The following is a 112,671-nucleotide window of genomic DNA, read 5'->3' as shown; positions in this document are numbered from 1 at the left end:
ATACGGCCAGCGGGTTGATTTCGAGTTCGTCCAGTTCATCGGAGCGCTCTGTGACGAGATCGCTGAGGGCAACCAGCGTCTGAACCAGTGCGTCGACATCCATGGCGGGCTTGCCGCGATAGCCCTTGAGCAGTTGCGCGCAATGGGTTTCATCGATCATCTCGCGGGCACGTTGGGCAGTCAGCGGCAGCAGACGGCGACTGACGTCCTTGTAGAGTTCCATGCTCACGCCGCCCAGACCGAAGGTGCACACATGGCCGAACACCGGGTCGCGGTGGATGCCCACCACCACCTCGACGAAGGCTTCGGTCTGCATCTCCTCGACCAGCACGCCCTCGAATGGGATGCCGGGCGCGTGCTGCGCGAACGCTGCCGCGATGTCATCGAACGCGGTCTGCGCCTGTTCTGGCGAAGCGATGTGCAGTTTCACGCCGCCGATGTCAGACTTGTGGGTGATGTGCGAGCTGACGATCTTCATCACGACGGCCGCCTTCTCGAGCGTGCGGAACACCTGCGCCGCCGCATCGCGGTCCTGCACCACGACGCCCGAAGGCACCCGCACACCGAACTCACGCAGCAGGGCCTTGCCCTCGGCTTCCGTTGCCGTGCGGATCGCGCCCTCATGCGCTGGCTTGGCGTTCAGCAATGATGGCACCCACGCGGCATCCACCGACGACTGCCATTGCCCGTATTCAATGAAGCGCTTCATGGCATGAACGGCATTGGTCATGGACGCAGCGGGAACGATTCCCCCATCCACCAGCACCTGATGGCCAAGGCCGCGCTTGTCGCTCATCCACGCCATCACCAGAGGCTTGGTGATTTCCTTGTTCACGCGCACTGCGTTCTGCGCTGCGATCTCGGTGTCGCGGCCGTAGTCGAACGGGATCGGATAGAACACCATGCCGACGTCGGCATCGTCCGCGATCGCCTTCAGGGATCGGTAGCCGATCTCGGGATCCGCGAGCACCGCGCCAGTGGTATCGACGGGGTTGTTCATCGCCGCGAATGACGGCAGGCAGTCACGCAGCTTGGCCAGCGTGCTTTCGTCGAAGGTCGAGAGCTCGAGGTCGCCCGCACCGATCTGGTCCGCCGCGAACGCCGCCGTACCGCCCGAGTAACTGAAGACCGCGATCTTTTCCTTGCCGGTCGGCTTGCCGTGGGCCAGCAGAGCAGCGGTGTCGATCAGTTCATCGATGTCGTTGACCTCGACGACGCCAAGTTCCTTGAAAACGGCGCTGTTGACTTCTGCAGAGCCCGAAATCGCCGCCGTATGCGAGGCCGCCGCCTTCGCTCCGTATTCCGACTTGCCGATTTTCAGCGCCACCACCGGCTTGCCCTGGCGCGCTGCATGCTGGCAGGCTTCCAGAAATTTGGGGCCGTTGCGCACGCCTTCGATGTTGGCGGCGATCACCTTGATGTCGCTGGCCGTCGCCATGTAGTGGATGAAGTCGCTCACCTCCAGATCCACTTCGTTGCCCGCCGAGAACCACAGGCCCGTGCCCATGCCGCGCGCCATGGCCTGCAGCACCGTGCGGCCCATGCCGCCGCCCTGCGTCGCGAGACCGATCGGTCCCGGCATCTGATCGAGCTTGAACGCGGGCGAGAAAGTCATTCCCAGACGCGCGTTGATGTTGTTCAGGCCCGGGCAGTTGGGGCCGTAGATGCGCATGCCGCTGGCACGCGCAATCGACAGCATTTCCTGCTCCATGCGCTTGCCCTCTTCGTCCACCTCACCAAAGCCGGAGCTCTGGATGATGGCGAACTTCACGCCCTTGGCGGCGCATTCGCGCAGCGACGGCAGCACATGATCGGCCCGCACGGTGACCAGCGCCACATCGATGGGATCATCGATCGCGGAGACCGATGGAAAGCACGGCCTGTCGTGAATCGTCAGGCGAGTGGGATTCACCAGATGCAGACGCCCCTTGTACTGCGAGTGCTGGACGATGTTGTCCAGCGTGCGGCCGCCGATGCTTTCGGGCTTCTCCGAGGCTCCGATCAGAGCGATGGAATCGGGCAGGGCCAGCTTGGTGAGATCGGAAAACGTATAGGTGTTCATGGTGTCTTACTCGGGCTTTCTGTGCATCAGCATGGCGACCGTGGAATCGACCACCACTTCGCCCGTCTGCTTGGTGGTCAAGCGACGAATGATCAGAATGCCGCGCTCTTTCTTCTTGGTTTCGCGCTGCTCGAGCACTTCAACCCGCACGGTGACGGTGTCGCCGATGAAGGTCGGACTCGGAAACTGCAGCTTGTTTTCCAGCACCGCGATCTGCGCCTTTTCCATGAACTGGTGCACGCGGCTGCGCGTCACCAGACCCACGCTCACGCAGGCCACCAGCAGGCCGTGCGCCACGCGCTGGCCGAACATGGTGCTCCTGGCGTAGACGTCATCGACGTGCAGGCTGTTGAAGTCCGCGGTCAGCCCGGCGAATGCGCCCACGTCGGCTTCGGTGATGGTGCGTGATGGAGTGACATAACTCGCCCCTACCGGCAGGTCGTCCCAGTACAGGACCTTGCTTTCAATGTCTTCGATGGCCGTGGTCATGCGGTTCTCTCCTGAATGCGTTCTTCGGAAATCAAGAAGAAAAACGACCGCCGGTCACGAGCACGTTGGTGCCGGTGACGTAGCGCGCCTGCTCGGATGCGAGGAAGGTGATCATTCCGGCGATGTCCTTGGGCTCGCCCAGGAAGCCCACCGGGTTCTTCGCCAGCGCCATTTCACGCAGACGCGGATAGATCTCCAGACCCTTCATGCCCTCGGTCTCGACGAACCCGGGCGCGACGGAATTCACCGTGATGCCGTGGCGCGCCTGCTCCAGCGACAACGAGCGCGTGAAGCCGATGATCGCCATCTTGGAGGCGGTGTAGTTCGTCTGTCCGGGATTGCCGAACATCGAACGGGACGACAGATTGATGATGCGTCCCCACTTGTTCTCGCGCATCGACGGCAGCACCGCGCGGCAGAAGTGAAATGTGCCCTTCACGTTCACATCCATCACCCAGTCCCACTGCTCCTCGGTCATCTTGAGCAGAGACACGTCCTTGGAGATGCCCGCGTTGTTCACCATCACGTCGACCCGCCCGAACCGCGCGATCGCCTCGTTCACCACCGACTGGACCTGCGCCTCGTCGCGCACATCGCACCGTGACGCCAGACCCACCCCTCCTGCCGCCTCGATCTCGCCCACCACTTGCTGCGCTGCTTCGAGATCCACATCGCAGACAACCACGCGCGCGCCTTCCTGCGCAAACGTGAGAGCCGTAACCCGACCAATCCCGCGCCCAGCGCCGGAAATGACCACTACGCGTTCCAACAAACCCAAGTCCATGACGTCACCTCGCTTAATTCGATACACCGAATTGATTTCGATAAAGCGAATTTAGTACGGTATGTCGATTCGGACACTAGAGTTAACCCTAGGTTCTTGATTTCAAGCAGCCGTGCAGATCCAAATTGGAATTTCCACGCTGTGCCCCAAAACGAGGCTCTCACTCAGATGGATCGAAGGCTGTCAGTTTGAAAGACTCACCTGCTCTCAGATCCCACCTGTGGCTTGGAGCGGCAGATTGGCCGGGGCGATTGATGGACATCTGGAAGCGTTCAGTCGAGGAAAAGGCGCGCTGAATGCAGACTCGATCCGGAGCGCGCTCACCACATGAAGGCCCAGCGCCGTGGAGGGATGCGGAGCATCAAGACTCCTGGCCATGGCTGGATGATGGTCCGAGGGTGAGGTGGACAAATGACGAACACTCGACTACGCGACGCGCCTGTTCAGCACAGGCACGTCGAGATGAGATCAAGGGACATTGCGCAATGCAATGCGACCGCGATTCAGTCTCTCGTCGCTGGTCCCTGAACAAGGACGAACGTATCCACGCTCCGGAGACTCAGGTTCCAACTGCCATGTCAGTTGAACAGGTCCGCCTCGGGCTTGTTCCAATCCGGCCCGAAGAGAACCTTGGCGTAGTGGTTGACGCTGTAGACACCCAGCGCACCATGCATCATGTCGCCCTGAGCCGCGCGACGTTTGAGCACGGGCGTCATGAGACCCATCTCCGTGAGCTCCTGGATGACCGTCTGGAAAAGCTGCTCCCTGTGGAGGCCGTCCAGTTTGTGAATTTCATTGGCTACGAACTTTCGGCGCTCCTGCAGCCAGTCCGCTGTCGCCCTGCCCTGTACCTGCTGCGGTGACATCGCAGGTTCGGGATTGATTTCGACGATCTTCTGAGCCACGGCGGGAGGTGTTGAAGGAAGTACCGCTGCTTCGTCGTCTGCCTGCGGACTGCGCAAAAGGGAGCGCAGATAGGCATAGCGGTTCTCCACCTTCTTGAGCCCCTCGTTTTCCATGCGCTTTTTCAGGAGGCTCAACTTTTCATTGACGGCCTTCTCGCCGAACTCCTTGATCAATCCCTCCACCTTGAGCTCACTCACGCCGAGCGACTCTGCGGCCAGAACGAGGTCGGCATCCGCTGGCGCTGGAATCTCCACGGGCTTGGTGGCCACGCGCTTCTTGCGCACGGCGAACTGCACCTCGAACACGCTGCGTCCCTGCTTGTGCTCGATCATCTCGATCTGCAGTTCGGTCTCCGCATTGATCTCCTCGACCGCCGCCTTGATCTTTTCGTTCTTGAATTTGCGCCACTCACGCCGCTCCGACCCTGCGGGAGCGGGGCTCAGCGCGTCCGCCCACCAGGCCACAGGCTTTCTGCTGGTCAGGCCACCGGGGTTGTCACGATAGCGCGCGCAGATTTCGTACAGGGCCACGGAGGCATATGTGCTCAGCTTGGTGAGAACGCCCAGATCAATCCTTGCCCAGCGCATGGGATCCTTCAGCGCCGTCATCAAGGTGGGGGGAAACGTCCACAGCACCCAGTTCTCGCCATTGCGCACTTCAATGGCCGCTTCGGCCAGCATGGAAAAATCTTTCCATTTGACGCCGTCACCCGGAGCGGTCGTTTCCCAGTCCACCGTCAGACCGCGCATTTCCCGCAGATAGCGTTTGGCCACCGTGCGCGTCTCACTGCTGGAGCCGGAGACTTTCAGAATGGCCTGCAGGGGCGCTGAAAACATGAAGTCCGCCGTGGGCATCCCGTCCATGGCGACCAGTCGGTCCTGCGAAAAGTACAGGAGCGCGTTGTAGATCTTTCGTCCCGTGAGCGTGACGCGTTTGGTGCGAGGAATCATGACGATCATCTCGTGCGGTTTGCGCAGCTCCGCGCCCTCCCCTCCTCCCGTAGGAAGAAGTTGCAAAGATGAATCGATCGTATCCATAAGGTGAAATTGACGTGGTTCCAACTGTCCAAACCTCATTGGACACTAAAACCAGAGGATCTGCGAGATGTTTTTGCCAGCGATTTGCACGCCGACGTAGCCCGTGACGCAATGACTTGGCATTCCAGCCGGTTCAGATTTGGACGCTCATCCGAGAACCCGAAACATTGGACCCTGAAACGGACGGTTCAATGCTGGACGGTTTCTGGATCAGGTCAATAATGCACTCGACAAGGTACGGTTCAAAGTCGGACGTTCCAAGCACGCACTCACCGTTTCACCGTGCATTCGACGGTTTGAATCTGGACATGTGCTCCCAATCCCGTCTTTTCGAACTGGTTCAACCCCGGACACTCTGCATGTCATGACAATATTTGCTCAAAATTCAGGCAGTTCAAATGTGGACGCTTGTGTTTGACCACCGTCCATCATCGGTTTTGACATTTATCCACAGGCAGCCATGTCCCGGCAGGCTCATCCGGTTCAAATGCAGACGAATCCGGGGGCAACATGGACATTTCCGGGTCTAACTTGGACATCTCCGGTTCAAGACTGTACGAATAGACAGCGCAACTTATCCTAATTGATTGATTTTATTAGAAAAATCGACATATCCACAGACGGCTAATCTCTTGAATATTTAGAATAAATTGAAATCTCGTGAGCTTTTGAAGCATCTTGTTTCCAACAAAGAGCTCTTTTTAACCAGTGTTGCGACCCATCTTCCTTTCAGAATCGCGAATTCTCCGAATTTTCGCGGAAGCACTGCATAATTGAATCTATTTCAATTTGAGGAAGGTAATCATGAAGCTCACGCAATCCATCAGACGGCAGAATCTGGAAGACATCGAGATTCAGGCTTCGCGTGTCGCAAGCATGATGTCCGCCATCCGTTCTGCAATGCTCCCACCGACGGCAGAAAAATCGCCGCCCAGCATGAGCGTTTCCCAGTTGGCACAGCTTTGTCAAGTCGACAAGACCAAAATTGTCTATCGCGCCAAACGGGGTGACCTTCCTCCAGGAAACATGGTCGGCAACAAACGGGTATGGACGATGGGTGAAGCCCAACAATGGGTTCGCGCATTCCGTACAGAACATCTGCGACCCGAAAACGCGGTTGGAACCACGATTACCGTTGCGAACTTCAAAGGGGGCGTCGCCAAGACGACGACGGCTGTTGCGTTGTCACAAGGCTTGTCCTTGCGCGGTCACAAGGTTCTTCTGCTGGATCTGGATCCACAAGGGTCAGCCACCACCTTGTTCGGCGTGCTTCCTGACGCGGAAGTCGAAGTCGAAAACACGGCCATGCCCCTCTTTGCGGGCGACTACGACGATCTCAGCTACGCCATCCGCAAGACCTATTGGCCATCCGTTGATCTGATTTGCGCTGCTCCTCTTCTGTTCGGCGCGGAGTTTGCGCTGCCGGCACGCCAGTCATCTGACCCAGGCTTCGAGTTCTGGCGGGTTCTTGACCGTGGCCTTGACCAAGCCCGCGCCGAGTATGACGTGATCGTGATCGACACCCCCCCTGCCCTGTCCTACGTGACGATCAATGCATTGATGGCCGCTGACGGCGTCATCATGCCGGTTCCGCCTTCTGCGCTTGACTTTGCGTCCAGTGCGCAATTCTGGGATCTGTTCTCCGATCTCTGCAATCAGCTGATCCGGGCGCGGGGTCAGGACAAGACCTTTGAGTTCATTGACGTCCTGCTTTCACGCGTGGAGTCTTCCGATGCGGCCAGTTCAGTGGTTCGCCAATGGGTCATTGAAGCCTATGGTGACAAGGTCCTTCCCATCGAGATCCCGAAGACGGCGGTGACGTCTTCCGCCAGCGCCGAGTTCGGCACTGTCTACGACGTTCCCAAGGGCTCGATGAACGCCAAGACCTTCAGCCGTGCGCGTGACGCCTACGACCGCATGGTGGAGTTGGTCGAGCAGCAGGTGGAAGCCGTCTGGGCTTCGCAGACAGACAGTGGAGATGAATGATGAGCATCCGAGACAAAGCTTCCAAGATCAACTTTGGGATGTTGCCGGGAGTGGCTGCACCCGAAACGACCGACAAGGTCGAGACCCGGCCCAAGACGGCGCCTGGATTTCTGATGGCCCACGCCGTGAATCAGAAGTCCGATCTGCTTCGGGAGAATGAAACGCTGAAGGAGCAGGTTCAGGATTTGTCCGCAGCTGCCTCTCGGGTGAAAGAGCTCCAAGAGGAAGCCAAGGTGTGGGAAAACGCCAAGGTCACCCGCTTGATCGATACGGCGCTGATCGTTCGCAGCCGTTGGGCAAACCGCGATCCCAAGCATTTCGAGACGGTTCAGTTTCAGCAACTGAAGCTCGAGATCGAAAACTCCGGTGGAAATGTGGTGCCCATCAAGGTGCGCCCGGTGGCGGACGGGAAGTATGAGATTGTCTACGGACACCGTCGTCACGAGGCTTGCCGCCAGTTGGGCCTGGAGGTTCTTGCGCTGGTCGACAATCTGGACGATGTGGGCTTGTTCGTCGAAATGGAGCGTGAGAACCGCAACCGTGACGATCTGTCTCCGTGGGAGAAGGGTGTCTGGTACCAATCCATTTTGAAGCGAGGACTGTTTCCATCCCACCGGAAGTTGGCAGATGCCATTGGCCTAGACCAATCGACAGTCAGCCGTGCAATCACCATTGCTGAGCTTCCTCAGCAGGTGGTGGATGCATTCGCTTCTCCTCTGGACCTTCAGTACCGATGGACCGCCCCGTTGCTGAACGCTTGGACGACAGACAAGAGCGGTCTCCTCCAGCGTGCAGAAGAACTGAAGCTGAAGAATCCAAGGCCCAACGCTGCAGCGGTCTTCTCGTTTTTGGCATCGCCTCAAGCACCAAAGCAGGACAGCCACAAGAAGGAAGTTTTCGTCGGCGGGCAGAAGATTGCGAGTCTCCAGATCGACAAGAATGGCGGCGGATCGCTGTCCTTTTCGAAGGGAGTTCTCTCTGAAGCACGCGTTCAGAAACTTCTCAAATTCCTGGAAGATATCGCCAAGTAACGCAGGAATAGGGCGTGATGCGCGGTGCATCAGCCCACGCAGGAATAGGGCGTGATGCGCGGTGCATCAGCCCACGCAGGAATAGGGCGTGATGCGCGGTGCATCAGCCCGAACGAGCACTGTATGTCCCATCGCGCGTGAGATCGCAGGCCGGATGAATAGGGCGACAGGTCAATCTCCTCTACGGCTGCTCTCCCTATGAATATCCAATCGTGATCGATGTGCCTGTGTTCAGTTGAACGTGAGAGAGCGCTCGTTTATCCGTAGCCTATGCGGCACTCGCTTGAGCTGAGATGGCGAGTAGCGCACCGAAAGAAGCAGGTTCGCGCAAAGCGAGTCGGGCCGTTGGCTAGGAAGCGTATCCTTGCGTCGGGATTGCAAAAGACGGTTTGAGATCACTCGGATGTGAGCACAGAGTGGAGACCGAAGGAGACTTGCACAACCTCCCTTATTTGTCCGGCTGGTAGCCCGGTACGTACTTCAGCGCAGAAAGGTACTGAGTTCTCCGGCTGGATAGGGCAGGGGAGGGCGTTCGAGGCGGTCAGTGCTTGCATTTCCGGCGGTAAACGGATGTCGGTGATGTTTCGTTCACACGCATATCAATGGTCAGGAGCGGAGCACATGGACTGCCGTGCACTCTTGAGTCTCTCACACGACGGAGAGACTAGGACTTGATACGGATGCAAGAGGCGGTGTCCATGTTCGGCAAGGCGGTCGATGCATCTGAGTGTCCGCTTCAGGGCTGCACATCCAGTCAGGTTGGTGAGCGCCCTCTGGAGGCTGTGTGCGGCTGAAGGATGTAAAACAAGCGTGCGAATCAAGGCCAAGTGGTGCAGGAAGAGTGCGCACCTGCCGGACTGAGCGGTGACATCGTCGTTTGAGAGCATCGATAGGCTTAGTCCTCATTGAACTGCTTGGTGGCAACTCCGCAGCAATCAGTGGATCCTTTCTGATACCATTTCCCGACAGACGCGCACACTCAGGTCTTGCTGGCGAAGGCGGGCTTTCGTATCAATCTGGGCGAAACGTTTACTGGTGAGGCCGCGAATCTGTAGATGCCTCTTGAAGGGGCCTCTCTCACACAGCGCCCGCTCGCCGCTTCGACTCTTCTACCTATTGTTTTGCACTGTTCAGAATTCATTTCTGAATTAATTGTCACGAACGATAATTTAAATTAACCTTTGTGCTTTTGAAATCAAGAATGCTTTCGAAGAGATGAACAAGCATTTCAAGTCGGCTCTGATCGATGACAACGCTGATGTCACGCAGTCGGGCGAGGCGCTTGCACCGAAGCGGCGTCGTGGTCGTCCCTTGGGCGCTGTGGCTGCGGTCACGCAGCAGCCCATCTCGGCCGATGACATTGCCTTTCTCCGCTCGGTGGTTCAGGGTGTGTCGCCGCAAGTTGCCGCGAAGCTGTATCTGTCGCATCTCGGGAAAATCTCGGAGCGCAGCGGGGCCGAGCAGTACCACCAGCGGCTGCGCAAGCGCATCGAGGCGGCTGCGTTCGCGTGGCCTGAGTTGGCGATCCAGGTCGAGACCCTGTGGCGTGCGAAAAGCGGTTCCGTCACGGCTGGAGAAGCGGAGATCAAAGCGAAAGCGAAGGATGAGGCCGGGTCGGTTCATTCGACGTCAGCTGCCGACGAAGCCGCGGAGCGGCAGATATCTTTGGAGGCATTTGCCGAGCAGTTCCCTGAAGACATGTATTCAGAGAACGAGCTGTTGGAGTTGTACCTGGAGGCCTATCCGGAAGTGGTGCCGACGCCGACATCCCGAGTCAAGGACTCCGCCCGCAAGGCTTCGAAGGCGTCTGCAACGGATGTGCCTGCGAATGCAGCCGCTTCGTCGCGATTGTCCGAGCAGCTCGCGGCCTTGGCATGGATGGACCGGCGTCTGGCGGTTCGGCCCTCCCAAGGCGATGAGGTGTTGCAATGGATTGATTTCAGTGCGAACCAATATGCGGTGCTCAAAGTGCAGGAGGTCGTCACGCTGGGGCAGCTCCGTGCATGGATGGTGGATGCGGGCGCGCGTTGGTGGGACGCGATCCCGCGCTACGGTCGGTTGCGTGGCAGGCGGTTGAACTCCTGGCTCGATCATCATGGGATTCAGGCGAGCGCATCCGCTTCGGACTCGTCATCAGTAGTCAAATCTTCGAAGTCTGCGAAGCAGGGGAGGGCGGCTCGCGCCATTTCAGGCAAGAGTGTTGACGTGCCTTTCGAGCACCTCGTCTGGCCATCGGCACTGAGGGGCGCGCGCGGCCCCTTTCGCAGCGGCGAACCCAATACCTTGGCGGCCGCCGATGACGTTCAGGCGATCCACGCCTGGTTTGCAACTTTGGGCGCTAAAACGCCTGCGACGCAGAAGGCCTACAGACGGGCGATCGAGCGGCTTGCGTTGTGGGCTGTCACGGAGCGCGGGATGGCCATCAGCGCCATGACGACGTCTGAACTGGAGGCCTTCTTTGCATTCCTGAAAAATCCGCCTGCGCACTGGGTGCAGAGCAAGCTGCGGACGAGGGCTGCTGAAGATTGGAGGCCATTGAAGGGGCCGCTCAATGATGCGAGTGTGCAGTTGACCACTGCGGCCGTTCGCAGCCTGTTCGCAGCATGGCACGCCAACGGATACCTTCGGATCAATCCGGCTGCGGTGTCATTGGGCGGCCCCAAACGGCAGGTGAAGTTGGACGTGATGCGTTCATTCACTGGGCAGGACAAGGCAATCATCCGCCAAACATTGGAGGAGATGGAGGACGGTCCGCGCAAGCGCAGACTCGTTGCCCTGATTCGCCTGTTGCAGACCTCGGGCTTGCGCCGCAATGAATGTGCGAGCGTGACCTGGAGGCATCTGGAACGTGTGAGGATTGACGGCGTGGAATCGGATGAGTGGGTGTTGCGATGGGTGGGAAAAGGCGGGCGGGAGCGCGCGATACCTCTTCCGGCATCGGCAGTCTCGGCGCTTGAAATGCATCGCGAGGACAGGCTCGCATTGATCCAATCAGGGCACCTGTCGGTGTATGCCGATGTCCCCCACGAGGACATGCCGTTGATCGGCATTCTGGATGAGCGCCTGGCACAGCATTTCGCCGAATCACCAGGCGCGATGCCGCACAACGCGCGCAGAGAAATGAACGAGTCAGGACGTTTGAGCAGCGGGCGACTCTATGGATTGCTCAAGGATTTTTTCAGGCAATGCGCGAAGCGTGCGGGGGCCTTGAATTCGGATTTCCTGGCTGCGTCGACGCATTGGCTTCGCCACACCTACGCGCATGATTCGTTGGCGGCCAGTGACAACGATATCGGGCTGGTGCAGCAACTGCTTGGGCATGCGGACGTCAATACGACAGCGCGTTACGTGAAGTCGGATCTGGCCTCGCGCGTGCGTGTGATGCGCAGGATCGAGAACATCGTTTGAACATCGACATGCCTGGGTGTCCAACTTGAAGCTTGATATTGCGCCTTGCATGGAGCATTCGGATCGGTGGCTGACGGAGCTTTGATGAAGCGCTGGGGGCATAGGGGATTTCACCCAGTCCGTTGATGTTGACAAGCCTCGCTTCGCTTCACAGAATGTGAACAAACGATTGTTCATTTGTCCTGACGACGCGCGCATCGTGCGTTCGCGTGGCGTGGTTCAGGTATTGCAAACAGAGCAGGAGACGAGATGCCATCCAGTCCCAATGGGTCAGGGGATTCACGCGCGATGCGCGAGTCCATGCTGTCTGCGGCGCACGCCAAGGCGCTTGCCGCGATTGTGGGGGAAGCCTTCTTTCTGCAGTCCGAGGCGGACCGTTATGCGTATGCGCGTGATCGCTTGCCGTACGGACTGTTCAGATTGCGCGCTGGCGATCTGCCGGGCACATTGCCATCGGCCATCGTCATTCCGGCCGACGAGGCGCAGCTCGTCGAGATCGTCAAACTGGCCAGACGCGAGAAGATTCGCCTCATTCCCTTCGGTGCGGGCTCGGGCGTTCTGGGTGGTGCCATCTCCATTTGCGGCGAAGTCATCGTCGATCTCAAGCGCATGAACCAACTGCTTGAAATCAACGAGACGGATTGCACCGTGACGGTTCAGGCGGGCATGAACGGCGGGCATTTTGAAGAGCAGTTGGCGGCGCGCGGATTCACTGCCAATCACTTGCCGCAGTCGTTGTTCATGTCGACCGTCGGTGGCTGGGCTGCGTGCCGCGGGGCGGGGCAGGTGTCGTCGCGCTACGGCAAGATCGAGGACATCGTCGTGGGCCTCAAGGCGGTGCTGCCCGATGGCCGCATGCTTGAAGTGCGGCCCGTGGCTCGGCGTGCGGTGGGACCGAGCATCAAGGATCTGTGGGTGGGCTCCGAAGGTGTTTTCGGTTTCATCACTGAACTGACGCTGCGCATCGGTCACAAGCCAGAAGTGCAGAAGGGCGTGACGCTGGCGTTCCCGAGCCTGCAGAGCGCGATGGATGCGATGCGCGAGATTTCTCAAGCGGAAGGGCGCCCCAGCGTGATGCGTCTGTATGACGAGGAAGAGTCGCGCCAACGCACCGAGGGCATGGCGCTGTTTGCGCAAAAACCGATTCTGGCGATTCTGCAGTTTGCAGGGCCGAAGGTACTGGCAGAGGCCGAGGAGACATTGGCGTTGGGCATTTGTGCGGCCCATGGTGCGAGCGTGGCCACCAACGAGCCCTACGATCATTGGCAACTGGCGCGCTATCAGTCGTATTCCATCAAGTGGCAGACGGCGGACTATTACATGGACACCGTGGAAATCACGGGTTCGTGGACTGCGCTTCCGAAGATGTATGAGCGCATGCGCGAGGCGATTCTGGGGCTGCAGCCAGGCGCATATTTCGGCGCGCATTGGTCGCATATCTACCCGGAAGGCGCATGCCAGTACATGACGCTGCGGTTGCCACCCCAGCCACAGCAGCAGGCGCTCGAACTGCACCACAAGGCCTGGGATTTGCTGCAGTCGATCTGCTTGGAGCTCGGCGGATCGATCGCGCACCACCACGGCGTGGGCATCTTCCGCAATGAATGGCTGCGCGCGGAACTCAACACCGGCATGGACATGCTGCAGATTCTGAAGGACGGTATCGACCCGGACAACTTGGTCAACCCGGGAAAAGTCGGCTTGCGCGCACCGCAGGGTGCGGTCAGTCTCGCGCCAAGGAGTGTTGCATGACCAAACTAGCTTCTCCAGCCGATGGCACGGCAGATCCCATCGCCACCTTGCGTTCCTGTGCCTTTTGTCCCAACACCTGCAGACCTTCGTATCCTGCGTCGCAGAGGGTGCAGATGGAGGCTCAGACGCCGTCTGCACTGTCCTTGATTGCGCTGGCCTTTCTCGACGGACGCCTGGGAGAGGGCAGCGGCGCCGCCACGGCCCTGCATCGGCGAGACGCAGCCAACGCGAGCGTGGGACATTGCACCTATGGGTTTGACATGCCGCGCGTGCTGGATGCCGCCTTGAAAGGGCGCACATGAGCACGGCCGATCACGCATGGCTGATGGGCATCGACATCGGTGCCGGAAGCCTCAAAACCATGGTGGTTCGCAGCGATGGCCATGTGGGAGGGAGCGCGTCGATGGACATCGTGACGCATTCGCCCAAGCCGCGCTGGAGCGAGCAGGATCCACAGGACTGGTGGCGTGCGGTGTGCGACACCGTGCCGCGCGCGTTGGCGGATGCGGGCATCAAGGCTTCCGACATTCGCGCCGTATCGTTCAGCGCCGGAGCCCATACACCCGTGCTGGAGGGCAAGGACGGGCGCGTGCTGCGTCCAGCCATTCTCTGGAGCGACCAGCGCAGCGGCGATCAGGTTCAGAAGTTGCAGGGCGCGCATGGCGAACGCATTCTGGAGATCTCGCTCAATCGCCCGTCGCCCACCTGGACGCTGCCGCAGTTTCAGTGGCTGGTGGAAAACGAGCCCGAGATCGCGCGTGCCACGCACCGCGTCTATGTGGCCAAGGACTGGTTGCGTTCGCGCATGACCGGCACATGGGAGACCGATCGCACCGAAGCCGTCGGCACCATGCTGTTTGATGCGAAAAACGACGAATGGTCCCGGGAGTTGTGCGACATGATTGGCTGGAGGATCGAGACGCTGCCGCCTCTTGTGACACCGACCACCGTGGTCGGCGAAATCACGCGGGAAGCGGCGGCGCAATGCGGGCTGGTGGCGGGAACGCCCGTGGTCTGCGGCACCTCGGACACCTCGATCGAAACCTTCGGGGCGGGTTCGGTGTCACCTGGCGACGGCACGGTCAAGCTCGCCACGGCGGGCACCGTCAGCATCGTGGGAAGCGCTCCGCACGTGCATCCCACGCTGATCAACTACCCGCTGGCGGTGCCGGGACTGTGGTACACGATCACCGGCACCAACAGCTGCGCGTCCGCACATCGGTGGGTACGGGACACGTTCTTCATGCAGGGTGCCAGCAGTGGCAGCGCGGCCTTCGCCGAGATGGACCGGGTCGCGGCGACCGCGCCCGCCGGTGCGGACGGCCTGCTGTTCCACCCCTATCTTCAAGGCGAGCGCGCGCCCTACTGGGATCCGATGCTGCGCGCCGATTTTGTCGGCATGACATTTCGGCATCAGCGCGCGCATTTCGCGCGGGCGGTCTATGAAGGCATCGCGTTCTCTCTGCGGGAGGTGAAGGATCAGTTCGCCGCGCAGGCGATGCCGATCGCGCAGGCGCGCATCATCGGCGGTGGCTCCAAGAGCGCCTTGTGGCGTCAGATCGTGGCCGATGTGCTGGGCATCGACATATTGTTGCCGCGCACGACGGACGCATCATTCGGCGCGGCGCTGCTGGCCGGCGTGGGCGTGGGCATCTTCAGCGATCCGTTGGCCGCCGCGCGCCATTGCACGCAGGTGCTCGATACCGCCAGGCCCGACCCAGCCAGGTCCGCTTACTACACCGAGCTGTTCGAACTCTACAAGGCCGCGCAGCGCGGTCTTCAGGATGTGAACCATGGGCTCTCGCGCATGCGCGAGGCTCCGACGGGAGGTGCCTGATGGCGCAGATCGTTCTGGATCAGGTCCGCAAGTCCTATGGCGATGTGGAGGTCGTCAAGGAGCTGTCTCTCACCATCCATCACGGCGAGTTCGTCGTGCTTGTCGGGCCGTCGGGCTGCGGCAAGTCGACCACGCTGCGCATGGTGGCCGGGCTGGAGGATGTGAGCGCCGGAACCATCCGCATTGGCGACAAGGACGTCACGCAACTGGAGCCCAAGGACCGGAACATCGCCATGGTGTTCCAGAACTACGCGCTGTACCCTCACAAGACGGTGTACGAGAATCTGGCCTTCGGCCTGCGCATGCGAAAGGCACCGGCGGCCGAGATCGTGCAGCAGGTCAAATGGGCCGCTGAGGTGCTGGGCATCGAGCATTTGCTGGATCGCAAACCGCGCCAGCTGTCCGGCGGGCAGATGCAGCGGGTATCGCTGGGACGTGCGCTGGTGCGCAGGCCTGATGCGTTCTTGCTCGACGAGCCGCTGTCGAATCTGGATGCGAAGCTGCGCGTTCACATGCGCGAGGAAATCGGCGCGCTGCACAAGCGTGTCGAGACCAGCATGATCTACGTGACGCACGATCAGGTCGAGGCCATGACGCTCGGTGACCGCATCGTCGTCATGCACCAGGGCTACGTGCAACAGGTCGGCACGCCACTGGAGGTCTATGACCATCCCCGCAATCGCTTCGTGGCTGGCTTCATCGGCGCGCCCGAGATGAATTTTGTGGAAGGCGAGGTCACGCGGATCGACGGCACTCCCGTGTTTCAGACGTCGGGACTGCGGGTGAATCTGCCGGGTGAGCAGTGGAGCAAGGTGCAGGGTCCGGTCGTCCTTGGCGTGCGCCCGGAACACTTGAGCATTCAGGACTCTGGAGAAATCAGCGCACGCGTGAATCTGATCGAACAGCTCGGCGCACAGACGCTGCTGCTGTGCGATGTGGGCGAGGGCATTCGCCTGCGCGTGCTCAGCGGCCGTGAGGATCGCATGCGCGGCGACATGCCTTGCAGGATCACCGTGAACACGCAGAAGATGCATCTCTTCGATCGCAGCAACGGCAACAGCCTCTTGCCGACCTAGAGCGCCGACCGCTTCGATTGCTTTCGCTTTTCGACCGCCGCACATCTCCGGATGTGCAACCTTGATAGACAGCCAGCCGACAAGGAGACAAGCCATCATGGACTCGAAACAGCAGAATTCCCCCAATGCCGCCGTCGACCTGAAGCGTCGCCGTGTGGTGGCGGGTGCCACGGCGGGCGCGACGCTCGCCATGCTTGGTGCGCCTGCGGTGCATGCACAGACCAAGACGATCCGCTTTCTGAACTCGGAGCCTGGGCGAGCCTCGGTCGAGGCGCTGAAGACGGCGGCTGCCGAATACGAAAAGAAGACCGGCGTGAAGGTCGTCATCGACACCGTTCCGCCCGATGACGCCTTCAGCAAGCTGCAGGCATCGATTTCGGCGGGCACGCCCTACGACGTGGGTACGCTTGCGTTCGCGGGACATGTGCTGCTGCTCGCACAGGCGGGCAAGCTCGCGCCGATGACCAAGCTCGTGGAGAAGCACAAGTGGGGTCCGCGCATTCTGTTCCCGATGAATGGCGAACATTACTGGTACCCGTTCGACTACAACTTCTGCTGGATGTACTACCGCAAGGACCTGTACGAGAAAAAGGGTCTGAAGGTCCCCACCACCTACGAGCAGATGGTGGAAAACTGCAAGGCGCTGACGGAGGACAGCCGCTTTGGCGCGGCGCTGCCGCTGGGATCGAACTCGGCCACGCAGTGGATGTCGATCGGTTTCATGTGGGCCGATGGTGGCAAACTGCTGGACGACAACTTCAAGCTCATCGTCGACAACGCCGAGATGAAGCCCAAGATGATCCGCTATCTGGACTTCATGAAGAAGATGCAGCCCACGATGCCCAATGGCATGACGCAGGCATTGTTCGGCACCGTGCTGGGACAGTATTCGGGCGGGCAGATCGCGCATGCGCCCTACGCGGGTCGCCTCATCGAGGTGCTTGAAGACCGCGCGCCCGAACTGGCGGGAAAGACCGGCTTCTTCATGTACCCCGACAGCGAAGGCAAGGGCCGCGCCGTCAATCATGGCTACGACGGCTGGGTGCTGCTGAACACGCCGATGAAGGACGAGGCATACAAGTTCATGGAGTGGTTCACCGACAACCACTACATCAACTTCCTGCACACCGCGCCGCTGCACTTCCAGCCACCGCGCATGGACGTGTATGACGACCCGCGCTGGCGCGCCAACCCGCTGATCAAGAAGCATGCCGACCTGGTCGAATTCATGCGCGGCATTCTGGTCAACAAGGATGTGGTGATCCGCTCCATCGACACCGAAGGGCCGCGCGTGGATCTGCGACCGGGCAAGATGTTCGAAACCTACGCCATGGCGGAGGCCATCCAGAACCGTCTGCTCAAGGACATGCCCGCCGCAGAGGCCGTGGACCTGATGGCGCAGAAATACCGTACCGTGCTCTGAGCGTGCCATGAAACGCGTACGTACCGGAAGCGATCGCCTGCTGCTCGGCGCCTTTGGGCTGGCCGTGCTGCTGACGCTGTTGCTCATCATGGTGCCCGTGGCCGATGCGATATGGCTCAGCTTCTTCAAAGCCGAGTCGTTCGTGTCGGCAAAGACCTGGGTGGGCGCGGCGAACTATTCCCGCGTGCTCTCGGACGCGAGCTTCTGGCATGCGTTTCGCGTGGGAACGGTGTTCGCGCTGCTGGCCATCGTGGGGCAGGTGATTCTGGGGATCGGCTTTGCGCTGTTGCTCAACGAGCAGTTTCCCGGACGTCCCATCGTGCGTGGCATCACCGTGCTGCCGTACCTGCTGCCGACCGTGGTCGTCACCGTCATCTTCCAGTGGCTGCTCGACGGCAGTCTGGGTCTGTTCACGGTGTGGGCGCAGGATGTGGGACTCGGGCGGCCGGCGTGGTTCGAGAACCCCACTTCCGCGATGACGATTCTCGTCGCGGTGAGCGTGTGGACCTGGACTCCGTTCGTCACCGTGTGCTTTCTGGCGGCGCTGCAGACCATTCCCGCGTCACTTTATGAGGCCGCGCGCGTGGATGGGGCGAACGCCTGGATGCGCTTCTGGCATGTGACGCTTCCCATGCTTGCACCCATGCTGACGGTGACCGTCCTGCTGCGCAGCATCTGGATGTTCAACAAGTTCGATGTGGTGTGGCTTCTCACCAAGGGCGGACCGCTCAACGCCACCGAGCATTTGCCGGTGCTCGCGTACCGACGCGCGTTCAGCGAATTCGACGTGGGGGGCGGTGCGACGGTCGCCACGCTTTCGTTTCTGGTGCTCACGGTGCTCATCATTGTGTATTTCCGGTACTTTCCGTTGGATCAGAAGGAGCCGTCATGAGCGATTCTCTGCCGCAAAGACGCAGTGCGCTGCAGCGTGTGATCCTGTACGCGGGCGTGGCGCTGATGTGCGCATGGTCGTTTTTCCCGATCTACTGGATGATCGTCTCCAGCCTGCGGCCGGAGCGCGATCTGTTTGGACGACCGACCCTCATTCCCTCCACCATCGACACGGGCCTGAAGTCCTACCGCACCTTGCTGGAGCTGACGGACTACCCCATGCAGTTCAAGAACAGCATGCTGGTGGCGCTGACCGTGGTGGTGATCACGCTGGTGATTTCAGTGCTCATCGCCTATGTGGTGACGCGTTACCGCGTCCCGGGAAAAAAGCTGATCGTCGGCAGCATGCTGTATGCCTACATGTTTCCGCCGCTGTTGCTGGCGATTCCGATGCTGTCGATCTTCGCCTCTCTGGGACTGGCGGACAGTCTGATCTCCGTGGTCGTCGCGCACTGCACGCTCACGATTCCCTTGGGAGTCTGGTTGCTGTGGGGCTTCTTCAAGGTGATGCCGCTCGACCTCGAAGAGGCCGCGATGGTCGATGGATGCACGCGTGCAGGCGCATTCTTTCGGGTGGTGCTGCCGCTGTCGTTGCCCGGCATCGTGACGGTGGCGATCTTTTCGTTTCTGCTGTCCTGGACCGACTACGTGTTCGCCTTCGTGCTGGTCAGCAGTGACAGCCAGAAGACGCTGCCTGTGGGTCTCGCGTCCATTCTCGGCACGTTCGATGCGCGCTGGGGTGAGCTGATGAGCGGCGCCACGCTGATCGCGCTGCCGTTGCTGGTGCTGTTCATTTTCCTGAGCCGCTACTTCATTCAGGGCCTTGCGTCCGGAGCCATGAAAGGTTGATCCATGCATTTTGGAATTGAACGAAAGGTTGCCCTGATCACCGGCGGTGCGCGCGGCATTGGCTTCGCCGAGGCCAAGGCCTTGTGCGGTGAGGGCGTACGGCTTGCCATCGTCGATCTGGACAGGGACGCAGCCGACAACGCGGTCGAGGAGCTGGCGAAGGAAGGTTTCGAGGCCGCGGCGTTCCAGGCCGATGCGGCCAACGAGGAGGCCGTCGTTGACGTGTTGAAAGCGGTCGTGGCGCACTTCGGGCGTCTGGACATTCTGGTGAACAACGCGGGCATAGGCGTCAAACCCGCCTATCAGGTGCAGGACATGCCAGCGAACGCGTGGGACCAGATGATCCACGTGCACATGCGCAGCACGTTTCTCTGGTCCCGCGAGGCGATCCCTCACATGGCGAAGAACCACTTCGGTCGCATCGTCAATACCTCGTCGATGAACTTCACGGGCGGCGGCCGCCCTGGCGTGTCGCACTACGCGGCAGCCAAGGCGGGCATTGCGGGATTCACCCAGACTCTCGCCAAGGAGGTCGGTCCGCTCGGTATCACTGCAAATGCCATTGCACCCGGATACGTCGCCACCGAACTGATTGCGCAGTTCGACGAGCGCATGCGCACGCTGCTGCAAAAGCAAAATCCGATGGGTCGACTGTGCCAACCCGCTGAAGTGGCTGCGCTCGTGGCTTTTCTGTGCTCGGCGCACGCCGGGTTCATCAATGGCGAACTCATCTGTCTCGACGGCGGACGCCGCGATTTCTACTGGGGCGAATAATGGTCAGCACCATCGGATTTCCCGGGAGATACGTGCAGGGTCCGGGCGCCATTGCGCATCTGTCGGCCTTGCTCAAGGAGCTGGGCTGCGAGAACACGGTGGTCGTGTGCGACGACATTGTCCGCGAGGCGGTGGGCAAGACCGTCGAGACCGCTTTGGCGGATGCGCACCTGAAATTTGCATTCCTGCGATTTCCGGGTGAGTGCAGCGTTCCGGCCATCGAGAATCTCGCCGAGCAGGCGCGCAGGACCGGCGCGGATTGCGTGGTGGCGCTGGGCGGTGGAAAGACCATCGATACCGGCAAGGGCATCTCCAAGGCGCTGGGTGCGACATTGATCGTCGTGCCCACCATCGCCTCCAACGATTCACCGACCAGTCGCCTGATCGTGCTCTACGACGAGCTTCATCGTGTGGCCGGAGTCCAACTGCTCGCGCGCAACCCGGACGCGGTGCTGGTCGACACGCAGATCGTGGCCCAGGCCCCCAAACGCTTTCTGGCCGCAGGCATGGGCGATGCGCTCAGCAAGAAATTCGAGGCCGGGCAATGCCACTTGGCCGGGGGTCTCAACTTCTTCGGCACGCCCTCGCTGCCAATTGCCCGGCTGCTGGCGGATCAATGCTACCAAGCGATCGCCGAACATGGCGTGCAGGCGCTGCAGCAGGTGGAGGCGCACCAACGGCCGGACGAACATGTGGAGCGGGTGGTCGAAGCGGCGGTGCTGTTTTCCGGCCTGGGGTTTGAAAGCGGAGGCTTGTCATTGGCCCATGCGCTCACGCGCGGATTCACTGCGAACGAAATGCTTTCCCGCATGCTGCATGGCGAACTGGTGGCCTTCGGTACCGTGGTGCAGTTGGTGGCGCAGGAAGAGAGCGATGACTACGTTCGCGACCACATCCGTCTGGCCACGTCACTGCGTTTGCCGGTGTGCTTTGCCGATCTCGGCGTGACAGCGCTGGAACGCGAGCAGATCGCACACATGGCGCGGCTGACTTGCGACGCGCCCTATATCGGCAACCTGCGGCCACGCGCGGATGCGCAGCGGGTGGCCTGGGCCATTGAGCGGGCGGACGCCATGGGAGCTGCGTCGAAGGCGCGAGGCTGATCCTCGCTCAACGAATCGAGCGCGTGGTCTGCCTGAGCTTGAGGCCGAGGGGCTGCATCTGGCGATCGACGCGCTTGACATCGCCCTGGATCACCTGAATCAAGGCCTGCGCGCCTTCGTAGCCCATCTGTTGAGATGGCATGTCGATGGTCGTGAGCGGCGGGTGCATGACCTGCGCGATCGGACCGTCATGCACCGTGATCACCGACATGTCTTTTGGCACGCGCAGGCCCCTCGCATTCAATGCCATGATCGCGCCGGCCGCCGCGTTCAGCGTGAGCGGAAAAACGGCAGTGGGCGGCGATTTCGCGCGATCCAGAATGCGCGAAATCGCCTCCGCTCCCCCGTTGATGGTGTAGCCGGACACATCGACCAGTTGCGGATCGAGCGGAATGCCGGCCGCTTCGAGCGCATCGCAGTAGCCCGCATAGCGTCCGATGCCGGTGGATGGGTTCACCTGCCCGGACAGATGGGCAATGCGCCGATGCCCCTGCTGAATCAGATGATCCACGGCGAGAAAGGCGGCTTGCCGACTGTCGAAATAGATGCAGTTCCTGACGCCCTTGGCCTTGCGGTTGAGCAGCACGAACGGCACCTTGGCACGCTTGACGGCCTGCAGCATCTCGCTGTCGTCATTGAGCGTCGTGATCAGCAGCCCATCCACGCGATTGAGCTGCGCCAGTCGCTCGTACGCGCTTTCTCCGTTGCCCGGCTGGTCGACGTGTGCGATCAGCAGCGAATAGCCCAGCTCGCGTGCGCCGCGCTCTGCACCCAGAATGATTTGGGAGTAGACCGGATTGTCGAGTTGAGGGACCGCGATGCCCAAGGTATAGGTGCGCGAAGTGCGCAGACTACGCGCGTGCAGATTGGGCTGGTAGGCCAGTGTCTTGGCGGCCCCCTCAACGCGCTTGCGCGTCTCGTCGCTGGCGCGCTGAATCTTGTCGCCATTCAAGATGCGAGAGGCCGTGGAGACATCGACGCCAGCCAGCTGCGCGACATCCGCCAGAGTGCTGCGGCGGTGAGATTCTGAAGATCGATCAGCCATCGGGCTACGGTGGTCGCAAGCGTTGATACGGCTGGGATTTTAAGGGGAATGCGTTGGGCGTGGATCGGCAAAGGCCGGGAAGGCGCATGGGACAGAGAGTTCGCCGCAACGGACTGCGCGTCGGCAATCCCCGGACGAACCAGGCCTCCTTGATGTCAGCGCCGCGAGATTAGGCATTTCTGGCATCTGCCTGAACTGCGGCGCTGAGCGAGACCGATGTCCGTCCCGAGCCTGACTACAAGCCAGCCTTCACGAGGTCACGCAATATCACGGCGCCGATGTGAATCCGGTCTGCCATGTCAGTCCCGTTGTTTTGCGGAATTTCGCAGAGCGCGTCCTTCACGTTGTGCCTGCTCGCGACGCTGTCGTAGGCATCGCGAAGCAGGGGATCTTCGGGCAGGTTGCTGAATGCCCAGCCATTGGCCACGCAGCGGATCCTGAGGCCGCTCCGGGCCAGTTCGAGATGCCGCTCGTTGGTCTCATGACCGGGAAAGCAGCGCGGCCAGCCTTGGTTGCGGATGTTCAGGGAACTCAACCCGGCCGCTTCTGCGAGGGCGAGCAGGTAGGCATCGTGGTGATTGCTTCGGTTGTCGCACGAGTCGCTCTTGGGCATGCAAATGGCCATTCCCGGATCAGGGGACACCACGTAGCTGCCCGCAAATTCCAGATGTTCGCCGCGCATCACCTCGTACTTGGCGATGTAGTAGCGCCAGTCCTTGGCGGTGTCGGGATCGGACGTGAACGCACCAATGATTTGCTGCGGGGATTGTCCTGTTGTCATGTCGTCCAGCAGCGCCATCAACGCCGACGCACTGGGATGCACAGGTTCGTTGTAGCGAATGCGCCAGTGGTCTTCCCAGAGCCCGGCCTGTCGTTGGCGCGGAGCGCCAAGATAGGTGAGCCGATGGCCGGATCCTCGTCCATGGACATGCCCGTGGACCCGCCCCTCGTTGCCCTTGGCCAGCAACGCGGCACTCACGAGCTGGTACGGGTTTTTGAACAAGGCGCCAAACGCCGTCGCGCGCTGGGCAAAGGTGTCGTGGGCCTGCGTTGGATCGAGATCGAACACCGTCAAGCCACCGCGCAGCAGCTCGTGGTCTTCCAGTCGGTCGATGGCGCTCTGGAGTGCGGGGTGTGCGGACGCCAGAGCCCGTTTGGTCAGCTCGTTTCGCACCTGCACCTGATTGAAGGTTTTCACGTCGGTGAGTGACCCGCCGGCCATGATGATCTCCACTTCGCGCAGCAAGGCCGGCATGTTGTTGCGGGTGTCATCGGAACGGATTTCGCTGCGCGACGCCTCGATCAGATTGCGAAGAAGACGCAGGCGTGGGTGGAGATCCGCAGGCGAGGTCCCGTTCATCAGGCCTTGCATCACACCATACAGAAGCACGGTATGGGCCAGTGACCAAGGGCGAGTGCCGTAGAGTGCGCAGCAGGCATGAAACAGGTCCACGCCAACCGGAGCGTCTCCAAAATCGCGGAAGTTGAAGATTCTCAGCGGCGTCGATGCCGTGTGGGGATCGCGGGTGAAGAGTTCTGCGAACAGAGAGGCGATGGCCGCTGGGCCGGTGGTGTCACCGGACTGCACCGAAAGCCAGAGATCGAGGGCTTGCGTGACCCATTGGAAGTCGGCGCGGGCCTTGGCCTCGGGTGCATGGCTGCCCAACAGCGATTCCGAGAGGGTGTTCAGTGCCTTGAGATCGCCTTGGCTGGTCTGCACAGGCAATTCGCGCTTCCACGCCAGAACTTCGAAGAGAAAGCGCAGGTAGCGCATGCACTCTTCGTCGATCAGGTCATTGCCTCCCCGGTACTGCCAGAACAGATCCGCCCATTGGGTGTCGATCTTGTGCGAAAAGCTTTTGACCTCGGCATCGTCCTTGCCGAGCCGCTTGTGCAGCAATGCCTCGAAGTCGGCCTTGAAGTTCTCAAACGCGCTCAGCGGTCGCCCGCGTGAATTCATCTTCACGTACAAGGTGTTGTCCAGCTTCTGTGCGGCCACGGGCAGCACCAGAAACCGTATCGCGGGATGTTCCGGATCGATGAGCCGAGCCCAGGCGAAGGCTCGTTGATCCTGTGATTTCTCCGCGTAGCGCTGATGCAGTAGGTCCAACACTACCAGCATGCCCTGGATGGTGGGGTCGTGCTTCCAGGTGGGGAGGTAGCCGGGTTGGTCGCGCAGCCAATCCGACAGTTTCGGCTTCGCCATGTCGGGGTGGCATTGCGTGAGGAATTGGCAGAATGCACGCGCGCCGGGACGTGTGGCATATCGAAATGAATGCCAAGGCTGGTTGATCGACGTATCGGGAAAATGATGCCATGCCAGATAGCAGTGCAGCAGGAACAAGGTGGTCAGGCGCTGTTGGCCATCGAGTGGATACAGCGTCATGTCCACCACGTCGCCGAAAACGAAATCGAGATGGAGTTCGGTGTCTCCATCCAGCGCGTTGCACAGGTCGGCGATGAAGCGCTCCCGCACATGGCGGGCCTGTTCGCTGCTGCGGCCTTGGGCGTAATCACGCTGGAACAGCGGGATCTCGATCGCGTTGACCTGCATGCCGTTGATGGGCTGTTCAAAGATCTGTGCGAGGCTGGTGAGAGTACCTGCGTTGTCGGTCGTTTGCACGTTGGAAGCGGTTTGGGTCATTGCAGGTAGGGAGCCAGAGTGGATTTGAGGGTCTGCAAATACGAGTCTTTGTCCGTCTCGCTCCAGAAATGGGGCTGCAGATGGTTGGCCTGGGCGTAGTACTTCAGAAATACGTTGCGCGTGGCGGCGGGGATGTATTCGCCTTCCTTGTCCATCGCCAGGATCCGTTGGCGTTTGACTTCGAACACGGCATTGCTGAGCGCCGCGTTGGCACCGTTGGACAGCAGCGCGAGGTTGGCGATGCTGTGATCGGCTTCTTCCTCCACGCCATCATTGAGTGCCAGCAGCGTTTGTCCTGCCAGATCCCGGAATTGCTCCTGATCGAATTGCCGTGTATGCACATGCGGGAGGACCGCATGGATGCGATCGAGCAGCGCATCGATGGCTGGAGCATTGGCATCGGTCTTGATGTCACCCAGAGCCCTGCGGTGTTCCTGAAGCCAAGTCTCCCATTGCTCGGCGCGGGTCAGGTCCTGGGCATTCTGTGCATGAATATGCTCGAGTGACCACGATTTTCCGAGATGCTCCTTGAAAGGAAAGCGCTCGCGGCAAGTCAGTACATTGAACAGCAGCAGCAAGCGCTGCAGCGTGACCTTGTGGCCGGTCTTGTCGTAACTCAGCGTGTCGTGAAGATCATCGGCCCGCGTATCAAGGGTGGACTTGATGCGAGCATCGAGAGCCGCTTCGAATGCAGTTTTGGTTTGCTCCTGCGCGAGTTGGAGCACGTCTCCGACGGAGAGTCCGCAGGCGACGAGAAAACCGATCTTGTTGTGCCAGCGCGGCTCTTCGAACCATCCCAGAATCTGGGCGTGCAGGGCCACCACCTTTTTCCAGAAGTCCTGGCTGTTTTTGCGGGCATCATCGTTCAGGGCGTCGAAGGTGTAGTAACGACGCGCTCCAATTGCTGGCTTGTTGGCCAGCGTGTCCAGCAACAAATCGATGCGCGTGGCGTGCTGGTCCTGCGAGTGACTGCCCTGGGGGGCCAGAAAGGCCCAGATTTCTGCGCGTTGCAGATCGCGTTCAATACCATCCCATTGGGCGGCCACTTCGATCTGGCGACCGGGCTCCTGCTGCTCCACATGCGTGAGCAGGACTGCCTTGAGCAGTTCGGCATCGGTCAGCGGAATGCGTCCTTGGTTCAGGCGCGTGAACAGGGGAATCGGCTCTTCATTCTCGGGGACTTCATACCAGATGATGCGTACCGAATCGGAGAGGTAGACATGGAGTTGGTTGACCCGGGCTTCCTTGGCCTGCTCAGTGCTGCCTTGGCGATCGATCCATTCACCGATGGCCTGATGCGCCTGATGCAGGTGGAAGTAGTCGATGTTCCGGGTTGCTTGTTCGGCATCCAGAGATTGCAGATAAGCGTGGCTTCCAGGCCGGGTTTCATACTCCAGAGTGTAGGCCGCACCGAAACGCTTGTAGCCTGCTTTGTGCAGGTAGTTGAAGATCAACCACAGCGTGGTGAGGCGCTGTTGCCCATCGATCAGTTCCCAGTCTCCGTTGGGTCGCTTCTTCACGACAATGGGCTGCAGGCTGTATCGTGTCTTTCTTTCCCGGGCACTCTCCATCAGGTCGTCGAGCAGTTTGAACACCTCGTCTGGCGTCCAGCGGTAGCCGCGTTGGTAGGATGGAATGAAGAAGTTGCCTTCTATTCCTGTGTGCACATCGTTTGTTGCAGGGTCTGTGCCAAAGCCGATGGGGCGATCGTCTAGTCGGTAGCTCATCTGGTTGTCGTGATTGGGGAAGGTTTCTTGGTCGAGCAGGAGAGTGCAGCGGAGCTGTCCTTCCATGTTCTGGAGATGGGCGCCCTTTCAGCGCGCGGGCGTGGTCAGGCTATGCGTTCTGGGTTGTGTTTCGGACCGCTCAAGCAGCGGCATGCATTGCACAGCGGGTCCCCACCTTTCGCGGGTTGATCGTCAGTGTTTGTCCTGGCCCTCCGCATATTTCGCAAATGGCGGCGGAGCGGGTTTGCGCATGCTGAATGATGGCGGACTGGACTTCGCTCGGTTCGTTGGCCGCATGAAATTGCAAGCTTCCCCATTTCTGTTTGACTTGCGATGCGACGAATTGGGGTTCGCCATCGTGATCCGTGGCGTGCTGCAACTCGAGGCAGAGCTGATCAATGAGGCCATACCAGCCGTCGCCGCATTGCAGGCCGAACGACATGGCGGACTCGCTCAGCGGTTTGTCCCAGTCAGCGAATATCTTGGGGTATTGGGAGCGAAGTTGTTGCTCCAGTTCCGATGTCATCCCGATGTCTCTCTTAAAAAATCAATTCGAGTTCTTGTGTCCGTGCGATTCGTGAATGCGGGCGTTGATCTTCGGTGGTCGATCAGCGCTTGAGCCATTCAACAATGTGCGGCACGAGGTCACCTACGTTTTTGAACTGATGGCCGCGTCCATCGTGAAACTTCAAAGTGTGCGCTCGCGTTAACGTCTCTACCGTGTACGGCACATCGATGCGTTCGTCATCCATGGCGATGGCCATGGTGATCCGGGGCCAATCCAACTGCGAGTATCCGTTATCTGGCCACTCCTTTTTGTCTGGTGCATCCGTTTTGAAGCTGTCCAGCGCAGCTTTGATGGCTGAACGCTCCGAGTGCTCCCGAAACACCGAGTCTTCCGGGTGAAGACTCGGGTTGATCAGAAAGGCGCTGGTTCCGAAGCGCTCGCTCAAAAGCAATGCGTACAGCCCGCCGAGACTCGATCCGATGACCGCTTCGATGCCTTCCGATTCCATCATGCCCTCCAACATGCGCAGGTCGATCCGTGGATCGGATTGGTGCGTGGGAACATGCACCTTGTGGCCGAGTGATTCGAGTTGCGCTTTGAGCTGGGTTGCCTTCTCGCTGTTGCCGGAGGAGCCGTGGCCGTGGATGTAGAGGATGTTCGCCAAAGTGTGGGATTCCTTGTCGGGAAGGGTTGGGGCTTGGACCGCAGCGCGTGGGCCTTGGTCCCGATAGGTGAGGTAGCCGTAGAGCGTCTGGCGCAGGTTGTGCGCGCCGATGGGATTCTGGGAATGGATCTCGAATGAGAACTCGGCAGGAATGAAGCCCAGGGAGTCCAGATCCTTGTCGATCAGCCATTTCACGAAAATCATGGCCGTGTCGTCACCGCCGAGATCGTGATCGAAGCTGATGAAGTCGGGCACGCCTTGCTGCAGCATGGCCTGCATGGCGTCGTTGGAAGACCGACAGATGCGCCACTGCGACTCGTCTCCAGGCGGCATGCGCTCATCGTCGAGGAACATTTTCTTGTTGGCTTGGATGTGGCTGTTCATTCCAGTGACTCCCGGATTCTGCGAGCCGGCGCCATGAATGCGCCGTCTGCTCGTGGATTTTCTTCTGTTGGGTGTTTGCCGATGAGGGTCATTGTCTACGGTGAAACGACAGATTGCGTCGCACAAAAGCCGTTTGCGGGTGCGACGCAGTTTGACATGTGCATCACGAGACTTGGAGGCAGTTCAACTTGAGACGCCTTCGGAGATCCATGAACGAGACATGTGCCGCGCAACCTTTTGCCGTAGAGGTCGGAGCATTCCAGTATTCAAACAGCGAGAGATGCACCGGCGCACCGCGTGGCGCACAGAGCGATGCGATGCTGTTGAATCTGGGCGAGGTACAGCATCTGCTTCAAGAGCAATCCATCTATTGCGCTCCGCCCATCGTCCGAGCGGACGGGGTGTGGTTGTCCGTGGCGGGGGGATCGCATCTGTCGCCGGCCCATCCGCATGCAAGCCGCTCGCTGCTTGCAGCCCTGCATGGACTCATCGATGCATTTCCCGTGAGCGACGATGTGCAGCAGCGGCAAGTGACCTTGCCGGTGCGCGCCTTGCATGCAAGAAAGGCGTCGGCCCGACGCCACATGGGCAAGCTGACACCGGAGGTCTATCCATCGATGGCATCTCTGCATGTCGGTCCAGGCCAGATTTGCGCCGTCAACTGTGGTGACTCCCGCATCTGGAGATTGCGCAGGACGCCGATTGGACAGGTGGAGGTCACCTTGCTCAGCCGCAGTAGTGAAGCACTTTCGAAGCCGGATTCCGTACAACGCGGGATCTGCTCCGATCAACCTGCCGGGGCCGTCGATGACGATGTGGTGAAACTGGACCTGCGTTCATCCGATGACGTGTGGGTGCATGCAAGCTATGCGGATGTGCGGGAGGACGACGTCTACCTGCTGTCTCCCGCAGGCATTCTCGATATCGATGTGGAAATGGAACTCGCGCAGGTGTGGAACTTTGACGAGAGTCTGCATCGCAACCTGCATGCGCTGGAACATGCGTGGAGGGCGAGAGGAGTGGACCAGCATGTTTCGGTAGTCGCCCTTCGCTGCCATGGCGCGCATGGTGGAGCTGCAATGAATGCCTTGTCCGAAGCGCAGGCTCTGCGCACAATGCCCTCCCGCTGCGCCGAAATAGAAAGGCAGATGTTGGAATACTGCAGGTTCGATACCTATGCGCTGGTCCGGGCGTGGTGGGGTTTCCGGGTGGGGCTGAAGGCATGGGTGCATTGTTCAAGGCGCTTCAATTTTGTGTTGGAATTGAGACTAAGCGCATAGAACGGAAGTCATGGCCGTGTTCCCATACCATGCGCTTGCATTGGCCGCTGCAGACGTACGGCCGCTTGTTTGTTGTCGCGTGACTCATCTCGAGAATCGATGCGGTCTGGCTGGTGAAAACGTGCAGTTCATATGGTGAACATTCCTTCAAATAGCGAGGACGCGTTGCCGACCTGAAATCCATACTTCTCCTGCTCGCAACAACATTCAACGGAGACAACGATGCGTTCAATGAGAAGGAAATTCTGTGCGGTGCTGATCCCCGCATTGGTTTCGGGTGTGGCGTTTTTCTCGGCATCCGTGAAAGCGCAGACTACGGTCAAAATGGGCTGTGTGCTGCCGCTGACCGGAGGCTCGGCCGCCGTGGGAAATCAGACGAGAGCCGGGGTGATTGCGGCGGTCGACATTCTGAACAAGAACGGTGGCATCAAGAGCATGGGTGGCGCCAAGCTCGAGGCGGTGTTCGGAGACTCTCAGTCCAAGGCAGACGTGGGCGTGGCGGAAACGGAACGATTGATCCAGCGTGAGAACGTTGCGGTGCTCTGTGGAGCCTTCAACAGTGCGGTCACCTTCCCTTCAACCGAAGTAGCGGAGCGCAACAAGACGCCGTGGGTCGCAGTAGGCGCGGTCAAGGACGAGGTCACCGAGCGCAATTTCAAGTACACGTTCCGCATCAACAACAAGGCCATCTACGACGCCCGCGAGCAGCTTGATGCGATTGCCTTGCTGGCCAAGGAAACGGGCAAGAGCCCCAAGCGACTGGCCTTGTTTTTTGAAGGAGGCGACTGGGGGCGCTCACATGCGGCCAACATCCGCAAGTTGGTAGCAGAGCGCGGCTTCGAGATCGTTCTTGACGAGCCTGCTCCTCCCAATCAGGTGGACTTCACGTCGCAATTGCTGAAAATCCGTTCGTCCAAGCCGGATGCCTTGATTCTTGCGCTGTACACGCCAGACCAGTTGCTGTTCACACGCCAGTTGGCAGAGCAGCGTCTGGATGTTCCCTTTGGCGTTCACTCGGCGGGTGGCGGCACTGAAGATCCGAGCTTCTACAAGGTGGTTGAGCCGAAGTCGGTTGCCTACTACTTTGTTCAGGAAGATTGGCAAGTCGACATGCTCGAGGTGAACAAGGATCCGATGCTTCACGATATCGACAAGCGCACGCGTGACATGCTCGGTTACGGCATGAGCGCTTACGTTGCACAGGGCGTCTCTGCCGTGTACGTGGTCGCTGATGCGCTGGAGCGATCCAAGAGTCCTGATCGTCAGAAGTTGCGTGACGCACTGGCCGCCACGGACATCACGTCAGGTCCCGCATTGTTTCCTGGCTATCAGCGTATCAAGTTTGACGAGCAAGGACAGAACACCTTTGCGCATGGGGTGATCTCGGAAAACATCGGTGGAAAGCGACTGACGGTCTGGCCATCGGAAAACCGGGCTGCGACCACGAAACCTGTGTGGCCGGTTCCCGCCTGGTCTCAGCGCAAGTAACCATCCCTCCAACTGTTTCGGCTGCAAGACTGCCCGCTGGTGTCGCGTGACTCCGGCAGGGCGCAGCCTTGCCCAAATGAATGCAGGAGTGCTTTTCATGGATTGGTATGTTTTGACTTTCTCGGCCATCAACGGGATTCTCGTTGGCGCCATGCTGGGTGGAATAGCGCTGGGCTTGAGCATCATTTTCGGTGTTCTGCGCATCGTGAACTTCGCGCACGGATCGTTTCTCATGCTCGCGATGTACACCGCGTACTGGATGCAGCAAAAGGCAGGATGGGGTCCATATCTGAGCATTGTGGTCGCGGCGCCGTTGATGTTCGCGCTTGGCTACCTCGTGCAGAGCGTCATCATTGCTCCGCTGATTCGTCGCGAGAAGGCTCTGGTGGTTGAGCCCATAAGTGCCTTGTTGCTGACGGCCGGGGTCTATATCGTCATCGACAACCTCGCACTGATGTTTTTCGGTCCGAACGTTCGCTCCATCACGCCCACGATCAGCAGCACAACCGTGATGCTGGGAGATTTTCCGATCAATGTCTTTCGCTTGATCGCGGCTGTGGTCGCCTTGGGCCTTGCGGGTGCGCTGTCGTTGTGGCTCACCTACAGCGAGATGGGGCGTTCGATCCGTGCGACAGCACAGAACCGTGACGCTGCCGCCATGTCCGGCATCGACGTGGAGCGTGTTTATGGCGTGACCTTCGGTCTTGGTTGCGCCTTGGTAGGTGTCATGGGATGTCTCATCGCTTCGTTCATTCCGATCACTCCGAGTGTGGGACTCTCCTTCGGCATCAAGAGCTTCATCGTGGTGGTTCTGGGGGGCATCGGCAGCATCGCCGGGTCGTTGGTCGGTGGGGTGGTCATCGGCCTGTTCGAATCGGTCGCTTCCCAGTTCGTCGCGACTCCGACGGCCGCGATTTTCTCGCTCGGTCTGTTCATTCTGATTCTGCTGGTGCGGCCCCAGGGCCTCATGGGCCGCAAGTGAGGTCATACATGAATACTTCAACGTTTCAGGCAGGCAGGTCCGATGCGGTCTCTGGCTCGATGATGGGTCAGCCTCCAAAGTCTTCGTCGATGCTTGTCGTCAGTGTGGTGCTGCTGGCAGTCGGACTTGCGTTGCCGGTGATGGTGCGCGACGAGTTCTATCTGCACAGTCTCATCATGGTGCTGTACTTTGCGTATCTGGCCAGTGCATGGAACCTCATGTGCGGATACGTCGGTCAGATATCGTTTGGTCACTCGGTCTTCAGTGGAGTGGGCGGATACTGCTCCGTTTTGCTGCTGACGGGCATGGGCTTGTCTCCGTGGATTGGAATGCTGGTAGGCGGCGTTGCAGCGGCGATTCTTGCGGTGGCCATCGGGTTCCCGACCATGCGTCTGCGCGGTCCGTACTTCGCCCTGACCACCATCGCGGTCGCCGAGATCGTTCGGATCTGGGTGGAGAACACCGACACGGTGCTGGGTATCAACATCAAGGGTGCCGAGGGGCTGTCAGTGCCTTTGGTCGGTACCAACTGGGCATTGTTCCAGTTCGACAGCAAGGTACCGTACTACTACATCATTCTGGGCATGCTGGTGTTGGTGATGGGCATCACGGCCATCATGGAGCGCAGCCGGTTGGGCGTTTGCTTGAAGGCCATTCGCGGTGATCGGGACGCAGCGGAATCACTGGGGATCAATCCGACGCGCTACACGCTGACGGCCTATGCCATCAGCGCATTCATGACGGCTTTGGGCGGCAGCTTCTACGCGCAGTTCATCCGCTTCATCAACCCGGAGCGCAACATGGGAGTGGAGCTTTCCATTGACATGGCATTGATGGCCATCATCGGTGGACAGGGAACGGTGTTTGGCCCGCTAGTCGGTGCCGCCTTCCTTGCGCCCGTCGCGGAGCTGGCGCGCTCCTGGTTCGGTGGGCAATTGCCGGGGCTGCATCTGGTGCTCTACGGATTGGTACTGATACTTGCAGTGCTCTATCTGCCGAAGGGTTTGCTGGACCCGATCCAGCGCATTGGCAAAAGACTGTTCGGGAGGGGCAAGGCATGAGCACCACGCTGCTGCAAGTTGAACACATTGCCAAGCGTTTTGGCGGAGTGCAGGCGGTGAAGGACTTGTCCTTCACATTGAAGAAGGGGGAGATCCTTGGATTGCTCGGACCCAATGGTGCTGGCAAGACCACCGCATTCAACATGATTGCCGGGTTTGTGAATGCCGATCAAGGACGGATCCTGCTCGACGGCAAGGAAATCACCAGCATGCGCCCATGGAGTGTTTGCCAGGCGGGCATTGGCCGCACGTTCCAGCTCTCCAAACCGTTCGGTGGAATGACGACGCGCGAAAACCTGCTGGTCGGAGGACTTGTGAAAACCAACGACCGGGAACGCAGCCTTCACAAGGCCGATGAACTGCTCGATTTTCTGGGGCTGAGCCATGTTGCGAACACGGATGCCGACAACCTCACAGCCTTCGAACGCCGCAAGGTCGAATTGGGACGTGCGCTCTCTACGGATCCCCAGCTTCTGCTGATGGATGAAGTGGTTGCTGGCGCGACGCCGCAAGAAGCCATGGCAATGGTGGAGCTGGTGAAGAAAGTCCATCAGCGCGGTGTGACGGTACTGATCATCGAGCATGTGATGAAAGTGATCATGGGACTTTCGCATCGCGTGATCGTCATGCACCACGGTGAATTGATCGCAGATGGAGAGCCTGCCGAGGTGGTAAAGCAGCCCGACGTGCTCAAGGCCTATTTTGGAGAGGACTACATCGATGCCGGCGCTTGAAGTTCGCAATTTGACGGTGGGGTATGGCGACGTATCCGTTCTGCGTGGAATGGACCTGAGTGTCGAGGCGGGGCAGATGGTCGCTCTGATCGGCGCCAATGGCGCCGGCAAGACGACATTGCTGCGCACCATCTCCGGAATGCTCAAGCCGACAGGCGGGAGCATCACTCTTGAGGGAGTTCCTCTGCAGGGCCTGAAGCCACACGAAGTTGTGCAAGCCGGGTTCTCGCAATCGCCTGAAGGCAAGCAGCTCTTTGGCGGCATGTCGATTCGCGAGAACCTGCTTGTGGGTGCGCACAACACCAGAGCGCGAGCGCTTCGCGACCAGACGCTCCGGGAAGTTTTTGATCTTTTCCCGATTCTGGAGGAGCGTCAGAAGCTGCCGGCGTCGACGCTCTCCGGCGGTCAACAGCAGATGGTTGCCGTGGGACGGGCCTTGATGGCCAAGCCATCGGTGCTTGCGCTGGACGAGCCCTCCCTGGGACTTGCTCCCATCATGGTCGATCGCCTGTTCGACTCCATCCGAAAGATCCGCGATCTCGGTGTGACGGTCTTGGTGATTGAACAGAACGTATTCAAGGTGCTGCAGATGGCGGACTACGGATACGTGCTCGAAAACGGTTCGATTTCGCTCAAGGGCGGCGGAGAAGAGTTGCTTTCCAACGCGCACCTGCGCAGTACCTACCTCGGAATGTAAGGAGACCCAGCATCATGAATCAGCGTGCAATAGTGGAGCGTCAGCCGCTGCAGACGCCGCAGGAGTTGAGGGCCGTTGCGCTCAACTTGCGAAGAAAAATGATCCAACAGGCCCGCGGCAAAGGGCAGGGGTATCTGGGGCAGGGCATGGGAATGGCCGATTTTCTGGCGACCTTGTATTTCCATGAGTTTGGTGCAGAGGATCTGGATTTCTCGCGCAATGACCGCAAGCGATTTTATCTCTCCACCGGCCATTACTCCATCGCCATGTGGGCCGTTTTGGCCGAGCTTGGCATCGTCGATCCAGGCACGCTGGACAGCTATGGAGCCGATGGCAGCCCGCTTGAGATGAGCACCATGGAAGGCCATGTGCCAGGAGTCGAGATGACGGGCGGATCGCTCGGGCATGGGCTGGGCATCGCGACGGGAGCTGCCATGGGCTATCGACAGGATGGTCGTCAGTCGACGATCCACGTTGAAGTCTCGGACGGTGAGCTGCAGGAGGGATCCACATGGGAGGCGGCCAACACTGCGGCCAGCTTCAAGCTCGACAACCTCGTGTGCTGGGTGGACTGCAACGGCATTCAGGCCGACGGTCCGATGGTGGTGAACATCGAGCCGGTGCCAGCACGCTTTGCAGCCTTTGGCTGGATGGTGCGCGAGATCAACGGCAACGATCTGCATCAACTGCTGGACGCCTTCGCCTGGGCGCGCAAGCGAGAAGGCCAACCCAAGGCGGTGATCATGCGCACGACACCGGGATGTGGTGTCAAGCGCATTGAGCAGCGCGATCGTGCGCATTTCGTGCGCATCGACGCGGATGAATGGGATCTTGTAGCCCGTGAACTGGAGGCCGAAAATGTCTGAAGTGAAATCCCGCACGCTTGCGATGAGCGAATCCGAGGCGGTGGTCGGCCGCGATGCGGTGTTCGCCCCTTTTTCGATCGGCACCATGAAGGCGGCGCAAACGCATGACGAGCTTGTTGTGCTCACCGCCGATCTGGGCAAGTACACGGATATTGCGGATTTCCGACACAAGTACCCGGACCGTTTCTTCAACGTCGGGATGGCTGAGCAAGCGCTGGTCACTGCCGCTGCGGGTTTGTCCAAAGTGGGGAAGGTGGCGTATTGCACTACATACGGAACGTTTGCAACGCGGCGTGCCTATGATTTTCTCGCCATTGCCTGTGCGCACAGCGACGAGAACGTGAAGATGTTCGCAGGCAATCCCGGGTTGATGAGCGGCTATGGTGGGACGCACCAGGCCAATGAGGATCTGGCGCTGATGCGTTCGATTCCGAACATGACGGTGCTGGACCCCTGCGACGCAACCGAGATGGAGCAGATCGCCGCCATGGCGGTTGACATTCCGGGTACGGTTTATTGCCGACTGCTGCGGGCCAACGTGCCAGTGGTGTTTGATCCGAAGGCACACCGGGTGCGTGTCGGCAAGGGTCATGTCATCGGAGACGGAGCGGACATCGGCTTTGTCTCGACCGGCACCATGACCGAGCGAGTGATCAACGCACGCGAGGCGCTTGCAAAGAAAGGCATTCAGTCCAGTCTGTTCCACACGGCAAGCATCAAGCCGTTTGATGCAGCGGGTCTGCTTGACTTCGCGGCGTCGGTCAAGCGTCTGGTGATCTGCGAGAACCACGTGGCCAGCGGTGGGCTTGCGACGCTGGCCATCGAGGCGCTTTTCGATGCGGGGCTGCACCGACCCGTGCTGAAGATCGCCATTCCTGACCAGTTCACGGAATGTGGCTCTCATGCCTACCTGCTGAACAAGTACGGACTGAGCACGGATCGGATCATCGAACGTGTGGAGCATTGGCTGCGATGAGCACGGAAGTGAACATGACACAGGTGCGCGCCTACGGGTCCGCACACCGGTACTTCCAAGGACCGGGAGCACTTGGTCTCGCAGGACCCATGTGCGCGCGGTTGGGCAAGCGTCCACTGCTCGTGGCGGACACGACCGTGGCGCAACTGGTCTGGGAGCCCCTGCGTAGCGGTTGTGCCCAGCATGGGTTGCAACTGGAGTGGGCTGAGTCGAATGGCGACGTGACACGCGCTCTGGTCAAGGAGATCGTTCAGACCGTCACTGCATCGGGTCAGACGCCCGATGTGGTGATCGCGGCGGGAGGCGGCAAGGGGGTGGATACCGGCAAGGCGGTTTCCAGGGAGTTGGGCGCTCGGCTCGTGGTCCTGCCGACCTCGGCATCCAATGACGGGCCATGCAGCGAATCCTTCGTCTACTACAACGCTCGGCACGAGATGGAGTCCGTTGAGCATCTGCCGCGCAACCCTGACGCGGTGATCGTTGACACCCAAGTATTGATCAAGGCCCCCCGTGCACTGCTGATCTCGGGCATTGGCGACGCGCTGTGCAAGCTCTACGAGGGCCAGCAGGCGAGGGCGGCGAACGGTTTGAATCTGTTCGGCGGGCGAAGCACCGTGGCGGCAGAGCAGTTGTCTCTTACCTGTGATCGGATGATTCGGGAGAACGCCGTCGCGGGCTTGCGATCGCTGGAGGCTGGTGTGCCAGACCTTGCCTTCGAGAACCTGACCGAGGGCCTCGTTCTGCTGGCCGGCCTTGCGTTTGAGAACAGTGGACTCTCCATTGCGCACTCGATGACTCGCGGCCTCACGCGTGTACCGGAAATCGCCGCGCGGTTGCATGGGCAGCAGGTGGCATATGGATTGCTCGTGCAGTTTGCTCTTGAGCAGCGCAGCCAAGAGTTCATGGCGCAGCAGATTGCCTTTCATCACAGCGTTGGACTGGCCACGTCACTGCGCGACTTGGGCGTCGCGAGTGTGGATCTGGAAGTGATCCGGTGCATTGCGGAGGGGGCGATGACGGCGCCGCATCTCAAGCATTTTGCACGGCCGCTCGATGCTGAAAGCTTTGAAGTCGCCATGACCACCGTGGAGTCGCTTTCTCAGGACTGACAGGAAGAAGAGTTGATATGGAAAATCACAATACATCTTTGGCGATCATCACTGGCGGTGGAACCGGACTCGGCCTGGCTGCCGGTCTGGAGTTGCGTCGCCGTGGTTGGCGGGTTGTGGCGCTGGGGCTGGACACTGAGTCTGAGCTGGAGGGGTCGGGCATCGAATTCCAGAATGCGGACATCACCGACGCCCATGTGTTCGAAACGCTCGCTCGACAGCATCCGCGTGTGGATATGCTCATCAACGCGGCAGGTGTCATCCTGCACGATGAACGTGAATTCGACATGCTTGGATTCAGGAAAGTCATCGATGTCAATCTGCTCGGAACGCAACTCGCCTGCGTTGCCTTGCGAGATTCGCTGGCGCGCGCTGGTGGCAGCATCGTCAACTATGCCTCCATGTGGAGCTATTTTGGCTCCGGGCGCAATCCAGCCTACTCGGCGAGCAAGGGCGCGGTGGTTTCGCTGACCCGCTCTCTGGCAGTTGCCTTTGCCAAGCACGGTGTCCGAGTCAATGCAGTCGCGCCGGGCTGGATTGAAACGCGCATGTCAACCAACGCGTTTTCCGACCCGGAGCGTGCAACTCCGATCCTTCAACGCATCCCAGCAGCCCGCTGGGGAAAGCCTGTCGAGGTCGCCAAGGCGGTGGCGTTTCTGGGCTCTGCCGATGCGGCTTACATCACCGGAGTCGTGCTGCCGGTCGATGGGGGGTACAGCGTCGCATGACCTGTGGTGGAACCATGAGCGATCTCAATTCATTCAACGCGCTGCACGGAATATCCATTCCGCAGTTGCTCATTCGTCGTGCGACGGAACACCCTTTCAGATTGGCGCTTTCGGCCCAAAGTCACCGGGGATTCCGTGATCGGCTCACCTATGCGCAACTGGTGTCTCGCATGAATGCGGTGGCGAGGGGCCTGCTGCTCAAGGGGCTCACCGCAGGTGAGCGGGTCGCGCTGTTTCTCAACAACGATGCAGTTCGTGAAGGTGTGCTGACCGCGCTGGGTTGCTGGAGGCTGGGCGCCATCGTCTCTCCGATCAACGTGCGGGGATCCGACGACGAATTGACTTATGCACTGGGACTGGTGGAGCCGCGCTTTATCGTCTGCACCCGTGGCGATGTGCAACGGGTGGCAAGGCTTTATCCGCATGCCGCACGGCTGGTCGTCGGTGCTCCGCCGCGCAACCGCGATGTCTGGCCGGAGCCGGAACAGGTGTTCAACTATGAACCGTTGCCGGACTTCCCGAGTGCCGATGCGACCAGTGTTCTTTTGTTCACGTCAGGGACCACGGCGCGCTCCAAGGCGGTCATGCACAGTCACAGAAGCCAGATCTACTGCGGCTTCTCCATCGCCAGTGGCATCGGCCTGACCTCTCAGGATGGATATCAAGGCGCTTGGCCGCTCTACACCAGCTCGGTGCTCAACATGGCATGCATGGCGGCCTGGGTGAGTGGGGCAGCTGTGACACTGGAGCAGACCACACTGGACAACGCGGGTCGGCTGCGCCTGATCGAGAGCGAAGGGACGACGGTCTACCACGGCGTCACATCGCCATTGCACTTCATGATCGACGAGTATGCGCGTGGTCGCTACGACCTCTCAAGGGTGCGCCGTGTCGCCTACGGTGGGGCTGCGATGCCCATCGAAGTGATCAACAAGTTCAGTGAGCGCCTGCCGTGGGCTGACCAGATTCATATTTGGGGCATGACGGAAACGGGCCCCTCGGGGACCTTTTTGGCGCCATGGTTCCTGCCGCGCAAGGCGGGATGCATTGGTCAGCCGATGACGGGTTGCGCGGTGAGCGTGGTGGATGACGAGCTGAATCCTCTGCCAGTCGGAAACGATGGCGAGATCGTGTTCTCCGGACCCTCCGCTGCACAGGGCTACTGGCGCAATCCGGAGGCTACGCGTGCGACTTTTGTGGACGGATGGGTGCGAACGGGGGATATCGGGCGCTTCGATGAAGAAGGGCATCTGCATTTTGTGGACCGCAAGAAGGACATCATCAATCGCGGAGGGCTGAAGATTTCTTCCGCTGCCGTCGAGGAGGTGATCTATCAATTCCCGGGTGTCTCCGAGGTCGCCGTCGTCGCGGTGCCGCACGCCGGGCTCGGTGAAGACATCGCGGCGTGCGTGGTCGCCGTGGAGGGCGTGGCCCTGCAGGCGGAGGCTCTGCGCGAATTCTGCTCGAAGCGGCTGGCGGACTACGAGACGCCGCGTAAATGGCACTTTTTGACGGCGCTGCCGAAAAACCCGATGGGCAAGATCTTGAAGAGAGAACTGCGCGAGCAGTTGGTGACTACATGAGTGATCTGAACAACAAGACCGAATATGCCGTGCGCATTCATGCATACGGTGGGCCGGAAGCGATGCAATACGAAGCGGTGGAAATTCCAGCTCCCGCCGAGGGGGAGGTGCAGATACGTCAAAGCGCCGTTGGCATCAACTACCTCGATACCTATCATCGTCGTGGAATTTTTCCGCTGTCTCAGTTGCCCGGTGCGCTGGGTGTCGAGGCAGCAGGCACGGTGGTTGCTGTCGGCGGCGGGGTGAAGCGATTCAGAGAGGGTGATCGAGTCTCGTACGCGTGCCCGCCCATCGGCAGTTACGCGAGCCTGCGGAATCTGTCGGAGAGCTATCTGGTCAAGTTGCCAGAGGCGGTGACGTTTGAGCAGGCAGCCGCGGCAACTTTGCAAGGCCTGACGGTGCACATGCTGCTGAGCAAGGTGACAAGACTGCGGGCGGGGCAGAGCATTCTTGTGCATTCGGCTGCCGGGGGACTGGGGTCGCTGTTGACCCAATGGGCGAGGCGCATGAATTTGCAGGTGATTGGCGTCGTCGGGTCGGAGGCCAAGGTGGAAGCGGCCAAGGGCAATGGCTGCGATGAAGTCATCGTTGGTTCCCGGGAGCCTTTCGTGGACGGCGTGCGCCGCATCACGGGCAGCCAGGGTGTCGATGTGGTGTTCGAGGGGCTCGGCGGGTCGGTGTTTCATGACTCGCTGTCGATCATCAAGCCATTTGGTCAGATCGTGAATCTCGGGCAGGTCGCGGAAGGCTTGCCGAGCGTGCCATTGGCTGATCTGGGACCAGCGCGGTCACTTACGGTGTCGGTACCCGGTGTGTTTGCTTATGTGAAGAGCCAACCAAATCTTCAGGGTGCCGCAGATGAGTTGTTCGGCTTGATTGCGGATGGTGCTCTGAATGTGCACGTGGGCGGACGATTCCCCTTGAGTCAGGCAGCGGATGCGCACAGGGCGCTGGAATCCCGGTCCACCACGGGATCGCTGGTGCTGCTTCCGCAAGGAGGAATGTCATGAGTCTGTTCGATACTCCAGAGCTGCTTCGGTTTCGCCAAGAAGTGCGTTCCTTTCTCCAAGAGCATCTGGACGCGCATTTCGTGCACGAAACACGCGGCGGCCTGCATATGGAGCGCGAAGACATGGCGCGCTGGCAGGCCATGCTGCACTCCCAAGGCTGGGGCGCTCCGCATTGGCCCGTTGCGGTCGGCGGGACGGGCTGGAGCGAACTCCAGCGCTATATTTTCGAAGAGGAATGTGCATTCGCTGATGCGCCTCTTGGCGACGTGCACGGTCTCTTCCTGGCTGGGCCGATGTTGATTGCGGAAGGTTCCGATGAGCAGAAGCAGCGCTATCTGCCTCGGATTCTCGCGGGCGAGGAGTTCTGGTGCCAGGGATTCTCGGAACCCAATGCCGGTTCGGATCTTGCATCGCTCAAGACCCGCGCGACGCTCGATGGTGATCACTGGATCATCAATGGACAGAAGACTTGGCTTTCTGGTGGTCACCACGCGGATCTGATGTTCTGCTTGGCGCGCACGGACATGGAGGCCAAGCCGCAGGCAGGGTTGTCGGTGTTCATTCTGGACATGACTGACCCGGGAATCAGCCTGCAGCCGATACTCACCATGGACGAGGGACATAGCGTCAACGCCGTTTTTTTCGACAACGTGCGCGTTCCCCGCCAGAACGTGATTGGCGAGCTCAACAAGGGGTGGACCTACGCCAAGGAGCTGCTTGCGAGAGAACGAGTGAACAACGCGCAGGCTCCGCGCACCAAACGCGACATTCTGGAACTCGAGCGCATGTCGCATGAGCTCAAGGCGGCGGATGGAAAGCCGTTGGCCGAGACTGCCTGGGTGCGTCGCAAGCTGGCTGCGCTGACTGTGGACTTCATCGCCCTGGAAGCGGCTGCGCTGAGTGTGATCGCGGAGCAGATGCAGGGCAAGGAGCCCGGCCCCGCCTCCTCCTATTTGAAGATTCGTGGGTCGGAGCTGCAGCAACGTGTCAGCGAGACGGCGATGGCGATGCTCGGTAGCGCAGGTGTGGTGCTGGGGCAGAAGTACGGCACAGGCCTGCTGGCGCCCGAGGGGCGCGGCTGGGCAGAACGGCATTTCTTCCGCCGTGTGGTGACGATCTATGCGGGCTCCAACGAGATCCAGAAATCCATCATCTCCAAAGTCATTCTAGAAATGTAGGGCCAGCGATATGGAACATTCAGAAGTTGAAATGCTCGTCCAGTCGGCAGAACGCTGGTTTGCACAGAACGAGCCGCATACTGACCGCGTGTCGACGTTCGAAAAAGGCAACCACGCCACTGCGAGTTCGTGGAGCGAGATGGCGGAGATGGGATGGCTGGGGTTGACACTGCCGGAGCACTTGGGAGGCTTTGGTGCCAGCATGACGGCTGCGTTCGCATTGCTCAGGCGCTCCGGGCGGGACGCGCGACCCGAGCCGATCGGGCTGCATTTATTGCTGGCCCCGTATGTGGCAGCGGCGCTGCCTGATACCGCAGACGCATTGATGTCGGGAACCATGCGGATTGCGATGGCGGATCGTTCAAGTCATGCAGGCTCACCCGTGTTGAAGGGAGGGCGTTTGACGGGATCGGTTCAGGGCGTGGAGGGCATTGCGGATGCGACTCACGTACTCATTCCTGCGGACGATGAGGGATCCGGACACGGCGCAGCCGCGTTGGTGGCCCTGACGGCACCGGGTGTGGCCAGTCAGCCTGCGAGGTATGTGGATGGGCGCGCATCAGCGTTGTTGAACCTGAGAGATGTGCCAGCCGTGCGGGTGATGCCTGCGGACCGAGCCGTGGACCTGGCTGCCGCAGCGCAGGTGGCGGACGCCAGCGGAGTGCTTGAAGAGGCGTTCCTGATGACCTTGGAGTATCTCAAGCAACGCGAGCAGTTCGGCAAGCCGTTGGCGAGCCAGCAGGCGCTTCAGCATCGCATGGCGGAGGTGTTCTGCGATCTGCAGCAACAGTTGGCACTTGCTGGGCGGCTGGCGCTGGAGCTGGATGCGGCACCGCACGGCCCATGGCCGTCGCTGGCGGTGGCCAAGAGCTATGTGGCCAGGCGCGTGCTGCGTGCTGCAGGGGCGCTGATTCAGGTATCAGGTGGCATTGCCGTCACGGAGGAATACCGGTTGACGCATCTTTATCGACGGTTGCATGTCGCTGCGCAACTGTACGGGACACCTGAGGAGCAGCTGGCACGCATTGATGCACGCGCCTTGCTGCGCCCTTCATGAAGCCTGTTCTTCTTTCTTTTTTCATCATCAACATCTAAGCAGGAGTATTGCACCATGAGCGAAAACCCATCTGTCCAACTTGAAATCCGTGATCGCGTCGCCTACGTTACGCTGAATCGACCCGACAGCTTCAATGCGGTCAATGGCCCGATGCACAAGACCCTCTCGCGCATCTTCATCGATCTGGGTGAGCGCCGTGACCTCTCGGCCATCGTGGTGACTGGCGCGGGTCGCGCGTTCTGCGCGGGGGGGGACATCGAATGGATGCGCGACGCAATCCGTGAGCCCGAGGGTTTTGAGATCGTTACCTGGGAAGCCAAGCGCATCGTGTACTCGATGCTTGACTGCGAAATCCCGATCATCGGCCGCATCAACGGAGATGCCGTCGGTTTGGGTGCGACGATGGCTCTGCTGTGTGACATCACGGTCATGGACGAAAAGGCCCGCATCGGCGATCCTCATGTGCGCGTGGGTTTGAATGCGGCGGACGGTGGCGGCTTCCTGTGGCCAGCGCTGATCGGCTTTGGCCGTTCACGTGAGCTGTTGCTGACGGGCGACCTGCTGACGGCGAGTGAGGCGCATACGTTGGGCGCGATCGGTCATGTGGTGGCAACGGACGAGCTGGACGCACGCGTCGACAAAATCGTCTCCAAATTGAAGGCGGGTGCCACCAAGGCGATCCGCTGGACCAAGGCAGGATATACCATTCCATTGCGACAACTGGCCCATGGTCACATGGATGCCGGCACCGCGTACGAATGTTTGACCAACCTGACACAGGACCATCACGAGGCGGTGGAAGCTTTTGCTGCCAAGCGCAAGCCGGTTTTCACCGGCCGCTGACGTGAGTTTCCAGACATAGGAACACCACTTGGGACACACGGAAGAAACCAAGACAGATGGAGTGCGTGGCGCGCAGAGCGTGCGCCGCGCGCTTTCGCTGCTGCGCAGCGTGGCGACCCAATCGGAGCAAGGGATCAAGCTGGTCCAATTGGTTCGTGAGTCGGGAATGGACAGGGGTACGGTCTACCGGCTGCTGAGCTGTCTGGTTGAAGAGGGTTTTGTTCATCGTGATGCTCAGGGCCTTTATCGACTTGGACCTCAAGCGGTGGTACTCGGTTCGTTGATGCCGGAGATGACGCCTCTCATCGCCATGTTTGGCCCGCCAATGAAGCGCATTGCCCGGATTGCCGGGGACACGGTGTTTCTCATGGTCCGCTATGGCGATATGGTGCAGTGCGACCACCGCGAACTGGGAGGTGCATTGGCCGACGTTCTGACCACCGTGAGTGGTCAACGCCGGTTACTGGGCACCGGCACGGGCAGTGTGGCGATTCTCGGTTTGATGGACGAGAAGGAAATACAAAAACTGTGGGTGCGGCACGAGGCTGACTACAGCGCCCTGAGCATTTCCCAGGAACGCCTGCATGCCATGGCGCATGCCGTGCGACAGCGAAGGATCGCCATCACCTTCGATGCGATCGAGCCCGGCGTGGCCGGAATCGGCGTGGCGTTTCGCATTGGCAACCACGCCATGGGTGCTTTGTCGATTGGAACGCACACGGCGCGGTTGGGTCCTGAGCGGCAATTTCAGCTGGGAGAACTGCTGAAGGCGGAACTGGACGCGTTGGGGCTGTGGCATCCCGTCTCTCGCGGCGGTTGACGGATGCGACAGTGGGCCGATTGACTGCGGCCCACTTTGTCCTTCAGTGTCTCCAACTCCGCGTCTGAGACCGTAACTCGCTCTCAGCGAATGAGCTTTTCCAACTCGCTCTGCGCAAGCCCTGTTTCTTCGTAGTGACGTTGGGCTTTCTTCAGTCGGGTGAACACGTCCTCGTGACCTGTGATCTGGCCCTTGTCATCAAAGTAGAGATAGGCGCCAGTGACGTGAAAGAGGGTGATCATCTCCGGCACTTCTGGTGGGACCACCAGCGTGTGCATCTCGCCGGGAGGCTCCATCACGAAGCTTCCTTCGCGGGCGATCCAGTCGTGCTCGAGGTAGTACCAACAGCCTTTGAGCACCTGTCCATGCACGCTCCCGGTATGCAGGTGGCGTGAGAGGACGCCACTTTGACGTACCCGAAGCAAGGTCACGTAGTAGCCCTGAGTCACTCCAAAGCACAGAGGCAGAAACGAGACGCTTTCATTGTGAGGAACCCAAAGGCGCTCGTCTGCATGCAATACGTCCGCGTGGACGATTTCATCGCGTGCGTAGCGGGAGCGCTCCACGATGGGCGCAATGACGGGAGGTTTGGTGATGGGCATCGTGAGGGGAGTACTCATGTTTGTCTCTCGTTCTGATTGGGGGCCGGACCAGTTTAGGAACGCAATCGAGAACCTGCAACACAAATGCCACCGAATGATCACATGGTGAAGAGTGGGCGGCGATATCTGACACCGACCTTGTTGTTGAAGTTAAGTTGCATGCAATGTTGAAATTATTTCCGTAAATAGATGCTGGTAAACCCTATTTATCACGATCATTGCATGCAATAAAAATACATGCATGACAGACAACAGCTCAACTACTTCTTCGTCCCTTGCGTCGAGTCTGGGGCAGGTGGTGTACGCCAAGATCAGACAGAGCATCCTGAGCGGTTATTACCGACCGGGCCAACGTCTCACCGAAATTGCTTTGGCCGAGGAGATGCAGGCCTCGCGCACTCCGGTGGTCAATGCGCTCAAGGCGTTGACGGAGCAAGGGCTGGTTCGATATGAACCCAATCGTGGCTATTGGGTGCGTGAATTCCATTTGGGTGAAGTTCTCGAGGCTTATGAGATACGTGCATCGCTTGAAGGGCTAGCCTGCCGTCAAGCGGCAGAGAAGGGCGTGTCGCGGCAAACGCTGGAGTCTCTGGATGAGTGCATCCGGGTCGGTCGCGACATCACGCGTGGACCGGAGCTGGTGCCTCAGGAGCATGCTGCGTACCAACAAATGAATGTCCGCTTTCACAATGCCATCGTCGATGCTTGTGGCAATCAGCTGTTGCCCGGATTCATTCGCAAATCTCACGAACTGCCGCTCGCGTCCGACAGGGTCGTGATGTGGAAGACGGTCGAGATCGTGCGGCGTTCGCACGATGACCACGTGAGGATTCTCGACGCCATTCGCAATCGCCAAAGTGGTCGCGCGGAAATGCTGATGCGCGAGCACATCTACGAAGCCGGACAGGTGATTGCCCGGCACTGGCCGGAGTTGCGCGCGCGAGCGCACCTGACGGATCCTTCGCGTGATCAGGATCTTGCGTCCACTGGAGAAAAACTGTGATTCTTGAAGAGCGTTGCTACACGCTGGGGCCCACCAGCATGCGTCCCTTTCTTTCTTTGTACGAGAAGGAGGGGCTGTCCATGCTGTTGCAGCATCTCGGTGATCTGAAGGGCTTTTTTACCACCGAGACAGGTGAGCTCAACCAGGTGGTCCACCTCTGGGGATTCTCGGATCTGGTGGAGCGCGAGCAACGGCGGGCGCGTCTGTGGAGCGATCCGAAATGGATTGCCTATGCGGACAAGGTGTTGCCGCTCATTGTGCGCATGGAAACGCGGTTCTTGCGTCCCGCATCTTTTTCGCCGATGCGTTGAGGAGCCACCATGACGAACGAGCCTGTACCGGGCCACCTGCATGGCCGCGTGGCGTTGATCACCGGCGGAGCCAGCGGCATCGGCCTCGCCACGGCGCAACTGTTGCGTTCACGCGGAGCCACTGTCCTCGTTGCAGACGTGCAGTCCGGTTCATTCCATGCGATTTCGGAGGCTGTGGGTGTGGAGTGCCTCCAAATCGATGTCGTGGACAGAACTGCGGTGCAGCGACTGCACGATGCATTGGCGGCACGGCATCTGGCGGTGGATCTGCTGGTGAACTGCGCGGGCATTGTCCAGTCGCCTCTGTCTCCTGACCTGCTGGACAGCGACGTGTTCCAGCGCACGCTGGCCATCAGTCTGGAAGGTACTTTCAACATGTGCGCGGTGTTTGGATCGTCCATGGCCAAGCGGGGTCGTGGTGCCGTTGTCAACATCGCGTCAGTTGCAGGGATGCGATCAATGCCGCTGCATGCCTATTCGCCAGCGAAGGCTGGGATCATCAGTCTCACTGAAGGACTGGCTGCTGAATGGGGCCGCTCCGGCGTACGCGTGAATACGGTGTCTCCAGGCTACACGGTGACCGCAGCGCTGCAAAGCCAGATCGATGCGGGCCTTCGCGATCCGGAGAAGCTCGCGTCGAACTCCGCGCTGGGACGACTCATCATGCCCGGCGATATCGCCAAGGCGATTGCATTTTTGTTGTCCGACGAGGCGTCCATGATCACCGGTATCAACCTGCCTGTGGACGCGGGCTGGCTCGTCTCTGGCTCCTGGAGCACGTTCGGTGGCGTCAGGGAAAGCCATGTGATGCCTGGTTAGACACGCTCCGGATTTTGTCGATCCAGCCACTCGGAAGAAGGAGGCGGGTCGATCGGTTACCTCCATCCTTTCTCAGGAGACAAATATGACGATTTCCCGTCGCCAGATGGGCGTGCTTGGTGCGTCCGTATTCTTGGCACCCCTGTCACATGCCCAGACATTTCCTGCACAGCCTCTGCGCTGGATCGTGCCCTATCCGGCGGGAGGTGGCACGGACGTGGTAGCCCGCTCCATCGCGGTGGAAATGCAGCCGCTGCTTGGGCAGTCCGTGGTGGTCGACAACCGCCCCGGCGCCAACACGATCGTTGGCGGGGATGCCATCGCCAAATCCAAGCCGGACGGCTACACGATCGGCTCGGCAGATAACGCAACGCTTGCTCTCAATCCGGGGCTCTATGCCAAGTTGCCATATGACCCATTCAAAGATTTCTTCATCGTGGGAGGCATTGCGCGTTTCCCCTACGTCCTTGTGGTGCGCGAGGCTGCTGCTTATCGCACGTTGAATGAAGTGATGGAGGCAGCGCGAAAGTCGCCCGGCACCTTGAGCTACGGCTCCCCAGGACTGGGCGGTCCCAATCATGTGGCCATGGAACTGCTGCAGCAGCGAACCGGTGTTCGATTGAATCACGCGCCGTATCGTGGCGCGGCTCCAGGGATCCAGGATCTGCTGGCTGGACAGATCGAATGCATGCTGGTGGACACGGGATCCAGCATGCAGCACATCAAGGCTGGAAAATTGCGCGCGCTGGCAGTGGCGCATGAACGTCGACTGGACACCCTGCCTGATGTACCCACGTTCACTGAATTGGGCATTGCCGACTTCAAGGCATTTTCCTGGCAATTTCTCGTGGCACCTGCGAGCACGCCTGCTCCGGCAAGGGCCGTCCTTGAAAGTGCATTGAACAAGGCGCTGGATCAGGCCGTTGTCAAGAAGCGCCTGTCCGATCTGGGCATCGAGCCGGCGCCGATGAGCAGCGAGGATGCGAGGCGGTTTGTGGCGTCCGAAGCGGCTTTGTGGGGTGATGTCATCCGCAAGGCGGGCATCAAGCTGGAAAGCTGAAGATCACTACGAAGACGAAGGAGACAAGGCATGAAGACCTACAACAGAAGAGCGGCGATGGATCGGACGTTGCGGTGGAGCGTTTTGGGCGCCTCTGTCGGATATGGCTGGCCGGCGTTGGCGCAGGCGAGCTATCCAAGACAGGCGATGAAATGGATTGTTCCGTTTCCAGCCGGAGGCGGAACCGATGTGGTGGCGCGTCTATTGGCGCAATCCATGTCCAGTGCGCTGGGGCAGCCTATGGTGGTGGACAACCGCCCCGGAGCAGGAACGATGATTGGAGGCGAGGCGATCGCGCGGGCACGGCCGGACGGATACACCTTCGGGACCGTGGATGTCTCTACCTTGGCGTTGGCTCCCCATCTATATGCGCGTGTGCCTTATCGTATCCAGACGGATTTTTCTTTCATCGGGGGCACGACCAAGTTTCCCTTCGTGCTTGTCGTGAAGCCGGATTTCCCAGCCAGGACGCTGCAGGACTTGATTTCCATGGCGCGCGGCAAGCCAGAGACATTGAAATACGCGAGTCCAGGTGCAGGTGGCCCGAATCATCTGGGAATGGAACTGTTTCAGCGCCAAATGAACGTGCGCATGATCCATGTCCCTTATCGTGGGGATGCGCCCGCATTGCAGGATCTATTGGGTGGGCAGATAGACATGTATCTGGTCAACACAGCGGCCAGTCTGCCTTATCTGCAGTCAGGAAAACTGCGTGCTCTGGGAGTGGCAATGTCATCGCGCATTCAGGCGCTGCCGGACGTGCCCACCTTCAGGGAAGCCGGCGTGGCGGATTTCGAGTCCTACGCGTGGCAGGGTTTGGCGGCACCTGCTGGAGCACCTGCCGACGTCGTGGCACGTCTCAATGCGGAGTTGAACAAGGCGTTGGCGTTGCCAGAGATCACCAAGCGCCTTCAGGACATGGGTGTCGAGGCCATGTCCACGACACCGACGGAGTTCGCGGCACTCGTGACCCAACAAGCGCAATTGTGGGGCAAGGTCATTCGGGAAGCGAATGTGAAGCTGGAAAGTTGATATCGGATGCAAGGAAGGACGGAGTCAAGGCATGTATGTTGAATTGAAAAATCGCGTGGTACTGGTGACGGGTGGTGCGAGCGGATTGGGGTGGGCTACGGCTCAGGCGTTTTCCGCGGCAGGTGCTCGGGTGGCGATTGCGGATCTCAGTGAATCCGCCGCACGCAGCAGGGCCGAGGAATTGGGCGCCGGCAACTTGGGGCTTGTCTGTGATGTTTCGGATGAGCAGGCCGTCGATAGCTTGGTGCACAGTGTGGTAGAGACGCTGGGCAGTGTGGATGTGGTGGTCAACAGCGCGGGAATACCGGACACCTTTCTTCCTACGGTGGATCAGGAAGTTGCGCAGTTTCGCAAACTGGTGGACGTGCATCTGACTGGCACCTATATGGTGTCGCGCGCCGCCGCGAAGCATATGCTTCGACAGCGACGCGGGGTCGTGCTCAACATCAGCTCCATCGCCGGTGTCATGGGGTTGACTCCACGCAATGCATACAGTGCCGCGAAGGCCGGTATCAGCATGCTGACGCGAACCATGGGGTGTGAATGGATTGCCCAAGGTGTACGGGTGAATGCCGTTGCCCCCGGATACATGATGACGCCGTTTCTTCAGCAACTGATCGATGACGGAAAACTTGATGCGAAGCGGATCTTCCGCCGTACCCCTGCTGGCCGTTTCGGGACCGCCAAGAACATTGCTGATGCGATGCTGTTTCTGGCATCGGACAGCGCGGAATTCATCACGGGTGTGACCTTGCCGGTGGACGGTGGATATATGGCATGGGGGGCGGCATCGGATGCCTGTGCGGTCGAGTAAGCAGTTGTGGCAGAGACACCTTGAAAACTGAGAGCAGCCCTTCGGACTGAGGAGTCGGAGAGGCATATGGATTGGGTATCTGGGCAATGGTCTCATCGTGCCCAGAAAAGCTTGAATCACGTGACACCGGGCCACGTCACGCCACAACGCATCAGCGCGGAGCCATGCGTATGGCTCCGTCCAGCCGGATGGACTCCGCATTCATGTAGCCGCAGGTAATGAGGAACTCCACTGCCTGGGCGAATTCATTGGGTTCGCCCAGCCGCTTGGGAAACGGCACCGATGCCGCCAAGGCCTGTTGGACGTGCTCTGGAAGGCTTTGCAGCAGCGGCGTGCCGAACAGTCCCGGCAGGATGGTGTTGACGCGTATGCCCTCGTCCATCAGATCGCGTGCGATGGGCAGGGTCATGCCTACGATGGCGGCCTTGCTGGCGGCGTAGCTGGCTTGTCCTGCCTGGCCATCCTGCGCGGCGGCGGAGGCTGTGTTGATGATGGCGCCGCGATCACCGCCCGGCAAGGGGGCGAGCGTCAGCATGCCCGCTGCGGACTTGGCGATGCAGCGGAAGGTGCCGATCAGATTGATCTGCACGATGCGGTTGAAGCGATCGGCGGGGCAGGAGCGGATCTCGCCGGTTTTTCTGTCGCGGCTGGCGGTCTTCACGGCGTCGGCGGTGCCGGCGCAGTTGACGAGGATGCGCTCCTGACCGTGGGCCGCACGGGCTTTGGCGAAGGCGGCGTCCACCTGTTCTTCGGAGGTCACGTCGACGTTGCAGTAGACGCCGCCGAGCTCTTGTGCGAGGGCCTGGCCAGCGGCTTCGTTCATGTCGAAAATGGCGACTTTGACTTGGCGGCTGGCCAAGCGCCGTGCGGTGGCGGCACCGAGGCCTGAAGCGCCACCGGTGACGATGGCGGAGAGGTTGGAATTCAATTGCATGTAAGGCCTTCGGGTTGCGGTGGTTGGGAGCGGGTTACTGGCCGGTGAAGAGCGCAGGACGCTTGTTCATGAAGGCCTGTTGTCCTTCGAGGTTGTCGGCTGAACGCAGGGCGATGAAGAAATTGCGCTTTTCGTGCTCAAGGCCCTGGGCGAGCGGGCCCTCCAGGCTTTGCAGCGCGGCGTCCTTGGCCAGTGCCACGGCGAGCGGCGAGTTGGCGGCGATGCGTCCTGCCATGGCCCGCGCGGTGGCAAGCGCATGCCCGTCGGCCGTCACTTCGGCCACGATGCCCGCCTCGCAGGCCTTGCGGGCGTCGATGAAATCGCCGGTCAGCAACAGCGCCATGGCCTTTGCCTTGCCGATGGCGTGGACCAGGCGCTGGGTGCCTCCCGCTCCGGGAATGGCGCCGAGCTTGACCTCCGGTACTGCGAATCGAGCCGACTCTGCGGCGATCACGATGTCGCAGGCCAAAGCCAGCTCCATGCCGCCGCCGAGCGCCAGCTTTTCCACGGCGGCGATCAGGGGTTTGGGATGGCTTGCCAACTCGGCCCAGACGGGCCCGCCTGCCGCGTCCCGCGAGCCCAGCAGCGGTTCGGCGCGCAGCGCGTCGAATGCGGTGATGTCGGCACCGGCGCAGAACACGCCTTCGGCTCCGGTCAGGATGATGGCGCGCACCGAGTCGTCGTGACGCAGTTGCACGAGCTGGGCGTGGAGGGCGTCGAACACCGAGCGGTTCAGGCTGTTCCTGGCGCGCGGGCGGTTGATGGTCAAGGTGACGATGGCGTCTTCGCGTTCAATCAGTATCTCGCTCATGTGGTTTTCCTCGGTGGAATTGCGCTCATGGCTCTTGCGGGTCAAAGCCGCTCGATGATGGTGGTGTTGGCCGTTCCCGAGGCCTCGCAGATCGTCTGCAGGCCATAGCGGCCGCCGCGGCGTTCGAGCTCGCACAGCAGGTCGGTGAGCATGCGGGCGCCGGTGGATCCCAGCGGATGGCCGATGGCGACCGAGCCGCCGTTGACGTTGATGCGCTCATCGGGAATGCCGAACTCCTGCATGAACATCAGCGGCACGCCGGCGAAAGCCTCGTTGACCTCGAAAAGATCGATGTCGGCGATGTCCAGACCGGCCTCGCGCAGCGCCTTGCGGGTGGCGTCGAGCACGGCGGTGAACTGGATGACCGGGTCGGCGGCGGCGACGGCGGTGCTGACGAATCGGGCGCGGGGCTTCAGGCCATGCCGCTCGGCATAGGCGCGGCTGGCGATCAGCAGGGCCGCCGCACCGTCGCTGATCTGGGAAGAATTGGCGGCGGTGCTGGCGCCATCCGGGGCGAACGCGGGTTTGAGCGTGGCCATCTTTGCGGCGTCGGGGTGCTCGCGAATGCCTTGGTCGGCGGTGACTGCGGGGCTGTGCGGATCGGCCGGATCTTCGGTGAGGCGCACCAGCTGGTCGCGCAACCGACCGGCCTGCGTGGCCTCGAACGCGCGTCGATGGCTGCGCACGGCAAAGGCGTCCAGGGCTTCGCGGGTGAGGCCGAAACGCTGGTTCATCAGTTCCGACGAAACGCCCTGCGGCAGCAGCGGATTGCCCTGGTAGCGCGCGAGTTCGCGGGGGCTGTATTGCGGGCCCAGCGGAGAGCCGGGAATGAAGGAGGGCGGCATCGGCGCCTGCGACATCGATTCGACTCCGGCGCCGATGACCAGTTGGTAGGTTCCCGCCTTGATGGCGTCCACGGCGAAGCTCACCGCCTGCTGGCCGGAGCCACATTGCCGGTCGATGGTGACCGCCGGAACGGACTCCGGCAGACCCGCCGCGAGCACGGCATGGCGTCCGAGATTGCCGTGCTGCTGTCCCCACTGGAGCACGCAGCCGACGATGACGTCATCGAGATCGGCCGGATCAACGCCCGCACGTTCGACGAGCTGATGCAGGGTCTCGCCGAGCAGGTCCACGGGATGCCACATCTGCAGTTGTCCTCCGCGCTTGCCGACGGGGGTGCGCAGCGCGCCGACGATGACGGGTTCTCGATCATTCATGGGGATCTCCTTCGGGTTTCGGGCGTCATTCGGCATAGCGCCCTGCATGCTCGGCGCGCATGCGCCGCTTGTCGTTCTTGCCCACGCTGGTCTTGGGAATGGCTTCGACGAACAGAATCTGATCGGGCAACTGCCATTTGGCGAAGGCGCTTCCGAGGTGGGCGTGCATTTGCTCCAGCGTCGCTTGCTGGCCGGGCTTGAGCGCCACCAGCGCCAACGGGCGCTCCTGCCACTTCGCATGGGGAATGCCGACGACGGCGGCATCGCGCACGGCCGGGTGGTTCACGAGCAGGTTCTCCATGTCGATGGAGGAGATCCATTCGCCGCCGCTCTTGATCACGTCCTTGATGCGGTCCGTCACCTTGAGATAGCCGTCGGGATCCATCGTGCCGACATCGCCGGAGCGCCACCAGCCGTCGAGAAACCGGTCATCGGAATCGGGCAGATCGTGGTAGGAGGCGCTGATCCACGGGCCGCGCACGCAGATCTCGCCGGCCGAGACGCCATCGTGCGGCTGGTCCTGGCCTTGCTCGTTGACGATGCGCACGTCCACTCCGGTCAGGATCACGCCTTGCTTGCGCTTGAGATTCCATTGCTGCTCGATGCTCAAGCGCCGCTTCAGCGATGGCTTGAGGCGGTTGATGGCCACCAGAGGCGTGGTTTCGGTCGCGCCGTAAGCGTGGACGACCTCGGCCCCGGTGAGTTCGTGAAAGCCGATCATCATCGACAGCGGCGGCTCGGTGGCGCCGGAGAGCATGCGCAGGCGGCGGAAGTCGGGCTTGGTCGCCAGCGTTTCGATGTAGGCCAGCATCGGCTGAAAAATCGCCGGAGCACCGTTGGTGACGGTCACGCCCTCGGCGATCATCGCGTCGGTCAGCGGCTTGGTGTCCTCGGCCACGTAGCGGCCGGGCAGCACGATCTTGTTGCCCATCAGCGCGGTAGCCTGCGGCAGGCCCCAGCTCTGGCCATGGAACATGGGGGTGATGAACATCGCGCAGTCGTCCAGCGTCATGCCCAGATGGGTCGCCATCGCGTTGGCATGCAGGTAGATGGCGCGGTGCGAGTAGTACACACCCTTGGGCTTGCCCGTGGTGCCGGTGGTGTAGCAGGCGCTGTAGGCGGAGTTTTCTTCGATCTCGGGCCAGGCCATCGTCGCGTCGGCCGCCGCGAGCAGGTCCTCGTGGTGCAGCAGCGGCGACAGCGTGGTCTTGATCTGGTCGAGCGGCTTGTTGGTCATGACGATCCAGCCTTTGATCTGCGGTGCGTGCGCGGCGATGGCCTCGGCCACCGGCAGCAGCGATTCGTCCACGCAGATGAAGGATGCGTCGCTGTGCTGGACCACGTATCCCAGATCCTCGTGTCCCAGACGCAGGTTCATCTGCAGCATCACCGCGCCGATTCCGGGGATGGCCCAGTAGAGCTCGAAGTGGCGTCGGCTGTTCCAGTCGAGAACGCCGATCCGGTCACCCGGCGTCACGCCGAGCGCGCGCAATGCGTTCGCGCTGCGGCAGATGCGCGCGTAGCAGTCGGCATAGGTGTACCGCTCCCAGCCGCCGCTCGGCGTGCGGTAGACGATTTCCTGCTCGGCGTGAGTGCGGGCGGCATGGCGGATCAGCGTGGTGGTGTTGAGCTGGCGCGCATCGCCCATGGTGGACGGACAGCCGCGTATCGGTTGAGGCACCGGCACGGGCTGGCTGGCGGTGTAGGTCATGTCTTTGTCTCCTGTGTGGTGGCTTGCAAGGGCTGGAACCGTGGGGCGGGGGCGATGCGGATGGCCCCCGATCCGGTGCGCTCGTAGATGCGGCGCGCAACGTTGTGCGGATGCTCCGTCGCCTCCGCGAGACTGAGCACGGGGGCGAAGCAGGCGTCGCTGCCTTCGAGCCGCTCTTGCCAGTACGCGCGGGGCCGACTGCGGATCAGCGCCGTGATTTGCTGCTTGTGTGCGGGCCATGCCGCACGGTCGTATTGTGCGGCGGGGTCGATGTCGTGCAATCCCAGGCGGCCCAGCAGTTGGGCGTAGAAGGCGAGCTCCACCGCCGCGAGGCTGATGAAGCCGCCGTCCGCGCAGGCATAGACGTCGTAGAACGGCGAGTCGTGGAACGGGCTGGGCTGCGCGGTGTCGATCTGCCCGTTGGCGCGTATCCATTGCACGAGCGTCCCGAGCATGGCCACGATGTCCACGATGGCGGCGTCGACGACACGCCCCGTGCCGCTTGTGCGCGCGTCGAGCAGCGCGCAGGCCACGCCGAAAGCCAGGCCAAGCGCGCCGGTCGCGTCGCCCAGAACGGTCGGCGGCACGATGGGAGCGTGTTCATGGTGCCCGTCGTTCCCCTTGCGTGCAGCGAGCGAGAGCAGGCCCGTCAGCGCGACGTAGTTCAGGTCGTGGCCCGCAGTCTGGGCGAGGGGGCCGTCCTGCCCCCAGCCGGTCATGCGGCCATAGACGAGCCTCGGATTGGTTCGTGCGCAGTCGGCCGGGCCGAGCCCGAGGCGCTCCATCACGCCGGGGCGAAAGCCCTCGATGAGTGCGTCCGAGCGCCGGATGAGATCGCGGGCGCGCTCCTTGCCTTCGGGTGATTTCAGGTTGACGACTTCGATCCGCTTGCCATGGCGCAGCGGATTGTCGGTGGCGCCACCAAGCTGCTCGGCAGCGGCGGCGGGCTCGGAGCGCGCCAGCGTCATCACGTCGGCACCCATGTCGGCGAGCATCTTTGCGGCGAGCGGTCCCGGGCCGATGCCCTCGAACTCCACCACGCGGATGCCGTCAAGCGGTCGCTGCAATGTGTCTGGCATGGTCACAGCTTCCGCGAGATCAGTTCCTTCATGATCTCGTTGGCTCCACCGTAGATCTTCTGCACGCGCGAGGCGGCGTACATGCGCGCGATGGGGTACTCCTCCATGTAGCCGTAGCCACCGAACAGCTGCAGGCACTCGTCGGTCACGCGGCACTGCTGCTCGGTGCACCACCACTTGGCCATGTAGGCGGCCTCGTCGTCGAGCGTGCCGTCCAGCAGCCGCTGGATGCAGTCATTGACGAAGCTGCGCACCACATGAGCGATGGTCGCGACCTCTACCAGCTTGTGGCGCGTGGTCTGCATGTCGAACAGGGTGCCGCCGAAGGCCTTGCGCTGCTTGGTGTATTCCACGGTGAGCGCGAGCGCCTGATCGATGGTGGCGGCCGCCGGCACGGCGATGAGCATGCGCTCGTAAGGCAGTTGCCCCATCAGTTGGCTGAAGCCCGCTCCTTCCTCCTCGCCCAGCAGCTGTCCGGCGGGCACGCGCACGCCGTCGAAGAACAGCTCGGCCGTGTCGGAGGCCCGCTGGCCGATCTTGCCGAGCAGACGGCCCACGCGATAGCCGGGCAAGTGCTCCGTCTCGAGCACGAACAGGGACAGGCCCTTGGCACCAGCCTCGCCGGTGCGCGCCACGACGATCAGCAGATTGCCGGTGCTGCCGTTGGTGATGAAAGTCTTGGCGCCGTCGATCACATAGTGGTCACCGTCGCGGCGCGCGCGGGTGGACAGCGCCTTGAGGTCCGAGCCGCAGCCCGGCTCGGTCATCGCGATGGCGGCCAGCATTTCCCCGCTGGCCAGCCGGGGCAGCCAGCGCCGCTTCTGCGCCTCGGTGCCATAGGCGCGGATGTAGTGGGCGGCGATGCTGTGCACGATGATGTTGTAGGGCATCTCGGCCTTGGCCAGCTCGTCCTGCACCACCAGCTGGTAGGCCAGGCTCGCGCCGGCTCCACCGTAGGCCTCGTCCATCTCGGGCAGCATGAAGCCGAGTTCGCCAAAGCGCCGCCACGTCTCGCGCGGAACAAAGCCCTGCTCTCGCCAGAGCGCAAGATGCGGCGTCATCTCGGCCGCGATGTAGCGGCGCACCTGTTCGCGAAACGCTTCGATGTCATGGTCCATCCAGGGATGGCGATGCAGTTGTGGCAGCATGGGCTGGCTCTACGGATGGGTTGTCGAAAGGAGTGCCGGGCGGCAGGTATCGGCAGCGTGGGCGCATGGTTGAGGAGCGCCCTCACGGCATTCCACGGCACTCGGGGTATGCAGACGATCGTAGGAGAGGGGGTTTCGCGCGGCAATGGCGAAACATGTCGATCTGCTGACAAATCACCTCATCCGGTGTTTGCAGAACGGGGACCGATGGTGAGGCGCTTGCGGTGCCGGCGCTCGCCCTGACGTCGCTAGCGCGACTGCGCGCGATACACGCCGGGCGTGCTGCCGGTCCATGACTTGAAGGCGCGCTGGAACGCGGTGCTGTCCGAGAAACCGAGATCGGCCGCAAGCGCCGCGAGCGAGACGTCCGTGCTCGTCAGGCGAACGATGGCCATGTCGCGGCGCAGCTCGTCCTTGAGCATCTGGAACGATTTGCCCTCGGTCGCCAGATGGCGCTGCAGCGCGCTGGCTGAAATGCGCAGACGCTCGGCGGTGGCCGTGAGATCGGGCCACTCGGGGCAGGACTGCTGCAGAAAGGCGCGCACGCTCGCGCTCTTGGACATGCGGCCATGGTGCAGATGGGGCCCGACGAGATTGTCCGGCGTGGCGCGCACGAACGCGTCGAGCGCGGCGGTGTCGCGGCGCATGGGCTGTACGAACGCCTGGCCGTCAAACCAGACCGCCGACCGCGCCTGTCCAAAGCGCAGCGTGCCGGTGAAGATGCGGGAGTAACCCGCCGCATGCGCCGGCTCGTCGAACGCAAAATCGAATCCGCAGGGCACCAGTCGACCCCCGTGCAGCCACACCAGCAGACGCCAGAAAACACGCAGCAGCAGCCCGTGCAGAAAATCGGCATGCGCATGGGACGGCACGCGCATCTCGAGCGCGATGCCGCACAACGCGCCATCCTGGATCGGCACGAGCCGCACATCATCCTGCAGCAGCCCAAAGGCCTCCGCCATGCGCCGCGCCGCAGCCGCCAGCGTGCGCGCCCCCAGCGTGGAGCGGACCGTCAGCACGAAGCTGCCCCGGCGCAGCGGCCTGCCCGGCAGATAGCCGAGGCATTCATCGTCGAGGCTGTCCTTCACGGCATTGAACAGCGCGATGTACTGCTCAACGGTCACCCGCGACTGTTCCAGATGCAGGAGCGATTCGGAGATCCGGGCTTGCCCCAGAACCTGCTCCAGCCACACCCGCGTCGCCAGCCCTTTGGAACGCGCGCCGTCCAGCAGTCCTCGCACGGCAAAGATGGGAACGGTGGAGATGGGGCGCAGCATGGTCAAAGGCAATAGGGCCAAGGGCCGCCTGGAGGCTCAAGGGTTCAGGGATTCTATGGGGCTTCGCGGGCTTTCATGTGAGTGGGGCGTTGGCCGGTTGTTGTCAGCGACGAGGTCGCATCAGGTTGCAAAAACGGCCAAATAAAGTGAAATAAATGACTGAAATAACTTTTGAAAGGTAGCAAATAATGCCAATTGAAAATTGATGCACCGCGCATCACTGGATGAAATGCTAGGCGCCACTAGGTTGCGAAAGTCAGCGCCGTGCTTGGCTCTGCATGAATCAAATCCCGACATATGTAACCACATGTTTCTTCGTAATCCCACTCAACTTCGATAGTTTGGGGGGAACCACATGCATGGCAACTGTTTTTCCTTGGCAGAGCCGAATCGGACGTCAGTAGTCCAATCGGCTGGTTACCATTGGCATCAATTGGATAGAACAATCCGGTGCGCGGTCACCGGGATACGGAGAGGCCTACACGTGGCAAAAAATCACAGAGCGACTGTCATCGTGCCTACGCCCCAGGGCATTCTGCTTGCCGAAACCAGAGCAGGGCTGTTGCTGCTTCCCGGTGGAAAGATCGAGCGCGGTGAAGTTCCCATTGCGGCCGCTGCGCGCGAGCTGTTCGAGGAAACCTGTCTTCAGGCCTGCGCGTTGACATTCTTGCTGGAGGTCGAGTCGCCTCACTACATTCATCAGGTATTCACTGTGTCCGCATTTACCGGAACTGCGCGACCCCGAAGTGATGCGGTGGCGCTTCACTACCTCACCAAGGACGACCTTCTGCAGGAACGGTTTCCCACCAGGCTCTCTACAACCGCCGTCAAACTCTTGAAGTTCTTTGGTGATTTGAAATGGAAATGAATGCTGTGAGGGCGACGACAGGCAAGACCAAGCGCCCCGACACTCTTGAGACCGTCAAGCTTGCGATGGAGTTGCTCAAGCGCATTCCACGCCACGGCAAGATCACGGCGCAGACGTTGCACAGTCAGCTTCTGGATGCCGGCATCCAGCGCGATCTGCGCTCCATTCAGCGGCAGTTGGAGATGCTCAGCGAGCACTTCGACATCGAGCGCGACGATCGCAGCAAGCCCTACGGTTATTGCTGGAAGAGCGGGGCCAAGGCATTTGCCCTGCCACATCTGAGCACGCAGGAGTCGCTGCTGCTTCACCTCGCGGAGCAGCACCTGAGGCAGCTGTTGCCTGCGCGTCTGATGCGCTCCATGGATGGATTTTTCGAGCAGGCGCATCGCACTCTTCATTCCAATGAAAACGCGAAGCTGGAGCGTGAGTGGCCCAAGAAGATCCGCGTCGTGGCCACCAGCCAACCTTTGATTGCGCCCAGAATTTCGCCGCAGGTTTTCGAGGCGGTCACGGAGGCGCTGTATTCCAACCGGTGGTTGACGATCGACTATCGCAACGCCAGCAGGAAGCGCAGTACATCAGAGGTGATGCCGCTGGGCATGGCGCAGCAGGGGCCGAGGTTCTATCTGGTCTGCCGCTACCGCGACTACCAGAACGAGCGCAGCCTGGCCATGCACCGCATTCTGGGCGCCGAGGTCAGTTCCCGTTCCTTTGACTATCCGGGCGACTTTCAGCTCAAGAAATATGACGACGACGGACGATTCGGATTCGGCAACGGCACGAAGATTCGGCTCACGTTCCATATCGACAAGGTGGCCGGATACCACCTGCAGGAGTCGCCGCTGTCCACGGATCAGGTCATGGATGTGCTGCCGAACGGCGATTTCAAGATATCCGCCACGGTCGTGGACAGCGACATGCTGGTCTGGTGGCTGCGTGGATTCGGAGACGACGTGTCCCATGTCCAGCGCGCGCCGGTGAATAAAGCGGTCGCGGAGACTGCCGGCGTCTAGCGGATCAGCGCCTGAACCTTGCCGATGAGCGACTGCACGTCCGGCAGACGACTTTCGGACTGCAGGCATCCGCTCCAGAAGCGGCCGTCGAACACTTGGTTCAGTGCCTGAGGGAAGTCGATTCCAGATGCCAGCAGAGCGACGATTTCGTCCGCTTCGCTGCCATATTCATCGCTCATTCCCTCCTGCACATTGCAACAGGTGCCCATGAGATCGGCCTGCCACAGCAGCAGGTTCATGGTGGTGGCGTCCATGCCTCCTTCGGGCAGTTGCGGCAGGATTTGCCGGAAGGCTTCCAATCGTTTCTGGGAGTCGAAAAGCTCGGTCAGCTCGACAAGCTGCGCGGTGCGCTGGGTGGCAGAAGTGTTGGCAGCGTCCCAGCGCGGCCCGAATGCCTGCTCTACCGCATCGTGCGAGGACAGACCCGAGGCGGTGAGATGAAGCATGGCTTCGGCTTCCCGGATGTATTCCAGTTCGCCGGTCACTTCCTGACCATCGAAACAGCCGCAGCCGGTCTGCAGAACATCGGCTTGCACGAGGATGTGGTTGAGGAATTCTTTGTCCATGGAGCGCTTGCTTTGTTGGTGTGGTGAGGGCTTATTACTTCTGCGGGTGCAAGGAAGATATGGGTCTATGACAAGGACGGCATGGGTGTACTTCAATCGGTCTGCTTTAATCGCGATGCCGCGAGCTTCAATAACGGTAGAAATTCCGAACGCGCTTGTTCCTCTGTGAATTCACCTGAAATCAAACTCACGTTGATGGCTGCAACGATCTCGCCGCCGTGGCCTCGAATAGGTACTGCCAGACCGCAGATGGAGTCGTCGTATTCAGCATCGGACCACGAATAGCTTTGGTCTCGCACTTGGGTGATGATGGTACGCAATTTTTCTTTTTCTATGACCGTGTGTGGCGTGAGTGCGGTGAATTCTGTTTGCTCCAGATAGGCGTCCAGTTTGTCGTCGCGGAGTCCGCTGAGCAGCACCTTTCCCATCGAGACGGAATAGGCCGGCAGGCGGCTACCGATAGACGGACTGAAGGCGAGGATGCGCTTGGTGTGAAAGCGCTGGATGTAGACGATGTCTCCGTCATCCAGCACCGAGACGGCGCACGACTGCTTGATGCGCGTTCCCAACTCCTCCAGAACCATTTGCGATTGCCGCCAGAACGGCAGTGTGTAGAGATACGTCATTCCAAGACGCAGCACTTTGGGGGTGAGCCAGTAGTCCTTGTCGTCGGATCCGACAAATCCCAACTCAATCAACGTAAGCAGCAGTCGGCGCACCACGGTGCGCGGCAGTTGTGCGGCTTCGCTGATCTGAGCCATGTTCTGTCGTCCCGTGGATTGCCCCATCACTTCGATGACGCGCAGCCCTCGTGCAAAGGTTCTGACAAACGATTCGCTCTCTGGAGTAGCCATAGGGGATTTCCCGCGCCGCTGTTGACGCAGATTAATAAGCTGTAAAAATGAACGTAGAGCGGACTTAATTGACCGCTTGGCGGACATTCTACCGCATGTCCTTTGCAATTTCAACAGAGCAGGAAATCATGAAAGAGACAACGTTCGAGACAGACTTCTGGAAAGACGAGAACCTTCGCAAGATCTGGGACGACATCATTCCAGGGCAGCCTCGCAAGACCATTCCCTATACGCTGACGCTGGAGGCCATCCAGAAATATTGCCGTGTAGTTGGTGACATGCATCCGCTGTATTTCGATGAGGAATACGCCAAAAAATCGGTCTACGGTGGTTTGATCGCGCCGCCTGCCATTCACATCTTGCTGATGTTTGCCTGCACGCCGACGGATGACTGGATGCGCAGTCCTGGCACGGTCAACGCCGGTCAATCTTGGAGCTACAACAAACCCGCACGTCCGGGTGACGTGATCCGTCTGGAGGCGCGTGCGCTTGACAAGTTCATCAAGAAGGATCGTCTGTTCGTGGTGCACGACAACGTGTTCTTCAACCAGCACAACGAAGTGATTTGCTCTGGCCGTGGCCAGACGATTCGTCCTCAGTAAATCGAGTATTGGAGAAAGACATGAGTTTTGAGCAATTGAGCATTGGTCAGGAAGTCGTCGGTAAGCCCTTTTCCCCGACTCGCGAAACCATCCGTGAATTCTGCGAGGCATCGCTGGATTTCAATCCACTGCACTTGGATGACAACTACATGAAGGGAGATTTTGGCAAGACGAATTTTGGTGGAATCATCATGCATGGCATGAACAACTTCGGCGTCATTACCTGCATGCTAACGGACTGGTTGTATGAGAAGAACGCAGTGCAGCGCCGTCTGGAGACGCGTTGGAAGAGTCCGGTCAAACCGGGTGACACCATCACCCCCAAGGGGCGTATCACCTTGATCAAGTCCACCTCCAAGAGCCGCTGGGTATGCCTTGATGTTGAAGTGCGAAATCAGCGTGATGAAGTGGTCGCGGTGGGCGAGGCTATGGCCGAGTTTCCGAACTGAAAAACGCAGATTGATATTCGAAAAATACAACTAACGATATAGGAGACTTCGGTGATGGGAATGAAATCTGGATTCGTGAAATGGTCGGTGGGAATGTTGACTGTGCTGTCTGCCGCTACGGCGTTCTCGCAGTCTTATCCGACGCAGGCAGTGAAGATCGTGGTTCCGTTCCCAGCCGGAGGAACCACCGACATTTTGGCCAGACAGCTCGTCGCTGAGCTGAGCCAGAAATGGTCGGTGCCTGTCGTGGTGGACAACAAGGCGGGTGCGAGCGGAAGCATCTTCTCCGAGCAGTTTGCACGCACTGCGCCTGATGGCTACACCTTGATGTTGACGGCTACACATCACGTGATTAATCCGGGGCTCTACAAGAATTTGCGCTATGACACCAAGACCGCGTTCACACCGTTAGCCCAAGTGGCAGTGGTGCCAAACATGCTGGTGGTGAATCCTGCGCTTCCGGTGAAGAACGTGCAGGAGTTGATTCAGTACGGCAAGGAGCATCCGGGCAAACTCAGTTTCGGCTCGACAGGCACGGGTGGTGCGAACCATCTGTCGGGCGAGCTTTTCAAGTCGATGACTGGCGTGCAGATGATGCATGTGCCCTACAAGGGCGGGGCACCCGCCCTCAACGATCTTTTGGGTGGAACGATTCCGGTGATGTTCGATGCGATTCCGGGTGTGATCCAGCACGTGAAGGCGGGCAAGTTGAAGGTGCTTGGTGTTACCTCGCTCAAGCGTTCGGCAGCGGCACCCGATGTACCCACTCTGGATGAGTCGGGTGTGAAGGGCTTTGAAGCCACGTCGTGGTTTGGTCTCTATGGGCCCGCCCATATGAAGCCAGAGGTTATCAACAAGATCAACGCCGATGTGCGCGAGGTGTTGGCGACGCCGAAAATGAAAGCCCTGTTTTTGGAGCAAGGCGCTGAGCCGGGCACTATGACGCAGCCAGAGTTCGCCGCGTTCGTGAATGCTGAGATCGACAAGTGGTCCAAGGTGATCACGACTGCCAATGTAAAGCTGGATTGAGGTGGACGGTATGACTTCGACGCAGCAGACACAGGGCGCCCTGTCGCATATTCGCGTGCTCGATCTTTCGCGCGTGCTGGCGGGACCATGGTCCACGCAGAATCTGGCAGATCTTGGGGCAGAGGTTATCAAGGTCGAGCGACCTCGCGTGGGTGACGACACGCGTGGCTGGGGGCCTCCTTGGATACGCGACGATCAGGGCGAGTACACGCACGATTCGACTTATTACGCGGCAGCAAACCGGGGCAAGAAGTCGATCACGTTGGATATCGCAAGTCCCGAAGGCCAGAAGATCGTGCGCGAGCTTGCAGCGATCTCCGACGTGGTGGTGGAGAACTACAAGATCGGCGATCTCAAACGTTATGGCCTTGATTACGAGAGCCTCAGTGCGATCAATCCAAAGCTGGTCTACTGCTCTATCACGGGCTATGGGCAGACAGGACCAAGTTCGCACAAACCTGGATATGACTTCGTCTTTCAGGCGCAGGGCGGTCTGATGAGCATCACCGGCGAACGTGACGACTTGCCAGGTGGAGGCGCGCAGAAGGTGGGTATCGCCATCGCGGATGTGATCACGGGCATGTACTCGTCGATTGCAATTCTGGCCGCGCTCAATCACAGAGACGTGTCGGGTTGCGGGCAGTACATCGACATGGCCTTGCTTGATTGCTTGGTAGCGTTGGGTGGCAATCAGGTGACTGGGTATTTCTCGAGTGGCAAGGTGCCGATGCGCTACGGCAATGCACATGCGAGTCTGGTGCCATATCAGGTCTTTCACACAGCGGATGGAGACATGGTCGTAGCGGTTGGAAATGACCAGCAATGGCTGAAGTATTGCGAGGCAATCGATCGGCCCGATCTTGCCGCGGACGAGCGCTGGACTAAGGTGACTGGGCGTATCACAGGTCGCGAAACGCTGATCCCAAAACTTGCGGAAACCATGCTCACACGCTCTTCGGCAGATTGGATTGAGCGGCTGGAAGCATTGGGCGTTCCATGCGGTCGCATCAATGACTATCAGAAGGTTTTCGAAGACCCGCAAGTGATTCATCGCGGATTGCGTGTGGACTTGCCGACCGAAGATGGTGGCACCGTTTCCACCATCGCGAGTCCGCTACGGCTAATGGGGACGCCTGTGCAATACAAACTCGCGCCGCCGAAATTGGGAAGCAGCACGGAGTCGTTGCTCAAGCAGCTGCTGAACAAGTCGGATGAAGACATCGCTGAGTACCGGAACGCGAAAGTGATCTGAGCGCGCCACGCTGTTGAGTGAAGAGGGCACTAAGGACAAGGTGCCCAACCTTCGCTGAGGGGTAGTTGATGACTGCAAATTCAAACCAGTGGAGAACACACAAATGACGAACTCGATTTCAAGACGACTAATGTTGGCATTGGGCAGCTTGGCACTTTGCGGCGCCACATCGGCCTATGCGCAGAGCTATCCTCACAAGCCGGTGAAGATAGTCATGCCGTGGAACGACGGTTTTCCTGCCAACTCGACACGTTTGTTTTCACAAGAGTTGGCAGCGCAATACGGCCAGGCCTTTGTGGTCGAACCCAAACCCGGTGCGGGTGGTGAGGTCGCTGCCAAGCAGGTGATTGGTGCGCCTGCGGATGGCTACACGTTGCTGGTTACCGGCTCCTCGATCACCATTCGCGCGGCGACTGACGACAAGAATGCAGACGGTCTGCGTGACCTGCAACCGATCGCGCAGATCACGACTACGCCCTACGTTATCGTGGCCAAGACTGGGAAATACAAGACCTTCAAAAACCTGCTGGCGCATGCCAAGGAGCCTCAGGCTCGGCTCAATTTTGCATCGGCGGGCGTGGGCACCGGTATGCACTATCTGGGTGAACTTATCAACCTGAGTGCGGGCGTGCAGATGGTGCATGTGCCCTACAACACTGGGTCCAAGCAACTCGCGGCAGTGATGGGCGGCGATGTGGACATCGCGATCATTTCTTTGGTGACGGCCTGGCCTCACATCACCGCAGGCACCATGGAGGCTCTGGCCGTGAGCTCTGCTGAGCGCAGCGCGGTAGCGACCAACGTACCCACCTTGCATGAACTGGGGTTCAAGGATGTTCCGGCAATTGGCGCATGGATTGCGGTGTTTGGTCCAAAGAATCTTGATCCTGCCATCGTGAAGAGTTTGTCCGAGAAGATCACAAGTATTGCCAAAGCACCCGCCACTCAGGAAACGGTCAAGGGCTGGGCCGCGGAATTGCCCGATACCAGCACTGCCGCGCTGACCAATGTGCTGCGCACGGAAACCAGCTTCTGGAGAAAGTTGATCAAAGAGCGCAATCTGCCGGTTGCCGATTGAGGCACGCGTGAGCCATCAACAAAAAGGACATCTCATGGAGTACAAACTCTCATCGCTTTCCGCTGACATCGTGCAGCCGGAGCAACTGCTCGATTTTCCGAATCCAAACCGGCTGTTCATTGATGTTCGCCTGGGCGAACCCGCCGACGAATTTGGGGACTACCGGGATGCCCATATTCTGGGTGCCGTATATGCCCAAATTCGCGAGGTTTTTGCCGCTGCGCCCACGCCGCAGTCGGGAAACCTGCCGCTTCCCGACATCGACGCACTGGAGCGCCAGCTCAGAGCCTGGGGCGTGAATGACGAAACGGATATCGTGACTTATGGCCCTTCCATGGCACTCGCGGCGCGAGGCTGGTGGGTGTTGCGTTGGGCCGGCCTGCAGAACGTGAAAGTCTTGGACGGCGGGATCAAGGCATGGGTGAATCAGGGAGGCCCGGTATCGCAAGGAGAAACGCATAGGGCACCGAACGAGGAGCCTTTGCGATTGCGTCTGCAGGCGGGAGGCCTGCCACAGGTGCTCGTAGCTGACGTGGAGGCGCTGGGTGAGGATGTACTGTTGATCGACGCGCGCGATGAAAACTCGTTTTTGGCAGGCAGCATTCCACGGGCACGTAATCTGCCTGCAGCAGAACAATGGACTCCGGCTGGGAATTTGCGAACTATTGCTGAGATCGAGAAGCTGTATGACGAGGTGGGTGTTCGCGAAGGCAAGGACTTGGTGGTGTATTGCGGCGGTGGTGTGCTCTCCGCATTGGAGGTGTTGACTCTGCGTGCACTGGGGCATAGGCCGCAGTTGTATGTGGGGTCATGGTCCGAGTGGAATAAGAGTCCCGAACGTATGGCGCGTAGTGCAGCGGAAAGGGCTTTGCCATGACCCAACATTCAAAGCACCATGCTGCAGACCATTTTGATGTGGTGATCTGTGGTGGCGGCCCCGTTGGTCTGGCTACGGCATTTCTTCTCGGACGCGAGGGTTTGAGCGTTGCCTTGTTCGAGAAGCGGCCCAGCACTACTACTTTGCCAAAGGGCCAATATCTGCATGCATCGACGGCTGAATTCTTCCGCCAATGGGGTGTTTGGGATCTGCTGCAGGACGCGGGCTGGGAAACCGAAGATGCCAATGGGCAAGGCTTCTATGTGAACGTCGCCAATGGTCCTGTCGCGGCCATACGAGCCATCGAGGGAACCCACGCGGAGTATGAGACCAAGTGGGCAGAATACAGTCCGGTGTATCCGCGTAAGATTCCCGCATCCGACTATGAGGCCGCTATCTGCCGCCGCGCTGAATCTTGGCCGAATACCTCGTTGCACTTCAACGCACGCGTCACAGACATTGAGCAGTTTGACGAGTGCGTTCGCCTCACAGTGGAGGACATGCAATCGCACACCGTCAAAGACGTTACCGCGCGCTACGTGGTGGCCTGCGATGGGGCGCATAGCTTTGTGCGCTCGCGTCTCGGTCGTGGGCAGGATCACGGCCCAACCTTTGGCAATCAGGTGTTGGTGGAGTTTCGCGCCGATTTGGACGACACACTCGGTAAGGACGGATTCTTTCACTCGTTTGTTTTGAACCCACGGTATGCAGGATGGTTTGGTAGCAAGCATCCGGACAACGGCCTGTGGCGATATAGCTTTCGGCATGACGAGGACACGCCGCCGGTACACGAAGTGCTACTGGAGCGCATACGTGGCGCGTTGGGAATGCCGGAGTTGCCGATCGAGATTTTTCAAACCTATCGTTTCGACTACAGCACTGGCTTGCTGCGGCACTGGCGCGAAAAGAGGGTGCTGTTTGCAGGCGACGCCGCGCACTGGCATTCGCCATGGGGCGGATTCGGCATGAACTCCGGCATACAGGATGCGAACAACTTGGCTTGGAAGCTGGCTTTGGTGCTGAAAGGTAAGGCCGGTGATTCGTTGTTGGACACGTTTGAAGCCGAACGCAAATCCAAAGCGCGCGTCACCGTGAAGTCGGCTACTTATAACTCTCTGCATTACCAGGCTATTGCTGAAGCCGCACGCGTGGGGGAGGGCGAGTTGTTCGCTCAGGGCAAGATTTCCACTGAAGCAGAATTGTTCTTGAAACAGCGGACAGCCCCACATGGAGACAATGCGGTGCTACATACCGGTTACCAGTTGGGCACTGTCTACCGCTCGCAAGCGGTGGTGTCCAACGGAGAAGAAGCTCCCATCCCAGAACTGGTGGAGTATGTGGAAAGCACCGTGCCCGGTGTGCGCGCACCACATGCCTGGCTTCAGGGTGGATCTGGCAAGCGCCTCTCCACCGTCGACCTTTGGGGCCGTGGGTTCGTGCTTATCGGCCACAACCTATCGATGCATTGGAGCGAGGCAGCCAGACTGACGAGCACATCTTTAGGCATTGAATTGGCGGCTATTTCTGTGGGTGAGCAGGGTGAATATCTTGCCGTGGACTCGAAGTTCGGCCGACTATATGAAGTGCAATCGGGTGATGCCGTTTTGGTGAGACCCGACGGTTTTGTTGCAGCAAAGCTAGGAGCTTCGCACCAGTCGTCGCCGTCCTGTGAACTTGAGAGAGTGCTTTGCTGCATCCTGGGCGTGAGCGTGCGGTCGGATACTCCCGCAATAGAAGAGGCTGTTTGATCTACGGTTGAGGCTATGACTAAGAGTTTCAATGTGCAGTCATTCTTTGACACAAGGACCTCCACCTTTACACACTTGATCGATGACGGCATCGAATGCGCCGTTATCGATCCGGTGCTGGGCTTTGATCTGAGTAGCGGCATTGTCGACACGGTGTCCATTGACGTTGTGGAGCAGGTGATCATTCGTCGTGGCTTGACGCTGCGATGGTTGTTGGAGACGCATATTCATGCGGATCACCTCTCAGGCTCTGCGTTACTTAAGCGCAGGCTCGGTGGATTAGTAGGCATTGGGCGCCGCGTTACTGACATACAGACTATATTTCGGGAGGTGTTCAATGCACGCGATGTAGCCACGGATGGATCGGCGTTTGATCGATTGTGGAATGACGACGAACGCTTTCAGGTCGGAAAGTTGCACGTGCGTGCGATGTACACGCCTGGGCACACGTCAGCGGATATCGCTTACGCGGTGGGAGAGCGGTTGGATGGACCTCTGTTGGCTGTATTTGTCGGCGACAGTTTGCTCATGCCGGATGTGGGAACCGCCAGATGCGACTTTCATGGTGGGGATGCAGAACTGCTCTATGACTCCATTCGTCGCTTAATGCAGTTTGAACGGAGCACTCCGCTTTACATGTGCCACGATTACCCGCCTCCCGGGCGCGTTCCTGGCTGTGTCACAACAGTGGGCGAACAGAGGGACAGGAATATTCATGTGCGAGACGGAATCGGAAAATCGGAGTTCGTTGCGCTGCGTTCACACCGCGACGCGGGACTGACCACTCCGGTGTTGATGCAACCGGCCGTACAAGTCAATATCCGTGCTGGGAATTTCCCGCCGGCTGAGGAGAGTGGGGTAACGTACATAAAAATTCCTCTTCGTAACTCTCCGGAATGAACGCGAGGAATGGATGGCGCAGGTGACGGGGAGGAGCGTTGCCAGTGGCGGCTGGTTGAGCTTGACAGATTCCGCATGACAGACAGATCTCCGGCAGCGATCGGCTCGCCATCGTCAATGCCTAAGCCCGAATTCATCACCGTCAGGGTGTGAGTCGGGGTGTGCCGGCAGGGCAGTGTGAAGCTCGGAAGATCCGGTCACCTTTTGCTCATACTGCGCTGATACCGGTGCGTCCATGTAGGGCGCAAGGATCAAGCGCGGCGATAGGCACCCCCTCACGCGGCGCGCTGCGTAAGACCCCCCTGTGCTCACGAGAACAACTTGGACCAGAGCGAGGCCTTTGCCGGCTTGGTCTCAGCCTGGGGTATTGCGGGCGGCGTCTTTGGCGCGATGGATTCGATGATCGGCGTGGTGTCGATCACGATTTCCGGCACGCTTTCCCAGGCTGCCTGGTGGTTTCCTCCTTGGCTGTTGATCTCGCGAAATTCCGCGTCGATGGCGGTGCCGTTGTCGTACCATTTCTTGAACTGCACCTGACGCTTTTGAAGCGCGACCATCTCGTCGTCGATGGAGCCGAGTTGCTTCTTGAGGGTCACGAAAGTCGGGAAGAACTGGTCGGCGAAGTCCGGGGCGTCGATCAGCTGAAGCACTTCCTTAGACTGAGTCTGGAAGTTGGAGATCATGCCGTCGATGACTTTGGCGAACTGCGCCTGGCGTTCCTGCTCCTTGTAGCTGTCCCACAATTCCAGAGCGATGCCGGCCACGGCAAGCGCACTGCCGAGACCGCTCGCCAGCTTGGTGGCGCCCCAAGGCTTGAACTTGAGGTACTTGCTGATGTCCAAGCCCACCATTTTCGTGGCGGCATTCAGTCCGTCGCGAGCCAGCAGAACATTGTCTTTGGTGATGACACCCGGTTGCGACAGGAATTTGACGCCTTTTTTGCTCATGGCGCTCAACACGTCGTCGTAGTGCTTCAACTCGTTGTTGACGTTCGTCTGTATGCGGTACAGATCGGTGTTGATGCTGCCGATTTCCTCACTGAATATTTCCTGAATGCGCTGCTGAACCAGACAACCCTCGTTGCCGATCTCACGATGCATGAAATCATTGAACGTGGGCGCACCGACTTTTCGGGTCTGCAACTGCAGATCTTCGAAATAGCGCAAGAGGCGACCGCGCAGCCGCGTCTGCGCTTGCCCGATGTTGCCGTGGACCTTTTGCAGTTCGATCGACTGGCTTTGCTTGATTTCGGTGACTCGCCGCGCTTCGTCCGCGAGCAGGGCATAGGCCTCCTTGGCGGCGGGCATCTGCTGGGTGATGACGTCCGAGATGATGGATTTCTGGGTTTCGTTCGCCAGCGCGAGCAGTCCGCCGTTGCGCTCGATCTTCTGCTGAGTCGCGCTTTGCAGCACGCCGATGCGCGACAGGCTGCGGAACTCGGGCAGATTGCGCAACCAGTGCTCCACACCCTTGTCGAAGGGATTGGCCGAGACGGCGACGATGGAGAGATCGCTCTGCTCCTGTGGAGTCAGCTCGAGCAAGTCGTTCAGCCGCTTGGTGACCGAATTCTTTTTGACGAGGAATTTTTCCTGAAAGTCGGCATCCTCCGCTACGTCGGCCACGTCGTCGAAACGGCTGAGAACGAACACGGTGCGAGGCAGCAGGTTGAGCGTTCGGAAAAGCCACTTCAGATCTTCCGTGTGGCTTTCCTTGATCGGATTGGCGGAGTTCATCACATACAGCACAAGGTGGGCTTCGCTCACGTAGTGCTTGGTGATGTCCTTGTACTTCTCGATTTCCTGGCTCGTGGCGTTGGTCTTCTCCTTGAAGCCGAACAGTCCGGGCGTATCGATGATCTGCAGTTGGTCCTTGTATTCATAGATCTGGACCTCGCTGGACGATTCCGCCTGGCTGATGTTCATGCTCTTGCGATCGAGTTCCTCCAGCCAGGCGGCGGCGATCGATGTCTTGCCTTCGGAGAAGCCACCGATCAGGGCGACCTTGAGCTTCTGTTCCTTGGCGTTTTTTATCGAGTTCTGCAGCTTCTCCACGAGATCCTTGTGGACCTGGATGCCCAGGCTGCTGCCCTCCTGCACGAACGTGCTGAGACTGGACAGGATTCCGAGGGCTTGCTGCTTCTGTTGTTCGAATGATTGAATTGCGCTGGTCATGTGACGTTGCTCCGGTGTTCAGGCGAGGGCGGATTCTGTGGCTGGCGTGGGGGCTGCGGTGGTCGTGGCGGCCGGCTTGGGGACGAGCTTGTCCCGCAGCGCGGCCATCTTGACGGCGATCTCCTCCAGCGCCACCTTGGTGTTGATGCTCTGTTCGTAGGGAATGCGCATCTGGGCCTTGGTTGCGAGCAGCGCCTCATTGATCTTGACGCTCGCTGATTCAAGATTGCCATCCAGCATCTCGGTGAGCTTGTCGAAAACCTTCTCGAGATTCTCATCAGCGGACTTGCGCTGCTGCTCCTTTTTGTAGTCGCTGCTGAAGAAGCTGCGCACTGCTTTGTAGACACTGAACACGAGCCCTACAGCTCCGATCACTGCCGCAGTGGTCCACCCCACGGGATTGGACGCCAGGAACGTTGCCCAGACCAGCGCCGCTGCGCCGCCCAATGCCGATATCAGGCCCACGACGTTGATGCCGCTGTCCATCTTGAAGTCGGTTTGGAAGCTCAGGTTGAGTGAGGAGAATGGGTCATCGATCGTGTAGTGCAGGATCTCGCTGACGTTCTTCTGATTCTTCTGGATGATGGATTCGGCTTCGTCGGTGAAGGACTTGAACACCGTGGCGAATCGCGCCTCCAGATCCCGACCGACGCTGGTCTTGAGTGATTCGATCTCGCCGGTCAGGTATTCCTTGAAATCGTCGTTGCTCTGGTCGCTTTCGATGTAGTCGTAGATGGCCGTGCGCATGGCGGTTTTCTTGCCGCTCAGTTCATCATGGCATTCGCTCTTGAGCTTCTGCGATGTGCCGGACAACAGCCCATCGATTTGAGAGGCGGCGAATTTCTGCTGGACAGCCAGCTTCTGCGCGGCATTGGCGAAGTTGTTCTTTGCCTGATTCAGGTGGCTGATGCCGTCCTGCAGACAACTGCGAATCTTCTTCAGATTGGCATCGCGGATCTTGACCTGAAAATTCTGGCACAGATCCGAGCGCAGGAACTGGAGGAAGGCCTGCATGCCGCTGCGTTGCAGAATTTCATCGGCCCTCATGGACGCGAGGAATTTCTCGCGGCTTCGGAGATGGGGATTGTTGGGAACCAGGCAGGTGGCCGCCGCCAGAAAGGCGGGCATGCCGCTGACGCAGACATGTCCCTTGTAGGTTTCGGCGCCGAGCGAAGCAGTCAGGGATTTGCCCATGTCGGCCAGACCGACGGCATCGTTCTGGTTGATCAAGGACTCACCCTGCAGGACCTGAGGGTTGGTGGCGCTCTTGTTGAAGACCGCCCAGACTTCGGTCTGCTTTCCCAACTGACGTTTGATTTTGTCGATGGTGCCCTCCTGTCCGTCGCTGCCGGAGCCCGGCGGTGTGGCGTTGCGCGTCACGTAGAACACGGCATGGGCCTTCTTGACGGACGAGTCGATGGCTCCCATCACCTGCTTTTCGTCGCCTTCGATGCCGGGCACGTCCACCAGTTGGAACTGCTGGCCTCCCGCCATGAAGCGGTAGGAATGCGATTGAAGCGTGAAGTCTGAGCGTCCGTTGCCGATGATGCTTCCATCCTGCAGAGGAACCAGACGGGCGAATGCGCTTTCCACATTGGCTTTTTCGCCTGTTCTGGCCGCCAGCTCGGCCTGGATCCTGCTCGGCTCGGCGGCGATGGCTTCCAGTTTTGTCTGGTTTCCGGCCTTGAGTTGCACCAGTGCCAGCTCCCGCTCCGGCAGGGCCTTCTCTTCGTCCAGTTTCTTGAACATGTGCACCAGCTTTTGCCACAAATTCAGGTGTTTGCGCTTGTGCTCGATGGTGGCCATCAGCATGTCGAGGCTGGCCGCCTGCTGTTGCTCTTCATTAGCCAATTTCCGTGTGAGCTGGTCAGCATGTTGCTGGCTTTCAGCCAGTTCGGACTGCAGCTTCTGAATGCTCAGATCGAGTGATGCAAGGCTCTCTGGATCCACGCGCAAGTCCTTGGCCAGCTCCCTGAATTGGCGCTGCGTATCGAGCTTTTCGGTGTCGCCCAGCAGAATGCGGAGCGTCTCGATCAGGGTGGATTTGCCGGCGTTCGTCTCACCGTAGAACGCGATGGTGAATGTGTCCCATTCGGACAGTTCGCGCAACTCGCGGATATCAGCGTTGGTCCGGTCGCGCATCTTCTCCAGCAAAGTCCTGGAACTGGCGATGGCACTTTCCAGGTCCTGATTGCCATTGGTGGTGGAGCCTTTCTTGAGCACCGCCGCAAGCGACTGGTCGACCAGCGTCGTCAATTGGTCATAGAACTGATCGGTCTTGTTGGTGTTGGACATGAGTATCCGTTGGAAGTTGCTGTTGGGTTGCGGAGGTGTGAGGCGATCCGGGCGGGAGTCGTGGGCGCTGCTTCGCGCTCGACCTGCGATGGCGTCATGCCGTGAGGCGGCGAGTGAACGGAGCGCAATGGGGGCGCGTAAGAGGTCGACTGAAGTCCGCCTGGACGGGGCATCTACGGCATGGGGCCAGCAGCCGATGCGGATCGGGCGATGCCATCGTGCGACGAACGGCATTTCTTCTGGATGTCAGCTTTGTTGACGGGGTCGTGTTGAATTTTTTGACCCACCTTAAAGATGTCTCGGGTGTGTATTGCCATTTTGTATCTTTATGTGTCGTTCGTATTGTGGCCTATGAACACGCCATAGATCTACTGCCGCAAGGTCAGATATCTATATTTCCTCCGAACTTATTGGAATTATTTTGAATTCGGACATGGTTTGTCCAAACGTTTGCTTACGATCGGTATCACCAAACAGAAATCAAGCGAAAACCACTGACCGATGTCCACTTCCTCCTTCGACACCATTGCCTACCGTCTCAGCGAAATTCTTTTGCGTCTCAATGCGGGCGAGGCTCTGGAAATCAAGAAACTTGCCGTTGAGTTCGATGTGAATGAACGCACGATCCGGCGTGATCTGAACGAGCGCTTCAGCTTTCTCGGGTTGGAGAAGAAGGGGCAGCGCTACTCCCTGCCACGCTACAAGCTGGGGACCTACAGCCAGCAGGATGTGCAGCGCATCGCCAATCTGGCGGGGCTGCAGGGCATGTCGCCACGGCTGTCCAACGAGTTCCTTGGGGATCTGCTGGACAACAGTCTCAGCGGGGCGCTGCTGGTGCATGGTGCGCGCACCGAGAACATCAAGGTCAAGGAGCAGGAGGTCGCCCAGTTGCGTGGGGCGATTCAGGATGCTTCCGTCGTGCAGTTTGAATATTGCAAACCGGATGAGTCGCGCAAGATGGTCAGCGTGCACCCCTACAAGCTGGCGGTCAACGATGGCACCTGGTATCTGCAGGCCACGGATCAGGGCAGGGTCAAGTCGTATGCGGTCGCGCGCATCGACCGTCTGCTGGTGACGTCGGATCGCTTTGTTCCGGACGCGTCGATCCATGAATACCTCAAGCAGGAAGACACGATCTGGCTGAATCAGGAGAAGACCAAGGTGGTGCTCAAGGTGGCTCCGCCCGCGGCATCGTATTTCCTGCGGCGTCAGCTGATTGGCGGCCAGAACAAGGAAATGGATCTTGAGAATGGCGAGATTCTGGTTTCGGGAATGATCGCCCATCCCAACCAGATTCTGCCCATCGTGCGTTATTGGATTCCTTACGTGCGGATCATCAGCCCGGAAGGGTTGCAGGCGGAGCTGGATAACCAGCTCAAGGGGTATCTGGGCTTGCCGGATTAATCGCCCCTCTATTTCAATTTTTCAGATTTGAATGGACTGCCGGTAATCACCGGCAGGGGATCAGTTCGTCTCCGCTGCTTCAAATGAACCGCCCACCTGGCGGGTGGGCGGAGCCTTGTCCGGATTCGGGCAATACAGACAACAGGGAGAAGAAGACATGTCGTTTTGCAGAGGCTGCGGCCATCAGATTCATGAGACGGCGCAGAGCTGTCCGCAATGCGGTGCGGTGAACGCGGCGCTGGCGACGCGCAAGAGCACCACTGAAGACCAGGGAGGCTCGCTGTGGTTGCCTATCCCGTCGTTGGTGTGCGGCTTGGTGGTCGTGGTGGCGTTGTTCGATCCGGACGACTGGGACATGGACCAGGTGATCGGTGCCATCGGCTTTGCAGTCGCCGCCATCGTGCTGGGCGGCATCAGTCTGGCCAAGCAAAAGCGTGGTTCGGGCATGGCCATTGCCGGTTTGATTCTGGGAATCCTGGGTCTGCTGGGCGCGCTGGGCTCGCAACTTTGATTTTTCAAACTTTCAATCAGTCAACAACGGGGGAAACCGATATGCAAGACCAATCTACCGAGGGCCAGACCATGATGTTCTGTCATGGCTGCGCCAAGCCGCTGCATGTGTCCGCGGTCGCATGTCCGGCCTGCGGCGCGCCGCAGCGCAGGAGCGCGGCAGCGCGCGAGGACGAGTCCGAGAAAAGCAAGGTGACGGCCGGCGTGCTGGCGCTGCTGCTGGGCGGGCTCGGCATCCACAAGTTCTATACCGGCGCATGGGGATGGGGGATCGTCTACGTCGTGCTGTGCTGGACCTACATCCCGTCGATCGTGGCGCTGGTGGAGGGCATCCGGTATCTGGTGCTTTCCAAGGACGAGTTCGCCCGCAAGGCGGCCGCCATGAAGGGCCCGTTCGCATGGCTGTGGTGAATGGATCTCAACGAGAGGATGGACATGAAGCCAGAACGTTTGTTGCCCTTGCTGCTGTTGCCCGGCGCCGCCCATGCGGGCGGTGGTGGCGGGGCGATCATCGGGCTGATCATTTTTCTGCCGCTGATGATCTGGGCGTTCATCAAGATCTGGAGCTTCTGGTTCCGGCTGATCTTCGGTGGACGAGAGGAGCGCAATGCCTACCAGGCACCCCCGTCCTACCCGGGGCGCACGGTCACCCAGACTGGCATGGGGCCGGAGATGAAGATCTGCCCGTATTGCGCGGAGCCGATCCAGGCCAGGGCGATCAAGTGCAAGCACTGTGGCAGTGATCTCAAGGATCAGTGAGGAGAAACGATTTGATGAAAGCGAGAAATAACATGTGGTTGGCGAAGGCTCTGTTGCCGATTTTGGCGGCGTTCAGTTTGACGGGTTGCTGGAATCCGTTCAGCAAGGCGGAGGAACCCGCTGCCGCTGTTCAATCCCCCGTGCCGCCGCAGGCCAAGGCGGACCCGATCACTCAGTTGCAGACCAAGCTGGCGTCGAGGGAGGCGATTGGCCTCAATCTCGAGTACGTCGTGCGGGTGTCCGGGCCAGCGATGCGCATCATGGGCAACCAGCAGTTGTTTGATCTTCAGGGCTGCAAGTTCACGCTGACGACCGACGAGGCCAAGCAGTCGATTCAGGGCGTGCAGCTTGAGTTGTCGAAGGAGTGCCCGGTGGACGTGGGGCCTCTCATCAACGCCGACAAGCCGATCCTGGCGGGCGATCTGACCTTCGGTGCGGCGGACAAGTATTTCCGGCCTGGAGACTATCTGTCCGACTGCCTTTCCAGCTGCGGCAATGCCTACGACCCCAGCGTCTACTGGTCTGCAGAGGGCAGCCGTGCGGACGGTTTCGTCAAGGTGGTGCTGAGCGTGCCCATCGCCGAGGATGCCGTGGTCGAGGCCGCCGCACGCTGGCGCGACGCCATGCTGAAATCCGAGAAGGAGGACTGGGTGGTCATCGAGACCGGTTTCAACTGCGCCCCCGAAAAGTACCGCGAGGTCGCGGCGCATGAATTCTCCGGGATGCGCCCTGCGTTCCTGAGTTTTGGCCATAGCGTGGAAGCGCCGACGTGCACGGAGGCCGCCCCAGTCGCCGCCCCGGCACCCGTGAGCAACGGCATGGTGAGCATTCCCACGCCGCGTTCCGATTGCGACATGGAGTATGCCGCGCTGCTGAAATCCAAGGGCCTGATCGCCAAGGAAAAGTCGATCCACGGACCGGACGACAGCGACTTTGCAGGCTACGGGTGCCCGTACCGGATCAATCCGGCCCCGGGCACTGCGGTGAAGCCAGGAACGCAGGTGACGTTCAGAGCGGCTTGGGAATCGAGCTGAGGGCGGGGCGGGAGCGGCCCGTCAATCAACGGGCCACTGAACGGCCCATTCATTTGCTGTTAGCCTTCCATGATTGGCTGTAGCTCGGCCATGCCCCGGCCTTGTGCCCCTTTTGGAAGGAAAGTGAACCCACCATGACCAGTCCTCTGTACACCGCCTCCGTTCCCGTCCTGCAGCAGATGCTGCGTGCACTGTCCGAGGTGCTCAAGAAGGCCGAGGCGCATGCGACGCAGAAAAACATCGATCCCAATGCGCTGCTGCAGGCGCGGCTGTTCCCGGACATGTTCCCGCTGGTGCGTCAGGTCCAGATCGCCTCGGACTTTTCCAAGGGCATCGCCTCTCGTCTGGCTGGTGCGGAGGTGCCGTCGTGGCCCGATAACGAGGCGGGCTTCGCCGACCTGCAGGCATTGATCGCCAAGGCGCTGGCCCATCTCGAATCCTTCAAGCCGGAGCAGTTTGACCAAAGCGAAGGCCGCGAGATCGTGCTGCGCCCCGGCACGCCCAAGGAAAAGAAGCTGACGGCCAGCGCTTACCTGCTGCACTATGGTCTGCCGCAGTTTTTCTTCCATGTGACGACCGCTTATGACATCTTGCGCCACAACGGCGTGGAGATCGGCAAGCGCGACTATATGGGTAGCTATTGACGCGAGCGCGGCCGCTGATGCGCCGTTCTGCCCGGTTGCGGGCCGTGTCGGCGCTTTCCGGTCACTTGGCGTCAGCGAGCGGTTCCATTCAACAGGCGCTCGTACAGACGCAGGTCTTCGGCTGAAAAACAGCAGAAGAGGATTTCCTGGATGGACGAGTCCGTCCGCAGGCTGTCCCGTACCGACCGAATGGCGATCTGCGCGGCGGATTCGATGGGGTATCCATAGACGCCCGTGCTGATGCTCGGGAAGGCGATCGAAGCGGCGGATCTTTCCTCTGCCAGCGCGATGGATTTGCGATAGCAGCTGGCGAGCAGTTCGGGTTCGCCTTTGTCGCCGCCGTTCCATACGGGGCCTACCGTGTGGATGATGAATTGGGCAGGCAGCCGATATGCCTTCGTCACTTTGGCCTCGCCCGTCTTGCAGCCGCCCAGCAGCCGGCATTCATGCACGAGATCCGGGCCGGCCGCGCGATGGATGGCGCCGTCGACTCCGCCGCCACCGAGCAGTGACGAATTGGCCGCGTTGACGATGGCGTCCACGGGGAGCTTGGTGATGTCCGATTGAATGGCGCGCAGCAGTGTTGGCATGGGGCGTGGATTGACTGGTCGTTGAATGCCGGCACACGGGCCCGCAGGTCGTCAGGGAAGGTTCAAGTCCATCCCGAGATGCTTGGCCAGGCCGAAGGTGAAGAGCAGCACGATCACGAGCGCGACCAGGAAGGCTGCCGCCACCTTGCCTACCGTGCGCAGCAGCGCGCGCGTGTCCTTGCCTTTCTTGCCTTGATCGTAATGCCATTTGATGGCGAAGAACATGCAAGCGCCGAAGATGAGCGCCTTGAACGCAACGAAGACTACGGGGACCCAATCGATCATTTTGAGAATTTCCAACCTATGACTTGGTGATGCCTCCTCGTGCGGAACACAGGCTCCTGAACGAGAACATCGCAAACGTCAGCCACTGCCATGCCGGGAAAGGATGGTGTCGCAGCACGTTCAGGGACATACTACTGAAAAACAATATCCATACATCGAGACAAAAAGTCGCAGCCAAAATCCATGCAAGATGACAATTCTCCAATCTGGTTGCCGCGATTGATTGCTCAGGGCGGGCCCCGATTCCTGCAGATCGCGGACGCGTTGCAGGCGGCGGTGGCCGACGGTTCCTTGAGCCCCGGTGACCGTTTGCCTCCGCAGCGCCGGTTGGCTGCGCAACTGGACGTCGATCTGACGACGATCACGCGCGCCTACGACGAAGCCAGACGCCGCCACTTGCTGGAAGGGCGCGGTGCTCGGGGCACCTATGTCGCGGCGCCGAAAGTCGAGTGGACCTCGGTCCTTGATCTGAGCATGAATACGCCCCCGCCGCCGGACGGCGTGGACTTCGATGACCTGCTGCAACAAGGGCTGTCGCAAGTGTTGATGCGGACCGACAGCGCATTGCTGATGACCTACCACCTGGGCGGTGGCAGCGACTCCGACCGCAAGGCAGGCGCGAAATGGCTCGCGCCGATGTTTGGATCGCTGGATTCAGGCCAGGTGGTCGTCTGTCCCGGTGCGCAGGCGGCGATCGCCGCGTTGATTCTTGCGCTGACGGAACCCGGCGACGTAATTTTGGCCGAGCCGACCAGTTATCCCGGCCTGCGGGTCGCGGCGGCCCAGTTCGGGCGGCGTATCATCGCGGTGGAGACCGACGGCCAGGGGATGGTGCCGGAAATGCTCGAGCGCGCGTGCCGCGAGCACAGGCCCGGGCTGGTCTATCTCAATCCGACATTGCAGAATCCGACCGCCGTCACCATCGCCGAACGCCGGCGCAAGGACATTGCCGACATCGCCAGGCGCTGCAACGTCCGCATTGTCGAGGACGATCCCTACTGGCTGCTCGCCGATGCCCCGCCGCCGCCCATCGCCGCGCTGGCGCCGGAGCGGGTGTACTACATCTCCACTCTGTCGAAATGCCTGACGCCCGGCCTGCGCGTTGCTTTCGTGCTCATCCGCGATCCGCATGAACGCGAGCGCTTTCTGGTCGCGCTCAGGTCATTTGCACTGATGGTCGCGCCCTTGACGGCCGCCCTCGCCACGCAGTGGATCCTCGACGGGTCGGCTGGCGAGTTGATGAAGGGCGTCCGCAAGGAGGCGCGGCTGCGCCACCGCATGGCCATGGATGTGCTGGCCGGGCGCTACGTCGGCACGGGAGACGGCCTGCATGCATGGCTTGAGCTGCCCGGGTACTGGAGTTCCTCGCAGCTCGCGCGTGCGGCGGACAGCGAGGGCATCGCAGTCACCCCGGCGGAAGCATTCGCGATGGACGCAGCGAACAGTGCATCCGTGAATGCCATTCGCATCTCCTTGGGCAGCATCAAGGACCGCGGCCGCCTCCAGGCGGGACTGCAACGGCTGTCGCAATTGCTGGCGCGTCGGCCTGAGGCGTTTGGCGCGGCGGTGGTTTAGCGGTGCTATGAGCGTGCTTACGATCTCCACACTGTCTTGCAGGCGCGGCCTCGGGCGCTCTGCCGCGTTGCAAATCCTCGCAATTGCCCGAGCTATTGCTGCGGTTTGCGGTTTGCGCCTTGCAGCCCATCCGGATCCGCATCCTGCAAGCCTCGCGATGAGATCGTAAACACGCTCTAAGTTCGGCTGATGTGACCTCGAACCACCGCTGGTTTGGCGTTGCCATTCGCGCCTTCATGGCCCGTCGTCGCGTTGGCATAGAGCGGTGGCAGAAGCGTCAGCCGTTGATCCCAGACTTCAGTCCTTCAACCCAAGGAGGCCCACGCACGCAAAAGCTGATTGTGCGTAGCCAGTCCACTCCAGTTGTCGGCGCAGGCCAACAGTATGCATATTCCAAACCGGCTATATGAACTGCTATATATTCGTTTGAGTCACACACCACCCCAAGAGGCATGCATGTCGATCCAATCCATCCTGAAATCCACCGTGGTGGCACTGTCGGTCCTGAGTGGGGGATCGGTTTTCGCGCAACAGGGCACGCCCATCAATGCGGCGGAGTTTGACGCGCTGGTCGCCAAGGGGCCGGTCGCCGATGCGGCGACCATTGCGTCGAGCACCTGGGCCAGCAAGATCAAGCAGGCGGGCACGCTGCGCATGGGCAGCACGCAAACGTCGAATCTGTTCTCGCTGCTCAACGAAAAGGACGGCAAGATCCGCGGCTTCGATGCGGGTCTGGCGCAACTGCTCACTCGCTACATTCTGGGCGATGCAACCAAGTACAAGTTCACGCAGGTGAACTCGTCCACGCGTGAGCAGGTGCTGATCAACGATCAGGTGGACATGGTGATCGCCACTTATTCCATCACTCCCGCGCGGCAAGAGAAGATCTCCTTCGCGGGCCCTTACTACACCTCTCAGGCGGGGGTGCTGGTCAAGTCGAACAACAACGCGATCCAGTCATACAACGATCTGGCAGGCAAGCGGACTGCGACGCAGGCGGGCTCCACAGGGCCGGCGATTCTTGCGGAATTCGCACCCAAGGCGACCGTGCAGGAGTTCCAGACCCATCAGGAAGCCATGGACGCACTGCGCCAAGGCCGCGTGAACGCCTATGTGACCGACTACACGCTGCTGCTCAACGCACTGAGCCTCGGCACTGGTGACGCGAAGCTGGCGGGTGCGCCCTTTGGTGCGCAGGATCCCTACGGCATCGGCCTGCCCAAGGGCTCGGATGGCGTGGCCTTCATCAACGCGTTTTTGAAGAAGATTCAAGCCGATGGCACCTGGACCAAACTCTGGACCACGTCCATCGGACAGCGTACCGGCAGCACCGCCGCCCCGACGCCGCCCGCTCTGCCGTAACGCCACTCATTTATGGGCAGTGTCGCTCGACTCCTGGCCGACTACGGGCCTGCTTTCTGGCAGGCCCTTTTGTTGACGTGGAAGCTCACGGCCGTGTCGTTCGTGGCCGGTTTCGCGCTGGGCACGGTGGTGACGGTGCTCCGGCTGCTTCCGGTGCGGCCGTTGCGCTGGGCCCTGACGGTCTACGTCGAGATCTTCCGGAACATTCCCAGCGTGGCGCTGCTGATCTTCATCGTGTTTGCGCTGCCCGATCTCAATGTGCTGATCGACTATGAACCCAGCGTGATCCTGACGTTGACCTTGGTGTGCTCCGCGTTCACTGCGGACTACCTGCGCACGGGCATCAACACGGTCTCCGGCGGTCAGGCGGAGGCGGCGCTCAGTCTGGGCATGAGCCCGATGCGCGTCATCACGGCCGTGGTTCTGCCGCAGGCGCTTCGCGCGGTGGTGCAGCCGATGACCTCGCTGCTCATTGCGCTGATGCTGTCGACCTCATTGGCGTCTCAGGTTCCGATGCCGGGCAGGGAACTCACCGCACTCGTCTCCAAGATCGCCAACGATTCCGCTGCGGGCATGGCCGCATTTGCGGTGGCCGCCGCGATGTATGTGGCGACGGGCTTGCTCATCGCCTGGGCGGGTTCCATGCTGGAAAAGAAGGTGCGGATACTGCGATGAGCCGTCCCTTGGAAGACATTCTGTTCGGCGCTCCGAGCCCTCGCGTGCAGACCGTGACGCGGGCGGTGAGCGTGCTCGCGGCGGCGGCGTTGGTCCTGCTGGCAGCGGGCATCGTTTATCAGTTTCACTCGGCGGGGCAGCTTGAGCTCCGGCTCTGGGAGTTCTTCGTCTGGCCGACGACTTGGGCGTTTCTCGGCAAAGGGCTGCTTGGCACGATGGCATCGGCGGCGATGGCTGCAGTGATTGCGCTGACTCTCGGGCTGGTCCTGATGACGGGGCGTCTGGCGCGGTCGCGCTTCGTGCGCTGGCCGAGCGTCGCGGTCATCGAGTTCCTGCGCGGCACGCCGACGCTGCTGCTGATCTATTTGTGTTTTCTGGTGCTTCCGTCGCTTGGCATCAAGCTGAGCACCTACTGGATGCTGACCCTGCCCATCGGCCTCAGCACCGCCGCCGTGGTGGCGGAGGTTTACCGGGCGGGCGTGCTCGCCGTCCCGCGCGGTCAGACCGATGCCGCGCGAAGCCTGGGCATGACCGAAGCCCAGGTGTTTTTCAGCATCGTCTCTCCTCAGGCGCTGCGCTACATCGTCCCGGCGCTGGTCGCGCAACTGGTCATCGTGGTCAAGGACACCACGTTCGGCTACGTCGTCACCTACGGCGAACTCATGCAGAACGCCAAGGTGCTCATCGCCAACTACAGCTCGCTGGTGCCGGTGTACCTCGTCGTGGCAGCGCTTTATTGCCTCGTGAATTACGCGATTTCCAGAGCGAGCCAACGGCTCGGGCGGCCGATGCATTGAACGTTGGCTCAATGGCTTGTTCACTCGAGGCGCAGGGATGAACAAGCCATGGCGGGCCGCTTGACTTTATCGCGTCGTTCCTCCTTGGCGGGAATCCCTGCGTAAGATGCCGGCATGACTCTTTCTCCGGCTTCCCCTCTTTCCTTCGACCAGCTTGCGCTTTCGCCTGCGGCGCTCACCAATCTTCAGCGGCTCGGCTATCTTGAAATGACGGCCATTCAGGCCGCCAGCCTGCCCCCTGCGCTGCAGGGCAGGGACGTGATCGCGCAGGCGAAGACGGGCAGTGGCAAGACCGCCGCCTTTGCGCTGGCGCTGCTGGCCAAGCTCGACGTGCGTGTGTTCTCGGTCCAGGGGCTGGTGCTGTGCCCCACCCGCGAGCTGGCCGATCAGGTGACGACCGAGATTCGTCGTCTGGCGCGCGCGGAAGACAACGTCAAGGTGGTGACCCTGTCGGGTGGCGTTCCGCTGCGCGGGCAAACCGCCAGTCTGGAGAATGGGGCGCACGTGGTCGTCGGCACGCCCGGCCGCGTCATCGACCATCTGGAGCGGGGCAACATGCGCCTCGATGCGCTGTCCACGCTGGTGCTGGACGAGGCGGACCGCATGCTCGACATGGGTTTCGTCGATGACATCGCCAAAGTCGCCAAGCAGTGTCCCGCCCAGCGGCAGACCCTGCTGTTCTCGGCAACCTATCCGGAAGGCATCGCCAATCTGGCGGCGCGGTTCATGCGCGATCCGGTGACCGTCAAAGTGGCCGCGCAGCACAGCGGCGAGCAGATCGAGCAGCGTTGGTACGAGGTGGAAGCGGACCAGCGGCTGCCCTCGGTGGCGCGTCTGCTGGAGCATTTTCGGCCGGAGAGCACGCTGGCCTTCTGCAATACCAAGGCGCGCTGCCGGGCGCTTGCGGAGCTGCTGCAGGCGCAGGGCTACAGCGCGCTGGAGCTGCACGGCGATCTGGAGCAGCGCGATCGCGATCAGGTGCTGGTGCGCTTCGTGAACGGCAGCTGCTCCGTGCTGGTCGCCACCGACGTGGCGGCCCGCGGGCTGGATGTCACCAATCTGGCCGCCGTCATCAACGTGGACGTGACGCCCGACCCCGAAGTGCATGTGCACCGCATCGGCCGCACGGGCCGCGCCGGGCAGAAGGGGCTGGCGCTCAACCTGTCGACGCTCGACGAAATGGGGTCGGTCGGTCGCATCGAGCAGCTGCAGGGCAGCGCCTCGGTCTGGTACCCGCTCGATGAGTTGACACCGGCGTCAGGCGGGCGCCTTCTGCCGTCGAAGGCGACCATCCACATCAACGCCAGCCGCAAGGACAAGATCCGCCCGGGCGACGTGCTCGGCGCGCTCACCGCAGACCTCGGCTACACCCGCGAGCAGGTGGGCAAGATCGACATCAATGAGTTCGCCACCTACGTGGCGGTGGACCGCAAGATCGCGCACGACGTGGTCGCCGGACTCAACAGCGGGCGGATCAAGGGCCGCACAGTGAAGGCGCGGCTGCTCAAGGACTGAGCCCAGGGCAAGTGCCATTCCACCGTTCTCACATTGGTTGGCGGGCACTTCGAGAATGCAATAAATTCGGATTACATATCTTGAGCTGACCTTGCAATTTAGAAGGGCACAAGGACTTCAGCAAAGCAACTCCGGTGAGGATTGGCGTGGGCGTTTGGTGGGCCCGGATGCACCGCAACTGCGTCCGCATGACCGACAATAGCCATCCCCTTCGTCATACATCCGCGCTGTTTCAACGTTCGTGCTGCCCTCCAACCGCCAAGGCTTTCTCCTGACCCGCCATTGGCGTGACACGCCAGCGGGCGCCGAAATCGAATACTGGCTGGCGACGGAGACCGGCCCCGTGAAGGTGCTGCTGACGGCCCAGACATCGGTCGCCTTCGTCGAGGCCCGCCACGAAGCGGCGGTGCGGGCGCAGCTGGGCGGCGTGCCTGACGTGGAGTTGCGGGAGCTGGAGCTCAAGACCTTTCAGCAGGCGCCGGTTCTGGGCGTCTATTCCAGGCGTTTCCGCCAGCTCGGGCGGCTTGCGCGCGCGCTGCAGCCGCTGGGCATATCGCTGCTCGAATCCGACGTCCGTCCGCATGAGCGCCATCTGATGGAGCGTTTCATCACGGCGGGCGTGCGCTGGGAGGGCGGGCGGGTCGACAACGCCACGCTGGTGGATTGCCGGCTGCTGCCAGCGCCCGATTTCCGCCCCCAGCTCAAAGTTGTGTCGCTGGACATCGAGACCAGCCAGCATCAGGACCTGTATTCCATCGCGCTGGATGGCCTGCCCGAGCGGGTGGTGTTCATGCTCGGCGAGCCTTCTGCGGAATCGACGCAGCCGGCCGGATTCTCGTTGGTCTACTGCCCAACCCGCAAGGACCTGATCGACAGCCTCAACGACTGGTTTGCCCGCAATGATCCCGACGTCATCATCGGATGGAACGTCATTCAGTTCGATCTGCGCGTGCTGCAGAAAGCGGCCGACGAATGCGCGACGCCGCTGCTCCTTGGCCGCGAGCGTCGGCCCATCGCCTGGCGCACGCATCCGGGCAAGCAAGGCTATCTTTTCGCGCCCATGCCGGGCAGGGCGGTCATCGACGGCATCGAGGCCCTGAGAGCGGCGGTCTGGAGTTTCCCTTCGTTCAGCCTCGAGAACGTGGCACAGGAGCTGCTGGGCGAAGGCAAGGCCATCGGTGACGAATACGACAAGATGGCGGAGATCGAGCGCCGCTTCCAGGAGGACAAACCGGCGCTCGCCGTCTACAACATCCGCGACTGCGAGCTCGTGCTGCGCATCTTCGAGAAGGCGAAGCTCCTGCAGTTCGCGATGGAGCGCGCCCATGCCACGGGTCTGCAGATCGACCACTTCGGCGGCTCCATCGCCGCGTTCAGCCACCACTATCTGCCGCGCATGCATCGGCTCGGCTACGTGGCCCCGAGCGTGGGCGACGTGCAGGGCAAGTCCTCGCCCGGTGGCTATGTGATGGACTCCAGGCCCGGCTTCTACGACTCCGTGGTGGTGCTCGACTACAAGAGTCTGTATCCCTCGATCATCCGCACTTTCCTCGTGGACCCGGTCGGTCTGGCCGAGGGGCAGCATGTGGACCAGATGGAGAGCCTCATCAAGGGCCCAAGGGACACGCTGTTCTCGCGCGAGAAGCATTGTCTGCCGGAAATCGTGACCACGCTGTGGCGCGCGCGGGACGAGGCCAAACGCGTGAAGAACGAACCGCTGTCGCAGGCCCTCAAGCTCGTGATGAATTCGTTCGCCGGGGTTCTGGGCGCGTCGGAGTGCCGTTTCTTCAACCCCGATCTGATCTCGGCGATCACCCTGCGTGGCCACGAGATGGTGAAGGTCACCCGGGATCTGGTCGAAAAGCGCGGCTACGAGGTCATCTACGGCGACACGGATTCCATCTTCATCTGGCTCAAGCGCACCCACACCAACGAAGCGGCCCACGCGGTGGCCGCCGAGCTGGCCACGGACATCAACGCCTGGTGGACGCGCACGCTGCAGGAAGAGCAGGACCTGACGAGCTTTCTCGAAATCGAGTTCGATACGCACTACAGGAAATTCTTCATGCCCACGATTCGGGGATCGGACGTGGGCAGCAAAAAGCGTTACGCGGGCCTGAGCGTCGACGCCGTCGGCAACGAGGCCATGGTCTACCGCGGACTGGAGATGGCGCGCAGCGACTGGACGCCGCTCGCGCGCCAGTTCCAGGAGGGCCTGCTCTCGCGCGTCTTTCAGGGCGCACCCTATCGGGAGTTCGTGATCGAGTACGCGCGCGCCACGCTCGCGGGGCACATGGACGATCTGCTCATCTACCGCAAGCGCCTGCGTCACCGCCTCGATGCCTATGTAGCGAACGTCCCGCCGCAGGTCCGCGCCGCCCGCATCGCCGACGAATACAACGCACGCCTTCAGCGGCCCGCCCAATACCAGAATGGCGGCTGGATCCAGTACGTCATGACCCGCAATGGTCCGGAGCCCCTGGAAGTGCGCCGCGCACGCATCGACTACGAACACTATCTGAGCAAGCAGATCCAGCCGATCGCGGACTCGATCCTCGTGCCGCTGGGCGAGGATTTCGTCAGCCTGACTTCCGCTCAAGGGGAGCTGTTTTGACGGATGTTCGCCCAGTGTCGGGTAATTAAACATAACAAAAAGCGATATAAAAACAGAAATTAAATTCGCTTTTTTTCTCCATTCCCCTTTCCTACACTTTTGTTGCCGACCTGCACAGTGGATCTCCGCTCCAAGGTCGGCATGACTTCTCGCCCCCATTTCGCACGGGCGTCAGAACCGAAACGAAAGTCAATGGAAATGAACGGATTTCAAATTTGCACACTCACCCGCCGGGTGGACCCACAGATCGTCGAAGCGTTTCGCGTGTTGCCGGTGGCGAATGTGAGCGACTGCATGTCGCGGATGACCGCGGGAGGGGCCAGCCTGCGGCCGTATCACTCCAAGGGCGTGCTGGCGGGACCGGCGTTCACCGTGAAGGCCCGGCCCGGCGACAACCTCATGATCCACAAGGCGCTGCACATGGCGAAGCCGGGCGATGTGATCGTGGTGGATGCGGGCGGCGACGTGACCAACGCGCTGATCGGCGAACTGATGGTGGCCACCGCCATCAAGAACGGGATCGCGGGCTTCGTGATGAATGGCGCGATCCGTGACGTGGACGCGATCGGCGCGGGCACGTTCCCGGTCTATGCGGCTGGGGTGACGCACCGCGGTCCGTACAAGGACGGACCGGGCTCCATCAACGTGCCGATCGCGCTGAACGGCATGGTCATCAACCCCGGCGATCTGATTCTGGGCGATGCCGACGGCCTGCTGTGCGTGCCCATCGACGAGGCCGAGGCGCTGCTGGCGGCCACGCGCGGCAAGCAGGAGGCGGAGCAGGTGACGATTCGCGAGATCGAGGCGGGCACTCTGGACACCCAGTGGATCGACGCCGCGCTCAAGCGACTGGGCGTCGAGGTTCCGGCATGAAGATCCGCTTTCTCGACCGCGCCACGCTGTGCCCGCAGACGGTGCTGCGCGAGCCGGCGTTCGCGCACGAGCTGGCCGTGTACGACCGCACCGGCCCCGCCGAGGTCGCCGCGCGGATGGCGGATGCGGACATCGTCATCGTGAACAAGGTGCGCATGGACCGTGCGGCCATCGAAGCCGCGCCGAACCTGAAGATGGTGGCCGTGGCCGCCACCGGCACGGACAACGTGGACATAGCCGCCTGCCGTGAGCGCGGGATCGTGGTGAGCAATATCCGCAACTATGCGGTGAACACCGTTCCGGAACACACATTCGCGCTGATCTTCGCCCTGCGCCGCAGCATCTGCGCGTATCGCGACGCGGTCAAGGCAGGGCGTTGGATCGAGGCCGATCAGTTCTGCTTTTTCGACCATCCCATCCGCGATCTCGCGGGCTCCACGCTGGGGGTGATCGGCGATGGCGTGCTCGGACAGGCCACGGCGGCGATGGGTCGGGCACTCGGCATGCGCGTGCTGTTCGCGGGCTTCAAGGGCGTGACCGGGCAGGGCTCGCTCTACACGCCGTTCGAGCAGACGCTGGCCGAATCCGACGTGCTCACGCTGCACTGCCCGCTCATGCCCGCGACGCGCAACATGATCGGCGCTCCGGAATTCGCGCTGATGAAGAAAAAGCCGCTGCTGATCAACACCGCGCGCGGTGGTCTGGTGGACGAGTCGGCCATCGGCGCGGCGCTCGATGCCGGACAGATCAGCGGCGCTGCGTTCGACGTGGTGTCGGTGGAGCCACCACCCATGGACCATCCCCTCATGCTGCTCGCGTCACGTCCCAACTTCATTCTCACGCCGCATGTGGCCTGGGCGAGCGAAGAGGCGATACAGACGCTGGCCGATCAGCTGGTCGACAACATCGAAGCCTTCGTGCGCGGCGAACCGCGCAACGTCATGGGCGCCTGACGCCTGCGCCCGATGGACATGCCGCTGACTACAACGGACCCGCGTGCCTTTCTGGCACACCTTTATCAAGCGGCCGTGCTGCGCGCGCTGCCGCTCGCGAATCTGGCGGGCTCCCTGCCTTCGCCGCCCAAGGGCCGCACGGTGGTGGTGGGCGCGGGCAAGGCCGGTGCGTCGATGGTGCATGCACTCGAGGCCCTGTGGCCGGAGGACGCGCCGCTCTCGGGGCTGGTGGTCACGCGCTACGGCCATGTGCCGCCGCGTCCCGAAGGGCTGCGTGCGCGCGTGGAGATCGTGGAAGCCGCGCACCCGGTGCCGGATGCCGCAGGTCACGCGGCGGCCGGGCGCATGCTGCAAACGCTGCGGGGCCTCTGCGCGGACGATCTGGTCATCTGCCTGATCTCCGGCGGTGGCTCGTCGCTCCTGACCCTGCCCGCCGAGGGACTGACGCTGGCGGACAAGCAGCGCATCAATCGGCAATTGCTGGCCTCGGGTGCGGACATCTCGGAGATGAACTGCGTGCGCAAGCATCTCTCGCGCATCAAGGGCGGCCGTCTTGCGGCGGCTTGCGGAGCGGCGAAGCTGCTGACGCTGGCGATCAGCGATGTGCCTGGCGACGACCTGTCCGTGATCGCCAGTGGCCCGACGGTGGCGGATGCCAGCACCTGCGCGCAGGCTCTGGCGGTTCTCGACCGCTACCGCATCGAGGTGCCGCTGGCCGTGCGCGCAAGTCTGGAGCGCGGGGATCTCGAGACGCCCAAGCCCGGCGACTCGGTGTTCGCTGCTCACGTCCATCACCTGATCGCGACGCCCCGGCAATCACTGGAAGCGGCCGCACAGGTGGCGCGGGAGGCGGGCGTCAGCGTGCACATTCTCAGCGACGAGATGGAGGGTGAATCGCGCGAAGTCGGCAAGGTGCATGCGGCGCTCGCGCGCTCGATCGCTCTGCGGGGAGAGCCCTTCGCAAGACCCTGCGTGGTGCTCTCGGGGGGCGAAACCACGGTCACCGTGCGTGAGCGAGCCCCTGGCTCGCCCGGCGGGCGGGGAGGGCGGGCTGGCGAGTTCTGCATGGGACTTGGCCTCGCGCTCAAGGGGCAGGCCGGCGTATGGGCGCTCGCCGCAGATACGGATGGCATCGACGGTGTGGAGGACAACGCCGGTGCATTCGTCACGCCCGACACCCTGCAGCGCGCCGCGGCGCAAGGCATGCGCATCGCGGACTGCATGGATCGCAACGACTCCTACGGCTTCTTCGATGCCATCGGCGACCTGTTCATCACCGGGCCGACGAACACCAACGTCAACGACTTCCGCGCAATCCTGATTCTTTGAGGGGAGCTGGGATTTCTCTGAGCGTGTTGACGATCTCAGGTCGTCTGAAGCGCGCGCGAGAAGTCGCAGCTTTCCTGCGCGAGCAGCACGATGGAGGAGATCAGCGTGCTGCGCTGATCGCTCTTGTAGGCGGCGACATAGTTGGTCTTGGGCAGAGCGGGGCTGATCTTGAGGACCTCGAGAAACTTCGATTGCACCAGCGGCTCCACGCATTGCCGCGGCAGATAGCTGAAGCCCAGGCCCGAGACCGTCATGCCGATGATGGCCAGCAGGCTGTTGCAGACGATGGTGCTGGTCGGGTGCATGTTGACCGACCCCAGCCACTGGTTGTAGAGCACGCCCGTGCCCGACTTGTCGCCCTGCGTGAGAAAGGTGTGTGACGACAGGTCGTGCAGGCGCTTGATCTTCATGCCGTCGAAGGTGCCCGGCTTGCACATCCACGCGTTCTCGACCACGCCCAGGCGCCGCGTGGTGAAGCGCTCGTCCTTGCACGAGTCCGGCACGAAGATCACATCCACCTCGTTGGCGAGCAGCTTGTCGCGCAGCATCATGCTCATGTCCACATCGGGCTCGAGCACCACGCGCGGATGGTGCATCTGCACCAGATTGACGAGGCGCGGCAGCCAGGTCATCGCTGTGAGCTCGGTCACGCCGATGCGCAGACGGCGCACCACTTCCTGCGACGAGGTGAACTGGTTCACGGCCGCGTCGCGCTGCTCCAGCAGCTTCTTGGCCACCATGTACATCTCCTCTCCTTTTTCGGTGAGGCGCGAGGTGCGCTGCGTGCGGTCGAAGAGGGGCAGATTGAACAGCGTCTCCAGCTCCTGCACCCGCTTGGATATGGCGGACTGCGTGGTGTGCAGCTTGTCCGCCGCCTGCGAGAAGCCACCGAGCTGCGTGACCCAGTAGATCGCTTCGAGTTGCTTGAAAGTCATCATGGCGCGGCCTTCGGGAAATCTCTTATGTGATCGAAAAATGTGATGCAATTTTATTCTTAAATATCGCTTTTTTTTATTGCTTCGTGCATCAAGAATTCCACCAAGCGCTTATCCCCTGGTCACATTCTTCATGTAAAGGACAGCATCTTGTTTTCTGAACGTCTTGCCTCCGTCAAACCTTCGCCCAGCATGGCAGCCAAGGCCAAGGTGGACGCCCTGCGCGCCCAGGGCCGCAAGGTGATCGACTTCACGATCGGAGAGCCCGATTTCGACACGGCTCCGCACATCATCGAAGGCGGCATCGACGCGCTCAAGAGCGGACAGACGCGCTACACCGCGTCGGCCGGAACGCCCGCGCTGCGCGCAGCGATCGCCCGCAAGCTCGAGCGCGAGAACCAACTGGGCTTTCGCACCGACGAGATCGTCGTGGGCTGCGGCGCCAAGCACATCATCTACAACGCATTCGCCGCGTCGCTCAACGAAGGGGACGAGGTCATCGTGCCCGCACCGTTCTGGGTGTCCTATCCCGACATGGTCGCGCTGCAGGCGGCCAAGCCCGTGATCGTGGCCTGCAGCGAGGAAAGCGGCTTCAAGCTCGCGCCCGATGCACTCGCCGCCGCCATCACGCCGCGCACCCGCTGGCTGATTCTGAACACGCCGAACAACCCGTCCGGGGCGGTCTACACGCGCGACGAGCTCGAGGCCATCTGCAATGTGCTGCGCGCCCATCCGCAGGTCTGGCTGATGACCGACGAGATCTACGAGCACTTCGTCTACAACGGCGTCAAGCACGTGTCGCCGCTGCAGATCGCGCCGGATCTGCGCGAGCGCACGCTGCTGGTCAATGGGCTCTCCAAGGCCTATGCCTTCACCGGCTGGCGCATCGGCTACGGCGCGGGTCCCGTGGAACTGGTCAAGCGCATCAATCTTCTGCTCACCCAAAGCACCACCTGTGCGAGCGCGATGAGCCAGGCCGCCGCGGTGGTGGCGCTCGACGGACCGCAGCAGTGCGTGAGCGAAGCGGCCCGCCTGTTTGAATCGCGCCGTGATCGCGTGATGGAACTGATCGCGCGGATTCCCGGTCTGAGCTGCGTGCGGCCCGACGGTGCGTTCTACGTCTTCGTGAACGTGCAGCAGCTGCTGGGCCTGCAGACCGCCATGGGCAAGTCGCTGCAGAGCGATGTGGACGTGATGAACTTTTTCATCGAAGAGGCGGGTGTCGCCGTGATCGATGGAACGTCTTACGGATGCCCCGGATTTCTGCGCATGTCGTTCGCCACGTCGATGGAGGAAATCGAGGCTGGATTCGCGGCCATCGCCAGCGCCGTTGCGGGTTGTACTGCAGTCTCTGGCATGAAAAGTGCATGAAAATAGGCATGTCGCGACGCAAGCCACACACTGCTTCACATCGGTGCGGCGGCGGCGAAATTCGCGGCATATCCCCCGAGCGGATGGCCCGCGTCTGCGCCGGCCATCCGCAGGTCACGGCGAGACGGATGCGTGGACATCGTTCGGCATCCAGCGCAGCGCGTGCGGTTGCGCACATCAAGGCATGAGATGACATTCAAAGCATGAGAGAAGATCCCATCACTATTCGTTCGCCGGCGGCGGTCAGGACACCGCTCAGTGAAGCTCCCGCGCGCGCCGCAAGCCACGCACGCGAGAGGGCCGTGGCATGAGCATTCAACTGGATTTTTCGCTCTTCGCCAAGCCCGAGTTTCTGGCGCAGGTGGGGAAGGGCTTGATCAACACGCTGGAGCTCGCGGCCATCGCCTTCGCGCTCGCCATGACGATGGCCATCATCATCGCGGTGATGCGCATGAGCACCAACAAGCTCAGCGTGTGGGTGGCTACGGCCTATGTGGAATATCACCAGAACGTTCCGCTTCTGGTGCACATCTTTCTCTGGTACTTCGGCGTGGCCGCGCTGCTGCCCGAGGGCGCACAGCAATGGATCAACGCGCACAACAGCGAGTTCATCTTCGCGTTCATCGGCATCGGCCTGTGCCTGGGCGCCTACATGTCGGAGGACCTGCGCGGCGGCATCCGCTCGATTCCCGCCTCGCAGCTCGAGGCCTCGCGCGCGCTCGGACTGTCGTATCTGCAGGCGAGCCGACTCGTGATCATGCCGCAGGCGATGCGCATCGCGCTGCCGCCGCTGATCAACCACACCGTGCTGCTGTTCAAGAACACCAGCCTTGCCATGACCGTGGGCGTGGCCGAGCTGACCTACGTGACCAAAGAAGTGGAAAGCCAGACCTTCAAGACCTTCGAGGTGTATCTCGCGTCGACCGTCATCTATCTGGCGCTGTCGCTGCTGCTCATGTGGGCTGGCGCGCTGATTGAACACCGTACCAAGATCAAGACCCGCTGACCATGACCGACATCCTCCACATCATTCGCGACAACTGGATGCTGCTGCTGGTCGGCCAGTATCCGAACGGTCCGCTCGGCGGGCTGGCGGTGACGCTGCTGCTGTCGATCTTCGGCATCGTGCTGGCTTTCCCGCTGGGCGTGCTGCTGGCGCTGTGCCGCCTGAGTCCCTTGCGATTCCTGAGCTGGCCCGCGACCGCCATCGTCTACGTGGTGCGCGGCGTGCCGCTCATCATGTTCATCTTCTGGACCTACTTCATCGTGCCGCAGATACTGGGTCGTCCCGTCGCGGGCTTCACGACGATGCTGGTGACGCTGGTGGTCTACCAGTCGGCCTACCTCGCGGAAATCGTGCGCGCCGGAATGACGGGCCTGCCCACCGGCCAGACCGAGGCCGCGCGCGCCATCGGCCTGAGCTACATGCAGACCACCTTCAAGGTGCTGCTGCCGCAGGCCATCTACAACATGGTGCCGGCGATCATTTCGCAGTTCGTCTCCAGCATCAAGGACACGGCGCTCGGCTATGTGATCAGCGTGAACGAGCTGACCTTCGCCGGCAGCCAGATCAACGCGACGCTGCTGACCATGCCTTTCCAGGTCTACATCCTGCTCGCGGCGATCTACTTCGTGGTGTGCGCGCTGCTCACGCAACTGGCGCGCTGGCTCGAACAGCGCATCGCGCTGCGCCGCGCGGGAAAGCTCGGTCAGGGCGCGTCCCAGGCTTCCGTGGCTGCAGTGCGGCCCGTCAATGTTCAATGAATCCCGAAAAGAGCATCCCCATGATCAAGGCAGTAGAGGGTGGAAAGCCCATGATCTCCTTCAAAGGCGTCAACAAGTGGTATGGCGAATACCATGCGCTCAACGACATCAACGCGACCGTCAACAAGGGCGAGGTGATCGTCGTCTGCGGTCCGTCGGGATCGGGCAAGTCCACGCTGATCCGCACCGTCAACCGGCTCGAGCCCATCCAGAAGGGCAGCATCGAGTTCGACGGCCAGGACGTCTATTCGCCCAAGCTGGACATCAACAAGTTCCGCGCCCACGTGGGCTTCGTGTTCCAGAGCTTCAACCTGTTCCCGCACCTGTCGGTCACGGAAAACATCGAGCTCGCCCCCGTCACCGCGCTGGGCGAGAAGCGTGCGAACGCCCGTGCGCGCGCCCTTCAGCTGCTTGAGCGCGTGGGCCTGGCCAACAAGGCGTCGGCCTATCCGGGTCAGCTCTCGGGCGGACAGCAGCAGCGCGTGGCGATCGCCCGCGCTCTTGCGATGAACCCGCCGGCGATTCTGTTCGATGAGCCCACCAGCGCGCTCGACCCCGAGATGGTGGGCGAGGTGCTGCAGGTGATGAAGCAGCTCGCGCGCGATGGCATGACCATGATGTGCGTGACGCACGAGATGAACTTTGCGCGCGAAGTGGCCGACCGCGTCTGGTTCATGGACCACGGAACGCTCATCGAATCCGATACGCCGGAGGCCTTCTTCAGCAACCCCAAGTCCGAGCGGGCACAGCGTTTCCTCAACGATCTGCGCTCGCACTGATCCCGTTTTCGTCCATTCCCCCCACCCAACACAAGGAACCTCCATCATGCAAACCAAGTCCCGTATGGCTTCTGCGCTGGTGACCGCTTTCGGCGTTGCCATCACTGCATTCTCGGCAACCGCCAGTGCCGATCAGCTGGACAACATCAAGGCCAAGAAGACGCTGGTGTGCGGCACGTTCGCGGCCATCGCCCCGTTCGGCTATCCGGACCCCAAGACACGCGAGACCATCGGCTCCGACGTGGAGCTGTGCCACGCCGTCGCCAAGGAAATGGGTCTGAAGGCCGAGGTGCGCGGCTTCCCGGTGGGCGTGCACATTCCCGAGCTCAAGCTCGGTCACATCGACATCATCATCGCCAACATGGGCTACACCAAGACCCGGGCGGAGCAGGTCGAGTTCAGCAATGCCTACAACGTCGGCAAGGAAGTGGCGGTGGTCGGCAAGACCTCGGGTCTGACGAATCTCGCGAGCCTGGACGGCAAGAAGATCAGCTCTACCAAGGGCTCGACCTCCGAGACCGCGATCAAGCTGCGCCTGAAGGGCGCGACGCCGCTGACCTATCAGGACGCATCCTCCGCGTTCCTCGCGCTGCAGCAGGGCAAGGTCGACGCGTTCGTGATCAACAACGTGTCCGCCACGGCCTTCGCGATCCAGTCGCAGAAGGGCCCCAAGCCCGCCGTGGTGATGGACGAGGAGCTCTACATCCAGCCCGTCGCCATCGGCATGACCAAGGGCGAGACCGCGCTGCACAACGAAATCAACGCGGTGTTGGGCAAGCTCGAGGCCAGCGGCTACATGGACCAGCACTGGAAGAAGTGGTTCGGCGACGATTCGGAGTACAAGCTCAAGCGTCCCTACAAGGTCACCGCGATCAAGGACCTGAAGTTCGAAGCGCTGCCCTGATTGCAGCGAAGCCAGCGTAGACCATTCTTTCCAGATCACATGAATCCAGCGGACATTCTTCAGATCGCGCAGCAGTTGCGCCAAAGCGGCATGCAGGCCATCGAGATACGCGACGCCGCGACGCGGCTGCGCATCGTCACGCGCGCTGCGGGAGGTGGGCAATTCGCGGCCTGTGACCCGACGGCGTCGATCACCTCGGCCAACGAGACACCGGACGGCGATGTCGTGGTGCGCTCCGGTGCGCTCGGCGTCGTGCGCCTGCGCCATCCCGCGCAGGCGGGTGCAGCGGCGCTGGAGGCCGGCGCGCAGGTGCAGGAGGGCGCAGCGGCGCTCTACCTCGAGTCGCGCGGGCTTCTCAAGTCGATCGACAGCCCCGTCTCGGGCGTGGTGGGCGATCTGCTGGTGGCCGAGGGCGACAAGGTGGATTTCGGCAAGCCGGTGTTCACCGTCAGGGCGCGGGCATGAGCGCACGCGAGACGCATCAGGGCACGCCGCCAGCGCTGACGGTGAGCGCGCTGGGCACCGGCGCGCTGCTGTTCGACTGCGCGCCGCCGCTCAGCCTGGCCTTGCAGGAGCGGATTCTGATGGTTGCGCACGAAGTGTCCGATCTGCCCGGCGTGGAAGAGGCCGTTCCGGGAATGAACAACCTCATGCTGGTCTTTGATGCGGCGCGGATCGACGCGACCCAGGTACAGGCGAATGTGCTGCAGGCTTGGATGCATCCCAAAGAGTCCCGCCGTGCCGCGCGCGAGTTCGAACTGCCGGTGGTCTATGGCGGAGAGCGCGGTCTGGACATCGAGCATGTCGCCGCGCACAACGGCATCGACGTGCAGGATGTGATCGAGCTGCACAGCAACGCGACCTACACGGTGTTCTTTCTCGGCGCGCACCCCGGCTTCGCGTATCTGGGCGGTCTGCATGAGCGGCTGCACACGCCGCGCCGCGCCGAGCCGCGCCTCAAGGTGCAGGCCGGCTGCGTGTCCATCGGCGGCGCGCAGACGGGCGTGCAGGCGCAGACGCTGCCCAGCGGCTGGAACGTGATCGGGTTCACTGATCGGCAGTTCTTCAATCCGGCGGCGCCATCGCCCGCGCTGCTGTCGCCGGGGGATGTGGTGCGCTTTCGCGCGGTGGAGGCCCTGTCGTGATCGAGATACTGGCAACTGGCGGCCTCACGACCGTGCAGGACGCGGGGCGGCGCGGCTACCGGCGCTATGGCGTGGGTGTGGGCGGGCCGCTCGATGCGCTGGCCGCGCAGGTCGGCAATCTGATGGTGGGCAACGCGGTGGATGCGGCGTTTCTCGAGGTGGTGATCTTTCCGCTGCGTTTGCGGTTTCAACAGGCGACCCGCATCGCCGTCACCGGATCGGACGCGCAGATGGAGGTGGATGGCCAACGGTGCCCGCCCTGGTGGAGCGTCGTGGTGCAGCCGGGGCAGAGCGTCACGCTGCGTGCGCCCGAGCGTGGCGGGGTGGCCTATGTGTGCGTGGCCGGAGGCATTGACGTGCCGCTGGTGCTGGGCTCGCGCAGCACCGATCTGAAGGCCGGCTTCGGCGGGCTCGACGGACGTACTCTGCGCAAGGGCGATGTGTTGCAAGTCGCGACGGGACGCCCGTCCGGCTCCAAGCGCCGGTATGGCGTGCTGCCCCCGTGCGCGGGCATTCCCGCGCCGCAGGCTGCGGACGCACAAACGGACGCACAAACGGGCGCAGCGACGGTGGTGCGTGTGCTGCCCGCCGCGCAATGGGAGAACTTCGGCGAGGCGATCCGCACGCGCTTTCTGTCGCAGGTCTGGCAGATCACGCCGGAGAGCAATCGCATCGGCATGCGCCTGAACGGAGATGAAGGCCTGCAGCCCGAGCGGCGCGTCGAGCTGCTGTCGCACGGCATCGTTCCGGGCGTGGTGCAGATTCCCCCGCATGGTCAGCCCATCGTCATGCAGTGCGACGCGCAGACGGCCGGCGGCTATCCCAAGATCGCCACGGTGATCGAGGCGGACATGTGGCGGCTCGCGCAGACACCGATCGGCGGGCACCTGCGCTTCCAGAGCGTGAGCCTGTCCGAGGCGCTGTCGGCGCAGCAGGACGTGCAAAACTATCTCGCGGGTGTGCGGCGCGCGGTGGAGCTTCTTTTTCAGGATATGTGAACTATGAACGTGGACATCAACTGCGATTTGGGCGAGGGCTTCGGCCCCTACCGCATGGGCGACGATGCGGCGCTGATGAAGGTGATCACCTCGGCCAACATCGCCTGCGGCTTTCATGCGGGCGATCCCTCCATCATGGTCAATACCGTGCAGCTCGCCATCGACAACGGCGTGGACATCGGCGCGCACGTGGGCTTTGCGGATCTGCAGGGCTTCGGGCGCAGACAGCTGCAGTTGGATGCGTCCGAGCTGCGTGCGCTGACCTGGTACCAGCTCGGAGCGCTGCAGGGCATCGCCCATGCCGCAGGGCGCAAGGTTCAGCACGTGACGTTCCACGGCGCGCTCGGCAACATGTGCTTTGCCGATGCTGCACTCGCCGCGACGCTGATGGGCGCGATCAAGGCGTTCGACGCCTCGCTCACCGTCATCGCGCCGCCGATGACCGAGATGGAGACCGCCGCCGTCAACGCGGGCCTGCCCGTTCGGCGCGTGGTGTTCGCGGACCGCGCCTATGACGATGCGGGCCTGCTCGTCTCGCGCAAGCTGCCCGGTGCGGTGATCCACGAATCCGAAGCCGTCATCGAGCGCGTGGTGCGCATGTTCCAGGATCGCGCCATCACCAGCCAGAGCGGCAAGCGCATGCCTGTCGCCATCGATTCGGTGCTGGTGCACGGCGACACCCCGGGTGCCGCCAGCCTGGCCGCGCTGGTGCGCGAGCGCCTCGTGCAATCCGGTCTGCAGGTGCGTCCGATTTCCCAACACAGGAACTGAGAAAGCATGTCGTTCGACATTGAAAAGATCAAATCGCTGATCGCCACCGCGGCGCAGGCGCAGGTGGATGAGCTGGAACTGGCGGAGCATGGCGTGGAAGTGCGCATTCAGCGCCATGCCGGTGCCGCGTGCGCCGTGGAGGCGAGCGCGATTCCCGCGCCGTCCACCGAACCGCCAACCGCGCCGGAGGCCAAGCCCGTGGACCTGCCGATCAACGCAGCGCTGCAGATCATCAAGGCCACCATGGCGGGCACGTTCTATCGATCGGTCACTCCCGGAGGCTCCGCGCTGGTGAAGGACGGCGACGCCGTCGAGGCGGGCGCGGTGCTGGGGGTGCTCGAATCCATGAAGATCATGAACGAGATCGAAAGCGAGCAGCGCGGACGCGTTCGGCGCGTGCTGTGCGACAACGGCGAGCTGGTGAAGGCCGGCCAGCCGCTGTTTGAGCTGGAGGAGTGCTGAACATGCGAAATGATGCAAAGACGAAGTCATTGAAAAAAGTGCTGATCGCCAATCGCGGCGAGATTGCGCTGCGCGTGCAGCGTGCCTGCAGGCGACTGGGCATCGCGAGCGTGGTGGTCCATTCCGAGGCGGACCGGGACGCGCTCTATGTGCGCATGGCTGAAGAGTCCTACTGCATCGGCCCGGCACCGTCCGCGCGCAGTTATCTGGACCAGTCGGCGCTGCTCGACGTGGCGGCGATGTCGGGCGCCGACGCGATTCACCCGGGCTACGGCTTTCTGAGCGAGAACGCGGGCTTTGCCGACAAGGTGGCCGAGGCCGGTCTGGTGTTCATCGGCCCAAGTGCAGCGGTGATGCGCACCATGGGGTCGTCTCAGAAAACGGAAAATAAAGCACGCTAAGCGTGCGTGGAGGCTGGCACCCAGCGGTACAGCGTCGGAATGGACACGCCGAGGTTCTTGGCCACGTCCTTGGGCGGCACCCCGCTGGCCAGCAGCTTCTTGGCCGACTCGATCTTGCTGTCGGTCATCTTCGGCTTGCGGCCGCCTTTGCGGCCGAGCTGCTTGGCGACTTCCAGCCCGGCGCGGGTGCGCTCGACGGTCAGCTCGCGCTCCATTTCGGCAAGGCTCGCCATGACGTGGAAGAAGAACCGCCCGGATGGTGTGCCGGTGTCGATGGAGTCGGTGAGGCTCCTGAACTGGACACCGTGCTTGTGCAGATCGCCGACCAGATCGACCAGTTGCTTGACCGACCGGCCCAGCCGGTCGAGCTTCCAGACGACCAAAGTATCGCCTTCGCGCAGCATTTCGAGCGTCTTGGCCAAGCCAGGCCGGTCTGCCCGCGTGCCACTCACCTTGTCCTCGAAGACCTTTTTACATCCGGCCTTGCTCAAGGCTTCGCGTTGCAGCTCCAGGTTCTGATCCTGCGTCGAGACGCGCGCATAGCCAATCAACATGGCTTGTCTCGCGCCCGGTCGATGCGTTCCTGCATCGCCTGCATCACTTCTTCGTGGGTGTACGATCTGGCGTTGGCGTCGGTGGCTTGCCGCAGGGCTTCCTCAACCTCGCGCGTCATCCGCTCGTAATCCTCCGGCCACAGCGCTTGCTCCATGCGCAGCGACGCCTGACCCAGCAGGTGCAGCAGGCTGAACAGCCGCATGTCGTTGGTGGCGACGATGCGCTCCCGAATCTGCTCCTGAATAGCTTCGCTAGCCCGATGCGCTTGTGGTGTGGCAGTCCCCTCGTAGTCAGCGGGGAATTCCGCTTCCTCGGCAATCCTTGCCCAGGCGCTGGCCAGCGCCTCGATGGTTGACGTGCTCATTTCCGCCGCTCCTGTGCTCTTTGGCGAATCAACCGGCCAAGGGGCCTCGACGCGAAAACCAGCAGCATCACGCCTATCGGATACCAGGTCGAGAAGACCACCAAGGCATCGAAGGCTGGCCGTCCGGTGTTGGTAGGCAGTACGGCGGTCACAGCCATCAACCCGCCGACCGTCCAGATGATGCGCCACACGTAGGGCATCACGCGGGGCACGTAGCCGTCATCGAAAGCGGTCTGGTAGTAGCGGCGCAGGCCGCGCTCGGCAAGCGCCTGGCGCTGCCGCTCCGACAGCGCATCCGTCCGGCCATACCAGCGCCGGAATGGTGGACAGCGCAGCAGCAAAGGGGTGAAGAGGATCATCACCGCCACGATCGCGACACCCCACGCCATGACGGCGCCGGCATCGGGCCGCTTGGCGTTCTCGATCACGGGCGCGAAGACGCCCGGAGCACCGATCATCCAGAACAGCGCAATGTGCTGATGGAAGGAGAGCTTCATTTGCTCATCCACTTGCGCAGCAGGCGCTTTTTCAGGGAGGCGCGTTCTTGCGGGTTGCGTCCCTTGTGATTGGCGATGCGATCCGCCGTGGCGGCCTGGCGCTTGACGGGCCAGTAGGAGCGGCCATCCTTGCCCATCGACCAGACGCTGCTGGCCTGGTTTTCCAGCAGGGGCAGATGGGCGCTCAGGGCTTCGGGCGACGCGCTGGTCAGCGCCGTGCGCTCACGGGTGCGCCAGCGCTGATGCCAGAGCTTCTTGTCCTCGCGCTCGCTGCCGCAGGTCGTGTGCCCGACGATGGGTGTTTTGCGGCGGCTGCGGCTCATAACGTAGTGGTCTCCAAGAACATTCAGGACTGATCCCAGGCGTCGATGGTCAAGACCTGATCGGCAGGACAGGCGGCTACGCGGTCGGGAACTGGATGGTGTTCAGTCTCATGCCGACCCCATTCGATTGATCGCGTCGCTTGCGGCACGCTGCGACGCAAGGAGGTTTGCGACCTGGTTTAGCAGCCGTGTCCGCTGCATGTCTGTTACCTATCTCCCCGACCGCTCATTGGACCAACTCCAGAGATTGGGCTCTATCGCTCAGCCAATACGAAACCGGCATTGGCTGATGCCACAACCGAGACGAACACAAATGGCTCGGTACCTGTATTTCGCGCCCCGTGCACTTGGCCCGGTCTTGCCACGGCTATCTCACCTTCCCTGAGGGCACGAACAATCCCATTGCCCTGAAAGTAATCAGCCATTCCCGACAAAACAGTCCACGTGTCTTGGCCGTGAGGATGAATGTGAGCCGCAATTTCCTGCCCGGGATGGACATGCCAAACCACGATAATTGAGTCTCGGGTTTCAAGCACAACGGAACGAATAGGCTCGCCTTCGGACGGCTGAACATACTCGGCTACAGAAAATATTCTCGATTCAACAGTCATCGGAGATCCCTCTTTCACAGTGCCCCCAGACAGGCTGGATATGAGTTCTAACTCGAATTTGAACGGGAGGCTGGTCGTGCGGTCGTGCAGTTGCCGATGAGCGTGTCGGCTGCTGCCTCCTTGCCCACCAGCGAACTCACGTCCGTTGCGGCCATCCAGAAGGTCTTGCCCGAGCGCGGCTCATAGGTCGCGGGATCGAACACGCCAGAGGGGCCGAACATCGGCGGCTTGATTGGTCATGGCTCCATGCCTTTGTCGTTACGGTCTTCATCGTCGGCATCCTGACGCACGGCGGGCAATTGCTGGAGCAACGCCGGCAGCCATTCCTGTACCGTCTCCCACACCACATCGAGGTTGATGTCGAAATAGCCGTGAGCCATGCGATTACGCATATTGCGCATGCTGCGCCACGGCACGTCGGCATGCGCCTGGGTGAACTCGACGTAGCCATCCATCACCTTTGTGGCCGCCTCGCCGATGACGATCAGGCTCATGATGACGGCCTGCTGGGTGCGCTTGTCGGCCAAGAAGTCGTCCTTGGCCATCCCTTCCACGAAGCTGCGCGCATCGGTTGCGGCCTGCTGAATGTGGTCGAGGTAATCGGGCAGGCGGTTCTCGCTCATATCGGTTGCGCCTCCGCGAGCACCTTGGCCCGGAACTTCGGCGGCAGGTCGCCGGGAGTCAGCAGATCGACGTCAACGCCGAGCAGCGATTTCAGTTCTTCTTCCAAATCGCCCAAGTCCAACAACGTGGCACCGGGCAGCGCATCGACCAACAGGTCGAGGTCGCTGCCATCCCGGTCGGTGCCATGCAGCACCGAGCCGAAGACGCGCGGGTTCGCGGCGCGAAAGCGGCCTACCGCTTCACGCACTGCGCTTCGCTTCATGTCAAGCACAACAGACGGTCGCATGCGCATCCTTTCTTATCGAAACTCGTTGAGATGATATGCAATCAAGAATAGAATTTCAAGAACTATTTTCGAGAATTGTCACTTTCAGAAGGCGACAGCACGAAATATCAAAAGTCGACCGCACGGTCTTTTCTGACGTTGGAGTCGCCTCAGAAAACGGAAAATAAAGCACGCTAAGGCGTAGTTCCCTCGGGCTACACCGCGTCCGCACTGCGCGGTTCTTTCTTCCCTTGCAGTGACGCAATCAGCGGGCAGGAAACGTTCCCCTTCCGCGCATGGCAGGCGCACACCAAATCAGACAGCACGGCCTCCATGCGCGCCAGGTCAGCCATCCTCTCGCGCACGTCCTTGAGCTTGTGCTCGGCCAGGCTGCTGGCTTCCTCGCAATGGGTGCCATCCTCCAGCCGCAGCAGCTCGGCGATCTCATCCAGGCTGAAGCCCAACCGCTGGGCTGATTTCACGAAGCGCACCCGCGTTACATCCGTCTCGCCATAGCGGCGAATGCTGCCGTAAGGCTTGTCCGGTTCCGGGAGCAAGCCCTTGCGCTGATAGAACCGGATGGTCTCCACATTGACCCCGGCCGTCCTGGCGAAAACGCCAATGGTCAGGTTCTCCAAATTGTTTTCCATATCGCTTGACTCCGTACATAACTACGGAAGTAAGCTTAAGCTATCCAATTCAGATTCGAAAGGACAAACGTATGTCTGAACCTCAAAACGGGCGCGGCGCGCTCTTCACTGGCGGGCTGGCCGCCATCCTCGCCTCGGCTTGCTGCCTCGGGCCGCTGGTTCTGATCGCCTTGGGGTTCAGCGGCGCTTGGATCGGCAACTTGACGGTGTTGGAACCCTATCGCCCCATCTTTATCGGCGTGGCGCTGGTGGCGTTGTTCTTCGCCTGGCGGCGCATCTACCGGCCGTCAGCCGCCTGCAAACCGGGTGAGGTTTGCGCGATTCCCCAAGTGCGAGCTACTTACAAGCTCATTTTCTGGGGCGTGGCCGTGCTGGTTTTGGTCGCGCTCGGATTTCCCTACGTCGTGCCATTTTTCTATTGATCACAGGAGTTCACCATGAAAAAGCTGCTTTCCGCCCTTGCCCTCGCTGCCGTTGTTGCCCCCGTGTGGGCCGCCACCCAGACCGTTACGCTGTCCGTACCGGGCATGACCTGCTCGGCCTGTCCGATCACTGTCAAGAAGGCGATTTCCAAGGTCGATGGCGTCAGTAAAGTTGACGTGACCTTCGAGACGCGCGAAGCGGTGGTCACCTTCGATGATGCCAAGACCAGCGTGCAGAAACTGACCAAGGCTACCGAGGATGCGGGCTACCCATCATCAGTCAAGAACTGATCATGAAAGACCCGAAGACACTGCTGCGGGTCAGCATCATTGGCACAACCCTCGTGGCGCTGTGTTGCTTCACCCCTGTTCTGGTCATTTTGCTCGGTGTGGTCGGCTTGTCCGCGCTGACCGGCTATCTGGACTATGTGCTGCTGCCTGCGCTGGCGATTTTCATCGGCTTGACCATCTACGCCATCCAACGAAAACGCCAAGCCGATGCCTGCTGCACCCCGAAATTCAATGGAGTAAAAAAATGACCGAAATCACCGTGAATGGCATGACCTGCACATCCTGCGCCACCCATGTCAAAGATGCTTTGGAAAAGATTCCCGGCGTGAATGCCGCTGTGGTGTCCTATCCAGAAAGCCGCGCGCAAGTCATGGCAGACACCGCCGTGAGCCACAACCAACTGCTGGCCGCCATCGCCGCATTGGGTTATCAAGGCTCGATCCGGGTTGGTGATTTCAAAGATGAACCAAAAATCCGTGATGCACTTGAGGGCGCCGGTTTGCATATCGCCATCATTGGCAGCGGCGGGGCCGCGATGGCGGCGGCGCTGAAGGCCGTCGAGCAAGGCGCGACGGTCACGCTGATCGAACGCGGCACCATCGGCGGCACCTGCGTCAATATCGGCTGTGTGCCGTCCAAGATCATGATCCGCGCTGCCCATATTGCCCATCTGCGCCGGGAAAGTCCGTTCGACGGCGGTATTGCGGCAACTGTGCCTGCGATTGACCGCAGCAAACTGCTGGCCCAGCAGCAGGCCCGTGTCGATGAACTGCGGCACGCCAAATACGAAGGCATCCTGGACGGCAATCCAGCCATCACCGTTTTGCACGGTGAAGCGCGTTTCAAGGACGACCAGAGCCTGGTCGTCCGTTTGAACGAGGGTGGCGAGCGCGAGGTAACGTTCGACCGCTGCCTGGTCGCCACCGGTGCCAGTCCGGCCGTGCCGCCGATTCCGGGCCTGAAAGAGTCACCCTACTGGACTTCCACCGAAGCGCTTGTCAGCGACACCATTCCCGCACGCCTGGCCGTGATCGGTTCGTCGGTGGTGGCGTTGGAACTGGCGCAAGCCTTTGCCCGGCTCGGCAGCCAGGTCACGATCCTGGCACGCAGCACCTTGTTCTTCCGGGAAGACCCGGCCATCGGCGAGGCCGTGACAGCCGCTTTCCGCGCCGAGGGCATCGAGGTGCTGGAGCACACGCAAGCCAGCCAGGTCGCCCATGTGAACGGCGAATTCGTGCTGACCACCGGACACGGTGAATTGCGCGCTGACAAGTTGCTGGTTGCCACCGGTCGGGCACCGAATACGCGCAGCCTCGCGCTGGACGCGGCGGGGGTCACTGTCAATGCGCAAGGGGCCATCGTTATCGACCAAGGCATGCGCACGAGCAACCCGAACATCTACGCGGCCGGCGACTGCACCGACCAGCCGCAGTTCGTCTACGTGGCAGCGGCCGCCGGCACCCGTGCCGCGATCAACATGACCGGCGGCGACGCAGCCCTCAATCTGACCGCGATGCCGGCAGTGGTGTTCACCGACCCGCAAGTCGCCACCGTGGGCTACAGCGAGGCGGAAGCGCACCACGATGGCATCGAGACCGACAGTCGCACGCTGACACTCGACAACGTTCCGCGAGCGCTTGCCAACTTCGACACACGCGGCTTCATCAAGCTGGTCATCGAGGAAGGTAGCGGACGGCTCATCGGCGTGCAGGCGGTGGCCCCGGAAGCGGGCGAACTGATCCAGACGGCGGTGCTCGCCATCCGCAACCGCATGACGGTGCAGGAACTGGCCGACCAGTTGTTCCCCTACCTGACAATGGTCGAGGGGTTGAAGCTTGCGGCGCAGACCTTCAACAAGGACGTGAAGCAGCTTTCCTGCTGCGCTGGATAAAAAAAGGAGGTTTTCAATGAGCGCCTACACCGTGTCCCGGCTGGCCCTTGATGCCGGGGTGAGCGTGCATATCGTGCGCGACTACCTGCTGCGCGGATTGCTGCGTCCGGTGGCGTGCACCCCGGGCGGCTATGGCCTGTTCGATGATGCCGCCTTGCAACGGCTGTGCTTCGTGCGGGCGGCCTTCGAGGCGGGCATCGGCCTGGACGCGCTGGCGCGGCTGTGCCGGGCGCTGGATGCTGCGGACGGCGATGAAGCGGCCGCGCAGCTTGCCGTTCTGCGCCAGTTCGTCGAGCGTCGGCGCGAAGCGTTGGCCGATCTGGAGGTGCAGTTGGCCACCATGCCGACCGAGCCGGCACAGCACGCGGAGAGTCTGCCATGAACAGCCCCGAGCGCTTGCCGTCCGAGACGCACAAACCGATCACCGGCTACCTGTGGGGCGCGCTGGCCGTGCTCACCTGTCCCTGCCATTTGCCGATTCTCGCCATTGTGCTGGCCGGCACGACGGCCGGCGCGTTCATCGGAGAGTACTGGGGTATCGCAGCCCTCACGCTGACCGGTTTGTTCGTCCTGTCTGTGACACGACTGCTGCGGGCCTTCAAAGATCGATCATGAGCGCTTCCCATTGAGACAAACCACGCTGTCGCTACGTTGCCTCATGCCGGCATCAAATTCGGCTGAGTAGCTTCTCGCCATCTGGACGTAGCTCACCCTTGGGTGAAACATGCCGATACAGGGTCTGCCGCGTGACGCCAAGTTCCTGGCACAGGTCGCCGACCTTGGTCTCTGGCTGACCCATTGCCGCCATCGCCAGCCGCAGCTTGGCGGCGGTCATCTTGAACGGCCGGCCGCCTTTCCGCCCGCGCGCGCGGGCCGAGGCTAGGCCGGCAATCGTGCGCTCCGCGATCAACTCGCGCTCGAACTCGGCCAGGGCGGCGAAGATGCCAAAGACCAGCTTGCCGGCGGCGGTCGTGGTGTCGATGGCCGCGCCGTGCCCGGTTAATACCTTCAAGCCGATGCCGCGCCCAGTCAGGTCGTGCACGGTGTTGATGAGATGTCGCAGGTCGCGTCCGAGCCGATCCAGTTTCCACACGACCAGTGTGTCGCCAGTTCGCAACGCCTTCAGGCAGCTCGTCAAGCCGGGCCGATCCTCGCGCATGCCGGATGCCTGGTCCTCGTAAAGATGTACTGGATCGACCCCGGCGGCAATCAGCGCGTCGCGCTGCAAATCGGTAGCCTGGGAGCCGTCCGCCTTCGATACCCGCATGTAGCCTATCAGCATGTCGTACCTGTCACATATACGTTCGATTATGTGACAGTGTGCACCGGAAAGTTCTGGTCGTCAAAATTTGTCACTTAACCCGTCATTCTGTCTAAGACATGCAAAGGGTCCATCAGGCACGTAATGTGACAGGAATTCCGGGGGGATGCCTTCCTTTGCGAAGGTGGCGCGCAACTGTTCCAGGGAAGCGGGGTCGCGCCGACCATAGGAAGCCAACGCGAACAGCGAGCGTGCCGTCTCGGGGTCGTGCCGCGCTTCAATGATGGCCTCATCGATGGCCTGGACTGCCCGTTGCCAGTGATCGACGGGTTCGGGCTTCGGCGTTTTCGCCGACAGGCCACTGGTGAAACCGGTTTGGGGTTCGGACCAGAACAGCTTTGCATGCTCGCCCGGCGGGCTTATATCCCTCATCTCAATCAAGCTGATTGCCGTTGCCGCCGCCTCCAGCATCTGCAACCGTACTGCCGGGTTCAGGGTTTCATACGGTCGCCACAGACTTTGCCCAGCACGCAGCGGATGCCCGCAGCCTTCCCAGACTTGGCGGAGATACCCCGCGCAGGTTCCGCACGTCGAAAGCGGGGTGTTCAGCTCATCGAGCAGCGTGCGTAGTAGCCGAAACCACAATCCAGCGTGGATGCGTCGGCGCGGCAGCTCCACATGGCCGGTCGTCAGTGCCTGCCAGGTGCGCCGGTCCATCACCGCAATCGCGTCGCTGGCGGTGCGCGGCGCAGTGTCGGCGTTCTCCCAGCCGAGAAACCGCCCAGGCACGCCCCAATAGGATTCCAGCCAGCAGCCATGCAGCGGGCAGCTCAGCATCAGGGGCAGCTTCCATGCAAGCAGTACGGCTTGGTTTGCCGGGTCGTTCAGACAGAGCGGGCAGGCGCGATGTATCGGCTGGCTGGGCAGCCAGGCACGCCAGCTCGTGATGGATCGCGTCCTACGGCGGAGTTTCGGCAGCAGCACCGAGAGCTGGAACGCATAGGTTTCCAATGCGTCTGGAATCTGATCATCAAGGCTGTCCAGTAGCCAAGGCACCCAGCCGGCGAAACTCATGCAACGCAGCCGGTCCGGCTCGATGCCGCTCCGCTGGGAGAGCATCGCCAGCAGCGCCAGTGGTGGCGCGGTGTCCAGGTCATCAACCTGGCCGTGACCAAGATCGTGCTCCAGCAGCTCGGACACCTCCATGTGATAGCAAAGGGCCACGCGGTTGAGCCACGAAGACAAGGCTTCGCCTTCCCTGGGAGCCGGATGCAGTGGCCAGTGTGGCGCTGGCTTCACATCAGTTCCCGCTCGAATTGCCGCCGCCGCTCGCTGGGACCGGTGTAATCGGCCATGCTGAGCGTGCGATGGTTGATCGCTTCCTCACCGCTCTCCACGGCAGCGACGGCCGCCGCCATCAACAGGTGCGCCAGCTCGCCGATGGTGCCCTCGCTGCGCGTGAGCAGGTAGCGGGCCATATCCAGCGTGGCAATCGACGAGGGTCGCCGCAGCGGGAGCGAAGCCGCGAAGCTGGCCAGCAGTGAGCAGCAATCGTCGTTGGCCTCCCACACCGGCAGCATCATCGGCTCGAAGCGGTTTTCCAACTGGTCGTCCGAGCGGATCGCCAAGTAGGCATCGCGTGTGCCGACCCCGACCAGCGGGATGCGCAGCTCGTTGCCGAGGAAACGCAGCAGGTTGAGGAATTCCCGGCGGTTGACGCTGTTGCCGGCCAGGACGTTGTGCAATTCGTCGATCACCAGCATGCGCACGCCGACCTTGCGTAGCAGTGCCAGCGCCAATTGCTCCATTTCCGGCAGCCGTGGGCGCGGGCGCAATGGCGCGCCCATCGCGGCAAGTAGCGCGACGTAGAAGCGGATTACCGACGGTTCGGATGGCATCTGCACGACCAGTACCGGAATGTGCTCCTGGTCGGCGTCGGAGCTGGCCGGGTGGGTGCGGCGGAATTTCTCGACGATCATCGACTTGCCGTTGTTGGTTGGACCGACCAACAGCAGGTTGGGCATGCGTTGTTTGTTCGGCCACGCATACAGGGCTTCCAGCCGATTCAGCGCCTCGACTGCTCGCGGATAGCCGATCCAGCGGTCAGCGCGAAGGCGATGGATGCGTTCGTCCGCCGGAAGACGGGCCAAGCCCTGGGCCACCGGCATCAGGTGGGACAAGTCGATGATGGGATATTCTTCCACGGCTACCACTCCTCAATCTGGTCGAACGGTTTGGCAGGTGGCTGGTTGTCTGCCTGCGGGTCAGCCATGTCCGCGTCCGGTGGTGGCGTGGTTTTGAAAAGAACTGCCGTTGCCTTGAGATGCTGGCGTCGATCCGCGTCGCGCCGCGCCTTGCGCGTAGCTTTCTGCGCGGTGGACACGATTTCGCGCATCTGGCCGATCATGCGAAACAGCGCCGACTCATCCACCTGTTCGCGCCCTTGCTGCCGCAATTTCGCCAGCGCCTGTCGTTGTTCCCAGAGGGTGACAGCCGGGTGCGACAAGGTGCGGTATGGAATTTCCAGATAGTGCTGCCCCTCCGGCTCCAGCACCCAAATGCGGCTGATGTCGCGCGGGTCGCGCCGGATCAGGAACGCAGGCAAGCGGTCGCGCCGAGCTATCCACGGCTTGAGCGCATCGGCGTAGTAATGGATGTGGTCGATGACGAAGCCGGTGCGGGTCAGCGTGCGGCGGATGATGGGCAGAAAATCGACCAGAAAAGCCGTGGTGCGAGTGATGACGGTTGGCACGCCGGTCCGCGCGATAGCTTCGGCCCAGCGCGCTGCCGGCGGCTGGAGCAGGCCGTTGTGCACGGAGCCGTGGTAGGTGCCGACCGCCAATGTGAGCCAGCGCTCCAGCTCACGCAGCGTCAGGGCGGCCTTGTTTTCGGAATCGTAGTCGCCGCGCTGGTCAGGGTTGGAGAAGGTCGTCCCTGGCAATTCGTCGTGGATCATCTGCATCGCCGTGCCGATGATCCGTTCCACGATGCCGCCGTAGTGCGGCTGCCCGAGCGGGCGATAGTCAAGCCGGATGCCATGCTGCTCGCAGCCTCGGCGTAGCGCTTCGCTCTTGAACTCGGCCGCGTTGTCCAGGTAGAGCAGCCTGGGCTTGCCGCTCATCGGCCACTCCATTTCTATGTTCAGACCCTCCAGCCAGGGACGCTTGTCGCAGGCGACATGCACAAGGCACAGGCCGACCGAAACAGATGACGGCGCTTCCAGCGTGACGACCATGCCGAGCACGCAGCGGGTAAACACGTCGATGGCGATGGTCAGATACGGACGGCCAATCGGTTGCCGGTCGCGCTCGTCCACCACGATCAGGTCGATGACCGTGTGATCAATCTGCACTTGTTCCAGTGGCGCGGTCACGGCGGGAGGCTCACCACCGACACCTTGCAGGCTGCGGGACGCATCCTGACCTTCCCGGCGGCGAGTGGCCTTGAGCGGATCGAGGCCGGCGATCCGCAGAGCCACGGTGTTGCGCGCCGGCGCCCGCAGCTTTTGCGCTTTGCAAGCCTGCGCGACCTCGCGGTGGAACGCTGCCAGGCTACGCTTCTGCTTGGTCAGGAAGCGCTTTTGCAGCAACTCGCGGATGATGCGCTCAACTGATTCCGGCAAGCGTCCCTTGCCTTTTCCGCCGCCGGATCGGCTGCGAGCCAGGTCCGTCACAAGCCCAGCACCTTGCCGGGCACGGCGGATTAGGACATACACCTGCCGCCTGGACAGGCCAAGCGCGTGAGCAGCGGCATCGGCGGCTTCATGCCCGACCACATCAAGCGCTGCCAGCGGCCCGATGATTTCCGCCCGTTGCCGGGCCTGCGCCCAAGCCGCATCGGGCAGGGTGGCCACGCCTTGCTCGGCAATCAATGATGTGTCTGACGCCATGCTCACACCTCGCTTTGGTGCACACGAGTATTGAGCATAGTCGAGATTGGTGCAGATGACTTCTGATATTGCGTTGTCAGGAGTCGCCTGCACATCTGGCGTTACGCCCCGTCAATTGGTGCAGTCGTCTTCTGAAAAGGGGTCTCCTCGTTTTCAGTGCAATAAGTGACGGTACGAAAAGCTAGCACTGGCGCGGAGGTGGTGTTGGTAGATCGTTGATTTCATTGACTTTCCTGTTCACTTTCAAATCTGCGATTCGTGGCG

112 protein-coding genes and 1 pseudogene (1 of these 113 only partly in view) are annotated in these 112,671 nt (G+C 61.1%); 76 read left to right on the top strand and 37 right to left on the bottom strand.

Translation table 11 applies throughout. From position 1 onward, the window contains the following. The 4 genes from ISG32_RS23920 to ISG32_RS23905 form a co-directional block, all read right to left on the bottom strand. Positions 1–2,062 carry the 5' portion of an acetate--CoA ligase family protein gene (locus tag ISG32_RS23920; protein WP_194773525.1) on the bottom strand. It extends 62 nt beyond the left edge of the window, so the window shows 2,062 of its 2,124 coding nt (coding positions 1–2,062); its start codon is at positions 2,060–2,062; the stop codon falls past the left edge of the window. A 6-nt stretch (positions 2,063–2,068) separates the two neighbouring features. Further along, positions 2,069–2,551 (bottom strand): MaoC family dehydratase, encoded by a 483-nt coding sequence (locus tag ISG32_RS23915; protein ID WP_194773524.1) that lies wholly within the window; start codon positions 2,549–2,551, stop codon positions 2,069–2,071. 31 nt (positions 2,552–2,582) lie between these two features. Continuing rightward, a complete protein-coding gene (locus ISG32_RS23910) occupies positions 2,583–3,335 on the bottom strand; it encodes an SDR family NAD(P)-dependent oxidoreductase (RefSeq protein WP_194773523.1) in 753 nt (250 codons plus the stop codon). A 578-nt stretch (positions 3,336–3,913) separates the two neighbouring features. Then, positions 3,914–5,191 carry a RepB family plasmid replication initiator protein gene (locus ISG32_RS23905; protein WP_194773522.1) on the bottom strand — a complete coding sequence of 426 codons (1,278 nt, stop codon included), beginning with the start codon at positions 5,189–5,191 and terminating at the stop codon, positions 3,914–3,916. A gap of 891 nt (positions 5,192–6,082) precedes the next feature. On the opposite strand from ISG32_RS23905, the gene ISG32_RS23900 reads away from it, so the two are divergent. The 12 genes from ISG32_RS23900 (at position 6,083) to ISG32_RS23845 (ending at position 21,408) form a co-directional block, all read left to right on the top strand. Continuing rightward, positions 6,083–7,264, top strand: a complete 1,182-nt coding sequence (locus tag ISG32_RS23900; protein ID WP_194773521.1) for a ParA family protein — start codon at positions 6,083–6,085, stop codon at positions 7,262–7,264. After that, entirely contained in the window at positions 7,264–8,295 is a 1,032-nt protein-coding gene (locus tag ISG32_RS23895) for a ParB/RepB/Spo0J family partition protein (protein ID WP_194773520.1), read from the top strand. The genes ISG32_RS23900 and ISG32_RS23895 overlap by 1 nt, the downstream gene beginning before the upstream one ends. Positions 8,296–9,510: 1,215 nt before the next feature. Further along, positions 9,511–11,703: a tyrosine-type recombinase/integrase gene (locus ISG32_RS23890; RefSeq protein WP_194773519.1), complete on the top strand. Its 2,193-nt coding sequence runs from the start codon at positions 9,511–9,513 to the stop codon at positions 11,701–11,703. 249 nt (positions 11,704–11,952) lie between these two features. Beyond that, entirely contained in the window at positions 11,953–13,455 is a 1,503-nt protein-coding gene (locus ISG32_RS23885) for an FAD-binding oxidoreductase (protein WP_228530069.1), read from the top strand. Beyond that, entirely contained in the window at positions 13,452–13,757 is a 306-nt protein-coding gene (locus ISG32_RS23880) for a hypothetical protein (RefSeq protein WP_194773518.1), read from the top strand. The genes ISG32_RS23885 and ISG32_RS23880 overlap by 4 nt, the downstream gene beginning before the upstream one ends. Further along, on the top strand, positions 13,754–15,292 hold the full coding sequence (xylB, locus tag ISG32_RS23875; protein WP_194773517.1) for a xylulokinase: 1,539 nt from the start codon (positions 13,754–13,756) through the stop codon (positions 15,290–15,292). The genes ISG32_RS23880 and xylB overlap by 4 nt, the downstream gene beginning before the upstream one ends. Next, entirely contained in the window at positions 15,292–16,368 is a 1,077-nt protein-coding gene (locus tag ISG32_RS23870) for an ABC transporter ATP-binding protein (RefSeq protein ID WP_194773516.1), read from the top strand. Before xylB ends, ISG32_RS23870 begins: the two co-directional genes overlap by 1 nt. A 97-nt stretch (positions 16,369–16,465) precedes the next feature. Next, positions 16,466–17,791, top strand: coding sequence for an ABC transporter substrate-binding protein (locus ISG32_RS23865; protein ID WP_194773515.1), 1,326 nt, complete (start codon positions 16,466–16,468; stop codon positions 17,789–17,791). 7 nt (positions 17,792–17,798) lie between these two features. Continuing rightward, positions 17,799–18,683 (top strand): carbohydrate ABC transporter permease, encoded by an 885-nt coding sequence (locus ISG32_RS23860; protein ID WP_194773514.1) that lies wholly within the window; start codon positions 17,799–17,801, stop codon positions 18,681–18,683. Then, on the top strand, positions 18,680–19,531 hold the full coding sequence (locus ISG32_RS23855) for a carbohydrate ABC transporter permease (RefSeq protein ID WP_194773513.1): 852 nt from the start codon (positions 18,680–18,682) through the stop codon (positions 19,529–19,531). The genes ISG32_RS23860 and ISG32_RS23855 overlap by 4 nt, the downstream gene beginning before the upstream one ends. Positions 19,532–19,534: 3 nt before the next feature. Next, the gene (locus ISG32_RS23850; protein ID WP_194773512.1) at positions 19,535–20,305 is read left to right on the top strand and encodes an SDR family NAD(P)-dependent oxidoreductase; all 771 of its coding nucleotides are present in this window, start codon (positions 19,535–19,537) and stop codon (positions 20,303–20,305) included. Then, positions 20,305–21,408: a glycerol dehydrogenase gene (locus tag ISG32_RS23845; RefSeq protein WP_194773511.1), complete on the top strand. Its 1,104-nt coding sequence runs from the start codon at positions 20,305–20,307 to the stop codon at positions 21,406–21,408. The genes ISG32_RS23850 and ISG32_RS23845 overlap by 1 nt, the downstream gene beginning before the upstream one ends. 7 nt (positions 21,409–21,415) lie before the next feature. On the opposite strand, the gene ISG32_RS23840 is transcribed toward ISG32_RS23845, so the two are convergent. The 5 genes from ISG32_RS23840 to ISG32_RS23820 form a co-directional block, all read right to left on the bottom strand. After that, positions 21,416–22,453, bottom strand: coding sequence for a LacI family DNA-binding transcriptional regulator (locus ISG32_RS23840; RefSeq protein ID WP_194773510.1), 1,038 nt, complete (start codon positions 22,451–22,453; stop codon positions 21,416–21,418). Between the two features lie 235 nt (positions 22,454–22,688). After that, the gene (locus ISG32_RS23835) at positions 22,689–25,097 is read right to left on the bottom strand and encodes a DUF262 domain-containing protein (RefSeq protein WP_194773509.1); all 2,409 of its coding nucleotides are present in this window, start codon (positions 25,095–25,097) and stop codon (positions 22,689–22,691) included. Continuing rightward, the gene (locus ISG32_RS23830) at positions 25,094–26,824 is read right to left on the bottom strand and encodes a DUF262 domain-containing protein (RefSeq protein ID WP_194773508.1); all 1,731 of its coding nucleotides are present in this window, start codon (positions 26,822–26,824) and stop codon (positions 25,094–25,096) included. Before ISG32_RS23830 ends, ISG32_RS23835 begins: the two co-directional genes overlap by 4 nt. 139 nt (positions 26,825–26,963) lie before the next feature. Further along, the gene (locus tag ISG32_RS23825) at positions 26,964–27,350 is read right to left on the bottom strand and encodes a hypothetical protein (RefSeq protein WP_194773507.1); all 387 of its coding nucleotides are present in this window, start codon (positions 27,348–27,350) and stop codon (positions 26,964–26,966) included. A gap of 82 nt (positions 27,351–27,432) precedes the next feature. Then, positions 27,433–28,506 carry a YqiA/YcfP family alpha/beta fold hydrolase gene (locus ISG32_RS23820; protein WP_194773506.1) on the bottom strand — a complete coding sequence of 358 codons (1,074 nt, stop codon included), beginning with the start codon at positions 28,504–28,506 and terminating at the stop codon, positions 27,433–27,435. Positions 28,507–28,589: 83 nt separating this feature from the next. Here ISG32_RS23820 and ISG32_RS23815 point away from each other — a divergent pair, with 83 nt between their 5' ends. From ISG32_RS23815 to ISG32_RS23740, 16 genes are all read left to right on the top strand, one after another. Continuing rightward, positions 28,590–29,660: a hypothetical protein gene (locus tag ISG32_RS23815; protein ID WP_194773505.1), complete on the top strand. Its 1,071-nt coding sequence runs from the start codon at positions 28,590–28,592 to the stop codon at positions 29,658–29,660. 252 nt (positions 29,661–29,912) lie between these two features. Continuing rightward, positions 29,913–31,148 (top strand): ABC transporter substrate-binding protein, encoded by a 1,236-nt coding sequence (locus ISG32_RS23810; protein ID WP_323745987.1) that lies wholly within the window; start codon positions 29,913–29,915, stop codon positions 31,146–31,148. Positions 31,149–31,194: 46 nt separating this feature from the next. Next, complete coding sequence (locus tag ISG32_RS23805) at positions 31,195–32,130, top strand: branched-chain amino acid ABC transporter permease (RefSeq protein ID WP_323745986.1); 936 nt, start codon at positions 31,195–31,197, stop codon at positions 32,128–32,130. Between the two features lie 8 nt (positions 32,131–32,138). Next, positions 32,139–33,191 carry a branched-chain amino acid ABC transporter permease gene (locus tag ISG32_RS23800; RefSeq protein ID WP_228530068.1) on the top strand — a complete coding sequence of 351 codons (1,053 nt, stop codon included), beginning with the start codon at positions 32,139–32,141 and terminating at the stop codon, positions 33,189–33,191. After that, positions 33,188–33,925, top strand: coding sequence for an ABC transporter ATP-binding protein (locus tag ISG32_RS23795; RefSeq protein ID WP_194773503.1), 738 nt, complete (start codon positions 33,188–33,190; stop codon positions 33,923–33,925). The genes ISG32_RS23800 and ISG32_RS23795 overlap by 4 nt, the downstream gene beginning before the upstream one ends. Beyond that, positions 33,912–34,622, top strand: coding sequence for an ABC transporter ATP-binding protein (locus ISG32_RS23790; protein ID WP_194773502.1), 711 nt, complete (start codon positions 33,912–33,914; stop codon positions 34,620–34,622). Before ISG32_RS23795 ends, ISG32_RS23790 begins: the two co-directional genes overlap by 14 nt. Positions 34,623–34,636: 14 nt before the next feature. Beyond that, positions 34,637–35,488, top strand: coding sequence for a transketolase (locus ISG32_RS23785; RefSeq protein WP_194773501.1), 852 nt, complete (start codon positions 34,637–34,639; stop codon positions 35,486–35,488). Next, positions 35,481–36,464: a transketolase family protein gene (locus tag ISG32_RS23780; protein ID WP_194773500.1), complete on the top strand. Its 984-nt coding sequence runs from the start codon at positions 35,481–35,483 to the stop codon at positions 36,462–36,464. The genes ISG32_RS23785 and ISG32_RS23780 overlap by 8 nt, the downstream gene beginning before the upstream one ends. Next, positions 36,461–37,573: a glycerol dehydrogenase gene (locus ISG32_RS23775; RefSeq protein ID WP_228530067.1), complete on the top strand. Its 1,113-nt coding sequence runs from the start codon at positions 36,461–36,463 to the stop codon at positions 37,571–37,573. Before ISG32_RS23780 ends, ISG32_RS23775 begins: the two co-directional genes overlap by 4 nt. A gap of 17 nt (positions 37,574–37,590) precedes the next feature. Beyond that, positions 37,591–38,301, top strand: coding sequence for an SDR family NAD(P)-dependent oxidoreductase (locus ISG32_RS23770; protein WP_194773499.1), 711 nt, complete (start codon positions 37,591–37,593; stop codon positions 38,299–38,301). 14 nt (positions 38,302–38,315) lie between these two features. Continuing rightward, a complete protein-coding gene (locus ISG32_RS23765) occupies positions 38,316–39,884 on the top strand; it encodes a class I adenylate-forming enzyme family protein (RefSeq protein WP_194773498.1) in 1,569 nt (522 codons plus the stop codon). Then, complete coding sequence (locus ISG32_RS23760; RefSeq protein ID WP_194773497.1) at positions 39,881–40,894, top strand: quinone oxidoreductase family protein; 1,014 nt, start codon at positions 39,881–39,883, stop codon at positions 40,892–40,894. The genes ISG32_RS23765 and ISG32_RS23760 overlap by 4 nt, the downstream gene beginning before the upstream one ends. After that, positions 40,891–42,072, top strand: coding sequence for an acyl-CoA dehydrogenase family protein (locus ISG32_RS23755; RefSeq protein ID WP_194773496.1), 1,182 nt, complete (start codon positions 40,891–40,893; stop codon positions 42,070–42,072). Before ISG32_RS23760 ends, ISG32_RS23755 begins: the two co-directional genes overlap by 4 nt. A gap of 10 nt (positions 42,073–42,082) precedes the next feature. Then, on the top strand, positions 42,083–43,129 hold the full coding sequence (locus tag ISG32_RS23750; RefSeq protein ID WP_194773495.1) for an acyl-CoA dehydrogenase family protein: 1,047 nt from the start codon (positions 42,083–42,085) through the stop codon (positions 43,127–43,129). 54 nt (positions 43,130–43,183) lie between these two features. Then, the gene (locus ISG32_RS23745; protein WP_194773494.1) at positions 43,184–43,972 is read left to right on the top strand and encodes an enoyl-CoA hydratase/isomerase family protein; all 789 of its coding nucleotides are present in this window, start codon (positions 43,184–43,186) and stop codon (positions 43,970–43,972) included. A gap of 28 nt (positions 43,973–44,000) precedes the next feature. Beyond that, positions 44,001–44,792, top strand: coding sequence for an IclR family transcriptional regulator (locus ISG32_RS23740; protein ID WP_194773493.1), 792 nt, complete (start codon positions 44,001–44,003; stop codon positions 44,790–44,792). Between the two features lie 83 nt (positions 44,793–44,875). On the opposite strand, the gene ISG32_RS23735 is transcribed toward ISG32_RS23740, so the two are convergent. Next, on the bottom strand, positions 44,876–45,412 hold the full coding sequence (locus tag ISG32_RS23735) for a 2,4'-dihydroxyacetophenone dioxygenase family protein (protein WP_194773492.1): 537 nt from the start codon (positions 45,410–45,412) through the stop codon (positions 44,876–44,878). Between the two features lie 223 nt (positions 45,413–45,635). Here ISG32_RS23735 and ISG32_RS23730 point away from each other — a divergent pair, with 223 nt between their 5' ends. From ISG32_RS23730 to ISG32_RS23705, 6 genes are all read left to right on the top strand, one after another. Further along, positions 45,636–46,397, top strand: coding sequence for a GntR family transcriptional regulator (locus ISG32_RS23730; protein ID WP_194773491.1), 762 nt, complete (start codon positions 45,636–45,638; stop codon positions 46,395–46,397). Then, on the top strand, positions 46,394–46,708 hold the full coding sequence (locus ISG32_RS23725) for an NIPSNAP family protein (protein WP_194773490.1): 315 nt from the start codon (positions 46,394–46,396) through the stop codon (positions 46,706–46,708). The genes ISG32_RS23730 and ISG32_RS23725 overlap by 4 nt, the downstream gene beginning before the upstream one ends. A gap of 9 nt (positions 46,709–46,717) precedes the next feature. Further along, positions 46,718–47,527 carry an SDR family NAD(P)-dependent oxidoreductase gene (locus ISG32_RS23720; protein ID WP_194773489.1) on the top strand — a complete coding sequence of 270 codons (810 nt, stop codon included), beginning with the start codon at positions 46,718–46,720 and terminating at the stop codon, positions 47,525–47,527. An 85-nt stretch (positions 47,528–47,612) separates the two neighbouring features. After that, complete coding sequence (locus ISG32_RS23715; protein ID WP_194773488.1) at positions 47,613–48,587, top strand: Bug family tripartite tricarboxylate transporter substrate binding protein; 975 nt, start codon at positions 47,613–47,615, stop codon at positions 48,585–48,587. A gap of 30 nt (positions 48,588–48,617) precedes the next feature. After that, positions 48,618–49,619 (top strand): Bug family tripartite tricarboxylate transporter substrate binding protein, encoded by a 1,002-nt coding sequence (locus tag ISG32_RS23710; protein WP_228530066.1) that lies wholly within the window; start codon positions 48,618–48,620, stop codon positions 49,617–49,619. 31 nt (positions 49,620–49,650) lie between these two features. After that, on the top strand, positions 49,651–50,433 hold the full coding sequence (locus ISG32_RS23705; RefSeq protein WP_194773487.1) for an SDR family NAD(P)-dependent oxidoreductase: 783 nt from the start codon (positions 49,651–49,653) through the stop codon (positions 50,431–50,433). A gap of 151 nt (positions 50,434–50,584) precedes the next feature. Here ISG32_RS23705 and ISG32_RS23700 read toward each other — a convergent pair whose 3' ends face one another. The 7 genes from ISG32_RS23700 to ISG32_RS23670 all read right to left on the bottom strand — a co-directional run bounded on the left by ISG32_RS23700 (position 50,585) and on the right by ISG32_RS23670 (position 58,613). After that, entirely contained in the window at positions 50,585–51,367 is a 783-nt protein-coding gene (locus ISG32_RS23700) for an SDR family NAD(P)-dependent oxidoreductase (RefSeq protein WP_194773486.1), read from the bottom strand. Between the two features lie 34 nt (positions 51,368–51,401). Beyond that, a complete protein-coding gene (locus tag ISG32_RS23695) occupies positions 51,402–52,178 on the bottom strand; it encodes an enoyl-CoA hydratase/isomerase family protein (RefSeq protein WP_194773485.1) in 777 nt (258 codons plus the stop codon). Between the two features lie 41 nt (positions 52,179–52,219). Beyond that, positions 52,220–53,398 (bottom strand): thiolase family protein, encoded by a 1,179-nt coding sequence (locus tag ISG32_RS23690; protein WP_194773484.1) that lies wholly within the window; start codon positions 53,396–53,398, stop codon positions 52,220–52,222. A gap of 25 nt (positions 53,399–53,423) precedes the next feature. After that, positions 53,424–55,109: a long-chain-fatty-acid--CoA ligase gene (locus ISG32_RS23685; protein WP_194773483.1), complete on the bottom strand. Its 1,686-nt coding sequence runs from the start codon at positions 55,107–55,109 to the stop codon at positions 53,424–53,426. Continuing rightward, complete coding sequence (locus tag ISG32_RS23680) at positions 55,106–56,188, bottom strand: CaiB/BaiF CoA transferase family protein (protein WP_194773482.1); 1,083 nt, start codon at positions 56,186–56,188, stop codon at positions 55,106–55,108. Before ISG32_RS23680 ends, ISG32_RS23685 begins: the two co-directional genes overlap by 4 nt. Before the next feature lie 2 nt (positions 56,189–56,190). Beyond that, positions 56,191–57,336 (bottom strand): acyl-CoA dehydrogenase family protein, encoded by a 1,146-nt coding sequence (locus tag ISG32_RS23675; protein ID WP_194773481.1) that lies wholly within the window; start codon positions 57,334–57,336, stop codon positions 56,191–56,193. A 248-nt stretch (positions 57,337–57,584) separates the two neighbouring features. Continuing rightward, entirely contained in the window at positions 57,585–58,613 is a 1,029-nt protein-coding gene (locus tag ISG32_RS23670; protein WP_194773480.1) for a helix-turn-helix domain-containing protein, read from the bottom strand. Between the two features lie 484 nt (positions 58,614–59,097). Between ISG32_RS23670 and ISG32_RS23665 the strand changes: the two genes are divergently transcribed. Continuing rightward, positions 59,098–59,481, top strand: coding sequence for an NUDIX domain-containing protein (locus ISG32_RS23665; RefSeq protein WP_194773479.1), 384 nt, complete (start codon positions 59,098–59,100; stop codon positions 59,479–59,481). After that, positions 59,472–60,494 (top strand): helix-turn-helix transcriptional regulator, encoded by a 1,023-nt coding sequence (locus ISG32_RS23660; protein ID WP_228530064.1) that lies wholly within the window; start codon positions 59,472–59,474, stop codon positions 60,492–60,494. Before ISG32_RS23665 ends, ISG32_RS23660 begins: the two co-directional genes overlap by 10 nt. Here ISG32_RS23660 and ISG32_RS23655 read toward each other — a convergent pair. Continuing rightward, positions 60,491–61,060, bottom strand: coding sequence for a hypothetical protein (locus tag ISG32_RS23655; protein ID WP_194773478.1), 570 nt, complete (start codon positions 61,058–61,060; stop codon positions 60,491–60,493). The two genes, ISG32_RS23660 and ISG32_RS23655, sit on opposite strands and share 4 nt — an antisense overlap. Positions 61,061–61,152: 92 nt before the next feature. After that, the gene (locus ISG32_RS23650; RefSeq protein WP_194773477.1) at positions 61,153–61,914 is read right to left on the bottom strand and encodes an IclR family transcriptional regulator domain-containing protein; all 762 of its coding nucleotides are present in this window, start codon (positions 61,912–61,914) and stop codon (positions 61,153–61,155) included. Between the two features lie 95 nt (positions 61,915–62,009). Between ISG32_RS23650 and ISG32_RS23645 the strand changes: the two genes are divergently transcribed. From ISG32_RS23645 to ISG32_RS23610, 8 genes are all read left to right on the top strand, one after another. Next, positions 62,010–62,516 (top strand): MaoC family dehydratase, encoded by a 507-nt coding sequence (locus ISG32_RS23645; protein WP_228530063.1) that lies wholly within the window; start codon positions 62,010–62,012, stop codon positions 62,514–62,516. Positions 62,517–62,536: 20 nt separating this feature from the next. Beyond that, complete coding sequence (locus ISG32_RS23640; RefSeq protein WP_194773476.1) at positions 62,537–62,965, top strand: MaoC family dehydratase; 429 nt, start codon at positions 62,537–62,539, stop codon at positions 62,963–62,965. Between the two features lie 54 nt (positions 62,966–63,019). Further along, positions 63,020–63,994 (top strand): Bug family tripartite tricarboxylate transporter substrate binding protein, encoded by a 975-nt coding sequence (locus ISG32_RS23635; protein ID WP_228530062.1) that lies wholly within the window; start codon positions 63,020–63,022, stop codon positions 63,992–63,994. A gap of 10 nt (positions 63,995–64,004) precedes the next feature. After that, positions 64,005–65,246: a CaiB/BaiF CoA transferase family protein gene (locus ISG32_RS23630; protein ID WP_194773475.1), complete on the top strand. Its 1,242-nt coding sequence runs from the start codon at positions 64,005–64,007 to the stop codon at positions 65,244–65,246. A 103-nt stretch (positions 65,247–65,349) separates the two neighbouring features. Further along, positions 65,350–66,324 (top strand): Bug family tripartite tricarboxylate transporter substrate binding protein, encoded by a 975-nt coding sequence (locus tag ISG32_RS23625; protein ID WP_194773474.1) that lies wholly within the window; start codon positions 65,350–65,352, stop codon positions 66,322–66,324. Positions 66,325–66,331: 7 nt separating this feature from the next. Continuing rightward, positions 66,332–67,201: a sulfurtransferase gene (locus ISG32_RS23620; protein WP_194773473.1), complete on the top strand. Its 870-nt coding sequence runs from the start codon at positions 66,332–66,334 to the stop codon at positions 67,199–67,201. Then, the gene (locus ISG32_RS23615; RefSeq protein ID WP_194773472.1) at positions 67,198–68,949 is read left to right on the top strand and encodes an FAD-dependent monooxygenase; all 1,752 of its coding nucleotides are present in this window, start codon (positions 67,198–67,200) and stop codon (positions 68,947–68,949) included. Before ISG32_RS23620 ends, ISG32_RS23615 begins: the two co-directional genes overlap by 4 nt. Before the next feature lie 15 nt (positions 68,950–68,964). Further along, positions 68,965–69,849 carry an MBL fold metallo-hydrolase gene (locus ISG32_RS23610; RefSeq protein WP_194773471.1) on the top strand — a complete coding sequence of 295 codons (885 nt, stop codon included), beginning with the start codon at positions 68,965–68,967 and terminating at the stop codon, positions 69,847–69,849. 308 nt (positions 69,850–70,157) lie between these two features. Here ISG32_RS23610 and ISG32_RS23605 read toward each other — a convergent pair whose 3' ends face one another. Together ISG32_RS23605 and ISG32_RS27675 are read right to left on the bottom strand one after the other, a co-directional pair. After that, positions 70,158–72,020, bottom strand: a complete 1,863-nt coding sequence (locus ISG32_RS23605; protein WP_194773470.1) for a LeoA/HP0731 family dynamin-like GTPase — start codon at positions 72,018–72,020, stop codon at positions 70,158–70,160. Between the two features lie 18 nt (positions 72,021–72,038). Then, positions 72,039–74,315 (bottom strand): SMC family protein, encoded by a 2,277-nt coding sequence (locus ISG32_RS27675; protein WP_228530061.1) that lies wholly within the window; start codon positions 74,313–74,315, stop codon positions 72,039–72,041. A 501-nt stretch (positions 74,316–74,816) separates the two neighbouring features. Between ISG32_RS27675 and ISG32_RS23595 the strand changes: the two genes are divergently transcribed. The 6 genes from ISG32_RS23595 to ISG32_RS23570 all read left to right on the top strand — a co-directional run bounded on the left by ISG32_RS23595 (position 74,817) and on the right by ISG32_RS23570 (position 78,666). Then, on the top strand, positions 74,817–75,719 hold the full coding sequence (locus ISG32_RS23595) for a helix-turn-helix transcriptional regulator (RefSeq protein ID WP_194773469.1): 903 nt from the start codon (positions 74,817–74,819) through the stop codon (positions 75,717–75,719). A 157-nt stretch (positions 75,720–75,876) separates the two neighbouring features. After that, entirely contained in the window at positions 75,877–76,230 is a 354-nt protein-coding gene (locus ISG32_RS23590; RefSeq protein ID WP_194773468.1) for a DUF4190 domain-containing protein, read from the top strand. Positions 76,231–76,271: 41 nt separating this feature from the next. Continuing rightward, positions 76,272–76,640: a TM2 domain-containing protein gene (locus ISG32_RS23585; RefSeq protein WP_194773467.1), complete on the top strand. Its 369-nt coding sequence runs from the start codon at positions 76,272–76,274 to the stop codon at positions 76,638–76,640. A 24-nt stretch (positions 76,641–76,664) separates the two neighbouring features. Next, positions 76,665–76,988, top strand: coding sequence for a zinc ribbon domain-containing protein (locus tag ISG32_RS27670; RefSeq protein WP_228530060.1), 324 nt, complete (start codon positions 76,665–76,667; stop codon positions 76,986–76,988). A 14-nt stretch (positions 76,989–77,002) separates the two neighbouring features. Next, positions 77,003–78,022, top strand: a complete 1,020-nt coding sequence (locus ISG32_RS23575) for a hypothetical protein (RefSeq protein WP_194773466.1) — start codon at positions 77,003–77,005, stop codon at positions 78,020–78,022. A gap of 134 nt (positions 78,023–78,156) precedes the next feature. Continuing rightward, positions 78,157–78,666 carry a DUF1993 domain-containing protein gene (locus tag ISG32_RS23570; protein WP_194773465.1) on the top strand — a complete coding sequence of 170 codons (510 nt, stop codon included), beginning with the start codon at positions 78,157–78,159 and terminating at the stop codon, positions 78,664–78,666. Positions 78,667–78,737: 71 nt separating this feature from the next. Here ISG32_RS23570 and ISG32_RS23565 read toward each other — a convergent pair whose 3' ends face one another. Together ISG32_RS23565 and ISG32_RS23560 are read right to left on the bottom strand one after the other, a co-directional pair. Further along, the gene (locus tag ISG32_RS23565; RefSeq protein WP_194773464.1) at positions 78,738–79,256 is read right to left on the bottom strand and encodes an O-acetyl-ADP-ribose deacetylase; all 519 of its coding nucleotides are present in this window, start codon (positions 79,254–79,256) and stop codon (positions 78,738–78,740) included. Between the two features lie 51 nt (positions 79,257–79,307). Then, positions 79,308–79,541: a hypothetical protein gene (locus tag ISG32_RS23560; protein WP_194773463.1), complete on the bottom strand. Its 234-nt coding sequence runs from the start codon at positions 79,539–79,541 to the stop codon at positions 79,308–79,310. Between the two features lie 183 nt (positions 79,542–79,724). Here ISG32_RS23560 and ISG32_RS23555 point away from each other — a divergent pair, with 183 nt between their 5' ends. The 9 genes from ISG32_RS23555 (at position 79,725) to ISG32_RS23515 (ending at position 91,234) form a co-directional block, all read left to right on the top strand. Continuing rightward, positions 79,725–81,116 carry an aminotransferase-like domain-containing protein gene (locus ISG32_RS23555; RefSeq protein WP_194773462.1) on the top strand — a complete coding sequence of 464 codons (1,392 nt, stop codon included), beginning with the start codon at positions 79,725–79,727 and terminating at the stop codon, positions 81,114–81,116. Between the two features lie 456 nt (positions 81,117–81,572). Continuing rightward, positions 81,573–82,478 carry a glutamate ABC transporter substrate-binding protein gene (locus ISG32_RS23550; protein WP_194773461.1) on the top strand — a complete coding sequence of 302 codons (906 nt, stop codon included), beginning with the start codon at positions 81,573–81,575 and terminating at the stop codon, positions 82,476–82,478. 12 nt (positions 82,479–82,490) lie between these two features. Further along, a complete protein-coding gene (locus tag ISG32_RS23545) occupies positions 82,491–83,153 on the top strand; it encodes an amino acid ABC transporter permease (RefSeq protein ID WP_194773460.1) in 663 nt (220 codons plus the stop codon). Next, on the top strand, positions 83,150–83,950 hold the full coding sequence (locus tag ISG32_RS23540) for an amino acid ABC transporter permease (protein ID WP_194773459.1): 801 nt from the start codon (positions 83,150–83,152) through the stop codon (positions 83,948–83,950). Before ISG32_RS23545 ends, ISG32_RS23540 begins: the two co-directional genes overlap by 4 nt. A gap of 114 nt (positions 83,951–84,064) precedes the next feature. Further along, positions 84,065–85,465, top strand: a complete 1,401-nt coding sequence (dbpA, locus tag ISG32_RS23535) for an ATP-dependent RNA helicase DbpA (protein ID WP_194773458.1) — start codon at positions 84,065–84,067, stop codon at positions 85,463–85,465. A gap of 241 nt (positions 85,466–85,706) precedes the next feature. Then, positions 85,707–88,079 carry a DNA polymerase II gene (locus ISG32_RS23530; RefSeq protein ID WP_194773457.1) on the top strand — a complete coding sequence of 791 codons (2,373 nt, stop codon included), beginning with the start codon at positions 85,707–85,709 and terminating at the stop codon, positions 88,077–88,079. Positions 88,080–88,277: 198 nt separating this feature from the next. Next, positions 88,278–88,952, top strand: coding sequence for an RraA family protein (locus ISG32_RS23525; protein ID WP_194773456.1), 675 nt, complete (start codon positions 88,278–88,280; stop codon positions 88,950–88,952). Further along, a complete protein-coding gene (locus tag ISG32_RS23520) occupies positions 88,949–89,905 on the top strand; it encodes a D-2-hydroxyacid dehydrogenase (protein ID WP_194773455.1) in 957 nt (318 codons plus the stop codon). Before ISG32_RS23525 ends, ISG32_RS23520 begins: the two co-directional genes overlap by 4 nt. Before the next feature lie 18 nt (positions 89,906–89,923). Continuing rightward, positions 89,924–91,234 carry a glycerate kinase type-2 family protein gene (locus ISG32_RS23515; protein WP_228530059.1) on the top strand — a complete coding sequence of 437 codons (1,311 nt, stop codon included), beginning with the start codon at positions 89,924–89,926 and terminating at the stop codon, positions 91,232–91,234. Positions 91,235–91,269: 35 nt separating this feature from the next. Here the strand turns inward: ISG32_RS23515 and ISG32_RS23510 are convergent, their stop codons facing one another. After that, the gene (locus ISG32_RS23510) at positions 91,270–92,172 is read right to left on the bottom strand and encodes a LysR family transcriptional regulator (RefSeq protein ID WP_194773453.1); all 903 of its coding nucleotides are present in this window, start codon (positions 92,170–92,172) and stop codon (positions 91,270–91,272) included. 147 nt (positions 92,173–92,319) lie between these two features. Between ISG32_RS23510 and ISG32_RS23505 the strand changes: the two genes are divergently transcribed. The 11 genes and pseudogenes from ISG32_RS23505 to ISG32_RS23455 all read left to right on the top strand — a co-directional run. Continuing rightward, positions 92,320–93,540: a pyridoxal phosphate-dependent aminotransferase gene (locus ISG32_RS23505; protein WP_194773452.1), complete on the top strand. Its 1,221-nt coding sequence runs from the start codon at positions 92,320–92,322 to the stop codon at positions 93,538–93,540. 307 nt (positions 93,541–93,847) lie between these two features. Then, positions 93,848–94,546, top strand: coding sequence for an amino acid ABC transporter permease (locus ISG32_RS23500; RefSeq protein WP_194773451.1), 699 nt, complete (start codon positions 93,848–93,850; stop codon positions 94,544–94,546). A gap of 2 nt (positions 94,547–94,548) precedes the next feature. Continuing rightward, positions 94,549–95,304 (top strand): amino acid ABC transporter permease, encoded by a 756-nt coding sequence (locus ISG32_RS23495; protein ID WP_194773450.1) that lies wholly within the window; start codon positions 94,549–94,551, stop codon positions 95,302–95,304. 50 nt (positions 95,305–95,354) lie between these two features. Then, entirely contained in the window at positions 95,355–96,083 is a 729-nt protein-coding gene (locus tag ISG32_RS23490; protein ID WP_194773449.1) for an amino acid ABC transporter ATP-binding protein, read from the top strand. A gap of 46 nt (positions 96,084–96,129) precedes the next feature. Further along, on the top strand, positions 96,130–96,987 hold the full coding sequence (locus tag ISG32_RS23485; protein ID WP_194773448.1) for a transporter substrate-binding domain-containing protein: 858 nt from the start codon (positions 96,130–96,132) through the stop codon (positions 96,985–96,987). A 39-nt stretch (positions 96,988–97,026) separates the two neighbouring features. Beyond that, the gene (locus ISG32_RS23480; RefSeq protein ID WP_194773447.1) at positions 97,027–97,452 is read left to right on the top strand and encodes a biotin/lipoyl-containing protein; all 426 of its coding nucleotides are present in this window, start codon (positions 97,027–97,029) and stop codon (positions 97,450–97,452) included. Then, entirely contained in the window at positions 97,449–98,132 is a 684-nt protein-coding gene (gene pxpB, locus ISG32_RS23475; RefSeq protein WP_194773446.1) for a 5-oxoprolinase subunit PxpB, read from the top strand. The genes ISG32_RS23480 and pxpB overlap by 4 nt, the downstream gene beginning before the upstream one ends. Then, positions 98,129–99,130, top strand: coding sequence for a 5-oxoprolinase subunit C family protein (locus ISG32_RS23470; protein WP_194773445.1), 1,002 nt, complete (start codon positions 98,129–98,131; stop codon positions 99,128–99,130). The genes pxpB and ISG32_RS23470 overlap by 4 nt, the downstream gene beginning before the upstream one ends. A gap of 3 nt (positions 99,131–99,133) precedes the next feature. Continuing rightward, a complete protein-coding gene (locus ISG32_RS23465; protein ID WP_194773444.1) occupies positions 99,134–99,901 on the top strand; it encodes a LamB/YcsF family protein in 768 nt (255 codons plus the stop codon). A gap of 6 nt (positions 99,902–99,907) precedes the next feature. Next, positions 99,908–100,363, top strand: a complete 456-nt coding sequence (locus ISG32_RS23460; RefSeq protein ID WP_194773443.1) for an acetyl-CoA carboxylase biotin carboxyl carrier protein — start codon at positions 99,908–99,910, stop codon at positions 100,361–100,363. Positions 100,364–100,365: 2 nt separating this feature from the next. Further along, positions 100,366–100,731: pseudogene (locus ISG32_RS23455) on the top strand (biotin carboxylase N-terminal domain-containing protein); the annotation flags it as partial. 29 nt (positions 100,732–100,760) lie between these two features. Here the strand turns inward: ISG32_RS23455 and ISG32_RS23450 are convergent. The 9 genes from ISG32_RS23450 to merR all read right to left on the bottom strand — a co-directional run bounded on the left by ISG32_RS23450 (position 100,761) and on the right by merR (position 104,653). Next, positions 100,761–101,318 (bottom strand): recombinase family protein, encoded by a 558-nt coding sequence (locus ISG32_RS23450; RefSeq protein ID WP_003100847.1) that lies wholly within the window; start codon positions 101,316–101,318, stop codon positions 100,761–100,763. After that, positions 101,312–101,683: a hypothetical protein gene (locus ISG32_RS23445; protein WP_003100853.1), complete on the bottom strand. Its 372-nt coding sequence runs from the start codon at positions 101,681–101,683 to the stop codon at positions 101,312–101,314. Before ISG32_RS23445 ends, ISG32_RS23450 begins: the two co-directional genes overlap by 7 nt. Beyond that, complete coding sequence (locus tag ISG32_RS23440) at positions 101,680–102,180, bottom strand: hypothetical protein (protein ID WP_003100856.1); 501 nt, start codon at positions 102,178–102,180, stop codon at positions 101,680–101,682. Before ISG32_RS23440 ends, ISG32_RS23445 begins: the two co-directional genes overlap by 4 nt. Next, positions 102,177–102,503 (bottom strand): hypothetical protein, encoded by a 327-nt coding sequence (locus ISG32_RS23435; RefSeq protein WP_003100858.1) that lies wholly within the window; start codon positions 102,501–102,503, stop codon positions 102,177–102,179. The genes ISG32_RS23440 and ISG32_RS23435 overlap by 4 nt, the downstream gene beginning before the upstream one ends. A gap of 254 nt (positions 102,504–102,757) precedes the next feature. Then, positions 102,758–103,114 (bottom strand): cupin domain-containing protein, encoded by a 357-nt coding sequence (locus tag ISG32_RS23430; RefSeq protein WP_003465043.1) that lies wholly within the window; start codon positions 103,112–103,114, stop codon positions 102,758–102,760. Positions 103,115–103,161: 47 nt separating this feature from the next. Next, a complete protein-coding gene (locus ISG32_RS23425) occupies positions 103,162–103,335 on the bottom strand; it encodes a hypothetical protein (protein ID WP_003154411.1) in 174 nt (57 codons plus the stop codon). Between the two features lie 15 nt (positions 103,336–103,350). After that, positions 103,351–103,737 (bottom strand): HepT-like ribonuclease domain-containing protein, encoded by a 387-nt coding sequence (locus tag ISG32_RS23420; RefSeq protein ID WP_003100872.1) that lies wholly within the window; start codon positions 103,735–103,737, stop codon positions 103,351–103,353. After that, the gene (locus tag ISG32_RS23415; protein ID WP_001247892.1) at positions 103,734–104,024 is read right to left on the bottom strand and encodes a nucleotidyltransferase family protein; all 291 of its coding nucleotides are present in this window, start codon (positions 104,022–104,024) and stop codon (positions 103,734–103,736) included. Before ISG32_RS23415 ends, ISG32_RS23420 begins: the two co-directional genes overlap by 4 nt. 194 nt (positions 104,025–104,218) lie before the next feature. Then, positions 104,219–104,653: an Hg(II)-responsive transcriptional regulator gene (gene merR, locus ISG32_RS23410; protein WP_000429838.1), complete on the bottom strand. Its 435-nt coding sequence runs from the start codon at positions 104,651–104,653 to the stop codon at positions 104,219–104,221. A gap of 71 nt (positions 104,654–104,724) precedes the next feature. On the opposite strand from merR, the gene merT reads away from it, so the two are divergent. From merT to merE, 6 genes are read left to right on the top strand one after another with little or no spacing between them, the layout of a single operon-like run. Then, positions 104,725–105,075: a mercuric ion transporter MerT gene (gene merT / locus ISG32_RS23405; protein ID WP_001294667.1), complete on the top strand. Its 351-nt coding sequence runs from the start codon at positions 104,725–104,727 to the stop codon at positions 105,073–105,075. A 15-nt stretch (positions 105,076–105,090) separates the two neighbouring features. Then, positions 105,091–105,366, top strand: a complete 276-nt coding sequence (merP, locus tag ISG32_RS23400) for a mercury resistance system periplasmic binding protein MerP (protein WP_000735441.1) — start codon at positions 105,091–105,093, stop codon at positions 105,364–105,366. 2 nt (positions 105,367–105,368) lie between these two features. Beyond that, a complete protein-coding gene (merF, locus tag ISG32_RS23395) occupies positions 105,369–105,614 on the top strand; it encodes a mercury resistance system transport protein MerF (RefSeq protein WP_000654684.1) in 246 nt (81 codons plus the stop codon). Next, positions 105,611–107,257, top strand: a complete 1,647-nt coding sequence (merA, locus tag ISG32_RS23390) for a mercury(II) reductase (RefSeq protein ID WP_000136268.1) — start codon at positions 105,611–105,613, stop codon at positions 107,255–107,257. The genes merF and merA overlap by 4 nt, the downstream gene beginning before the upstream one ends. A 16-nt stretch (positions 107,258–107,273) precedes the next feature. Next, on the top strand, positions 107,274–107,639 hold the full coding sequence (merD, locus tag ISG32_RS23385) for a mercury resistance co-regulator MerD (RefSeq protein WP_003465059.1): 366 nt from the start codon (positions 107,274–107,276) through the stop codon (positions 107,637–107,639). Continuing rightward, positions 107,636–107,872 (top strand): broad-spectrum mercury transporter MerE, encoded by a 237-nt coding sequence (gene merE / locus ISG32_RS23380; protein WP_001087809.1) that lies wholly within the window; start codon positions 107,636–107,638, stop codon positions 107,870–107,872. The genes merD and merE overlap by 4 nt, the downstream gene beginning before the upstream one ends. 52 nt (positions 107,873–107,924) lie before the next feature. On the opposite strand, the gene ISG32_RS23375 is transcribed toward merE, so the two are convergent. From ISG32_RS23375 to ISG32_RS23360, 4 genes are read right to left on the bottom strand one after another with little or no spacing between them, the layout of a single operon-like run. Beyond that, positions 107,925–108,539 carry a recombinase family protein gene (locus ISG32_RS23375; protein ID WP_000904941.1) on the bottom strand — a complete coding sequence of 205 codons (615 nt, stop codon included), beginning with the start codon at positions 108,537–108,539 and terminating at the stop codon, positions 107,925–107,927. A gap of 60 nt (positions 108,540–108,599) precedes the next feature. Further along, the gene (locus ISG32_RS23370; RefSeq protein WP_000801210.1) at positions 108,600–109,817 is read right to left on the bottom strand and encodes a TniQ family protein; all 1,218 of its coding nucleotides are present in this window, start codon (positions 109,815–109,817) and stop codon (positions 108,600–108,602) included. After that, a complete protein-coding gene (locus tag ISG32_RS23365; RefSeq protein WP_000393453.1) occupies positions 109,814–110,722 on the bottom strand; it encodes a TniB family NTP-binding protein in 909 nt (302 codons plus the stop codon). Before ISG32_RS23365 ends, ISG32_RS23370 begins: the two co-directional genes overlap by 4 nt. 2 nt (positions 110,723–110,724) lie before the next feature. Next, on the bottom strand, positions 110,725–112,407 hold the full coding sequence (locus ISG32_RS23360) for a Mu transposase C-terminal domain-containing protein (RefSeq protein WP_010791757.1): 1,683 nt from the start codon (positions 112,405–112,407) through the stop codon (positions 110,725–110,727). Positions 112,408–112,671 lie beyond the last annotated feature (264 nt).

The organism is Diaphorobacter caeni (assembly GCF_015354245.1).
Classification (GTDB): Bacteria; Pseudomonadota; Gammaproteobacteria; order Burkholderiales; family Burkholderiaceae_C; genus Diaphorobacter_A; species Diaphorobacter_A caeni.
The sequence above is the reverse complement of the archived record's forward strand: the minus strand, read 5'-3'. Positions and strand labels throughout refer to the sequence as shown.

Bases quoted from the DNA above. Each gene is read 5' to 3' on its own strand.
- ISG32_RS23915 (WP_194773524.1), bottom strand. From the start codon at position 2,551: ATGACCACGGCCATCGAAGACATTGAAAGCAAGGTCCTGTACTGGGAC.
- ISG32_RS23910 (WP_194773523.1), bottom strand. From the start codon at position 3,335: ATGGACTTGGGTTTGTTGGAACGCGTAGTGGTCATTTCCGGCGCTGGG.
- ISG32_RS23905 (WP_194773522.1), bottom strand. From the start codon at position 5,191: ATGATTCCTCGCACCAAACGCGTCACGCTCACGGGACGAAAGATCTAC.
- ISG32_RS23900 (WP_194773521.1), top strand. From the start codon at position 6,083: ATGAAGCTCACGCAATCCATCAGACGGCAGAATCTGGAAGACATCGAG.
- ISG32_RS23895 (WP_194773520.1), top strand. From the start codon at position 7,264: ATGAGCATCCGAGACAAAGCTTCCAAGATCAACTTTGGGATGTTGCCG.
- ISG32_RS23890 (WP_194773519.1), top strand. From the start codon at position 9,511: ATGAACAAGCATTTCAAGTCGGCTCTGATCGATGACAACGCTGATGTC.
- ISG32_RS23885 (WP_228530069.1), top strand. From the start codon at position 11,953: ATGCCATCCAGTCCCAATGGGTCAGGGGATTCACGCGCGATGCGCGAG.
- ISG32_RS23880 (WP_194773518.1), top strand. From the start codon at position 13,452: ATGACCAAACTAGCTTCTCCAGCCGATGGCACGGCAGATCCCATCGCC.
- xylB (WP_194773517.1), top strand. From the start codon at position 13,754: ATGAGCACGGCCGATCACGCATGGCTGATGGGCATCGACATCGGTGCC.
- ISG32_RS23870 (WP_194773516.1), top strand. From the start codon at position 15,292: ATGGCGCAGATCGTTCTGGATCAGGTCCGCAAGTCCTATGGCGATGTG.
- ISG32_RS23865 (WP_194773515.1), top strand. From the start codon at position 16,466: ATGGACTCGAAACAGCAGAATTCCCCCAATGCCGCCGTCGACCTGAAG.
- ISG32_RS23860 (WP_194773514.1), top strand. From the start codon at position 17,799: ATGAAACGCGTACGTACCGGAAGCGATCGCCTGCTGCTCGGCGCCTTT.
- ISG32_RS23855 (WP_194773513.1), top strand. From the start codon at position 18,680: ATGAGCGATTCTCTGCCGCAAAGACGCAGTGCGCTGCAGCGTGTGATC.
- ISG32_RS23850 (WP_194773512.1), top strand. From the start codon at position 19,535: ATGCATTTTGGAATTGAACGAAAGGTTGCCCTGATCACCGGCGGTGCG.
- ISG32_RS23845 (WP_194773511.1), top strand. From the start codon at position 20,305: ATGGTCAGCACCATCGGATTTCCCGGGAGATACGTGCAGGGTCCGGGC.
- ISG32_RS23840 (WP_194773510.1), bottom strand. From the start codon at position 22,453: ATGGCTGATCGATCTTCAGAATCTCACCGCCGCAGCACTCTGGCGGAT.
- ISG32_RS23835 (WP_194773509.1), bottom strand. From the start codon at position 25,097: ATGACCCAAACCGCTTCCAACGTGCAAACGACCGACAACGCAGGTACT.
- ISG32_RS23830 (WP_194773508.1), bottom strand. From the start codon at position 26,824: ATGAGCTACCGACTAGACGATCGCCCCATCGGCTTTGGCACAGACCCT.
- ISG32_RS23825 (WP_194773507.1), bottom strand. From the start codon at position 27,350: ATGACATCGGAACTGGAGCAACAACTTCGCTCCCAATACCCCAAGATA.
- ISG32_RS23815 (WP_194773505.1), top strand. From the start codon at position 28,590: ATGAACGAGACATGTGCCGCGCAACCTTTTGCCGTAGAGGTCGGAGCA.
- ISG32_RS23800 (WP_228530068.1), top strand. From the start codon at position 32,139: ATGAATACTTCAACGTTTCAGGCAGGCAGGTCCGATGCGGTCTCTGGC.
- ISG32_RS23795 (WP_194773503.1), top strand. From the start codon at position 33,188: ATGAGCACCACGCTGCTGCAAGTTGAACACATTGCCAAGCGTTTTGGC.
- ISG32_RS23790 (WP_194773502.1), top strand. From the start codon at position 33,912: ATGCCGGCGCTTGAAGTTCGCAATTTGACGGTGGGGTATGGCGACGTA.
- ISG32_RS23785 (WP_194773501.1), top strand. From the start codon at position 34,637: ATGAATCAGCGTGCAATAGTGGAGCGTCAGCCGCTGCAGACGCCGCAG.
- ISG32_RS23780 (WP_194773500.1), top strand. From the start codon at position 35,481: ATGTCTGAAGTGAAATCCCGCACGCTTGCGATGAGCGAATCCGAGGCG.
- ISG32_RS23775 (WP_228530067.1), top strand. From the start codon at position 36,461: ATGAGCACGGAAGTGAACATGACACAGGTGCGCGCCTACGGGTCCGCA.
- ISG32_RS23770 (WP_194773499.1), top strand. From the start codon at position 37,591: ATGGAAAATCACAATACATCTTTGGCGATCATCACTGGCGGTGGAACC.
- ISG32_RS23765 (WP_194773498.1), top strand. From the start codon at position 38,316: ATGAGCGATCTCAATTCATTCAACGCGCTGCACGGAATATCCATTCCG.
- ISG32_RS23760 (WP_194773497.1), top strand. From the start codon at position 39,881: ATGAGTGATCTGAACAACAAGACCGAATATGCCGTGCGCATTCATGCA.
- ISG32_RS23755 (WP_194773496.1), top strand. From the start codon at position 40,891: ATGAGTCTGTTCGATACTCCAGAGCTGCTTCGGTTTCGCCAAGAAGTG.
- ISG32_RS23750 (WP_194773495.1), top strand. From the start codon at position 42,083: ATGGAACATTCAGAAGTTGAAATGCTCGTCCAGTCGGCAGAACGCTGG.
- ISG32_RS23745 (WP_194773494.1), top strand. From the start codon at position 43,184: ATGAGCGAAAACCCATCTGTCCAACTTGAAATCCGTGATCGCGTCGCC.
- ISG32_RS23735 (WP_194773492.1), bottom strand. From the start codon at position 45,412: ATGAGTACTCCCCTCACGATGCCCATCACCAAACCTCCCGTCATTGCG.
- ISG32_RS23730 (WP_194773491.1), top strand. From the start codon at position 45,636: ATGACAGACAACAGCTCAACTACTTCTTCGTCCCTTGCGTCGAGTCTG.
- ISG32_RS23720 (WP_194773489.1), top strand. From the start codon at position 46,718: ATGACGAACGAGCCTGTACCGGGCCACCTGCATGGCCGCGTGGCGTTG.
- ISG32_RS23715 (WP_194773488.1), top strand. From the start codon at position 47,613: ATGACGATTTCCCGTCGCCAGATGGGCGTGCTTGGTGCGTCCGTATTC.
- ISG32_RS23710 (WP_228530066.1), top strand. From the start codon at position 48,618: ATGAAGACCTACAACAGAAGAGCGGCGATGGATCGGACGTTGCGGTGG.
- ISG32_RS23705 (WP_194773487.1), top strand. From the start codon at position 49,651: ATGTATGTTGAATTGAAAAATCGCGTGGTACTGGTGACGGGTGGTGCG.
- ISG32_RS23700 (WP_194773486.1), bottom strand. From the start codon at position 51,367: ATGCAATTGAATTCCAACCTCTCCGCCATCGTCACCGGTGGCGCTTCA.
- ISG32_RS23695 (WP_194773485.1), bottom strand. From the start codon at position 52,178: ATGAGCGAGATACTGATTGAACGCGAAGACGCCATCGTCACCTTGACC.
- ISG32_RS23690 (WP_194773484.1), bottom strand. From the start codon at position 53,398: ATGAATGATCGAGAACCCGTCATCGTCGGCGCGCTGCGCACCCCCGTC.
- ISG32_RS23685 (WP_194773483.1), bottom strand. From the start codon at position 55,109: ATGACCTACACCGCCAGCCAGCCCGTGCCGGTGCCTCAACCGATACGC.
- ISG32_RS23680 (WP_194773482.1), bottom strand. From the start codon at position 56,188: ATGCCAGACACATTGCAGCGACCGCTTGACGGCATCCGCGTGGTGGAG.
- ISG32_RS23675 (WP_194773481.1), bottom strand. From the start codon at position 57,336: ATGCTGCCACAACTGCATCGCCATCCCTGGATGGACCATGACATCGAA.
- ISG32_RS23670 (WP_194773480.1), bottom strand. From the start codon at position 58,613: ATGCTGCGCCCCATCTCCACCGTTCCCATCTTTGCCGTGCGAGGACTG.
- ISG32_RS23660 (WP_228530064.1), top strand. From the start codon at position 59,472: ATGGAAATGAATGCTGTGAGGGCGACGACAGGCAAGACCAAGCGCCCC.
- ISG32_RS23655 (WP_194773478.1), bottom strand. From the start codon at position 61,060: ATGGACAAAGAATTCCTCAACCACATCCTCGTGCAAGCCGATGTTCTG.
- ISG32_RS23650 (WP_194773477.1), bottom strand. From the start codon at position 61,914: ATGGCTACTCCAGAGAGCGAATCGTTTGTCAGAACCTTTGCACGAGGG.
- ISG32_RS23645 (WP_228530063.1), top strand. From the start codon at position 62,010: ATGTCCTTTGCAATTTCAACAGAGCAGGAAATCATGAAAGAGACAACG.
- ISG32_RS23640 (WP_194773476.1), top strand. From the start codon at position 62,537: ATGAGTTTTGAGCAATTGAGCATTGGTCAGGAAGTCGTCGGTAAGCCC.
- ISG32_RS23635 (WP_228530062.1), top strand. From the start codon at position 63,020: ATGGGAATGAAATCTGGATTCGTGAAATGGTCGGTGGGAATGTTGACT.
- ISG32_RS23630 (WP_194773475.1), top strand. From the start codon at position 64,005: ATGACTTCGACGCAGCAGACACAGGGCGCCCTGTCGCATATTCGCGTG.
- ISG32_RS23625 (WP_194773474.1), top strand. From the start codon at position 65,350: ATGACGAACTCGATTTCAAGACGACTAATGTTGGCATTGGGCAGCTTG.
- ISG32_RS23615 (WP_194773472.1), top strand. From the start codon at position 67,198: ATGACCCAACATTCAAAGCACCATGCTGCAGACCATTTTGATGTGGTG.
- ISG32_RS23610 (WP_194773471.1), top strand. From the start codon at position 68,965: ATGACTAAGAGTTTCAATGTGCAGTCATTCTTTGACACAAGGACCTCC.
- ISG32_RS23605 (WP_194773470.1), bottom strand. From the start codon at position 72,020: ATGACCAGCGCAATTCAATCATTCGAACAACAGAAGCAGCAAGCCCTC.
- ISG32_RS27675 (WP_228530061.1), bottom strand. From the start codon at position 74,315: ATGTCCAACACCAACAAGACCGATCAGTTCTATGACCAATTGACGACG.
- ISG32_RS23595 (WP_194773469.1), top strand. From the start codon at position 74,817: ATGTCCACTTCCTCCTTCGACACCATTGCCTACCGTCTCAGCGAAATT.
- ISG32_RS23590 (WP_194773468.1), top strand. From the start codon at position 75,877: ATGTCGTTTTGCAGAGGCTGCGGCCATCAGATTCATGAGACGGCGCAG.
- ISG32_RS23585 (WP_194773467.1), top strand. From the start codon at position 76,272: ATGCAAGACCAATCTACCGAGGGCCAGACCATGATGTTCTGTCATGGC.
- ISG32_RS27670 (WP_228530060.1), top strand. From the start codon at position 76,665: ATGAAGCCAGAACGTTTGTTGCCCTTGCTGCTGTTGCCCGGCGCCGCC.
- ISG32_RS23575 (WP_194773466.1), top strand. From the start codon at position 77,003: ATGAAAGCGAGAAATAACATGTGGTTGGCGAAGGCTCTGTTGCCGATT.
- ISG32_RS23570 (WP_194773465.1), top strand. From the start codon at position 78,157: ATGACCAGTCCTCTGTACACCGCCTCCGTTCCCGTCCTGCAGCAGATG.
- ISG32_RS23565 (WP_194773464.1), bottom strand. From the start codon at position 79,256: ATGCCAACACTGCTGCGCGCCATTCAATCGGACATCACCAAGCTCCCC.
- ISG32_RS23560 (WP_194773463.1), bottom strand. From the start codon at position 79,541: ATGATCGATTGGGTCCCCGTAGTCTTCGTTGCGTTCAAGGCGCTCATC.
- ISG32_RS23555 (WP_194773462.1), top strand. From the start codon at position 79,725: ATGCAAGATGACAATTCTCCAATCTGGTTGCCGCGATTGATTGCTCAG.
- ISG32_RS23550 (WP_194773461.1), top strand. From the start codon at position 81,573: ATGTCGATCCAATCCATCCTGAAATCCACCGTGGTGGCACTGTCGGTC.
- ISG32_RS23545 (WP_194773460.1), top strand. From the start codon at position 82,491: ATGGGCAGTGTCGCTCGACTCCTGGCCGACTACGGGCCTGCTTTCTGG.
- ISG32_RS23540 (WP_194773459.1), top strand. From the start codon at position 83,150: ATGAGCCGTCCCTTGGAAGACATTCTGTTCGGCGCTCCGAGCCCTCGC.
- dbpA (WP_194773458.1), top strand. From the start codon at position 84,065: ATGACTCTTTCTCCGGCTTCCCCTCTTTCCTTCGACCAGCTTGCGCTT.
- ISG32_RS23525 (WP_194773456.1), top strand. From the start codon at position 88,278: ATGAACGGATTTCAAATTTGCACACTCACCCGCCGGGTGGACCCACAG.
- ISG32_RS23520 (WP_194773455.1), top strand. From the start codon at position 88,949: ATGAAGATCCGCTTTCTCGACCGCGCCACGCTGTGCCCGCAGACGGTG.
- ISG32_RS23515 (WP_228530059.1), top strand. From the start codon at position 89,924: ATGCCGCTGACTACAACGGACCCGCGTGCCTTTCTGGCACACCTTTAT.
- ISG32_RS23510 (WP_194773453.1), bottom strand. From the start codon at position 92,172: ATGATGACTTTCAAGCAACTCGAAGCGATCTACTGGGTCACGCAGCTC.
- ISG32_RS23500 (WP_194773451.1), top strand. From the start codon at position 93,848: ATGAGCATTCAACTGGATTTTTCGCTCTTCGCCAAGCCCGAGTTTCTG.
- ISG32_RS23495 (WP_194773450.1), top strand. From the start codon at position 94,549: ATGACCGACATCCTCCACATCATTCGCGACAACTGGATGCTGCTGCTG.
- ISG32_RS23490 (WP_194773449.1), top strand. From the start codon at position 95,355: ATGATCTCCTTCAAAGGCGTCAACAAGTGGTATGGCGAATACCATGCG.
- ISG32_RS23485 (WP_194773448.1), top strand. From the start codon at position 96,130: ATGCAAACCAAGTCCCGTATGGCTTCTGCGCTGGTGACCGCTTTCGGC.
- ISG32_RS23480 (WP_194773447.1), top strand. From the start codon at position 97,027: ATGAATCCAGCGGACATTCTTCAGATCGCGCAGCAGTTGCGCCAAAGC.
- pxpB (WP_194773446.1), top strand. From the start codon at position 97,449: ATGAGCGCACGCGAGACGCATCAGGGCACGCCGCCAGCGCTGACGGTG.
- ISG32_RS23465 (WP_194773444.1), top strand. From the start codon at position 99,134: ATGAACGTGGACATCAACTGCGATTTGGGCGAGGGCTTCGGCCCCTAC.
- ISG32_RS23460 (WP_194773443.1), top strand. From the start codon at position 99,908: ATGTCGTTCGACATTGAAAAGATCAAATCGCTGATCGCCACCGCGGCG.
- ISG32_RS23450 (WP_003100847.1), bottom strand. From the start codon at position 101,318: ATGTTGATTGGCTATGCGCGCGTCTCGACGCAGGATCAGAACCTGGAG.
- ISG32_RS23445 (WP_003100853.1), bottom strand. From the start codon at position 101,683: ATGAGCACGTCAACCATCGAGGCGCTGGCCAGCGCCTGGGCAAGGATT.
- ISG32_RS23440 (WP_003100856.1), bottom strand. From the start codon at position 102,180: ATGAAGCTCTCCTTCCATCAGCACATTGCGCTGTTCTGGATGATCGGT.
- ISG32_RS23435 (WP_003100858.1), bottom strand. From the start codon at position 102,503: ATGAGCCGCAGCCGCCGCAAAACACCCATCGTCGGGCACACGACCTGC.
- ISG32_RS23430 (WP_003465043.1), bottom strand. From the start codon at position 103,114: ATGACTGTTGAATCGAGAATATTTTCTGTAGCCGAGTATGTTCAGCCG.
- ISG32_RS23425 (WP_003154411.1), bottom strand. From the start codon at position 103,335: ATGTTCGGCCCCTCTGGCGTGTTCGATCCCGCGACCTATGAGCCGCGC.
- ISG32_RS23420 (WP_003100872.1), bottom strand. From the start codon at position 103,737: ATGAGCGAGAACCGCCTGCCCGATTACCTCGACCACATTCAGCAGGCC.
- ISG32_RS23415 (WP_001247892.1), bottom strand. From the start codon at position 104,024: ATGCGACCGTCTGTTGTGCTTGACATGAAGCGAAGCGCAGTGCGTGAA.
- merR (WP_000429838.1), bottom strand. From the start codon at position 104,653: ATGGAAAACAATTTGGAGAACCTGACCATTGGCGTTTTCGCCAGGACG.
- merT (WP_001294667.1), top strand. From the start codon at position 104,725: ATGTCTGAACCTCAAAACGGGCGCGGCGCGCTCTTCACTGGCGGGCTG.
- merP (WP_000735441.1), top strand. From the start codon at position 105,091: ATGAAAAAGCTGCTTTCCGCCCTTGCCCTCGCTGCCGTTGTTGCCCCC.
- merF (WP_000654684.1), top strand. From the start codon at position 105,369: ATGAAAGACCCGAAGACACTGCTGCGGGTCAGCATCATTGGCACAACC.
- merA (WP_000136268.1), top strand. From the start codon at position 105,611: ATGACCGAAATCACCGTGAATGGCATGACCTGCACATCCTGCGCCACC.
- merD (WP_003465059.1), top strand. From the start codon at position 107,274: ATGAGCGCCTACACCGTGTCCCGGCTGGCCCTTGATGCCGGGGTGAGC.
- merE (WP_001087809.1), top strand. From the start codon at position 107,636: ATGAACAGCCCCGAGCGCTTGCCGTCCGAGACGCACAAACCGATCACC.
- ISG32_RS23375 (WP_000904941.1), bottom strand. From the start codon at position 108,539: ATGCTGATAGGCTACATGCGGGTATCGAAGGCGGACGGCTCCCAGGCT.
- ISG32_RS23360 (WP_010791757.1), bottom strand. From the start codon at position 112,407: ATGGCGTCAGACACATCATTGATTGCCGAGCAAGGCGTGGCCACCCTG.